The organism is Isachenkonia alkalipeptolytica (assembly GCF_009910325.1).
Lineage (GTDB): Bacteria > Bacillota > Clostridia > Peptostreptococcales > T1SED10-28 > Isachenkonia > Isachenkonia alkalipeptolytica.
This window is the reverse complement of record NZ_SUMG01000005.1, coordinates 1-115,343: the sequence shown is the minus strand read 5'-3', so window position 1 is coordinate 115,343 and position 115,343 is coordinate 1. Positions and strand designations below refer to the sequence as shown.

Here is a 115,343-nt window from a genome sequence, read left to right as displayed (position 1 = left end):
TCAGTACTGAAGGCCGTCGATGAAAAAAAATATGGAATCGTTCCCGTGGGAATATCCAAACAGGGAACCTGGAAGTTTTTTGATGAACCCCTAAATACCCTAAGGGAGAAAAGCTGGCAGGAACTGCGGGATTATCTGGAAAAAGAAGAGGAGCAGGATCTTTCCCTTCGCACCAATACCCAAAAAGATCCCAAGGGGCAGCTGGTGTTATGGAATCAACACCGTAAAGAAGCCATTGACCTGGTATTTCCCGTGCTTCACGGCCCCTTGGGGGAAGACGGCACCATTCAAGGGATGTGTGAGATGTTAAATGTGCCCTATGTGGGGGCGGGGGTACTGGCCTCTTCCGTAGCGATGGATAAGGCGATGACCAAAAACATCGTAAGCACCCTGGGGATTCTTCAGGCGGAGTATCACCTGGTTTTAAAAGAGGAGTATCAGAAAAATGAGAAGGAAAGAGAAAGGCAGAAACAGCTTATTGAAAAGCGCTTTTCCTATCCCGTGTTTATCAAACCCGCAAATCTGGGTTCCAGTGTGGGAATCACCAAAGCTCATAATGCTCAGGAGCTGTTGGAGGGCATCGATTTAGCTCTGAGTTTTGACCGGAAGGTTTTGGTGGAAGAATTCATCGATGCCCGGGAAATTGAATGCGGCATACTGGGGAATTACAGTCCGAAAGCCTCCCTCCCCTCGGAAATCATCCCCCATAATGAGTTTTATGATTACCGGGACAAATATTTTGACGGAAAAAGTCAGTTTGTGATTCCCGCAAAGCTCACCAAGGAACAGCGGGAGAAAATTCAAGACCAGGGAAAAAGGATTTTTAAGGCCATGGGCTGCACGGGCCTGGCCCGTATTGATTTTTTTGTGGAAAAAACCACGGGAGCGATCTATTTTAATGAAATCAATACCATGCCCGGTTTTACCAAGATCAGTATGTACCCTAAAATGTGGGAAGCCACGGGGATTGCCTATGAAGCCCTGATCGAAGAGTTGATCGAACTGGGATTTCGCCGCTTTCATAAAAATGAAGGATAAAGCATAGAAAGGAAAGATGAAATGAAACAGCAGGTACAAGTAAAGATCATCGGTACACAAAAAGATGCTCAGGGTGAGGAGAACGTTATAGAACTGGTCACCGAAGGTACTTTTTTTAAGAAAAACGGAAAGTATTATGTAATTTATGAAGAAACGGAACTGTCAGGCATGGAGGGTTCTACCACCACCTTGAAAATTGATGGTGAGGACCGGGTCAATATCCGTCGTTTCGGCAGTGCCAAGGCGGATATGATTTTTGAAAAAGGGAAGACCTACTCTACAGGCTACGAAACGCCCTACGGTCTTGTGGAGATGAATATTACCACCCACCGGATATCGGTTTCCGTCAAAGAGGATGTGCCGGAAATATTTCTAAAAATCCAGTACCGAATTAAAGTGATGGGAAGCGAAGACACCATGAATATTTTGGATATTTCTATTTCTTAAAGGGGGGGAGCCTATGTCATTCGAAATCGGAGAAATCAGTTTTGATCTCAGCGTAGTTCAGGAATATTCCCACTGGATCTATGCCCTGGGGATCTTTCTTATTGTCAGTGGCCTTCGAAAACCCATCAGCGTATATACGATGAAAATTATGCTGGGGCTAACTGCGAAGACTAAGACGGACTTTGATCGTAAAATGGTAAAATCCTTTGAAGGTCCTTTTCGATTTCTCCTGGGCTTTTTAGGGATATACATCGCACTGAGACTATTGAATCTTCCGGAGAATATAAATGTTGTAATACTCAGGATTTTCCGCTCGATTTTTATTATCGCCATTGCCCGGGGATTTATGAATTTATTCAATAAAACCTCCGGGATACTGGAAAATCTCGCCAAACGTTTTTCCGTGGAAGTGAATGATATTCTAATCCAGTTTATCGCCAAGGGAATCCGGGTCATTATTATTGCCTTAACCATAAGCATTGTGGTCCAGGAATGGGGGTATAATGTAAACAGTTTTGTGGCGGGTCTCGGGATCGGGGGCTTAGCCTTTGCTCTGGCAGCTCAGGATACCTTAGCCAACCTTTTCGGCGGTATGGTGATTACCCTGGACAAACCCTTCACCTTGGAGGATTGGATTGAGACCCCCTCGGTGGAAGGGGTGGTGGAGGAAATTACTTTTCGAAGCACCCGGGTTCGAACCTTTGCCCAGGCCCTGGTACATGTGCCCAATGCCACCATCGTAAAAGAGCCGATCACCAATTGGAGCCGAATGGGAAAAAGACGAATCATGTTTACGCTCGGGGTAATGTACTCCACTCCCCGGGGAAAATTGGAAGGGTGTACCCGGTTGATCGAGGAACTGCTTATTAACCATGAGGAAATCGATAATGAATTTATTGTGGTACGCTTTAATGAATTTAATAACAGTAGTCTGGATATTTTTATCTACTGCTTTGCCCTAACCACCCAGTGGGGGGAATTTTTAAGAATTCAAGAGGATATCAACTTTAAAACCATGGACATTCTGGAAAAAGAGGGGGTATCCGTGGCCTTTCCTTCCCGGAGCATTTATTTTGAAAATCAAATCCAAAAAGAAGTTTCCGGATCAAAATGCACCGGAAAAAAAGAAAAAGAAAACGGGGATGGCATGGATGAAGACGTTGTAGGGGGAAGAGGGCAGGCGTAACAACACCATGATATTTTGAAAATAGCAGGTATAAAGAATAACAGGTATAAAGAATAACAGGTATAAAGAATAACAGGTATAAAAAATAACAGGTATAAAAAATAACAGGTATAAAAAAACCCTCCAGGCGGAGGGTTTTTTAAGTGACAGGATGAAGCCGTAAATTACAGGTTCATCTCTACGTTGAACTGCTCTTTGTATTCGTTAACTTTCTCGGTATAAAGAGCTTGTTGTTTTTGCATTAAGAGGTTTTGCATTAACTGTCCCTTTACTTCTTCGAAGGATTTTACCGAGGCTTCGGTCTTTTCCTCCACTTTAATTAAGTGAACACCAAACTGGGTTTTAACCGGAGCACTGATGGTTCCTTCCTCCATGTTAAAAGCCGCTTCTTCAAATTCCGGCACCATTTTTCCTTTAGGGAAAGCACCGAGGTCGCCGCCCTGTTCTTTAGAGGGGCACTTGGAGTTTTCCTTAGCCGCATCTTCAAAGCTGATGTTGCCGGCGTCGATGTCGCTTTTCACCTGGGCTAGGGCTTCTTCATCATCCATAAGAATGTGCTTGCAGGCCACTTTTTCCGGCTCTTGGAATTGGTCTTTGTTGCTTTCGTAGAATACTTCCGCCTCTTCCGGCTTTACTTCCGCATCTTTGATGGTTTTGTTGATGGCGTACTGCTTTAGGAAGTTATCCTTGATTTTTTCCAGCTCCTGTTGGAATTCCTCGTCTTTTTCCAGGTTATTTTCCTTGGCTTTTAAGAAAAACAGCTCTTGGTTTACCAGTTCCTCCACTAGGGTTTTTTTGCCTTCTTCCGATTGAAACTGCATGGCTCGTTGGGGATCTAAAGACCCTAATAAGGCATCCACATCCTGTTGGGTGATTTCCCGTCCTTCCACCACGGCTAATACTTTGTTTTCTGTAGTCATAAAAGTAAACGCTCCTTTATATTTATATTCTTAGCCATCATAACAAAAAAACCCCCGTATGTCCAATTTTTGAAGCGTTTTTCAAGGTTTTTCCCTTCCCTCCGTCTTAAGGCGGAGAAAAAAACCGCCTCAAGGTTCTTGGAGGAAAAAAGAATATACCGTATACTGAATGTACAAACAAAGGAAAGAAAGGAGTGGTGATCATGAAGACAAATATAGGCAGACCTTTTATCGGAATCCTGTTAATCACCCTGGGGGTTTTATATCTGCTGACGAATATCGGGGTGATTCCCCTGGGCCTTCGTGAAGTGCTATCAAATTACTGGCCGGCAGTTATTATTCTCTGGGCAGGCTATCGGTTGGTGGAAGGCTTCTTTTTAAAAACCACAGGAAAGCATAAATTCAATCGAATTTATTGGTCTCTGGGATTTATCATTATCGGCGGGGTGCTCTTGGAGAATCGGGTTAATTATGTTACCACGGAAAGCATAGGATTATGGAGCATCCTGTTTTCCATAGTGATTATCTATGCGGGGCTAAGCATTGTGTTCTTTAAGTCCAATAGTATGGAGATTCGCTTTGATGGAAAGGAAGCGGGGGGAAAATGCCATAAGACGGCTAAAGAGCAGCCGGAAGGCTTTGCAGGGGCCTTTGAAGAGGAAAGGGAAGAGGATCATCCGGGAGATGAGAAGGCCGGGTATTCCAAGGATGAAATAAAAGAGCGGATCAAACAGAAACAGCAGGCAAAAAAAGAAAAATTTCAACAAAAAAATAAGAAGGATCGGAAGAATTATGGGTATAAATTCGATAAAGACCGTTTTCATTTCGTAGGAGAAATCCGTCTGGGAGACCAGCCCTGGGCACTGGAAAACAGCAGCTACAGTTTAGGGGTGGGAGAGGTCTATATGGACCTTACAACAGCTCTTTTGGAAGAAGGGGTAACCTATATAAACCTCTCCGGTTGGGTGGGGAGCGTACAAATCGTTGTTCCCGAGGACCTGGCCATCGATGTATCCGCGGATGTGAATATTGGAAGCGTGGAGATTTTCGGCGAAGAACAGGAGTTTTCAAGACATCATAAAAACCGGCGCTCCGGGGTATCCTCTAATTTGCTGTGTTATCGAAGTGAAGACTATGATGAGGCATTAAAAAAGGTTCGAATCAACGCATCGGTAAATATCGGAGAGGTTTCCGTAAAAAAGGTGGGATAAGATGAAATTCTTAAAAAATGTTTTTGTACGTACCACAGAAGGTAAAAGCGTACAATTTGACATTGTAAAGAAGTTTTGGATCAGCGGACTGATCACCGTCATATTTTCCATACTGGGGATGCTGATTCTTAGCCTGCTGCTTACGGAGGGGATGAGCAACAACTACTTGGAAGAGAATCTGGGCATTACCTTTTTATCCCGGGAGTACTACCGCTTATTATTTATTATGGCAATCATCGGTTTTTTTGCCGCCCTTGGGGCCACCATCGTTATCGGACTGCCAGTGGGAAGAACCCTTCGGACATTGCTTCATGTTATTCGGGATGCTAATGAAAAACTTTCCCGGGGAAAACTGGATTACCGCCTCAGGATTCGAGGCTACATTGAGCTGGAAGAGATCAGCAACCAGTTTAATCGCATGGCCCAGCGAACGGAAAAACAGGTAGAATCTTTGCAGCGCTTGATCAATGAAAATAATGAACTGTTGGCAGGGGCAGAGGAAGCCGCCTCCTCCGAGGAGCGCAGGAAAATTGCCAGAGAGCTTCACGATGCCATCAGTCAGCAGCTCTTTGCCATAAATACCACCGTGGCCGCCATTCCGAAATTAATGGACAAGCGTCCCGAAGAGGCTAAAAAATATTTTAAAATGATCGAGAAAATGGTCTCCATGGCTCAGCAGGAACTGCGGGCACTAATTATGCACCTTCGTCCGGTGAGTTTGGAGGAAGACTGTTTAAAAGAAGGGATTGAAAAGCTTCTTGACGAATTGGATGGGAAACATGAAAATATCGAAATTTATCAGGAGCTCCACAATATTGAGGGGCTGGCTCCGGGATTGGAAAACAATATTTTTCGGGTTAGCCAGGAGGCCATCTCCAATATTCTTCGTCACTCCAAGGCTACAAAGTTTTCGTTGAAGCTGTTTCAAAAGGAAAAAGTGCTCACCTTGATTATTGAGGATAACGGCGTAGGCATCAAAGATTCCGACGATAAAAAATCATCTTATGGAATGGCCACCATGCGGGAGCGCATTGAAGAACTGGGGGGCCGCTTTGATGTGATTTCCTTCCCGGAGAAAGGAACAAGAGTTGAGGTACGGGTGCCCATCGGGCTGCAAAGTACATTTAAGAAAACCGTAAATCGGTCACCGGTTAAAAAATAATGATAGGAGGGTTTAATTTGGAAAAAAAAATCAAAGTAATGCTTGTGGACGACCATGAGATGGTACGGATGGGCCTTGGGGCATACATATCCACCGATGAAGCCATTGAAATCGTAGGGGAAGCGGGAAGCGGTAAAGAAGGGGTGGAAATGGCCATTGAACGAAAGCCTGAAGTTATCCTGATGGACCTGGTGATGGAGGGGATGAATGGTATTGAGGCAACCAAAGCCATCATGGAAGCCTTTGAGGAAAGAGGCTGGGAAGTTAAAATTATTGTCCTGACCAGTTTTATTGAAGAGGAAAAAGTTATGCCCGCCCTGGAGGCAGGAGCTTTCAGTTATCTACTGAAAACCACAAAGGCGGAGGATATTGTCCGGGCCATAAAAAAAGCCCATGAAGGGGAGTCGGTTCTGGAGGGGAAAGTTAGCCAGGTAATGCTCAACAGCAGCCGGAAAAAAGCGGAAAAACACGAAATTTTAACGGAAAGAGAGTTTGAAGTTCTGTTGGAACTGGGCAGAGGCAAAACCAACAAAGAAATTTCCGAAACCCTGTTTATCGGGATTAAAACCGTGAAAACCCATGTAAGCAATATTCTGTCCAAGTTGGAGCTGGAGGATCGAACAAAGGCCGCGGTATATGCAAATAAACACCATTTAGTGGATGAAAAAAAATAAATAGAAAAAACCCTTTACAAAGAACGAGCGTTCGTATATAATGGAAACATGAAGAACAAACGTTTGGATTCGCCGAGGATCTATAAAGGAGGGTGTGCCATGAAAGTTTTCGTATTTTCCGGAACCATAAAAGATTTAAAAGCCTATCTAAAGGAATGGAAGAAATAAGCCGAAAAACCCTGTACAGGGTTTTTTTCTTTTTTTGCATATTTTTGCCCTAGGAAGCAGGAAGGAATAAAACAAAAGAAGTTTTCTAAAATACCCTGTTTTTATCCCGGAACATTGGATATGTACTAAGGGAATGGGTTTATGCAAGGATGCTAAGATAATACCCGAATCTTTCCCATAGAGTCACTGTGGAGTCCGGGAATCAAGTAGAGGTTAAATAAAGGCAGGAATGCCTGAAAGTAAGGAAGTGAAAGCGTGGACAAGCAACAGCGATTTCAAGATACCAAGGAGGAGTTTTTTCAGGGCAGTGAAGTCTTGAGGAAAACAAACCGCTACTTTCCCCTGAAGGTGGCCGGGCTTTATTTGCTTATCGGTTTTCTTTGGATTGCTTTTTCCGACCAGGCAGTGGAAGGAATTTTAAGAAACCGAGAACAGATCGCAAGAGTACATACGCTAAAGGGCTGGTTTTACGTAGGGGTGACCGCTGTTTTGTTATACGGGTTAATTAAGGGGAATCAGAGGGGGATGAAAAACCTTTATGCCCGGCTGGTGAAAAATTACGAGGAACTGGAAACCCTTCATGAGGAGTTGATCTCCACCGAAGAGGATCTGGAAGAAAAATATAAAACCCTGGAGGAAAATCAAAAGAATCTTCGAGTGCTGAAGGAACGCTATCAACTGGCCTTAGAAGGATCCAAGGACGGGCTTTGGGATTGGAATGTTAAAACCGATCAGTTTCTTTTCACAAAACCGGAAGAATTACTGGGCTACAGGGACACGGAAGGGGTTCGACGACAGCGAGACTGGCTGAACTTGATCCACCCGGAAGATCATGACCGGGTAAAACGCCGTATGGATGAGTATTTACGTGGAGAAGCCCACAGTTATGAATCCGAGTACCGCATACGCAATCATAAAGGAAATTACCTATGGATATTGAGTAAGGGAAAAGGAATTTGGGACGGGGAGGGGCGTCCCCTGAGGGTGTGTGGTTCCCATACCAATATAACCGAGAAAAAAATTCAGGAAAAACGTATTGAAACCATGGCATATTACGACAGCACAACAAAGGTGCCGAACCGATTCTGGCTTGGAGAGTACCTGGAAGGTCAGCTTAAAACCGGCAGAAAAGAAGAAAAAGTAGCGGTTTTCTTAATTGATTTGGACAACTTTAAAAAGGTGAATGATATTTTGACCCATGAAATGGGAGATCAGTTTTTGATGGACATTGCCAAAAGACTGCAGAGCAAACTGAAGAAGGGAGAAATCCTGACACGGTTTGGTGGGGATGAATTTGTGGTGGTGAAAACCGGGGATCCCGATCAAAGGAGCATTCATGCAACGGGGAGTCGTATTCTGGATATCCTAAAGGAAAAAAGCACCGTAAAGGGCTATCAATTTTTAATTACGGGCAGTATCGGTATTGCGGTTTACCCTGAGCACGGGGGGGATAAGGATACCCTCTTGCAAAATGCGGATGCCGCCATGTATGAAGCAAAAAAAGGGGGGCGGGATCGAATACGCTTTTACACCCGGGAAGTGAACGAAAAAATCCGGGAAGACATCATCCTTGAAAGTGATCTTAGAAAGGCCCTGGAGGACAAGGAGTTTATCATACAGATCCAGCCCTTAGTACAAGTGACAACCGGTCGAATTATCGGAGGCGAGGCCTTGCTGCGTTGGAACCATAAAACAAAGGGGCGGATTTCCCCGGCAGAATTCATTTCCGTTGCCGAGGATACCGGAATCATTGTGCCCATCGGTGAAAGAGTATTCAAGGAGGTTTGTGACTTTACTAAAACCCTGATGAATCAAGGGATCCTCCCGGTGCCGGTTTCCGTAAATTTAGCTGTGCCCCAAATTTTACATAGTGGATTGCTGGACAGCATTCATAGTGTATTGAAGGAATCGGATTTGGAAAAGCCCCTCTTGGAGGTGGAGATCACGGAAAGCGTAATCATGAACAATCTGGATTATGCGGTGACGATTATGAACAATATACGGTCCATGGGAGTAAAAGTCGCTTTAGACGACTTTGGCACCGGTTATTCCTCCCTCAGTTACTTGAAAAATCTGCCCATCGATAAACTGAAAATTGATAAAAGTTTTATCGATGATATTGTGGCCAGTGATAGTGAGCAAGCCATTGTGAAATCCGTGATCGATATGGCAAAGAGTCTTGGGATTGAAACCGTGGCGGAGGGGATTGAAATGAAAGAACAATGGGAGATCCTTAGGAAGTACGGATGCGATGTGGGTCAGGGTTACTATATGTACCGGCCCATGGATTTAGAGGATTTTCGGGAGGTTCTGGAAAAGCAGATGAATGGGTAGTAATGGTGAGAAAAATTATACATAAAAATCTATTTTTATGCTTGACAGGGATTGAAGGAAGGATTATAATACTAATAATTTATAAACTGTAACAATAAATCTAAAGACGATGATGAGAAGAGTATATATTCATTGGATTTACAGAGAGCCGGGTGGGTGAGAGCCGGCATGAAAAGGATATTGAAAAACATCTCGGAGTCACTAACCAAAATGGAGGTTTCAGAGTAGGCTTAGTCGGATCCCCACCGTTATACGGGGAGCTCTATCGATATAGTTATCCGTAGAGATCATGAGTGGGCTTTTTTAAAGCCAATAAAGGTGGTACCGCGAAAATCAGACCTTTCGTCCTTTAAATTTTATTTAAGGGAGGGGAGGTTTTTTTATATAGAAATTTCATCCATGGCAGTAGGGTAAGGAAGACCGGGATGGAAAAAGTGGAAACTAATCATTGAAAGTAGGAAGAAAAATCAACAATAAAAGGAGCGAGTACAATGAATGGAGAAAAAAAACTGATACTGCCGGAGGGATATAAAACCCCTTTGGATATTCGAGAAACCGCTGTAGCGATAAAAAAAGTCAAGGATCATTTTGAACGACGATTAGCAATGGCTCTAAACTTAACAAGAGTTTCCGCCCCCCTATTTGTAAGCCCGGAAACAGGACTCAATGATAACTTAAACGGTATCGAGCGGCCGGTGGCCTTTGATGTAAAGGACTTAGGTCATGCCCCGGTGGAAATTGTCCACTCCCTGGCGAAGTGGAAACGAATGGCCTTGTACCGGTATGGTTTTCATCCCGGAGAGGGAATCTATACCGACATGAATGCCATTCGAAGAGACGAAGTCCTTGATAACACCCACTCGGTGTATGTGGATCAGTGGGATTGGGAACGAATTGTAACAAAGGAGGAACGGTCCAAGGAAACCCTTCGGGAAATGGTGGAAAAGCTGTACCGGGTGTTTAAAGATACGGAAAAACTTGTGACAGGGACCTATCCTGAACTAAGACCCACCCTGCCGGATGAAATCACTTTTATCACCGCCCAGGAGCTGGAAGACCGTTTCCCGAAACTAAGCCCGAAAGAGCGGGAAGATGCCATTACCAAAGAAAAGGGCGCCGTATTTTTGATGGAAATCGGAAAGAAACTACAAAGCGGAGAAAAACATGACGGCCGGGCCGCAGATTATGATGATTGGTCTTTAAACGGAGATATTCTGTTTTGGTTTGAACCATTACAAGGAGCCTTAGAGCTCACTTCCATGGGAATCCGAGTAGACGGTCAATCCTTGCTGAAGCAGCTGGAAGAAAAAGAGGAGACCTATAAAAAGGATTTGGAGTACCATCGTATGGTACTGGATAATACCCTTCCTCTGACGATTGGGGGGGGCATCGGACAGTCCCGGATCTGTATGTTTTTTCTTCAAAAAGCCCATATTGGAGAAGTTCAGGCAGGGATATGGCCAAAAGAGATGATTGAAACTTGCCACACCCATGGAATTCCCCTTTTATAAAAAATTAGCGAGATCATAAAAACCACCCTGAAGAACTTTGGGGTGGTTTTTTAAATGGAATAAGGGGATTTTTTTGCAGGAAGGGAGTTTGTAAATGTTTCACAAATTGTGCTTTAAAAAAATGGAAATAATAATAAGGCCTACAAAAGAATAACCAATCTTTAATAGTTATTTATTTAACAGTTGAATTATTCTGTCTATTGTACTATAATCACAATTATAGAAAGAGAAGTTGCGTCTGTCTATAAAGTATTTACCGAGAGGAGTGTAATAAACATGGAGAATGTAAAAAAGACCCCCCTTTATGAAGAACATCTAAACCTAGAGGGCAAAGTAGTGGATTTTCATGGCTGGGCACTTCCCATAGAATACGAAGGAATTTTACAGGAACATCAAGCCGTAAGAGAACGGGCGGGTTTATTTGATGTATCCCATATGGGAGAACTGCGGATCAAAGGTGATCAAGCCGAGGCCTTTGTACAGTACTTAATGACGAACGATATTACAACGATGGACGACGGACAGATTGTATACACCTTCATGTGTTATCCCCATGGAGGGGTGGTTGATGATTTATTAGTGTATAAATATGATCGGAAACATTATTATCTCGTAATAAACGCATCCAATGTAGATAAGGATTTTCAATGGATCCGGGATCAAAAGAAGGATTTTAAAGTAGAGGTCCAAAATGAATCCGATGAAGTGGCGGAAGTGGCCATACAAGGGCCGAAAGCCGAAGAAATACTACAAAAGCTCACGGATACCCCCTTAAAAGAGATCACTTTTTTCACTTTTAAAGAGGGCGTGAAAATCAGCGGGAAAGATTGCTTAGTCTCACGAACCGGCTATACCGGAGAGGATGGTTTTGAGGTATACATGAAGCCCGAGGATGCCCGGGAGATATGGCGGGACATTTTGCGTGTGGGAAAAGAGGAAGGCATTCAGCCGGCGGCCCTGGGAGCCCGGGACACTCTTCGGTTTGAAGCGGGATTGCCTCTTTACGGAAATGAACTGTCCAAGGACATTACCCCCCTGGAAGCCGGGTTCGGTTTTTTTGTAAAGTTCACCGAGGATGATTTCATCGGAAAAGAAGCCCTTCAAAAGCATAAGAAAGAAGGGGTCCAGCGAAAAATCGTAGGTTTTGAACTGATGAAAAAAGGCATTCCAAGGGAAGGTTATGAAGTGTATAAAGAGGGGCAAAAAATCGGGGTAGTGACCACCGGTTATCTTTCTCCCACCTTAGGGAAAAGCATCGGCCTTGCCTTAGTGGACGTTGAGCATGGGAAAATGGGAAAGACGATTCAAATTAAAGTACGGAAGCGGGAGATTGATGCCCAAATTATTTCGAAGAGATTTTTAAAATAAGGATTGAATTTCAAAGATTTGGATAAAAATACAGTACAGTGAGGTTCAAAAAGAACCGAAAAAATCAATAAAATCAAAGGGAGGAATTTAAATGAGTGAATTATTTTTTACGAAAAGACATGAATGGGTCAAGGTAGATGGGGAACAGGCAACTATCGGAATCAGTGATTATGCCCAGGAACAGTTAGGAGACATCGTATTTGTTGAGCTTCCTGAAGTGGATGAGGAAATTGAACAGGGAGATGAATTCGGGGTTGTGGAATCGGTTAAAGCGGCCTCAGACCTGTATATGCCCATCAGTGGAAAAATAGTGGAAATAAACGAGGAACTGGAAGACGCACCGGAGCTTGTGAACGAAGATGCTATGGGAAACTGGATGATCAAAGTGGAAGTCAGTAATAAAGAAGAGTTGGAAGACCTATTATCAGAAGATCAGTATAAAGATTTCTTAGAGGAGGAGTAAACATGTTTCCTTATATAGCCAACACCCCGCAAGATGAAAAAGACATGTTAAAGGCCATCGGATTTAATTCCATTGAAGAATTTTTTGAAGACATTCCCGGGGAACTTCGATTGAACCGGGATTTAAATCTGAAGCCTGCTATGACTGAGGGGGAAATCAAAGTTCATATGGAAGCCCTTGGAGGAAAGAACCGGGGAAAAGAGCTGGTGAATTTCCTTGGAGGCGGGGTTTATGACCGACACATCCCCTCCGTGGTCAATCATGTGATTTCCAGGTCCGAGTTTTACACCGCCTACACCCCTTACCAGCCGGAAATCAGTCAGGGAACCCTGCAGGTCATCTATGAATACCAAACATTAATTGCCAATTTAACCGGCATGGAAGTTTCCAATGCATCCTTGTATGATGGGGCCAGTGCTGTGGCGGAAGCTGCGTTTATGGCTGTGGATAAAACCCGGAACAAAGAGATCATTGTACCGGATAATATCCATCCCAATACCCTGAGGGTCTTGAGAACCTACCTGAGATTTAAAGACCTGGAGCTTGTAGTAATTCCCACAAAGGAAGGCACCTTCTCCAAGGCCGCTTTAGAAGAAAAAATCAGCAAAAATACAGCGGGAGTCCTGGTGCAAAACCCCAACTTCTTCGGATTGGTAGAGGATGAAATTGAAGAGATTGTAGAGCTTACCCATAAAAATAAAGCCCTGCTTATTATGAGTGTGGATCCCATTACCTTAGGAGTACTGAAATCTCCCGGAGATTACGGTGCAGATATCGCCGTAGGGGATGGCCAGTCCTTGGGTAACGGTTTGAATTTCGGGGGACCCTACTTTGGATTTATGGCGGCAACGAAGAAACTGATACGGAAAATGCCTGGGCGAATTGCAGGAGAAACCGTGGACAAAGATGGAAAACGGGGCTTTGTGTTGACCCTTCAGACAAGAGAGCAGCATATTCGAAGGGAAAAGGCCACTTCCAACATTTGTACCAATCAAGCCTTAAATGCTTTAGCGGCCAGCGTTTATATGGTAGCCCTGGGAAAAAAAGGCATTGCCGAGGTGGCAACCCAGAGTGCCCAAAAGGCCCACTATTTATACAATCAAATCATAGAGAAGACCAACTTCAAGCCTGTATATGATAAGCCTTTCTTTATGGAATTCGGTATCACCGGGGATATTCCTGCTGCAAAGGTGAAAGAAGCCCTGCTAAAAGAGGGAATTCTTGGAGGCATTGAGCTTCGAATATGCGGAGATCAATTTAAAAACGCTCTTTTAGTGGCAGTAACGGAAAAACGGACAAAAGAAGAAATGGATCAATTTGTTCAGGTATTGGAGGGATTACAATGAAAACATATGAAACGCTAATTTTTGAACTTTCGAACCCCGATCGTAGAGCTTTTGAAATCCCAAAAGTTGATGTTCCGGAAGAATCCTTAGAAAGCTTTTTACCGAAGGACGCCCTGCGGGAAGAAGCTCCAGAGCTTCCTCAGGTAAGTCAGGTGGATTTAATGCGGCATTATACCAACCTGTCTAACCGGAACTATGGTTTGGATACCGGTTTTTATCCCCTGGGATCCTGCACCATGAAGTATAATCCGAAAATCAATGAGGATATGGCAAGGCTCCCAAGCTTTACGGAAACCCATCCCATGCAGGATGATTCTCTAGTCCAAGGGAATCTGGAAATGATGGATAATCTGGATCAAATGCTATGCGAAATTACGGGCATGGATAAAATGACCCTGCAACCCATTGCGGGATCCCATGGTGAAATGCTTGGGCTGATGTTGATGAAAGCCTACCATGCAGATAAGGGAGATCATAACCGAAAGAAAATTATCGTTCCCGATTCTTCCCATGGTACAAATCCCGCCAGTGTGGCTATGGCAGGCCTGGAAGTAGTAACCATCGAATCAAAGGAAAACGGTGAAGTGGATCTGGACGCATTACAAGAGGCGATGGGCGATGATGTGGCAGGACTTATGCTCACAAACCCCAACACCTTAGGTCTGTTTGAAAAGCAGATTCAAGAAATTGCAAAAATGGTTCATGAGGCCGGCGGACTCCTTTATTATGATGGAGCCAATACCAATGCCATTATGGGCATCACCCGTCCCGGAGACATGGGCTTTGACATTGTGCATCTGAATCTACACAAAACCTTTACAACCCCCCATGGCGGCGGCGGACCCGGAAGCGGACCGGTAGGAGTGAAAGAACGATTGATTCCTTATTTACCGGTACCTTTTGTAGAGAAGAAGGAAGCAGGCTATAAGTTAAGCTATGATGGGCCAAAATCCATTGGTAAAATTTCAAATTACTACGGAAACTTCGGAATCTATCTAAGAGCTTACGTCTATATTTTAAGTATGGGCTACAATGGACTGAAGCGGGCCAGCGAAGTGGCGGTACTGAATGCCAACTACGTAATGTACTCTTTAAAGGATCACTATAAACTGGCGGTGGATCGACCCTGCAAGCACGAGTTTGTACTCGCCGGTATCAATACGGATATTGCAGAAATGCCCACGGTAAATATTGCGAAACGACTGTTGGACTACGGCCATCATCCGCCAACAGTATACTTCCCCCTCATTGTGCATGAAGCATTGATGGTGGAGCCGACGGAAACCGAGTCGAAGGAAATGCTTGATGATTTCATCGAGGCGATGAAAGCGATTGTGGAAGAATCTAAAAATGATCCGGAGCTTGTGAAAACCGCTCCCCATACTACCCCGGTACGAAAGCTGGATGAGGTGGGAGCCGCAAGAAATCCTATCGTTCGGTGGGAACCGGAAGAATAATATAATAAGGCGGTGTCAGTTTCAATGAAAGACGTAATTGTAATTGGAGGAGGTCCCGGAGGATACGTAGCAGCCATACGTGCTGCACAGCTTGGGGCCGACGTGACAGTAATCGAAAAAGAAAACTTGGGAGGCACTTGCCTGAACAAAGGTTGTATTCCTACCAAAGCGTTGTTCAAAAATGCGGAGATGGTACACTCCATCGGTACCATGAAAGAATTTGGAGTAAACCTGGAGGGGGGCTTTACCATTGACATCCCTCAAATCCATAAAAGAAAAGAGGAAGTGGTCTTTAAGCTTGTGGACGGAGTCCGGAGAATTCTTAACTCCTATGACATCGAGACCGTCTATGGCGAGGCAACCATTAAGGATCGAAATAGGGTAAAGGTTCAAAAAAATGATGGAGAGACGATAGACGTTGAGACGAAAAACATCATCATTGCAACGGGAGCCACCCCTTTCATACCGGAAAATCTTCGGGTTGATCATCCCGGTATTATGACCAGCGATGAAATCATCAACTTTGACAACATCCCCAAATCCCTTGTAATTATCGGGGGAGGAGTAATCGGTATGGAGTTTGCGAACATCTTCCATGCCATGGGCACCGAGGTCCACGTGGTGGAGCACAACGAACGGATTCTTCACCGTTTGGATAGCGACCTTTCCAAACGACTACAGGCCCATGTGAAAAAGCAGGGAATGAAAATTCATAATAATGCTTTAGTAAAGGAGCTGAACCCTCAGGAAGACGGCAGCATCGAAGTGATCGGTGAAAGAAAGGGAAAAGAGCTGAAGGTGGATTGTGAGAAGGTGTTGGTCGCCGTCGGGCGAAGACCGAACCTTGAAGGAATGAATTTAGAAGACCTGGGAGTTCATCACTCCCCGAGGGGCATTGAAGTTAACGAAAATTATGAGACCAATGTGGAAGGCATCTATGCCATTGGAGATGTGACCGGGGGCATCATGCTTGCCCATGAAGCCTCTCACCATGGAATCATTGCGGCAGAGGCGTCGATGAACAAGCGAATAACCCACAACGGATCCACTATTCCAAGCGCTATATTTACTTCTCCGGAAGTGGCAACCGTGGGGCTTAGCGAAGAAGAAGCCAAAGCGAAAAAAATGGACTACGTTACTTCGAAGTTTATGTTCGGAGGAAACGGGAAAGCCTTAGCCATGGGAGATACCCAAGGGTTCATTAAAGTCATCGCCAATGGCGATACCATTGTAGGGGTTCACATTATGGGTCTGAATGCATCGGATTTAATACACGAAGGTGTACTTGCCGTAAGCAAGGGTATGAGAATCGATGACATCACAGGAACCGTACATGCCCACCCCACGATGAGTGAAGGTTTTGCCGAGGCGGTACTGGGCCTTAAGGGGGTTTCGATCCATGCCCTGGCTTCAAAGAAAAAAAAGAGTAAGGGTTGAAAATTAGTAAAAATATAAGTAAAAAAATAGTGACCTTGCCAACCAAACCCCTAATAAAGTTTGGACGGCAAGGTTTTTTTAGCAGAACATTGTATTATTTGAAAATTTATTATAAAATGAAAAATAAGCATATTAAAAAAATTTTATAGACAGTGGTATAGTTTTATAAGAAAACAGAAATTTTTACTAAAACAAAGGGGGTGGGTCCCTAGGGACCGGGCTTATGAGTGTGGAAATTATTAAAGAATTTCGAGAGAAAATGGTGGAAAATGTATCCAAAGTGATTATAGGAAAAGAAGAAGTCATAGAATTGTTAACGGTGGCCTTTATATGTGACGGACATGTACTTCTGGAAGACGCACCGGGATTAGGGAAGACCAAGTTGGTTCGATCTTTTGCCAAAACCATCGGATCGAAATTTAAACGAATTCAATTTACCCCGGATTTATTACCTTCGGATTTAACGGGGATTCATTTTTACAATCAAAAGACCATGGAGTTTGAGTTTCGACCGGGACCGATGTTTGCCAATGTAATCCTGGCTGACGAAATTAATCGGGCGACGCCAAGAACCCAGTCCAGTTTGCTGGAAGCTATGGAAGAGCACCAAATTACCGTTGACGGCGCTACCAGACAATTGGAAAATCCTTATATGGTCCTGGCGACACAAAATCCTATTGAAACCCATGGCACCTTTCCCTTGCCGGAAGCCCAGCTGGACCGTTTTTTTATGCGTATTTCCATGGGGTATCCATCCCGGGAGGATGAATTGGCGATTGTGGATAAGAATCTGGAAGCCGATCCCTTAAAAGTGCTGGAAGAAAAAGTGGTAAGCGGTGAAATTGAAGCGTTGCGGGAGGCCTATAAAGAAGTATCGGTATCCCAGGATGTTCGAAGTTATCTGATGGATATTATCGAAAAAACCCGGGAGGACCAAAGACTGCTTTACGGCGTCAGTCCCCGGGGGACCATTGCTCTTTACAAAGGAGCTCAGGCCTATGCGGCTATACAGGGAAGGGATTTTATGATCCCGGAGGATGTAAAAACCATGGCCAAGTATATATTAAACCATCGAATCGGATATAAAGGTTCTTTTAAGAATCGCCATCTTTATGACGGCATTGAGAAAATATTAATGGACATTGATACTCCCACGGAAAGCAAAGTAGGTTAGGGGGAAGGACATGATTCAGCTATTGATCATTTTAATAATTATTGGTTTACTGTTCAATCAATACACCAAAGAATACAGTCTGGAAAAAATGGATTATCGCAGGGAAATCCGAGATAGCATCCTGGAAATTGATGAGCCCTTCTATATCCACAGCATTGTGGAAAATCGAAAGTGGCTGCCCCTGTCTTTTTTGCAGGTGAAGGAAAAGTATCCGAAGCATTTCGACTTTGTTCATAAAAACAATGTTCAGGATATCGGATTAGCAAAAGTCCATACCATGACCCTGAGCCTGTTGCCCTATCAACGGATTACCCGAAGTTATCAGCTGGTGGCCCATAAACGGGGAAGACATTTTCTTCAGGAGGCCATCCTCATTTCGGGAGATTTCATTGGACTTCAAACGGTAAATCGAATTTTTGATCAACAGAGCCAGGAAGTGGTGGTACTGCCTAAGGCCGTGGAACTTAACCAAGAGTTGGAGCCCTATGGGAATTACTACGGAGACATTTCCGTAAACCGTTGGATCATTGAAGATCCTATTATAAACCGGGGACTCCGAGAATATACGGGAAATGAGCCGGAAAAGCATATCCACTGGGCATCCAGTCTTAAAACCGGAGAGCTGTTGGTGAAAAACTTTGATTATACGACGGACCACTCGGCGGTGCTGGTACTGAATACCGCCATGAGCAAGTACTCCTGGGGGAAGAAAGACCCGGATAAAATCGAAAAGTGTTTTTCCCTTAGCCGAAGTATACTGGAAGACTTCGAGGGGACAGGAATTCCCTATGGATTGGCCTCTAATGTAGGAACCATTCATCAATATTTTGGGAAAACCCTAACGGATATCGGGTACGGACCGGGGCATCTCAGAGGTCTCCTGGAATCCTTAGGGCGGGCGGAGTATTACTCCAGAAGTTCCTTTGGAGATCTTTTAAGGAAACTGAGGGAAAGTCAGGACCAGAGCCGGACTTATGTGTTGGTGACCCCCGGTATTATAGAGGAAGACTTATCGGGTTTGGAAGAACTGCGAAAAGTTGCAGGGAAAGTGGTACTGATTACCCTAAACGAAGATCATTTAAGTGAAATATCAACGAAAATTGAAACCTACCGGGTTTCAATGGAAGATTAAGGAGTATGGCTATGGAAAAAATCAAAACCTTAACGTTGCTACATTTAATCAATGTGTTGTCATTACTGTTTATGGTAGGAAATGTATTGCTTCGGTTATTTCATGATGGGCACCATTACGGCGGACTTTTTCTCTGGTCCCTATTGATGAGCGGTGGGATGTTGTTTTGCAAAGGGAAAACCCGTTTTTTCGGGGGATGGTTACTACCCTGGGTGCTTTTGCCTTTGCTTATGGAAATCCCTCTATATCAAATAGGATATTTAGCGGTGGTGGGACTTTTTATACTCCTTCTTTTTTATAAGAACATGGAAGACCCCCATTATGATCGAATAGAACATGAATTTGGCGTAGGGATCGCTATTGCCGGGGTGCTTTGGTTTTTTATACTGCTGATGGGCGGGGTCCGACTCTTCAACAATGTTGCGGCGGGCTATTTATTGATATACATCCTATCCGGAGTATTGATGCTTCGAAGCCTGCGGTACTTAGAGCATAGCGGCGATCATGAGCAGCTGAAAAGAATCAACCTACGTTCTGTGGGCATCGTCGTGGTTCTTAGTATCATTTTGAGTACGGACTTCTTTATGAAATTCTTTCAACAAACACGAAGCCTATTGTGGATGGGATACAATCTATTGATCGATGTAGTTCTATGGGTACTTTATTGGCCGATTTATTACATTGGCACTTTTATCAATTACATTATTGCTGCCATTATGCAAGAGCCCCAAGGTTTTACGGAGGAGGGGGGGCAGGATGTTGCGGGAGACATGCAGGAAATCCACGAAAATGTAAGGGCAACCCCCGTGGCAGAAAGTCCCGTGTTTCGCATATTAATCGCAATTATATTATTTGCAGCAGTATTTTTTATTCTATATAAGGTTTATACGCGAAAAGCTATGACCCGAAGAATCAACGAGACCTATAGTGAGAATAAAGAGATGATTTTGCCAAATAAAAAAGGAGATTTATGGAATGCGATAAAAAGTCGTTTAAAACCAAAGACCAAGGAAGATCGTATCAGGATTTACTACGGAGAATTTTTAGAAAAGTTGGAAGCACAAGGTGCGGTTTTACTGCCCTCGGATACCACCCAGGATTATCACCGGAAGGGGAAAGCTTTTTATTCCGAAAATGAACTCGCCCGTTTTCGTAGTATCTATTTGCAGGTTCGTTATGGAGAAAAGGCGATAGATTCGAAAACCTATAAAGAGGCGAAGGGAATCTATGGAAAATTCATTAATAAAGAGGAATAACGGATCTATACCGGTGGTAATAGGGAAAGCTTAAATTGAAAAGCGCACACATAATATTTCTTTTTAAAAAAACTGTAAACACCAGCGGTCCCGCTTCGGGACCGCTGGTGTTTTTGAAGGTTTAGCTTTGCTTAGGGGACGGTTGATGAGCACGGAAGTATTTCAGAAAAACCTTACGGGCTTCGCCAATCATATATAAGGAACCGACCCCTAGGATCATTCCCGATGGATCCGTAATACTCAGGGCTTTAAAGCTTGCTTTGGAAATGGAAGGTTCCAGGAAGGTGTCCACGGCGTAACCCTGGAGTTGCTCTTTTAACTGCTGGGGCGGCATGGCCCGGGGATTCAGAGGTTTGGTAAGGATCACCCTGTCCACATAGGGGATGATCTCCGAGAGAAAGCCCTCCACATCCTTATCTTCCAACATCCCAAGGATCAAAGTAATGGAGTACTGCCTACAGTGTTGGTCTAAGGTCCCGGTTAAGGCTTTTGCGGCGGCGAGGTTATGGGCCCCGTCAACGATGGTTAAGGGCTCCCGGCCCAAGACCTCAAATCGTCCCGGCCATTGCACAGCAAATAGGCCCTGGGCAATGCTATCGAAGGTCATCGGAAAAAGGCCCTGTTTTTGGAGAACGTAAAGGGCAAGTAAGGCCGTAGCCCCGTTAAACACTTGATGCTTTCCCGGGAGTCGAATTTTTGTTCTTGAGCATCCTCCCGGGAAAGAAGTAAAGTCTACCGAAAAGCACTGTTCTTCTAAGGAGCTGCTGTGTATGGTTACCTGGTTCGGTTCAAAGGAGTACAAAGGACTGTTTGATTTCCTGGCAATGCTTTCCAGAACCCTCCTGGCCCGGGGTTCCTGGGGAAATAGAACCACAGGGACCCTCGTTTTGATAATGCCTCCTTTGTGATAGGCGATTTCTTCCAGGGTATTGCCGAGCAATTCGGTATGATCCAGTCCGATTTGAGTAATGACAGAAAGAATGGGGTTATCAATAACATTAGTGGCATCTTCTCGGCCTCCTAAACCCGCTTCCAGAATGAGTAGGTCCGTGGATATTCGGCTAAAATAATAAAAAGCCAAGGCTACATAAATCTCAAACTCCGTCGGATGGGATTTCCCTTTAATCAGCATTTTTTCAACGGCAATTGCTAAGGTTTCCAAGATCTTCTCAAAGTCCTTTTGCGGTATTAACTCCCGGTTAAAACGAATCATCTCCCGGGGATCATGAAAATAAGGGGAAGTGAAAAGCCCCACCTGATAGTGGTTTTCCATAAGCATGCCTTCCAGAAAAGAAGCGATGGAACCTTTGCCGTTGGTACCGGCAACATGAATAATCTGTAGTTTTTCCTGAGGGTTATCCAGTTCTTCAAGTAAGGCTTTGACGGTATCGAGGCCGGGAATACTGCCGTACTCTTTGGCCCGGGCAATAAGAGGGTGTATTTTTGGGGTTTTCATGGGAACCTCCTTGGGTTTTAATCAAGGAAAGCCCTCTGAAACAGAGGGCTTTTCCGAGGATGTGCGTTTTAGATCAAAGAATATGATCAAAGGACATGACTAAAGAATATCATTAAAGCTTTAGGGTTCTCTCCTTAAAGGATTGAAGGACCCCGGACAGTGTTAAAATCACCACCGTGGTGATTACTGCCACAAGTCCGTAGATCGTCGCCCTAAGGGGAAGAAGCACTAAATAGGCATCTCCCAGAATCGTGGATGCCCAGTAGGTATCCAGGGTAAGGTTTACCAAAAAGAATATCAAAACCATGGATACTGCGGCATTGAACAAAGTGAAGGTTTTTTTCTTACCCAGCTTGCTGCGGGTGAACCAGACAACCATTCCGGGGATCATCCCCACTAATACGGAACTTAGAGTAAAACCGGGGTGAAAGCCCCCGCCGATCAACATGACCCCGATGATGTCCTGGATAAAACCGGCCAGGGCCCCGGCAAAGGGACCAAAAAGCATGCTGGCAATGACAATGGGGATTCGAGCGATCCCGATTCGCAGGGTGTGATTTGCAAAAATCATGGATAATTGACCGATAACCACGGACATGGAAACCAACAGTGCAGAGGTAACTAAGGCTTTGATAGGAAGCCTTGTACCCTGGGTTTTCGGGGCGGGGGACTTAGGTGTTCTTTTGTTATCAATCATAACGGTCACCTCCTTTCTCTTAAGTTAGGCATGGAAGCTCCAACATTAAGAGAAATTTGGTGAGATCTCCAATGGTGGAGCAGCGGAAGCGTCGTTACAACGCGATAAGAATCTTCGTTTAGAAGCAACTTCCCATCTTCTAACACTTAACGCATAACGACTACTCTGCCCACGTATTCATCTTGATAATATCCCCTTAGAACAAAAAAGTAAAGGGAATACACTAAATATTAAGGGTTCAATAACCCCAAACCTTTTAACAAGGGGCGCTTTCCTCTCCCCGTTCGGCGATCAGTTTATCCGCCAAGGCATCTGCAATAAGGGCACATTTTTCAAGGTCTTCCGCTTTAGGGGAGGATTTTGCTTCCACAGAGTCCTCCACCAAGTCCCACTTGATATTTTCAGCGAATTGTTTCAGGGAGGAGACCCCGCCACCGCTCCAGGAAGCGGTTCCGAAAATACCTAAGTATCGATTTTTTAGCTGAGAGTTTTCTATCTTATGGACCACGGTCTGCATTGCAGGGAACAGTCCTGTATTGTAGGCACAGCTTCCCAAAAGCACCCCTTTAAAACGCCAAAGATCACTGATGATATAGGATACATGGGTTTTGGACGCATCATAGATCCGAATGTTTGTAATTCCTTTTTCCGACAGTCGTCGAGCCATGAGATCCGCCATCTTCTGAGTGTTTCCATACATGGACCCGTAAACGATGACCACTCCTTCTTCGGTTTCCGCCCGGGACCACCGGTCATAATAGTTCACAATACAGCTCGGATCCTTTCGCCAAACCGGCCCGTGGGTAGAGGCGATTACATGCAGGGGAATTTGAGCATCCTTAAGTTTTTTAATGGCCCGTTGTACCATGGGGCCGAACTTGCCCACGATATTGGAGTAATAACGGCGGATTTCGTCCATGTAAAATTCCAGGTTAACTTCATCGTCAAAAATCCCTCCGTCCAGGGAGCCGAAACCACCGAAGGCATCTCCCGAGAATAAAATCCCCTGGCGCATCTCGTAGGTCATCATGGTTTCCGGCCAGTGAACCATGGGGGTCATAAAGAACTTCAGTTCATGCTTTCCAAGGGACAGGGTATCGCCGTCCTTTACTTCATGGTAGGGGCTTAAGTCGCCGTAAAAGTTTTCAATAAAGCCGAAGGTTTTGCTGTTTCCCACAATTTTCACATTGGGATAGCGTTGGCGAACATCTTTAATAGCCCCGGAGTGGTCCGGTTCCATATGGTTGATGATTAAGTAATCAACCTCTCGATCTCCAAGGATTCCTTCGATTTTTTTTATGAATGCGTCCATCTTCGTATTCTTCACGGTATCGAATAAAGCCACTTTTTCATCCACAATCAGGTAAGAGTTATAGGACACCCCCCGATCTAAGGGCCAGAGGTTTTCAAAAAGTCTGGTTTCCCGATCGTTTACACCGACAAAATATACATTTTTACAAATTTGGTCCGTATGAATCATAAAATTCCTCCTTTATAGTATTATAATACCCTATTGTACATATTCTCATTCTTAGTTTATTATAACATGTTCTAGTAGAATGAAAATATGTTTTCAAAGAGGATTTTTTGGTATAAATAACACTACAACCAAAGAAATCATAGGATATAAAGCAGTAATCTTAAGAGCAGGAGGAATTTTTATGAAAACATTAATCGCCTATAGAACCAAATATGGAACGACCCGGAAGGCGGCGGAAAAAATCGCAAAGAGATTGCCGGGTGAAGTGGATCTTTTGGATCTAAAAGAGGAAAAAGTTTCCGATGTATGCATTTATGATGTGATTTTGATTGGAGCTTCCGTTTACGGAGGAAATATACAAAGAGAGGTCCGAAGTTTTTTTGATCAGCACAGAGAGGATTTGATCGTCAGACCCTACGGCCTTTTCATTGCGGCGGGCAATACTTTAGAGGTGGAGAGAAATTACCGGGTCTATGTAGGAAAAACCATTTATGATTATGCGAAAATAAAGGAACACATTGGTTATAGTTATGATTTCTCAAAGATGAATTTTTTTGAAAAAACCATTATCAAAAAAGTATCTAAGATTACCGAAGACACAGAAAATCTGGACATGGAGGGAATCGACAGAATTGTTCAGTGGGTAAAAGAAATCGAAAGCGGGAAAGGTAAACCGACGGAGGAAAAAGCCCCGGAAGAGGGAAAAGCCCCGGAAAAGGAAGACCTGTTGACCGAGTGATGGGTTACAACAACAGGGGATGATTCGGGAAGCAAAGTTCAGAAAACTAAGCACAGGAACCATAACATCACCGTCCTTTCCAATGGAAGGGCGGTTTTATCTTTGCTTTATCCTCCTTGGAATCTATGGTAGAATGAATTATTATCAATGAAAGGAAGCGAAAATCATGAGATTAAAAGAAATCCTAGAATTCGTTGAAAGTATAGAACATAAGAATCACGGGAACATAGAAATTTCAGGCCTTAGTTATCATTCCAAGGAGACAGAACCGGGGGACCTGTTTTTTTGTATTAAAGGCTATGAAACCGACGGGCATAAATACTTACAGGATGCGGTGAATAATGGAGCCGTGGCGGCGGTGGTGGAAGAAATTCAACAGGAGATTGCCATCCCTCAGATAAAAGTGAGCAGCAGCCGAATTGCTTTGGCAAGAAGTGCTGCAAACTTTTACGATCATCCCTCAAGGAAACTTAATGCTATAGGCATTACAGCCACCAACGGGAAAACCACCACCTCCTTTATGGCCCATAAAATATTGAAGGATCAACAACTTGAAGCGGGAATCATCGGTACGGTAATGGTGCAGTACCGGGATAAAAAGATCCCCTCCCTGCTTACCACTCCGGAATCCTTGGATCTTCAAAAACATTTCAGCAACATGGTAAAGGAAGAGGTGTCCCATGTAACCATGGAGGTGTCCTCCTCGGCCCAGGAGCTTCATCGGGTGGAAGCGGTGGATTTTGACATTGTGACCTTAAACAATATTTCCCGGGAACATATCGATTCCCACGGAAGTTTTGAGCGGTACTTTGAAGTGAAATCCCGACTGATTACACGGGCAAAAAAAGACAGTGCGGCGGTGCTGAATTTGGATGATTCTTACTCCAAGGGGTTAATAACGAAGACGAAGGCCAAGGTCTTCACCTTCGGCATCGAAGACTCCGGCGGAGATTTTGCAGTGAAAGATCTGGATCTGTCCACGGGAAGAGGGGTTTTTACCCTGGCGATTCAAAGAGACCTTGAGCATAAAGGGGTCCGGATTCCCAAGGGAGAAATGGAGATTAGACTTTCGGTACCAGGTTTTCATTCCGTCTACAACAGTGTGGTAGCGGCGATTATCGGTCTGTTGTCCGGGGTGGATCAAGAGGGGGTTCGAAAATCCCTAAAAGATTTTCGCGGTGTGGAACGCCGTTTTGAGTTTATCTATGAGGAGGACTTTAAGGTTGTGGATGATCATTTTGCCAATGCGGGAAACATCCATATGACCCTGGGCACCTTAAAGGAAATGAACTATAACAACCTCCATGTACTTTACGCCATCCGGGGAAAACGGGGGATTGCGGTGAACCGGGAAAACACCGAAGCCCTGGTACAGTGGTTGCCAAAACTCGGGGTAAGGGAACTGATCGCCACAGAAAGCGTATCCCATGTAATGGAAAAGGACCGGGTGACCCAGGAGGAACGACGGGTTTTTGAGGAAGTCACCGGGGAGGCGGGAATACCCACCACCATCATTCAGGAGTTGCCCCAGGCCATTGAAAGGGTGATGGAAAAAGCTAAACCGGGAGATGTGGTCCTCCTTGCGGGATGCCAGGGAATGGATTACGGCGGAGAGATTGCCCTGCACCTTCTTGCAAAGGGCAGGGAACCCGCGGAACGAGAACGGATTTTAGCCCCCTTAACGGATCGGGTGGCGGGAATTTCATAGGCGTCGGAACAGTAAAGGCTTTGATTTTAAAGGTTGAAGCATTGAAAACCACAAGAGGTGGGATATAAAATGTGAGTGTTCGGATATAAAAAGTGTTAAAATATAAAAACATGACGATAAAACCCCCCGTATCTTTTGGATACGGGGGGTTCAGTGTTTGTCTGTTATTTTTGCATGCTTTCAATAAACCAAAGCTGCTTCTTGTAAAACTCCACATGCTCTTCGAACATGCCTACCGCTACGAAATCCCCTTTTTCATCGGCTTCGTTTCGAATTTCCACTGCCAGGGCGTTCATCAGCTCAAGGTCTTCTTTTAGGTGGTCCAGAACTTCCTGGGTTTTGTAAGAGGTTTCATTGAGCTCCTTCATGGTAGCCTTATCCAGATAATCGGAAAGTTTTGCTAAGGGCTCTCCGCCGTTCATTTTAATATACTCCGCAACATCATCATACTTCTGGAAGACATCATCGTAAAGCTCCTCGGTAAAGTTGTGAAGGGCCACAAATTGTACTCCTACTACGTTCCAATGCAGATTGTGAAGCTTTACATTCCATAGGGCCAAGTTTGATAAATACACATTTAATTTTTCCATAATTGTTATTACCTCCATTTATTTTTTGTTTTTTTTGTTTTTCTATAATATAATAATAACAATAATCAAAAGTTCGTTCTAGACACAAATTTGTTTGTTAACATTGTATAGAAAAGGGGTAGATATGATGATTAGAGTAGATGAAAGTTTCGAAGAGGTCCACGGCATCATTCGTTCCCGGTGGATACCGGAAATCCTGGACTCCATTAAAGCGGGGAATCACAGTTATGGAGAAATCCTGGACTCTATTGATTATATCAGCGGGACCGAACTGAACCGAAAGTTGAATCTATTAGTAGAAAAAAGAGCCCTGGAAAAACGGGAAGAGTCTAACCGAAGTCATTATGATGTTTTGGAACTAGGAGAAGACCTGCACCATATCTTTTATCATCTGGTGGAACTAAAAGAGAAATATTTCTAGAGGACCGATGACAGCGGGACGGAGTTTTTGTCATCTCTGCTTTCCGGTTGTAGCCGGTACTTTTCAGCTTAGGAATCCATATCCGGTAGCTGATGATTAAGAGGGAGTAGCCCTTATCGGATCAGGGATGTTCGAAGCCAAAGTCAAAAAAGATTTCCGGGATCAAAGGAGGTGGGATCCATGGAATTTACAGCCCTTCAATTATTATTAATCCTGGCGGGAATTTTGATATTTCTCACCGTGTTTATTGGAGATAAAGCCAAATGGCGGGAATTCTACGGGGGTTCCCAGAGGAATTTCACGGAAGTGCAGGGGGTCTTTCAGTACCTGCGGGATCAGGGCATAAGATGTCGACTGAAAACAAGGATCCAGGGATTCAGCAGAATGCAAAACGCTCAGATGACCACTGCGGTAGTGGAAGTCCATAAAGAGGACGTGGAGCGGGCAAGGCAGCTGATGAGGGAGTACAATAACCGAAACAGGAGAAAATAAATTATTAAAAAGCATGCTACGATGAATTTAGACAACATAAAGGATCCCCGGAAAGGTAATATGACTTTGGGGGATCCTTTTTCTTATTTTTGCATTCTTTTATGACTTTGTTGATAGGACGGCTACTCTTTCGGGGAGAAAAGAGGACAGTGACTCCGTCTTGCTGTGACCTCGGGAGAGAAGATGACAGGAATTTTGTCCCGCTGTGACCTCGGGAGAAAAGATGACAAAAACTCCGTCCCGCTGTCATCGCTGTCATCGGAGTGGTTGTACCTTTCGATTTATCGAAAGATGACAAAAACTCCGTCCCGCTGTCATCTTAGGCTTTTAAGAATTGGTACTGGGCAACGAAGAGCTTGTAGTACATGGACCGGTTTTCTAAGAGCTCGTGGTGACTGCCGGTTTCTAAGATTTTGCCGTCGTGGATTACCATGATCCGGTCGGCGTTTTTGATGGTGGATAGGCGATGGGCGATCACAAAGGAGGTGCGGTCCTTCAAGAGGGCGCGAATTCCTTTTTGTACCAGGATTTCCGTTTCCGTATCGATGCTGGAGGTGGCCTCGTCCAGGATTAGAATCTTAGGATCGTTGAGGACCGCCCGTGCTAAGGCCAGTAGCTGTCGCTGGCCGATAGAGAGCTTCGAGCCCCGTTCATTGATTTCCGTGTCGTACCCGTTCTCCAACGCCATAATAAAGTTATGAGCATTGACCACGGTGGCGGCTTGGATGATCTCTTCATCCGTGGCATCGGGTTTTCCATACTTGATGTTTTCCTTAACGGTGCCGGAAAACAGGAAAGTATCCTGCATCATTACCGCCATCTGGCTTCGAAGGGAATCCAGGGTCACTTCATTGATATCATAGCCGTCGATTTTTACCACGCCTTCGGTGACATCGTAAAAACGGCTGAGAAGATTAATGATCGTGGTCTTACCCGCACCGGTATGGCCGACCAGAGCCACAGTTTCCCCTTTGTTCACGTGGAAACTGACGTTGTCCAACACCTGCTCCTCCCGGTCATAGGAAAAGCTTACGCCTTCAAAGGTGACTTCCCCTTCAATGGGAGGCAGTTCCTTGGCATCCCGCTGGTTTTCGATATCCGGGGGCGTATCCAGGATTTCAAAAATCCGTTCGGCGCTGGTCATATTACTTACGGTGACGTTATAAAAGTTCGTAAGGTTAATCACCGGTCGCCAAAACATGGTGATGTAGCCCATAAAAGCCACCAGGACCCCGATGGAGATTGTACCGGAATCGATCAGTCGCACCCCGACCCAAAAAACAATCGCTGTTCCGAATCCCCAGGAAAGAACCACCATGGACCAGAAACCGTCAGCGAAGCGAATGGCCCCGATGAAGGAATGATTCAAGTCTTTTCCCAGGCCGAAAAAGGTATTGCTGGTGTGGCGCTCCCGGGCAAAGCTTTGCACCACCCGAATGCCTGAGTAATCCTCATGGATGTAGGCATTCAGGTTGGAATTTTTCTTTCTAAAAACCTGCCATTTTTTTCGAAAGGTACTCTCGATTAAGATCAGTCCCCCCATGAGCACCGGAAGGGTGATAAAGGCGGCGATGGCCAGCTGATAGCTCATCCAGAACATAATTCCGGAAATGGCAATCAGGGTAATTAAATCCGGAATGACCACGGTGACGCTGTCCGTAAAAAAGTTGGTCAGGGCATTGACGTCCGTGGTGATTCGGGCGAGGATTTTCCCCACGGGACGGCTATCGAAAAAGGAAAAGGAAAGCTTTTGAATATGATTGAATAAGGCTTCCCGAATTTCCATCAGGATTTTGTTGGTAGTGCGACCCATGATCGTGATCCGCTTTTTCGAGGCCATCATGGATATCACATTTACCGCCACCATAATGCCTGCTAAAAGGATCAGGCCTTTAGTATTTTCCGTGGCAATAAACTCATCAATCCCGATTTTGATAAAGTAGGGATTGATAATATTTACCGATACCGCAATGATCATCAGGATTAAAGCCCAAAGGACACTTTTTTTATAGTTTTTCAAGTAGCTAAGCAGTCGTTTGATAACCGAAAGGCGAAGGGATTGCTGAACCGCTTCATCTTCCTTGAAGGTATTAACCGACATAAAAACACCTCGTTTCTTATGGTTATTTTTTCAATCCCTTTTTGTCGGGAGGGTAAAATCTTTTATTGTTAAGGTTTATTATTCTTTAACCAGAATGTTTACCGAAGCCAGCAGGAAAATCAGGGGTAAGCAAAACAAACAGGCTTCGACATTGAAGTTTCTTGCCTTTAAGCAACGCACAAGTCTCAGGATGAAAAAAGTAATAATTGACATCTAAATCACCTCTTTGTTCAGTAAGGTCACATCTCCCAGTTGATTCTTATAAAGGTTGTAATAATAGCCCTTTTGATTGATTAGCCGGTGATGATTTCCCTTTTCAAGAATGTTGCCCTCCCGTAGGATAAGGATCTCATCGGCGTCCTTTACCGCAGAGATGCGATGGGCTATGATAATTTTCGTGATATCCCCTCTTTTGTTTAAGGCCTTTTGAATCTGGTATTCCGTCTCCATATCCAGGGCGGAGGTGGCATCATCAAAGATCAGAATGGGGCTCTTTTTCAACAGGGCCCGGGCAATGGAGATCCGTTGTTTTTGTCCTCCGGATAAGCCCACTCCCCGTTCGCCGATGATGGTTTCAAGGCCCTGGGGCATCTCTTGAATAAAGTCATAGACCCGGGCATCCTTCATGGCTTCTTCGATTTCCTCCCGGGGGGCCTCTTCGGATCCGAACTTGATGTTTTCCAGTAAGGTATCGGAAAAGAGGAAGGTATCCTGCATGACGACGGAAATACTTTGTCGAAGTTCCTGAAGATCCTGCTTTCGTACATCCACACCATCCACTAGGATTTGTCCCTGGGAAGTATCGTAGTAGCGAGGAATCAAATTGGCCAGGGAGGTTTTCCCGGATCCGGTGGCGCCCATAATCGCTATGGTGCTGCCGGGTTTAATCTCTAGGTCTATATGATTAAGGATTTTTTCCTTGCCGTACTGAAAAGTTACATTTTCAAAGGTAACCGCTCCCTGTCGTCTTTCAGGGGAGACGGGATTTTCTGGGTTTTTAATACCGGGGACTTCATCCATGATCTTAAAGATTTTCTTTAAGGAAGCATTGCATCGGGACAAACTGTTGGTCAGCCAGCCGAGAAAGCGCATGGGCCACACCAGCATGGATACAAAGCCGTTAAAGGCCACCAAAGATCCGATGGTCATCTGTTCGTTGATGACGAAAACCCCTCCCACCAGGACCACCAGGATCGTGGAAAAGTAGGATAGAAATTCGATCTTGGGATGAAAATTTCCCAAGATGTTATTTCGCTTAAGGTTTAACTGGTAAAGCTTTTTATTTTCCCGGCGAAATTTTTTCTTCTCCAGTTTTTCCCGATTTAAGGATTTTACCAGGCGCACCCCGGCAATATTTTCCTGGGCTTTCGTATTCAGCTTTGCGTCCTGGTCACTGATCTCTTCGTAAGCCGTACTCATGTTACGATCCATTTTAACGGCCAGGTATCCGAGAAAGGGGAAGACCAAGGTGCAAATCAAGGCCAGTTGCCAGTTGATGAAAAACATCATGGTGGTGGCAGCGATCACATAGAAAATCTGCTCCAGGAAAAAGCCGGCCACAAAGCCCACCACTTCCCAGACGTTGTCCACATCCCGGGTGGTCCGGGACATGATTTCCCCGGTGTTGGTTTTGTCAAAGTATTCAAAGGGCAGACTTTGAATGTGGTCAAAGAGATCCCGGCGAAGGTCCAGGCCTACCTGGATGCCCGCATAATCAAAGAGAAATTCCCGGATATAACCAAAAACCGCCCGACCCAGAGTAATAAAAATCAGTAACAGTAAGAGTCCGTTCAATCGATGAAACTCCCCGCCCACAATGACATCGTCAATGATCACGCCGGTGATCATGGGGTTGATCATATCCAGACCAATGAGAAAGAACATGGATATGGTGGGGATGATAAACAGCATTTTGTATTTTTTCATATAAGTAAAGATTCGCTTCATAATTTTCCCTCCCTGTCAGAACTGGGAATCCTTGCGATTTATCCTGGAGTCCCGGAGTCCCCGGTGCTTTTTTAAAAGATTTTGAACCTGGGGTCTCTTTCTTCGGCAAAGAAAAAGACCACAGAATGTTCTGTGGCCGAAGTAAGACAGAGTCTTGAGGTGTATTTCTATCCCTTTTAAAATCATTCCGTAATATCAGGGTTCTTCTTAAGGCATAGAGCCGGTTTTTTGCAGAAGAAGCCTCTTATTATTTAACGGTAATTTTAGCGGTAAGAATAGAAAAAGGCCACAGCCACGATCGGCTACAGCCTAAAAATCCATAGAAATAGGCCATAACCGCTCTGCCATGACCTAAAGTTTATATGTAATAAAGGGATGAATCAGAAGAAGGTGCATTAAAACACTTCTGTTATGCCTTTAAAAACTTCAAATCAAAAATGCAGAGGGATCGTGATGAGTGATGGAATTATTTTGTTGATCAAGATCTGTGTTGCCATTAAACTTCATGCCAAAGGTGACCACGGTCATTCTTCGTAATTTAATCATCATTTTCGCCTCCTATTCCTTCGTATTTTTGTGATCGGATTTATTTCCTATTTCACACTACATATATTATACCTAGGTACAATAAAAGTCAACTACTTTTTATGAAATATTTAAAATATTTTCAAGAGGGAAAGGGTCTTTCAAAAACCTAGAAATATCCGTATAATTAAAAGAGAAGAAATCCAAAGTCGAAACCGGACTTAAAAATTTAAGGAGGCGTCAAAATGAACATTAAACGATATGAAGGAACGGGAAGGATGAGCCGGGCAGTGGTGCATCATGATACGGTGTATTTGTGCGGACAAACCTGCGGGGAGGCAAACACCGACGTAAAAGAGCAGACCAAGGTGGTCTTGGAGAAAATTGAAAAACTGCTGAACCAATATGGTTCCGATAAAAATCATATTCTGTCCACCACCATTTACTTAAAAAATATAGAAGATTTCAGTGAAATGAATGAAGTTTGGGACAACTGGGTGGAAGCGGGTTTTGAACCGGCAAGGGCCTGCGTGGAAGCCAGGATGGCAAGGGAAGACCTGCTCGTTGAAATGACCGTGGTAGCGGCGTTGAAAGCCTAAAGAGCCCCTAAGAAAATTGCCGGAGCCGGGGGTAGTGAAAGGAGGACTGGGAATGGATATATTTTTTGAAATTCACAAGGAGTTGCCCAGGGAAGGTCCCGGGGATACGGAGTCGACTCTTAAGGCCCTATCCTTTGTTCCGGAGATCCGGGAGGATGGAAGAATACTGGATATTGCCTGCGGACCGGGGATGCAGACCATTGATTTAGCAAGAAATACCAAGGGAACCATTGAAGCCCTGGATACTCACCGGCCTTTCCTCGAAGTGCTGGAGGAAAAAATACGGGAGGCCGGTTATGGTGATCGAATCAAAACCAGAAATCATTCCATGTTTCACTTGGATTACGGGGAAGCATCCTTTGACCTTATTTGGTCCGAGGGAGCCATTTACATTATCGGTTTCGAAAAGGGGCTGAAGGCTTGGAAAAAATTCTTAAAGCCCGGGGGACATATGGTGGTGTCGGAACTGTCCTGGTTGAAAAAAAAGATTTCCAAAAGCCCTCAAGCCTTTTGGGGGAAGCATTATCCCGGCATCAGCACCATATCCAAAAACATGAAAATCATTGAAGACAGCGGCTATGTTCCCCTGGCCCATTTTATTCTTCCAAAGGAGGCCTGGTGGAAGTTTTATTACCGTCCACTGATCCGGCGGATTGAAAAATTGAGAGTGGAGCATCAGGGAGATGGGAAATGGGAGCGCAGCCTGGATGAGGAACTGGAAGAAGTGGAGCTCTTTAAAAACTACTCCTCGGAATACGGCTATGTATTTTATGTTATGAGAAAGATTGAATAATGCGGCGAGCAGTTTGTACCTTCCGGGGCTGGGTTACAAAAATCTTCGGGGAGGAAACCTTGTGTCTTAAAGGAGAATGGGGTACGATACTAGCATAAGAAAAGAATGACCGATGTCCCAGCCTTCAAAGGAGTGTATGATGAAAAAAACACATGTAAAGGGGTTACTGATCATTGCCCTGCCCTTAATGATACAAAACACCCTGCGGGGCCTGTTGGGCTCCGTGGATAAATTATTCGTGGGCCAGCTGGGAGAACAGGCCATTGCAGGTGTTGGTGGATCCAATCAGCTCTTTAGCTTATTTTTGACCATATTCATGGCGATTTCTGCGGGGCTTTCCATTCTATTGTCCCAATACCTGGGGGGAAAGAAAATCCATAAGTTTGGGAAACTGTTTTCCACAATGCTGAGCACGGGACTGATGATCGGTGTACTGGTCACGGTGCTTTTTCGTTTCCGTGGGGAGGTTTTTCTTACCTGGCTAAACATTTCCGGGGGAGCTTTGGAGGAGGCCACGGCCTATTTCTCGGTTATCGCCCTGTCCACCACCCTGTTACTGCTCTCCGCCAGCTTTTCCGGAGTCTTTCTGGCCCTTAAGAAAAACACCTATCCCATGGTGGCCACCTTCATTTCCATGGGGATCAATACAATGCTGAATGCCTACTTTATTTTTGTGCTGGAGTGGGGGGTTACGGGAGTGGCGTACGCCACCTTGATCTCAAGAGCCCTGGAGTTTGGGATTTTGCTCTTTTTGGTCAAGGGATATTTACGAAAGCTTAACATTCCCTTTCGACCGGGTTTTGATCCCCTGCTGTTTAAAGTGCTGGTGTCCATAAGCGTGCCCATGGCCTTGGACGGTGCCGCCTGGCAGCTGGCCATGACGGTGTATACCCGGATTATTTTCACCATCGGGGTTCAGGAAGTGGCGGTTTATGAAATTTTAAAGATTTTTCAAACCATTACCTTAACCGCCATTTCCGCAATGGCAGCGGCCAACGTGGGGATTGTCGGCGCCGAACTGGGGGGCGGTGCCTTTCAAAGGGCCAAGGAAAAAGCCAATGCGGGGATCCTCACCGCCTTTATTGTGGCTACGGGACTAAATATAATTATTTTTACTTTTTCCAGAGAAATTTTCAGTCTTTTCAATTTGGAAGAGACCACCCTGAATATGGGATTGCGGGCGGTTCCCTTAGTACTGATTATTATTTATACCCAGATTCTTAATGTGATCTTTCCCTATATTCTCCGAAGCGGCGGGGATACCTGGGCGAATCTATGGATTACCATTTTCGGGTTTTGGGCCCTGCAGATTCCTCTGGCCTGGCTCCTGGGAATCCGACTGGAAATGGGAATCCAAGGGGTACTCTACAGCATGCTTGTGGCGGAAGGGGTTAAGGGAACCCTGTTTTATCTTCGCTACCGTCAAGGGAACTGGCTGAAGAATCTGGCGAGGGAAAATTGAAGGTCCTGGGTGCCAAAAACCGCTCAAGAGCTGAGTGTTATCGGTGTTCAACCCGGTTAAGTTTTGATATAATCAAGGGGATAAGGCTGAAAACAAAAGGAGAAAATCATGGAGGAAATCACACGAAAAAAAATGCTGGTACTGGCCCTATTCGCCGGAGAGATCATGCTGAAAAACGGAGGGGAAACCTACCGGGTGGAGGATACCATTACAAGACTTTGCAAATCCAGGGGATTTAAGTATGTAGAGAGCATCGTTACCCCTACGGGGATCTACATTTCCGTGGACCATCCCGATGAAGCGGGAAAAGAGGGGCCGATGCACTCCTTTATCAAGCGGATTAAAAACCGGCAAATCAATCTGGAAAAAGTGGCCAAGGTCAATGACTTCTCAAGACGGTTTGTCCAGGAAGGGCTGACCCTTCAGGAGGGTATGAAAAACTTAAAAGAGATAGAAAAGAGTCCGCCCCCCTTTACCAAGTATCAGGTGGCATTTTTCGGCGGGGTGACCAGCAGTTTTTTCATTTTATTACTGGGGGCAAATTTCCTGGAGTTTCTAAGTGCCTTTGCGGCCACAATTTTTGTTACATACACCATTACGATTCTGGCGGAAAAGGATTTCGCAAGCTTTACCATTCACCTGGTGGGGGGAGCCCTGGCCGCGGCACTGGCCATCCTGCTGGGACAACTGCATCCGGAAATCAGTATTAATCGGGTGATTATCGGGGAAATTATGGTCATGGTTCCCGGAGTGGCCATCACCAACGGGGTTCGGGACTCCATCGCCGGGGACTTAATCTCGGGGATGGCCCGGGCGGGGGAGGCGTTAATTGTAGCCATAGCCATTGCCTTCGGCGTAGGATTTGTTTTGAATTTATGGACTTTTTTTGGGGGAGGATTATAAAATGTCGGTTGCACTGAAATTTGTTTACGCCTATATTGCCACCATCGGTTTCGCGGTGCTGTTCCAAGTGCCCAAAAAGACCTTGCTTCGATCGGGGTTCGCAGGAGCTCTGGGGTGGAGCGTTTTTAATATAATCAATCAGGAGTTTAATTCCGTCGTGGTGGCCACATTTCTGGCAGCCATGGTCCTTGCCATGATCGGAGAGCGGTTCGCCAGAACGGAAAAACAACCCTTCACCGTATTTATCATTCCCGGGATTGTTCCCTTGGTGCCGGGAGTGGCCCTGTATAACACCATGATTGCGATTTTGGAAGAAAATTATAGTTTGGCCGCCGAGGTGGGAAGTGAAGCCATACTGATTGCCCTTGCCATTTCCGGAGGACTGACCATCGTGCTTTCGGTGAACGCCTACCTTCGGAAGAAGCGAATGGCCCTGGCGGAGCGGCGAGCCATTAAGATTCAGGAAAAAAGGAATAAAATGGACAAAGGCCGGGACCTGGATCCCGAGGAACAACAAAAAGAAATTGAAAAAACCAAGCTGGAGGAGTACTACAAAGAACAGTTTTATGATGAGGGAGGGGAAGCACAGAAAGAAGAGGCCCCTAAGAAAGAAGAGGAAAAATAAGAGGGTATCCTGAAAGAAAGGGGGCGCATCATGGAGGAGAAGGATGTAAGAGAACTGCGGGAAAGCATACAAAAAGAAATCCAGGAAGCCATGAAAGAAGAAAATGCCCTGGCCACCAGTCAAAAAGAGATTCTGATTCTGGCCATTTATGCGGCGGAAATTATGGTTCGAAACGGCAGCGAAACCTACCGGGTGGAGGATACGATTCTGCGAATATGTAAATCCGAAGGGCTGGATTATGTGGAGGCCTTAGTCACCCCCACGGGGATTCTGGTTTCCATTGACCAGAGCCATTCTTCTCAACACCATATGCTGACCTTTAATAAGCGGATTCAGCATCGTCAGATCAACTTGGAAAAAGTTTCGGAAGTAAATGACTTCTCCCGCCGTTTTGTGGTGAAGGAAATGTCTGTGGAGGAAGGGATGAAGCGGCTTCGGGAAATTGATAATAAAAAGCCCCCTTATCGAATCAGTGTCCAGGCCTTATTTGGAGGGGTGGCCAGCGGTTTCTTCGTACTGCTTATCGGAGCCAATTTCATGGAATTTCTTACGGCCCTGCTGAGTACGATTCTGATGACCTTCGTACTGGGGGTCCTGATTAAACGGGAGTTATCCTATTTTTTCGCCCATCTCACCGGCGGAATGATTGCCGCCTCCTTAGCGATCCTGGCATCGAATCTCCATCCGGATATTCGGGTAAACATTGTGATCATCGGAGGGATCATGGTGATGGTCCCGGGAGTGGCCATTACCAATGGGCTAAGGGATACCGTGGCCGGGGACTTAATGTCGGGCATCATCCGCGGGGTGGAAGCCCTGGTGATCGCGGTGTCCATCGCCTTTGGCGTGGGATTTGTACTGAACGTATGGAATGTAGCCCAACGGTTTTTATAAGATAAAGACCGATGATGGAAAGGAAAAGGCCGTGGGGATTTCCCCATGGAAAATATACTTATGGAGGAAAATATGGAACTGGAATCAATACTAACCAATCCCTTTATCTTAATGTTCGGCTGTATCTTTCTCGGGAAGTTTGTGGGATTGATCGAGATCAAAGGGGTCAGCCTCGGCAGCTCCGGAGGGCTTTTTGTGGGTATGGGGATTAGCTACATCGTCACAAGGATCCTCTTGGGACAGAATCCGGATTTTGAAGGGGGCGAGAACTTTATTTCCGGAGAGCTCTTCAGTCTTAGTCTGATTTTATTTATTGCTTCCGTGGGGCTGGCGGCCTCAAGAAATATCCGGGCCATTATCAAAAACAACGGACCGAAGTTCATCATCCTGGCCCTGGTGGTCACGGGAACCGGAGCTCTGTCTACCTTCGGACTTTTGCAAGTATTTCAAAGCCAGGCCCTGGAAAGCGTGGTGGGCACCTTTTCCGGTGCCCTTACCAGCTCCCCCGGCCTGGCGGCGGCCATTGAATCCGCCGATCAAATCGGAGGGCAGGAGGCCCTGGTAGGCCTTGGCTACTCCATCGCTTATGTTCCCGGGGTGGTCATTGTGATTTTGTTCGTGCAAGTGCTCACAAAATTTTTGCGGGAGCGGAATCGGCTGTTTGAGGATGTGGGAGCCGATCCGGAAAAAATAAAGATCTATCAGCGACAACAGAAAAAAGAAGAGGAAGAAAAAAAACGACTCCTTCACCGGTTCAGCGTAACCGGGTTTTCTCTGGTCTGTGCCTCCGGGGTGCTGCTGGGCAGTATTTCCATTCCCCTGGGGGAAACCCTGGGAGACTTCTCCCTGGGAGCCACCGGCGGGGTGTTGATCATGGCCCTGTTTCTGGGAGACCAAAAAAAAATCGGCCGGGTGAATTTTCAAATGGACGAAAAGGTGCTGGGAGTCACCCGGGGCCTGTCTTTGAAAATGTTTTTGGCCATTGTGGGGCTGAACTACGGTTATGAGGCCGTCACCTTAATCGGAACCACCGGTGCCGCCCTGTTGGTGATCGGCTTCGCCACGGCAATCCTTAGTATTCTTATGGGCTACCTGGTGGGAACGAAGCTGTTGAAGTTAAAGCCTCTGTATCTAATCGGAGGGCTCTGCGGAGGCATGACCAGCACCCCGGGGCTGGCAGCGGCGATAGAGTCCACGGATTCCAATGATGTGGCGGTAGCCTATGGGGCGACCTATCCCTTTGCCTTATTTTTTATGATTCTGTTTATCAACATCCTATTTCAAATATCCTAAGTTTCGAGAGGAGTGCTGAACTTGAACATCCATGAATATCAAGGAAAAGAGTTGTTTCGAACCTATGAAATCCCGGTGCCCCGAGGCCACGTAGCCTTTAGCATCGAGGAGGCGGTAAGCGCAGCAAAGGAACTGGACAGCCCCGTCACCGTGGTAAAAGCCCAGATCCATGCCGGGGGAAGAGGAAAGGCCGGAGGCGTGAAAATTGCAAAGAACACCAAAGAGGTGCGGACCTTTGCCAAGGAACTTTTAGGTAAAACCCTGGTAACCCACCAAACCGGGGAAGAGGGCCAGGTGATTCGGCGACTGCTGATCGAAGAGGGGGTCGATATTCAAAAAGAGTACTACGTCGGTCTTGTACTGAACAGAGATACGGGGCGGGTCAGCCTGATGGCCTCTAAAGAAGGGGGCGTGGACATTGAAGAGGTATCGGAAAACACCCCGGAGAAAATTTTATACGAAGAAATCGACCCTTTAGTAGGACTCACGGCTTTTCAGGGGCGGCGCATGGCCTTCGGGCTTAATTTGCCGAAAAAAGCGGTAAAGGAAGCGGTGAACCTGTTTCAAAAGCTCTATAAACTGTACCTGGAAACCGATGCATCGATTATTGAAATCAATCCCTTAATTATCACCTCGGAAGAAACGTTGATCGCCTTGGACGGGAAACTGAATTTTGATGATAACGCCCTGTATCGACAGGAGCGGATACGGAGTTACCAAGATGAATCGGAGGAAGACGAGAAGGAATTAGAGGCGGGAAAGTATGACTTATCCTATATTGCCTTAGACGGTAACATCGGTTGTATGGTCAACGGCGCCGGACTGGCCATGGCCACCATGGATATTATTAAGCACTACGGCGGCTCTCCGGCAAACTTTTTAGACGTAGGAGGGAGCGCCACCACGGAAAACGTATCCAACGCATTTAAAATCCTCCTATCCGATGAAAATGTCCAGGGGGTGTTTGTCAATATTTTCGGTGGCATTATGAAATGCGATGTGATTGCCACGGGAATTGTGGAGGCTCTAAAAACCGTTGAGATGAACGTGCCCTTGGTGGTTCGGTTGGAAGGAACCAATGTGGATAAAGGTCGCAAGATCTTAGAAAACTCCACAGTGAAGGTGATCAGTGCCTATTCCATGGATGACGGCGCCCAAAAGATTGTAAAGGCCACGGAGGAATTTCACTCAGAGAAGTGATTTCATAATCAAAGATTCTACCGGGAGGGAAATAAATGAGTATTTATGTAAATCAAGATACGAAGCTGATCGTCCAGGGGATTACCGGGGCTACGGCAAAATTTCATACAAAGCTGATGAAAGAATACGGAACGAACATAGTGGCGGGGGTAACGCCGGGAAAAGGAGGGGATACCGTTGAAGGAGTACCGGTGTTCAACACCATGGAAGAGGCGGTTAAAAAAACCGGGGGCAATGCCTCGGTGATCTACGTTCCCCCGGCGGTGGCTGCCGATGCAATTTTAGAGGCGGCGGAAGCCAACATTGATTTGGTGGTTTGCATTACGGAGCATATTCCCATTGGAGATATGATCAAGGTAAAACGGTACCTGGAAGGGAAAGAAACGGTATTGGTCGGTCCCAATTGTCCCGGGGTGATTACCCCGGAGCAGTGCAAAATCGGAATTATGCCGGGCTACATCCATAAAAAAGGTCATATCGGTGTGGTTTCCCGCTCGGGAACCCTGACCTACGAAGCGGTGCATCAATTGTCGGAACTTGGGCTGGGTCAGTCCACGGCGGTGGGGATCGGAGGAGATCCGGTCAACGGCACCAGCTTTATCGATGTCTTGAAAAAATTCAATGAAGATCCCGACACCCACGGGGTAATCCTCATCGGAGAAATCGGAGGCACCCAGGAGGAAGAGGCGGCCCGGTGGATTAAGGCGCATATGAATAAGCCTGTGGCCGGCTTTATCAGCGGGGTCACCGCCCCTTCCGGGAAGCGCATGGGACATGCCGGGGCCATTATCTCCGGAGGAAAGGGCACCGCCGAGGAAAAAATCAACGTGATGAAAGCTTCCGGGATTGCGGTGGCGGATACACCCTCCACCATGGGAAAGACCTTGGTGAGCCTTATGGAAAGTCAAAAGTAATGTAAAAACTGCCTCTGAGTAAGGGGCGGTTTTTTTATAGAACAGCCCTCGAGTTTCCCCGGTGCTTCCGTCGAAAAAAGGAAGGGATGGTAACGATGGAAGGAAATCTGTTATAATAGAAAGGGAAAGGTCTTATACAGGAAAGTGGGAATACAGCAGTTCCTAGAGAGAACAGGTGATAAACGATGAAAAGTCCGGAAAACAAAGCCTTTGAACTGGGGGTAAGGTATTTATCCTACCGCAATCGCAGCGAAAAGGAAATCAGGGATTACCTGATGAAAAAAGAGTTTGATGAGGCATCGATTGAAAAAGCCCTAAAAAAGCTACAGTACTACGGGTATCAGAACGATGAGACCTTCGTCAAAGAGATCATTCGTCAAAAGGGAGAGGGGGCCGGGAAAGGCCGGGGCTTTATTAAAAACCACCTGAAGGATAAAGGGGTGGAGGAGGCTCTGATTGAAAAAGGGTTAAGAGAATATTATCCTCCGGAGCTGGAACGGGAGATCGCTCTTACCCAAAGCATGAAGTTTTTCAAGAGCAAAGAAAAACTCCCCTTAAACCAAATCAAATCCAAACTTTCCCAGCGACTGGCTTCCAGGGGGTTCTCCTTTGAAATTATAAAAACCTGTCTCGATGATCTCTCCGGGAGTCCGGAAGTCCAAAACATCATGAAGGCCCAGGAAAACGTACATTTTGAAAAAGCTCTGATAGAAGGGGAAAAAGCCCGGGAAAAGGCAAAGAAGAAGTACAAAAATGATTACCAGATCTATGGAAAGGTCTATGAGACCCTGGTAAGAAAAGGCTTTGACAGAGAGATGATTCAGCAGGTGATGGAGGGCTTAAAGAAATAAGGGATAAAAAATATTGACAGGGAGAAAAACTAGTGATATATTTAAGAAAATTTCATAACAATCTTCAGGGCAGGGTGTGATTCCCGACCGGCGGTAAAGTCCGCGAGCCACAGTGTGGTTGATTTGGTGCAACTCCAAAACCGACAGTAAAGTCTGGATGGAAGAAGAAGAGGATGGAACGGAACTCCTTTACAAGGGAGGGCCGATTTCAATTGTTTGGGAATGAAATTCCTGTAAAAACCACGTACCTGGAGATCCAATCTTCAGGTTTTTTTATGCAATAAAATGAGGGAATAAAAAGAATTCAAAAAAATGAAAAAGATTGTAGGAATTATGGGGAATCAAGGGTATAAAGGTAAAAGACAGGAAAACAAATCTTTATTTGAGGACGTGATGCAATCAATGGATCAACAAGATCAACAAGAACAACAAGAACAACAAGAACAACGAGATCAACAATACATGAGACAGGCCATGGAACTGGCAGAAAAGGCCCGGGGAAGAACCAGTCCCAATCCCTTAGTGGGCGCGTTGATTGTAAAAGAGGGGAAGGTGATCGGTAAGGGGTATCATAAAAAACACGGGGACCACCACGCCGAGGTCAATGCTTTTAACTCCACAAAGGAAAAGGCTGAAGGCGCCACCCTGTATGTAACCTTAGAACCCTGCTTTCATTACGGCAATACCCCCCCTTGCGTGGACCGGGTGATCGAGGAGGGAATCCGCCGGGTGGTCATCGGCCTGAAGGATCCCAATCCCCTGGTGGGAGGCAAAAGCATTGAAAAATTAAAAAAACGGGGCATTGAAGTTCGGGAAGGAGTTCTTGAAGAGGTATTGAAAGAACAAAACCGGATTTTCTTGGAATATATCCAAACCCAAAAACCCTACACCGTAATAAAGACCGCCATGAGTCTTGACGGTAAGATTGCTACATCCTCGGGAGAATCCCAGTGGATTACCGGAGAAAAGGCACGGGCATACGTGCATACCCTCCGGGATCAGATGTCGGGGATCATGGTGGGGGTGGGTACCGTTATTGAAGATGACCCTTCCTTAACTACCCGGCTCCAAGACCAAAAGGGCAAGGATCCCCATCGAATTGTTGTGGACACCCGGGGGCGCATTCCCCTTACAGCAAAGATTTTACACCTGGACTCTGAAGCGAAGACCATCATTGCCTCCACGGAGCTGATGGAAGAGGATAAGAAAAAGGCCCTGGAAGACCTTGGGGCAACGGTGCTGATGAGTCCCATCAAGAATGAACGGGTGGACTTAAAGCATCTCTTTGATAAGCTGGGGGAACAAAAAATTGACAGTGTCCTTGTGGAAGGGGGCGCCACTTTGAACTTCAGTTTAGTGGAAGAAGCCCTAGTGCACCGGATCATAAGCTTTATCGCTCCGAAGATCATCGGAGGGGAAAGCGCGAAAACCCCGATCGGAGGCCGAGGAATTCTTCGGATGGAAGATGTAATTACCTTAAATAACCTGCAGTATAAACACTTTGGTCAGGACCTGATGATCCAGGGAGACATCCGGTGAAAAATATCATCAGGAACACGGCACAGAGAATGTAAACTAAAGCCCGTGAAAATCGAAAGTTGAAGGCGGTGAAAATATGTTCACAGGAATTATTGAAGAGCTGGGAAGTTTGCTTTCCATAAAAAAAGGAGGAGAGGCTTTTCAGCTGAATGTAAAAGCAAACAAAGTCCTGGGAGACGTGAAGTTGGGAGACAGCATCAATACCAACGGCGTGTGTCTTACCGTGGTGGATTTCAGTCGGGACCGCTTCCGAGCCGATGTGATGCCCGAAACCTTAAGGAAAAGTAATTTAGGGGATTTGCAAATTGGAGATGCGGTTAATTTAGAACGAGCCATGGCCATCGGGGACCGCTTTGGAGGCCATATGGTCTCCGGACACATTGACGGCATGGGGAAAATTTCTAAGTACCGTAAAGAGAAAAATGCCACATGGATTCGAATAGACTGTGATAAAAGTCTGCTGCGGTATATAGTGCCCAAAGGCTCCATTGCCATTGACGGCACCAGTCTTACGGTGGCGACGGTGGATCATAAAGGTTTTGAAGTTTCCATTATCCCTCTGACCGGAGAGGAAACCACCTTATTGAGAAAGCCTCTGGGAGCCATGGTCAATTTAGAATGTGATATGGTAGGAAAGTATATTGAGAAATTCATGAGTACTTCGAAAGAGGCATCCCCGGCGGAGGGAGAAGCATCGAATAAGCCTTCAGGAACCAAGAATGAAGGGTTGACCCTAGAACGTCTTAAACAGCTGGGGTATTAATTGCGGGAAACAAAAATCTAAAACAGATAAAGGATGATGAACATGACGATATTCAATACCGTGGAAGAGGCAATTGAAGATATTAAAAATGGAAAAATGGTCGTAGTGGTGGACGATGAAAACCGGGAGAACGAAGGGGACTTGTTGATGGCGGCGGAAAAAGCCACCACGGAACAGGTGAACTTCATGGCCACCTATGGCCGGGGGCTGATCTGCGTTCCCATGGAAAAACAGCGATTGAGAGAGCTGGATATCCTGCCCATGGTCACCAACAGTACCGACCCTAATGAAACCGCCTTTACCGTATCCGTGGATGAAAAAAACACCACCACGGGGATTTCCGCATCGGAAAGGGCCATGACCATACAACGGCTGGTGGACCCTGAGGCCAAACCCTTGGATTTTAACAAACCGGGGCATATTTTCCCCTTAGGAGCAAAGGAAGGCGGGGTTTTAAAACGGGCCGGCCATACTGAAGCGGCGGTGGACCTGGCAAGACTGGCAGGGTTGAAACCCGCCGGAGTGATTTGTGAAATCATGAATGAAGACGGCACCATGGCCAGGGTACCGGAGCTGACCGAGTATGTGAAAAAACATGACTTAAAACTAATCACCATAGCGGATTTGATTGCTTACCGAAGCAAAAGTGAAACCCTGGTAAACCGCATGACCGTAGCGGATATGCCTACGGAGCACGGACATTTTAAAGTTTATGGCTATATTAACGCCCTGAACGGAGAACATCATGTAGCTTTAGTAAAAGGGGAGGTTTCCGATGGAGAACCGGTGTTGGTTCGGGTGCACTCCGAGTGTTTGACCGGTGACGCTTTTGGCTCTCTTCGTTGCGATTGTGGAGATCAGTTCAATAAAGCCATGGAGACCATTGAAAAAGAAGGCAGAGGCGTACTGGTGTATATGCGCCAGGAAGGCAGAGGGATCGGATTGATCAATAAACTGAGAGCCTATGAATTACAGGATCAGGGTATGGATACCGTGGAAGCCAACAGGGCCTTAGGATTTCCCGATGATTTACGGGAATATGGAATCGGTGCTCAAATTTTAAAGGATTTAGGCTTGAAAAAAATCCGATTGATGACGAACAATCCGAAAAAGATCCACGGGCTTTCCGGTTATGGTATTGAAATTGTGGAAAGGGTCTCTATTGAGATGGATGCCCATGACGAAAATGCCTTTTATTTACACACCAAGCAGGAAAAGATGGAACATATGACCCATTATCCTAAAAAAGATCAGAAGGAGGAAAAATAATATGAAAACCTATGAAGGACAACTGATTGTACAAGATCAAAAATTTGCCATTGTGGTGGGACGGTTTAATGAATTTATCGGAGGGAAACTCCTCTCCGGAGCCTTAGACGCCTTAAAAAGACATGGGGCAAAGGATGAAAACGTGGAAATTGTCTGGTCCCCGGGGGCTTTTGAAATGCCTCTTGTGGCTAAGAAACTGGCGAAAAGCGAAAAGTATGACGGGGTGATTTGTCTCGGTGCCGTGATCCGTGGAGCCACCCCCCATTTTGATTATGTATCCAGTGAAGTTTCCAAAGGGATTGCCAACGCCTCCCTAGATACCGGCGTTCCCATTATTTTCGGTGTCCTGACCACGGATACCATCGAGCAGGCTATTGAACGGGCAGGCACCAAGGCCGGGAATAAAGGCTTTGATGCTGCCATGACAGCGATTGAAATGGCCAATCTGTTAGGGGAACTATCCTAAGCTTCCCGTTTTTTCTAAAATCCCGGGAAAAAATCTTAGACGGGAGGAACAACCATGTTTAAAAATATCAAAACCCTGTTCTTTGACTATGACGGAACCCTTCATTTTAGTGAAAAAATATATATCCCTGCCTTTCGAAGGGCCCAGGAATTTCTAATCGATGAAGGATATCTGAAAGAAAAAGATCTTTCCGATCAGGAAGTGACCCGGTTTCTCGGCCTTATCCGGGAGGAAATGTGGGAGGCCTACATGCCCGAGCTTCCCAAAGCCATTCAAAATCAGGCGGGGAGCATTCTCGGCCGGGAGATGGAAGCCTTGATCCGCAGGGGAAAGGCGGAGCTTTATCCGGGCACCCTGGAGACCTTACGGTATTTGAAAAACAAAGGATACCGTTTGGTTTTTTTAAGCAACTGCGGAGACAACTATTTAAGAAATGCCCAAAGGGCCTTTCCCTTAGAGGAGGTCTTTGAGGAATTTTTTACCGCGGAGGCCTTCGGCTATATCCCGAAGCACGAAATCCTGGGGAAGGTTCTGGATCGTTTCCCGAAACAGCATCTGATGATCGGGGATCGTAAAAAGGATATCGATGCCGGGGTGAAAAATCAGATTCCAACCATCGGCTGCACCTACGGATACGGGACGGAGGAAGAGTTGGAAGAAGGGGATTTATTGATTGGGGATATTCAAGAGCTGAAAAACTATTTATAAAAGGATCTTCCCCTTAAGGAAGGGTCAGCACTGAAGAAAACAAAAATTATAAAAAACTCAAATTAAAAATTCCAATATAAAAACACCCCCGTCTTAAAAAGACGGGGGTGTTTTTGCGGGTAAGTCATGGGTTAACGGTTATTTTACTGACTCAACAATTTAAAGTAATGATATAAAAGGCTTGCTCCGGAACCGGTTCCCCCAATGGGGCAAAGGTCTTTTTTCTTATCTGTCCAGGCGGTACCGGCGATGTCTAAGTGCATCCAGGGTACATCCTTGGCAAAGGACTGAACAAATAAACCGGCGGTGATGGTTCCCGCTAAACGGGGACCGGAATTCTTAATGTCGGCAATATCAGATTTCAACAGATCCAAATAACTTTTTTCTGCCGGAAGGCGCCAGACTTTTTCTAAAGCATTTTCCGAAGCCTTCTCTAAATCCCTGCTCATGTCATCATCCGTGGAAAGGTATGGGGTGATGTCCTTACCCATAGCCACTAAGGCAGCCCCAGTCAGGGTGGCGATATCAATGATTTTGGTAGCCCCTTCCTTTTCGATCGCGTAGGTTACAGCATCTGCCAGGGTGAGGCGACCTTCGGCATCGGTGTTGGTTACTTCGATGGTTTTTCCCGCCATGGAACCGATTACATCCCCCGGTCGAAAGGCGTCGCCGGAAATCATGTTTTCGCAGGCGGCAACCACGGCGGTAACGTTTACTTTAAGCCCTTGTTTTGCGATGGCGGCCATGGCACCGATTACCGCAGCGGAGCCACCCATATCCATTTTCATGGTCAACATGCCATCCGTGGGCTTAAGGGAATAGCCCCCGGAGTCATAGGTAAGTCCTTTTCCGATCAGTCCGTAAACTTCATCGCTGTCACCGTTGCCGTGGTACTTCATGACGATCAGTTTTGGAGGGTTATTGGAGCCTCGACCCACGGTCAGAAGCGCTTCCATACCCAAATCTTCAATTTCTTTTTCATTCTTTACGGTAACGGAAAATCCGAAGATTTCTCCTTGGTGTTGGGCAACCTTGGCAAGGCTGTCGGGATTGATTACGTTGGCCGGCTCATTGACCAAATCTCGGGCAATACAGGTGCTGAGCCCTTCGTGAATGCCTTCCGCAAGGAGACTCTCCAGAAGCAGCAGTTGTTCTTCATCCTTAGAGAATAAAAAGACATCCTGCAAAACCTCCTTGGATTTTTTTTCATTTTCCCCTTCTTTTTCTTTTTGATATTTTACAAATTCATAATTCGCTAAGGTAAAGGTTTTGCCTACCACGGGAAGAATCTTCTCGAAGGGGAATAATTCTTCTAAAACCGTAAGATCCAAAGTAAGGGAAGAGGCTTTTTCCGACTTGGCTTTTTGAAATCCCTTGGCAAGGCTGGAGGAAAGCGTTTCCAAAGAAAAATCCTCTTTTTTACCTAAACCCACCAAAATCAGTGTTTCGGGAAGCTCCTCCTCATAGAAGGAAAGCAGACTGAGGGTGTCTTTTTTTCCCTCAAAGGGTTTGCGAGCCGCTTTCTTTTCTAAAACCTCCTTGAGATTGGAAGGGTAGGATTCTCCGTGAATGCCTTCCTTTTCAAAAACCGGCAAAAGCAGGGCCTTGGTTTCTCGTAAAATACTAAGTCCTTTCAGTGATATATTCATCATCATCGCTCCTTATTTATTAGAATTTCATACTTTAAGTTTCCCTACTCTGTTATTACCCTAGAAGAGGAAAAGTTATCACAGGGAATCAATTTTATCAATAAAAGAGCCGACAAATATGCTATGATAGTAGAAAGAAATTTCAGGAGGAATGATCATGGGAACTAATTATGTTTTTCAAGAATTTGATACGGTGGAGTTGGCTAAAAAATACGGAACCCCTTTATATGTCCTTTCGGAAGACATCCTTCGGGATAAATGCAGGGAAGTCCGGGAGACCTTTCTCAAGGTATACCCCAACACCCAGGCGGTCTATGCCAGTAAAGCCTTTTTAACCAAAGCCATGTGTAAGATTATTGAAAGGGAGGGACTGGGTCTGGATGTGGTTTCCGGCGGGGAACTTTTTACCGCAAGGGAAGCGGCCTTTCCCATGGAAAGAGTGATTTTTCACGGCAATAACAAATCCTTTGAAGAATTGGAAATGGCCATAGATTTTGGGGTGGGACGAATCGTTGTGGACCATCAAGAGGAAATCCCGATGATTGAATCCCTGGCAAAGGAAAAGGGGAAGGTGGTGCACTGTCTGTTTCGAATCACCCCATCCATTGAAGGAAAAACCCATAAGTACATTATGACCGGGCAAAAAGATTCCAAGTTCGGAATCCCCCTGGAAATTGAAACCTTGAAGGAGCTTGTTGAAAAAGTACAAAAGTCTTCCATGCTTAGCCTTCGGGGATTCCACTTTCATATCGGCTCCCAGCTTTTTGAAAATCATATTTATGAAGGGGCCATTGAGATCATCGGGAAACTGGCGAAGGAGCTGAAAACAAATCAGGGAATGGTTTTAGAGGAGCTAAATGTGGGGGGCGGCTTTGGCATCCAGTACCGCGGGGATGAAAAAACAAAGCCCTTATCCTTTTTTACTGAGGTGATTATGCACAGTGTGGAAAGAATTTTTAAAGAGTTTACCCTGCCGATTCCGAAAATCATCATTGAACCGGGGCGGTGGATTGTGGGGGAAGCGGGGATCACCCTTTATACCATTGGAGCCATCAAAGAAATTCCCGGGGTTCGAACCTATGCCAGTGTGGATGGGGGATTTCCCGACAATCCCCGTCCGGCCTTATATGGAGCGAAGTACGATGGAATTATTGCCAATAAAGCGGAGAAAGAAAAAACTTACCGGGCAACCATTGCGGGGAAGTGCTGTGAATCCGGCGATATTTTAATCTGGGATTTACCGGTGCCGAAATTAACCGCCGGGGATATTTTAGCGGTAAAAAATACCGGGGCATATAATTACTCCATGGCCAACAACTACAACAAAATCCCCAAGCCGGCGGTGGTGCTGATTTCAGGGGATCAGTCCAATATTATTGTTAAAAGAGAGACCTACGAAGATTTGCTGCGAGGAGAGGCTTTGCCAAAGCATTTACAGGGGAAGGTTTAGCTGAAGGAACCGGCGCCCTTTGTATGTATCTATGGAAATTTTAAATTTTCAAAAAATAGCTAAAAACCCCTTGACAGTGCCGCCGACAAATTATATAATAATGATAATCGTTATCAATGAATATTAATGGATATCCCTCGATAGTAAACTAAAGAGCTTATAGATCAAATCTAAATAAATTAGGAGGCGTTTATTATGACGGCATTATTAGTTGGCGGAGACCAGTTGGGAAACATACCGGAAACCCTGCGATGTCAGGGGATCGACAAACAAATACACTGGACGGGACGCAAGAAAAAACTGCGAAAGGCAAAAATTCCAAAGGATGCGGATATGATTATTCTCTTTTATGATTACCTGGAACACAATATCGCAAGCATTATCAAGGAACAGGCAAAGCAGCAAAAGATCCCCTGTGTATTCTCTAAAAGAGCCATCAGTGACCTGCATGTGCAACTGGAACGATGTAACAGCTGTAAACTTAAAAATGTTTGCAACGGCAACATCATGGCAAGCTAGAAGGAGAGGCAGAACCTTTCGATTTTTCTAAAAAAATGATAGAATAGACTCAGCATTTAATCGATGCTGAGTTTTTTTATGGGGAGGGGATTTAATGGGTTCAGCCTGGGCAAACAACGAAAGTTTCCTTGTATGGGGAAGCCTACTCTTGGCAGTGATCGCCCTGGGGGTATGGGGGAATTTACTTTACGAGGTGGCGAAAAGTCATTTTAACTTGGAAGAAACCCTGGCGTCCAGAAAAAGTGAGGGTTGGAATTCGGCTAAAACCTCAGCCATATTTCTAAGCTTTCTAATGATTATGCAAGGGCTAATTCTGTACACCACCATAAGCCGAGCGGCGGAGCCTTTAATCGAAGAGGAAAAAATCGATCACTGGATTGAGCTGTATAAAGTGGAGGAGACCCTGGAAATACTGGAAGACTATGAAAAAGAGGAAGTAGATAAGTGGTACATAACAAGGGAACTGAACCGTTTCTTAGGACAGGGGCTTATGGAAACAGGGATTTTGTTTATTCATTTGGGGCTTTTTTTTCAAAGCCTGTACCGGGGCAACCGGAAAAACCGCTTGACGGAAAAGGGGCTGTACACCTTTGAAGGGAAGCGAAAAATAGCAAAGATCAGCCATTATAAAATAAGGCATCGGCCCAAGGAGGCCACCGATATCCTATGGGTTTACGCGGGAGAACCCAAAATCCGTTTCTGGGAATCCTTTAAAGAGCCGAAAAAAGTGATATTGGATGTGGAAAGAGAAGATCTTCGAGACTTGGAGGATTTATTTCGCATAGCCGATATAGAAAAGGAGGAAGGATCATGATTACCTATCACAGCGTTCTTGCAGCAAAAAAACGAATTGAAAAGGGGATTTACCATACCCCGCTGGAGCACTCCATGTATTTGAGCCATGAGAACCGGCAGGTGTACTTGAAATTAGAGGCCCAACAGAAACTGAAAAGCTTTAAAATTCGGGGAGCCCTCAGCAAAATGATGAATCTTACGGAAGAAGAAAAGCAGCGGGGAGTGATTACTGTATCCTCGGGGAATCACGGAAGCGGGGTAAGCTATGCCAGCGCCATCCTCAAAGACGTGAAGGCAACCGTGGTGGTACCGGAGTCCACACCGGAGTCCAAGGTGGAAAAAATCCGTTATTATGGGGCCCGGGTGATCCAAAAAGGGGAGAACTTTGATGCGGCCAACGGCTATGCCAAGGGATTGATTGAACAGGAGGGGCTGACCTATATTGATGCCTGTTCCGATGAGGATGTAATCTCCGGACAGGGGACCATGGGTTTAGAGATCCTAGAAGACCATCGGGGAATGGATACCATCCTTGTGCCCATCGGCGGTGGTGGCATGATTACGGGGATCAGTATCGCAGTGAAGGCCATCAATCCGAATATTAAGGTAATCGGTGTGCAAACGGAAGCGTGTCCGGCGATGGACGCGGCCATGAAGGAAGGCGTGTTTTATGAGGAATATCCTACGGATCCCAGTATTTGTGATGCCTTAGTGGGAGGCGTAGGAAGGATTCCCTATGAGCTTTCGAAAAGTGCTATTGATGATATTATCGTGGTGTCGGAAAAGGCCATCAAGAAAGCCACGAAGCATCTGGTAACAAAGGAAAAAGTGGTGTCGGAACCTTCCGGGGCCGTAGGGGTGGCCGCTCTTATGGAACAGGGAGAAAGGATACCGGGAAAAGAAATTGCGGTGGTGGTGTCCGGAGGGAATCTGGATGAGCGCCTATTAAAAAAGCTGTTGGAAGGGTAACTTCCAACAGCTTTTTCCATTCCTCGGACCATTTACCGGATGGGCTACCGGTCTGACAAGGGAATTTTTTACAACTCCGGTACCGGAATCTTCTTTGCACCACCGGGGGTAAGCTTATCGTGCAGCTTGTTTCGATAGTCCTCGAGGTAGGGAATTTCTTCCCGGGCCCAGTATAGGGCCTCTTTATCGATGGCTCGAATCATCAACTCTTCCTTTTTATCCGAGGCCTCTGCTAGTAAGTCCCCCAGGGGACTGATCAACTTGCTTTTTCCACAGCTGTGGTTCCCCACGGTGTTTACTCCGAGCACATACACCGTATTATCCAGGGAACGGGCGGGCAATTGAATATCCCAGCGGTGGGAGGCGCCCAGGGACCAAACCGAAGGACAGACGATGATTTCCGCTCCGGCTAGGGCCAGTAATCGGCTGGGTTCCGGAAACTCCATTTCATAGCAGATGAGAATACCGATGGTGCCCACTTTGGTTTTAAACACCGGATACTGCACTTCCCCGGGGGAAAATATTTTCGCCTCCCGGCCCCAAAGCATGCTTTTTCGGACGATTCCCCGCAGTTCGCCATCGTTATCGATTACGGCAACGGAAATGTGAAGATTGTCCCCCTCCCCTTTTTCCACAAAGGGACAGATGATGGAAGCATCGGCTTTTTTCGCTTCCTCCTGCATAAGGGAAACGGTTCGTCCTTCCCGGGTTTCCGCCAGTAAGCTGAAGGCATTTCTCGATAAATAATATCCCGTAGTCCAAAGCTCCGGTAAAACGATGAGATCCACATTTTCTTCCGAGGCTTTTCGGATAAAATCGATTCCCCGCTTAAGGTTGGCATCCACATCATGCATGATCGGGGTTAATTGTATTGCGGCCACTTGAAACATAAAAATTCCTCCTTAGTTAGAAAGCCTCTTTAAATACGAGGCAGCTTCGACTTATTTTGATCTATCAGTTAAGATGTAGCTATATATTTTTCAGTTAATAATAGAAAGGTTTTCTGCTATACTATAGAGAGAAGTACCATTAAACAAATAAACAAAACAAAAAAATGGAGATGATCATTTGTGAAAAAGGGAATCCTAGTTACATCAACCATCCTGGTGCTGCTGATTGTTCTACGTCCTTTTGTATTGGATTATCTGGACTTGCTTAATTATAACAGAGAGATCGAAAACCTTCAAATCCAAAACCCTGAAATAAGCGCATTTGAAGATGGGGAATACGAAGGCCGGCATCAGGTACATGAAATTGAGGCCCAGGTAGAGGTGCGAATTCTATCCGGGGAAATTGTGGGCATTGATCTTCACCATGAGCACGAACGGGGGTATAATGCCGAGGAAATCACCCGGCGGGTGGTGGAGGAGCAAAGCTTGGAAGTGGATATGGTAACCGGGGCAACCCACAGCAGTAAAGTGATTTTAAAAGCCATTGAAAGGGCGCTCTGTGAGACGGAAGAAGTCTACTGTGAGGAACCTTAAATCATGGGGAGGCCCGGAATGGTCTAAAGGAAGAACAGCAATAGATCCAGAACCACTGCAATCAGGAAAACCACAAAGGCTCGGTAAAGATGAATAATTCGTTCCTTCCGTTGGGAGACTTTTTCCATGTACTGTTCCTTGAAGTTGCTTTTAAACATGTTTTTCACTAATTTTTTATCCCGGCTGACCCCGAAGAAAAGGGCATAAAAGCCTAAAACAACGCCCATTAAAAATATAGCATTGTTGATTAGCTGTAATAAAGGTTCTTCAGAGAGGAAAAAGCCGTACATCAGACCCATGACAGCAGCAAGGGCCGCTGCTAGAATGCCCTCCTTGGTAATAAGCCACAGGACGGCTGAAAGTTTGGGGGGGTGATTGTTATCGTAGGAATTGGTCATTGGGAAACTTCCTTTCTTGAATTTCGAATTTCTCTCGAATTTTGTTTGCAATTGTCGGTAAATTATGATTTAATGGAAAATAGTTAAACTACAGTACAATTATATTCCAGTATCGAAGTTTTTCACTATCATTATACCGTCTAATCTTTGAAAAGACCATAGGCTGTATTAAAAAATATATATGGATAAAGAAAGCAATACGAATCCGATTGTATTGCAAATAAAAAAAATATAGGGTATAATACTTCTATTGATAGGAGCAGCTGCAGGCTAAATATTCTAAAAAATCCTAATTGAGCAAGGAATTCGAAATGGGAGAATGAATAAAGAATTTGTAATCAAAGCCAGGCAGCGGCTTAAATTATCAGAATTGATTGTTACATGTTTTTAGTTATACTTAAATTTTTGGAATTGAATGGAGCTCCGATCTAGTAAAGATGATATTACTTTCATCATAGACTTTTTGGTCTAGAGGTGGAATTAATATAAATTCAATTTATATTTAAGGGGGAGAAAGTAAATGAACAGTAAGAAAATTGCATTATTGTTAGCATTATTATTGATGGTTGCTGCCTTTGCCATCGGTTGTGGCGACGAAGCCGCTACGGATACCTTAGTTGTGGCACAGGGTGCCGATGCGGATTCATTGGATCCACATGCAACCAATGACCAACCTTCTTCAAGAGTTATGAAACAGGTTTATGAAAGTTTATTAAATCAAAACGAAGACATGGAATTAGTTCCCGGTCTTGCAGAAGAATGGGAACAAATTGACGAATTAACCTTCGAATTTAAACTTCGAGAAGGTGTAATGTTCCACAATGGAGAGGAGTTAACTGCAAGCGACGTAGAGTTTACCTTGCTTCGAGCATTAGAATCTCCCGATGTAGGGCACATTGTGGGAGCTATTGATCCTGACGGATTTGAAATTATTGATGACTATACCATCAGAATTTCAACGGTAGAACCCTTTGCCCCGCTACTTGCTCACTTAGCCCATACCGCATCTTCAATCTTAAACCAAACCGCGGTTGAAGAACACGGGGACGACTATGGTGAAAACCCAGTGGGCACCGGTCCATACATGTTAGAGGACTGGACAAGAGGTGCTACAATTGAGCTTACGCGATTTGAAGATTTTCATGGTGAAAACGGAAAAATGGAAAATATCACGTTTAGAAACATTCAAGAGGACGGAAATCGAACCATTGAGCTAGAAACCGGAGAAATCGATATTGCTTACGATATCCTGCCAACAGATATTTCAAGAATTGAAGAAAACCAGGAGTTAGAGTTAGCAAGAGACTTAAACTTCTCTACGGTATACCTTGGATTTAACACAGAAAAAGAGCCTTTTGACGACGTAAGAGTTCGACAAGCGATCAACTACGCCGTAAATGTAGAATCGATTATCGATTCGGTAATGGAAGGTTCTGGAGAAGTTGCCACGGGCCCCATCGGACCGATGGTATGGGGAGCAAACGAAGAGTTAGAACCTTATGGCCATGACATCGAAAAAGCAAAAGAACTGATGGAAGAAGCCGGTTATGAAGACGGATTCTCTACCACCATCTGGACAAACGACAATCAACTTCGACAAGATATTGCACAAATTACACAGAGTCAGTTAGAAGAAATCGGAATCGATGTAGAAATCGAAGTACTGGAGTGGGGAGCTTATCTAGACGGAACCGCTGCGGGAGACCATGATATGTTTATCCTAGGTTGGGTTACCGTAACAGGAGATCCTGACTATGGACTGTATGCACTGTTCCATTCAGAACAATTTGGATCCGCTGGAAACCGAACTTTCTGGGGTGATGAGCGAGTGGATGAACTCCTTGACGAAGCTAGAAGATCGGCAGAACCCGATGTACGGGAAGACGCTTACATGGAAGTTCAAGAAATCGTGCGAGATGAAGCACCATGGTTATTCCTTAACACCGGAGAAGACCGAACCGGCCTTCGATCCAACGTTAGTGGCTTTAGAAACCACCCGGCGGGTCACCACCCATTATGGGACGTAACGATCGAAAATTAATAAATCAATATTTCATTAGCGACAACGGATGTTTCAAACACAATAAGTAGAGTACAGTAGGGTCATAACTATGACCCTACTGTGCTGTCCAAAACTATTTTGAAAATTCATCATAATCAATAAAAAGTTAACAATCCTTATAGATTCAGGAAGGAGGAGTAACAATGTTAAAGTATATTGGTCGAAGAATACTGCTATTACTTCCCGTATTAATTGGCGTATCCTTCATCGTTTTCACTCTAATGTATATCACCCCGGGAGACCCTGCAGCCATGCAGCTTGGGGAACAGGCAACGGAAAGAGAAATTTTACAACTTCGGGAGCAAATGGGTCTGGACGATCCTTTCATCGTACAATACGGACGATTTGCCCGGGATGTGTTTACCCGTGCAGACTTCGGACGGTCGTATAGAACCAATGCTCTGGTATTTGATGAGCTGATCACTCGTTTTCCAACAACATTGACCCTGGCGGCCACAGGGGTTCTTGTAGCCGTGTTAATCGGAATACCCGTCGGGATCATATCCGCCACGAAACAATATTCCTTATTTGATAATGCAGCCATGATGTTTGCCTTATTGGGGGTATCGATGCCCAACTTCTTTCAAGGGCTTGTGGCAATTCTCATATTCTCCGTAGGTCTGGGATGGTTCCCTTCTTCGGGATATTCAACGCCCATGCATATGATCCTTCCCGCAATTACCATCGGGACCAGTTCTGCGGCCATGATTACACGGATGACCAGGTCTAGTATGCTAGAGGTAATTCGTCAGGATTATATTCGAACCGCTCGAGCAAAGGGACAAAAAGAGTCCAAGGTAATTAACCAGCATGCGCTTAAAAATGCCTTGATTCCCGTAGTTACCGTAATCGGTTTGCAATTTGGTTACTTACTGGGAGGTGCCGTACTGACGGAAACTGTATTTTCCATTAATGGAATCGGACTTTTGATGGTTAATTCCATTCGAATGCGGGACTTGCCCATGGTCCAAGGTGGTGTTTTATTCATCGCCCTGACTTTTAGTGTGATAAATCTAGGCGTAGATATTTTATACGGATTTATTGATCCTCGAATTAAGGCTCAATATAAGTAATCAGAAAAGGAGGTTCTGAAATGTCATCAAACAAGGAAAGCGAAAGAAATAAAGATTTAATGGAAAAAGAAAAAAATCCTAAGGCAAAGGATTTAACCAGAGACGATGCGGTTGTAAAGAATTATCAGTCTCAGACGGAAATCCACAGTCAACCGGGAGAAGTTGAGCCAGAAGGGATGGATGTAAAAACTATCGTACCGGAGAAACGAAAAAGTCAATGGGCGGAAGTTTGGAAGCGATTAATTAGAAATAAAGCGGCAATTGCCGGGATGATCGTAATATTGATACTTATTCTTACCGCAATTTTTGCGGACTTTATTGCGCCTTACCACTACAGTGATCAAAACCTGGATAATGTCCGGGCAGCCCCGAGTTCTGATCACTGGTTTGGAACGGATAACTTTGGAAGAGATATTTTTAGTCGAGTGGTCTACGGTAGTAGAATTTCAATTCAAGTAGGCTTTATTGCGGTAGGTGTAGCCATTGTAGTAGGCGGGATCTTAGGGTCTGTGGCTGGGTACTACAGCGGTAGAATAGACAATGTAATTATGAGATTAATGGATGTTTTATTGGCCATACCGGGAATTTTGTTAGCGATTGCCATTGCTGCGGCCCTTGGACCGGGTCTCGTTAATGTTATGATTGCGGTAGGTATTGCATCGATTCCCCGATATGCCCGGATTGTCCGTGCATCGGTACTCTCTTTGAGGGATCAGGAATTTGTAGAGGCAGCCAGAGCCGTAGGGGCCAATGATTTTAGAATTATCACCAAATATATTTTGCCAAACTGTATGGCACCCATAATTGTTCAAGGAACCTTAGGAGTTGCAGAGGCTATTCTTTCAGCGGCGGGACTAAGCTTTATTGGACTGGGTATTCAGCCACCAATTCCTGAGTGGGGGGCAATGCTTTCCACGGCACGGGTATATATCCGAGATGCTTGGTGGATGTCCATCTTCCCGGGTCTTGCAATTATGATTACCATTTTTGGATTGAACTTATTAGGGGATGGTCTTCGAGATGCCCTAGACCCAAGATTAAAAAGCTAAAGTTAAAGGAAAGGAGTGTAATACATGGCGAAGGATTTATTGAATGTAAAGAACTTGTCTATTCAATATAGTACGGATGAAGGGGTTGTAAAGGCTGTAGATAATATGACCTTCGAAATCGGTGTGGGAGAGACCATTGGAATCGTAGGAGAAACCGGAGCAGGGAAAACCACAACCGCTTTAGGAATTATGCAATTGGTTCCGAATCCCCCGGGAAAAATTGTTCAGGGAGAAGTTATTTTTAAAGGGGAAGATTTGCTTAAGAAGAATGATGAGGAAATGCGAAAAATTCGAGGAAACAAAATCTCCATGATTTTCCAAGACCCCATGACCTCCTTAAACCCGGTAATGACCACGGAGGATCAGATTGCGGAAGTGATTTTGCTTCACCAGGACGTTGATTCGAAAGAGGCTAAGGAAAAGGCCAGAGATATGATTGAAACCGTTGGAATACCTAGAGAACGAGGAAAGGAATACCCCCATCAATTCAGTGGAGGAATGCGACAGCGGATCGTGATCGCCATTGCCTTGGCCTGTAATCCGGAACTTTTGATTGCGGATGAACCGACCACGGCCTTGGATGTAACCATTCAAGCCCAGGTGTTGAAATTGATGAAACGGCTTAAGGAAGATTTTGAAACCTCGATGATCATGATCACTCATGACCTGGGAGTCGTAGCCAATATTTGTGACAAAGTAGCGATTATGTATACCGGCTATGTGGTGGAATATGCGAAAGTTCGGGATCTGTATAATAATCCCCTGCACCCCTATACCCAAGGACTTTTCGGATCCATACCAAATGTAGAGGCGGATGAAAAGCGGCTAAATCCCATTAAAGGGTTAATGCCGGATCCAACGGAAGTCCCCGAGGGATGTCCTTTTAATCCAAGGTGTCCAAAGGTGATGGATGTTTGTAAGAGTGTATTGCCTCAAAGAGTGGAAGTGGAGGATGGACACTATGTAAACTGCCATCTGTATCCCCCAGAAGAATATCAAAAGTAGGAGGTGAAAGGAATGTCGAATAATATTTTAGAAGTTAAAAATCTGAAAAAGCACTTTAAAACTCCAAAAGGAATGCTGCATGCGGTGGATGATGTCAGCTTTTTTATCAAAGAAGGAGAAACCCTGGGCCTTGTTGGGGAGTCCGGCTGTGGTAAATCCACTACTGGGCGTGCCATTCTACGATTGTTAGAACCCACATCGGGAGAGGTGAATTTCGAAGGAAAAAATATTGTAGACTTCAATGGAGCGCAGATGCGAGAGGCTCGTAAAAATATGCAAATCATCTTTCAGGATCCCTATGCATCCCTAAATCCAAGGATGAATTTAGGACAGATCATTGCGGAGCCTCTGTTAATCAATAAGGTTTATAAAGATCGGCAGAAGGTTACGGAGCGGGTCAAGGAGTTAATGGATACGGTAGGCCTTACACCGAGACTATTAAACGCTTTTCCCCATGAGCTGGACGGGGGAAGACGACAAAGAGTTGGCGTGGCCAGAGCCCTTGCCCTTAATCCGAAGTTCATCGTTCAGGATGAGCCGGTTTCCGCTCTGGATGTATCCATTCAAGCACAGATTCTGAATCTGATGCAGGATATTCAGGAAGAGCTGGGACTGACTTACCTGTTTATTTCCCATGACTTGAGTGTTGTAAAACATGTGAGTGACCGAATCGCGGTAATGTATCTGGGAAAAGTTGTGGAGCTCTCGGACTATAATGCGATCTTTAGAAATCCTTTGCATCCTTACACCCAAGCCTTACTATCCGCAATCCCGGTACCCCGGGTGGATGCCCCGGATGACATGATTATCCTGGAGGGAGACGTGCCGAGTCCCGTGAATCCTCCTGAGGGTTGCCGTTTCTATGGCCGGTGTCGATATCGTCAAGACATTTGTAAAAGCAAGACTCCGGAGTTGCGTGAATATGAGCCGGAACGTTTTGTGGCCTGCCATTTGGTCGAAGAGCTGCAAAAGTAAGAAGACCCCGGGACCTTTCCCGGTAAGCTGATAAAAATAAAACCTGGAATTACATCAGATATTTAATCTGAAAATTCTAGGTTTTTCTTTTTTTTTCGGTGTTTTTTCCCTCACTTATGATAAAATAAGCTTATGAACAGCAATGTATTAATTATTAGTAAAAAATTCTTGGTTCTACATAATCCCGGTAAAAGGAGGCAAAAATGAAAATTGTTGACTTGACCCAAAAACTGACAGAGGACATGCCCTTGTTTCCCGGAACCCCCGGTCCGAAATTTACGGTGAAACACACCGTGGAGACCGATGGCTTTCGGGAAATGGAAATTTCTTTATACTCCCATACGGGAACCCACCTGGATACCCCCGCCCATGTTTTTCCCCGGGGGAAAAATCTGGAGGATTACGGTGCGGATCAATTTTGCGGTTCCGGTTTGGTCCTGGACTTTTCCCGGCTAGGGGAAAAGGAAATCACTCCGGATCTCTTCGAAGAGGCGATGGACAAAGCTTTGTCTCAGCCCCGGTTCCAGAGAAAAACCATGCCTAAAGAAGGGGAAGAGGAAAAGGACCGTCGGTTATCTTCCATAGAATATTTATTCTTTTACACCGGCTGGGATAAAAAGTGGGGAGATAAAAGCTACTTAACAGGGTCCCCGATCCTGTCCCAGGCGGTGGCAAAAAAAGTGACAACCCTGGACCTGAAAGGGATCGGTATCGATGCCATCAGTGTGGATCCCCTGGAAGGCGACGGGCTTTTAGCCCATCGGATTTTACTGGAAAAGGAAATCATCATCGTGGAAAACTTAAAGAATCTGGGAGGGCTTTTACAGGAGAATTTTGAGTTTTACGGACTGCCCCTGAAAATACCAGGGGGGGAAGGCTCACCGATTCGAGGGGTTGCAAAAATACGGTAAAGGGGATGGGGTACGTGAGTATACATGCAGGGCATCGAAAACGGCTGAAGGAACGTTTTCTTCGGGAAGGTATTGATCACTTCGAAGAACATCAGATCTTGGAAATGTTACTGTTTTACGGGATACCACGAAAGGATACCAATGAAATCGCCCATCGCTTGATAAGGGAGTTTCAAGACCTTGCCGGGGTTCTGGATGCAAAAATGGAGGACCTCCGTAAAGTTGAAGGGGTGGGGGAAAATGCAGCCATGTTGCTTGCTTTGTTAGCCCCGCTTTCCAGGCGGTATCAAAGTTGCAAATTCAAGGGAAAACATCAGTTGAACAGCTCTCAGAAGGCCGGGGAGTACGCTGTCCATCTTTTTACCGATCTTCATTACGAGTGTTTTTACCTGATTTGTCTAAACAACCAGAACCAGGTACGCCACGCGGCAAAAACCTTTCAAGGCACCATCAATGAAGCCGCAGTATATCCAAGGTTGGTAGTGGAAACCGCCCTGAAGTATCAGGCCAGCAGTGTGATCCTTGCCCATAACCATCCCGGAGGGTCAATCAAACCTTCCCAGGGGGATATTCAGGTAACGAAACGGATCAAAGAGGCCCTGGGGGCCATTGACATAAAAGTGGTGGATCATATTATCGTAGGGGATAATCGATATTTCAGTTTTGCAGAGGACCGACTGGTGTTATGAAAGGATGTGTAAATGTTGGCAGTGGAAAGGGAACGGAAATTTCTAGTGAAAAAACTTCCGGACGTATTCAAGGTGAAGAAAAAGGAAATCATACAAAAGTATTTAAGCAGTGAACCGGAATTAAGGATCCGAAAAATCGGCGGGGACTACGTTCTTACCAAAAAAGGCCCGGGTACCCATACCAGAAGGGAAGAGGAGATGGAAATTTCTTCGGAGCTATTTTTGTTTCTTGAAGGAGATCGGCCTCCGATGCAAATCCAAAAGACCCGTTACTACCTTCCCCTGAAGGCAGGCCTTGTTGCGGAGTTGGATGTTTATAAAGGGGAGTTTCAGGGCTTTTACAGTGTGGAAGTGGAGTTTGAAACAGAAGAGGACATGAAGGCTTTTGCACCCCCGGATTGGTTCGGAATGGAGGTAACGGAACGAAGGGATATCACCAATTATCAGATGGCGAAAAATGGGATCCCTAAAGACCTGACAGCCATTATTGAGAGCTACAGTCTATAGCGCAAAAGAAGGTTTAACAACAAATTGAAAAAAGGGAGAGATTTTTCATGAAGGTGCTGGACAATCAGCAAATGCGATTGTTGGATCGAATTACCACGAAGGAATATAAGATTCCGGGACTGATTTTAATGGAGAATGCAGGAATGAATACCACGGTAGAGGTGATGAAAGCCTTAAATGAAGACTACCGGAAAAAGGTGATTATCATCTGTGGAACCGGAAACAATGGCGGGGACGGATTTGCCGTTGCAAGACATCTCTATAATAAGGATGTGCAGGTAAAGGTGTACATTGTGGGAGATGAAAAGTCCATACAGAACGATGCCAAGGTAAATTTTGAAGCGATTCAGGCCATGCGGGTATCCATTGGGGTTTTAAAAGATGAAAACGATATGATTGATTTTAATTTGGACTTGATGAAATCCGATATTGTGGTGGATGCCATATTCGGGACAGGACTGAACAAGCCGGTAAAGGGGATTGCTAACGAAGTGATTGGGGTTGTCAATAAGGTTAAACGAAAAATCATCTCCGTGGATATTCCCTCGGGGATCTCCGGAGATACGGGGAAGGTTTTAGGGAGTGCTATTCGGGCCACAAAAACCGTGGCTTATCAATTGCCTAAAATCGGAAACCTTACAGCCCCGGCCATTGAATATAACGGGGAACTGTTAATTTGCCCCATCGGGATTCCCCAAGAGGCCATCAGTAAATCCCAGTATGAAGCAAAGTTGATTACGGAAAAAACCTTAAAGGATATTTTACCCATTCGGGGACTGAATTCTCATAAAGGAAACTACGGAAGAGCATTAATGATTGCGGGATCCCGGGGCATGACCGGGGCCGCTATCCTAGCCTCGAAGGCAGCCCTAAGAAGCGGGGTGGGAATGCTCCATTTGGCAATACCCGAAGAACTGAATGATATTTTAGAAACCCAGCTTACGGAGGTCATGACGGTTCCTTTTCAAGTGCCCAAGGGCAACGCAAAAGAGTTTACCGGTGTGGAGGATATCATGGGAAGTCTTCAGCGAAGCAATGTGGTGGCTCTGGGACCGGGTCTTGGAAGAAGCAAGGAGACGGAGGTTATTGTGGAACGGGTACTGCGGGAGGCAAAGTGTCCGGTGATTTTAGATGCCGACGCCCTAAATGTATTGCCGAAGATGTTAAAACTGTTAAAGAAGGTAAAAAGCCGTTGTATCCTAACGCCTCATCCCGGAGAAATGGCAAAACTTACGGGGCTGAGTATCCCGGAGATTAATGAAAATCGAATTAAGGTAGCCAAGGATTTTTCTCGTAAATACGGCGTCATTGTTGTATTGAAAGGAGCCAGTACCGTGATCACCGATGAAGAAGGGCATGTATACCTAAACACTACCGGGAATCCGGGAATGGCCACTGCGGGGAGCGGAGATGTATTAACCGGTATTATTACAGCCCTGGTGGGTCAAAAAATAAATTTGATAGGCGCCGCCATGGCCGGGGTCTATATTCATGGCCGGTCGGGGGATGAAGCCGCCAAGATCACCGGGGAATACGGAATGATTGCCAGTGATATGGTGCGGGAAGTACCAAGGATTATTACGGAGATCGTGAACAAGAAAAAAGCATTTGATTAAGGTTTTTCATTATTCCTTATTGATGGTAGGAGCAGCGAATAATTCGCTGCTCTTTAGGGATAGCAGAGGGTTGAGCTTCCCGATGGGAAGCCCGCGACGGCGAAGAAGCGACGAAATTTTAAATTTTCCGACAATAGTATGTTTAAAAAGCGAGAAGTATGGTATAATAATAATATAATAAGATCCGGTAGATCACTACCAGTCAAAAGTACAACAGTTAAATAACATGCAGCTAACATCCAAACAGGAAGCTGTTTAACGGAACCTATATTTAGGTTAGAACACAAAACATCGAACAACCTTATTACTGAAGAAGTAATTACTGAAAAAGTAATGCAAAGCATGAATGCTAAAAGGAAATAAGAAAGGTGTGATGTTTACGAACAATAATACGCCACCAAAATCAACAAATGACTGGTATAACTACTTCCGATCTTATTATGAATAGATAAGGGCGATCATAAAAAATGATTTGCCCTTATCTTATTTTATGAGGAAATCCTAAGGATTCATAAATCCATTGAAGATAAAAGATTTGATACCTAAATTCGTGGTATAATATATAGAGGAGAAACTCTTAGCCTAAGAGTTAAAAATAATAAAGGGGGATGTATACTATGAGTATTAAAATTATTACGGATTCCGCCTGCTCCCTTCCGAAAGAGATTCTGGAGGAGCTGGATATAACCGTAGCACCGCTTACGTTACAACTTGGGGAAAAATCTTTTACCGATGGAGTGGATATTGATCCGGAAGCGATGATGGAGGATATGAAAGAGGGCAAGGTCTATAAGACTTCCCAGGTTTCCCCGGCGGCCTTTGAGGAGATCTTTGAAAAATACATAGGCGCTTTCGACACCGTGATCTATATCGCCTTCTCTTCCGAAATATCCGGCACATATCAAGGAAGCGTGATTGCGAAAAATCAATTATTAGAAAAATATGATGGGCAAAAAACCTTTGATCTGGAACTGGTGGACAGCAAGTGTATAGCCCTGGGTTCCGGACTGATCGTTAAGAGGGCAGCGGAAATGGCCAAGGAGGGAAAGAGCAAAGAACAAATTTTGGAAGCGGTGAATTACTACGCGCCAAACATGGAGCACATATTTACCGTGGAGGACCTCAATTACCTGTACCGGGGAGGTCGGGTCAGCTATACTTCCGCCTTTGTAGGAGGGTTGTTGAACATCAAACCGATTTTAAATGTGGAGGATGGAAAACTGATCCCCTTTGAAAAAATTCGAAGCCGGAAAAGAGCCATTAAAAGAATTGTGGAAATTGTGAAAGAGCGAGGAGTTAATTTGGACAAGCAATTGATTGGGATCAATCATGGGAACGATCGGGAAGGTGCGGAGCTGCTACGGGAAATGCTGAAGGAGGAAGTGGGAGCTAAGGACTTTTTGATTACCACTTTACCCGCAGTCATTGGTGCCCATACCGGTCCGGGAACCCTATCCGCTTTTTTTCTGTCCACGGGAGAAAAAGATTTTGGATAAATCCTGAAAGATCCAATATAATTGACGGGATCCCTTGCCCTTAACAGTACAATAAAAAAAGCCTTCGGGCTTTTTTCTTTTTGATCAACCCCCTGAGGATTTCAGGTGAAATTGGGTATGAAAAAAAGAAGTGTCCATGAATATTTCACCATCCGATAAAACATAAATAAGACATAAGGAGTGATTAAATGAACCGAGAAATTCAAGTGCTCATTGGAGGCACCCAAGGAGACGGAATACTGGCCACCGGTCTGTATTACCTTCAAGTGCTTTCGCGAATGGGTTACCATGTTTACGGAAAACGACATTTTACTTCGAGAATCAAAGGGGGCAATAGCGCGATTATCGCCCACGGAAGTGTGGATAAAAAAGGCTGTCTGAAGGACGATATGGACATTGTTATGGCCCTGGATGAAGACACCATGGAAATTTACACGAAAAAACTAAGGAAAAGAGGACTTCTCCTTTACGACGAAGCCCTGGAATTAAAAGTGGATTTAGATTTTATTAAGGAGATGGAAATAGAAATTATCTCCCTGCCCATTACCAAGGTGGTAAAGGATAAAGGAAATATGATTATGAAAAACGTCTGCTCCCTGGGTTTTTTAACAAGGGTTACGGACATCGAACCGGAATATGTGGAATCCGTCATCGTAGAGGCCTTTAAAGACAAAGGGGAAGAAGTGGTGCGGAAAAATAAAAAGGTATTGCAGGGGGCCGTGGATTATAATTTTACCAGCCTTAAGGGGGTTAATTATCTAATCGAGCCGGTGACCCGTAAGGATCTGGGGCCGGTGGCGGTGGGAAATGATCTGATCGGTCTTGGAGCCATTATGAGCGGTTGTCGCTTTATGGCCGCTTATCCCATTACCCCGGCTTCGGAAGTGATGCAGTATTTATCGGAGCATCTTCCCCGCTATGGGGGAAAGGTGGTGCAAACCGAGGACGAGCTTGCCGCCGTCAATATGATTATCGGAAGCAGCTATGCAGGGGTAAGAAGCATTACCGGAACCTCGGGACCGGGGGTTTCTCTGATGATGGAAGGGCTCGGACTTGCCGCCATGGCAGAGGTGCCCATCGTGGTGGTGGACGCCCAGCGGAAAGGGCCCAGCACCGGCCTTCCCACAAAGCATGAGCAAAGTGATGTAAACACATTGTATTATGGAGGACATGGGGATTTCCCCAGGATCGTACTGGCCCCCGCCACCTTCGAAGACTGTTTTTATGATACGGTGGAAGCCTTTAATCTGGCAGAGGAGTATCAGTGTCCTGTGATTATCATGTCCGATGCCCTGCGCAGTCTCTCCTATGAAAACATTGAAGCACTGGACTTTGACCGGGTCACCATTAACCGGGGAAAACTGGGAAGGCAGGAGGACCTGGATGACGGAGAGGAAAGTTATAAGCGCTATGAAGACACCGGGGATCACATTTCCAAAAGAGTTTTTCCCGGGACGGAAAACGGACTCCATCATACCACCGGACTAGAGCATAGTGAGTACGGTTTTCCCTTGAGCCCCAAGGATGATCATCGAGGACTTACGGAGAAGCGAATGGAAAAAATGACACCCTTGGAATATAAAAAAGGGATTCAAATGTATCAGGAAAAGGATAATAACATACTGTTTTTAGGTTATGGCTCCACCTTTGCTACACTGGAGCAAGGGGTAAAAAAGCTGGACCGCATAGTGGACTATGGGGCAATAAAGCAAATCAAACCCCTGCCGAAAGTACAGATAAAAAAGCTCTTAGAGCATTATGACAAGGTTGTAATTGTGGAGAATAATTACAGCGCTCAGCTTCGAAGGATCATCCAGGCAGAGATCGGTTACCATGAGAAACTGGACTCCTTATTGTCCTACAACGGTGACGGCTTTCTGATTGAAGAAATCAAAGACAAAATAAAGGAGCTGGTATAATGGCAAAATATAAAGATTATAGCAATGGAATAGAACCGACCTGGTGCAAAGGCTGCGGCGATTTTTCCGTGCTCCGTTCCTTGCAGGTGGCCACGGCGGAAATGGAAATTCCCCGCAAGGATCTTTCCGTGGTTTCGGGAATCGGCTGTTCCGGCCGAATTTCCGGATACATGAAGGCCTACAGTTTTCATGGGGTTCATGGAAGGGCGCTCCCCATTGCCCAGGGTATCAAACTGGCCAATGAAGATTTGACCGTGATTGCCGCCGGCGGTGACGGAGACGGCTTTGCCATTGGAGCGGGACACTTCATTCATGCGGCGAAAAGAAATATTAATATCACCTATATTGTTATGAACAATCAAATCTACGGACTGACGAAGGGGCATACTTCCCCGGTAAGTGATCAGGGATTTAAAACCCCGAGCACCCCTCAGGGAAGCGAAGACTTACCGCTGCAACCGGGGTTGATGAGCCTATCCGCGGGGGCCACTTTTTTAGCCCAAGGATTTTCCGGCTACCAGGAGGAGTTGGTGGATCTTATTAAAAAAGGCATTGAACATGAAGGGTTTTCTTTTATTAATGTATTCAGTCCCTGTATTACGTTTAATAAACAAAACACCTACCAGTGGTTTCGAAAAAATTTGACCTCGGTATCCGAGGATAGGGCTTATGACCCGTCCAGTTATCACGGGGCCATGGGAAAGCTCATGGAAACGAATGGACTGGTCACCGGGGTTTTATACGAGAATCAACAGAAGGAAAAAAAGAAGGAAATGTCCTTGAGAGAAACCCCCATGGCCCTGGAAAGAGAAGAATTTCAAGCGCTTTTTAATCGTCTTTATTAAAAGAAGAAGCCAAGAGGATCTGGGGTCGCCTCTTCAGGTAAAAAAAGGAGGGACGTGAGATGAAAGAAGGGCTGTATTATGAAAAACTCCAGGGAAATCAGGTGAAATGCACATTATGCCCCCATCACTGCAGGATTTCCCCAGGAAAAATAGGAAAGTGCGGTGTACGAAAAAATGAGAAGGGGACCTTAATGAGTTTGAACTATGGGAAAATCACCGGGCTTCATATAGATCCCATTGAGAAAAAGCCGATTCATTTTTATCTGCGGGGGACCCAAACCTTGTCCATGGGAAGCTTCGGCTGCAACCTTCATTGTCCTTTCTGTCAGAACTATACGATCGCTAAGGGAAAGCCTCCCACTACGGACATGAGCCCGGAAGAGGTGGTGAGCCGGGCAGTAAAAGCCGGGGTTCCTTCCATATCTTATACTTATAATGAACCGATCGTTTTTTATGAAATGGTATTGGAAACCGCAAAGCTTGCGAAGAAAAAGGGACTGAAGAATATTTTAGTCACAAATGGGTATATTGAGAATGAGCCATTAAAAGAATTACTCCCTTATCTAGATGCCGCCAATATTGATTTAAAGGGGTTCAATGCCCAAGTGTATCCTGAGGTTCTAGGCGGAGAATTGGAAAGGGTCAAAAGAACGATAGCCTTTCTCCACGGAAGTATTCACATAGAGGTTACCACATTGGTGGTTACCGGGCTCAGTGACCGAAGAGAGGAGCTGATCCGTCTTTTTCAGTGGCTGGCCTCGATCAGTCCCGAGCTCCCCTTGCATTTAAATCGTTATTATCCATGCTATCGATACCAGGAGCCGCCAACGGATATTGAGTTTTTGCTAGAGATGAAAGAGGAAGCGGAACAGGTTTTAAACCGGGTACGAAGCGGAAATTTCTAAAGGAGGAAAAATAATGGGACAGATTCAAGGGATGTTTATCGTCCCCCACCCCCCAATCCTAATTTCAGAACTTGGAAAGGGAAAAGAAAAGGAAGCACAAAGAACCCTACAGGGAATGAAAGAGGTTGCCCAAAAAATTAAAGCCGGTAATCCCGATACCCTGGTTTTAATCACGCCCCATGGGGCCGTGCATCAAAACAAGCTGGCATTTCTTGAAGGGGAGGAGACAACCGGCGATCTCCGGGAGTTTGGATACCCCCACCTGAAAATGACGAAGGAATTGGACGCCAAAAACATTGAAGGTTTGAAAGAAGGGTTCAAGGAACAGGGTTTGCCCGGGGTATTTATTGAAGAATCTTTAGATCATGGCGCCTTTGTCCCTTTGCATTTCATTGAAAAAGAGATTCCGGAGACAAAGCTTATTCATATTGCCATTGGCATGTTGGGATTGAAAGAGTTGTATGACCTGGGATTAAAAATACAGGAAATTCTGGAGGCCGGGGAAGGGGCTTTTACCATTGTGGTCAGCGGAGATCTGTCCCACCGACTAAAAGACGAAGGTCCCTACGGTTATGATGAACGGGGGGAAGAGTTTGACCGAAGAATTATAAATGCAATTAAGCGTTGCAACGTAGCGGACATTATGAATATGCCCGAGGAAATTTATGGCCCCGCGGGAGAATGCGGCCTTAGGCCGATTGTTCTGGGCTTTGGCATCTTGGGGGAGGGAAAATTGACCTCCCGGGTCCTATCCTATGAAGGTCCCTTCGGTGTCGGTTACATGAATGCCTGGGTTCAAAAAAATTAGCAAAGGAGGAAATATAATGAAGCCGGAAAGCCTGTATGCCAAGCTGGCCCTACGAGCCATCGAAGAAAAAATCAAAACGGGCAACAAACTGAAATTTGAAGATTTTAAAAAAGAGGTGGAGGATGAGACATGGAGTAAAGACGTTGAAAACCTCCAGGCCGGGGCCTTTGTATCTCTTTATAATAAGGAGGAACTGCGGGGATGCATCGGTACGATAGAGCCGTTGGAAGTCCATGTGGGAGAAGAAATTATCAGAAACGCATTGGAAGCCGCCTTTTTTGATCCTCGATTTGTACCGGTGGAAAAGAAGGAACTGGACCAACTCAGCATCAGTGTAGATGTTTTAAAGGAACAAGAGTTGGTGGAAACCATAGATGATCTGGATCCCCGGAAATACGGTGTAGTTGTGGAACACGAGGGAAAAAGAGGATTGCTACTTCCCGAGTTGGAAGGGGTGGATACCCCGGACAAGCAGTTGGATATCGCGGCGAAAAAAGCGGGCATTATGGAAGGGGAGAAAATGAAAGTCTATCGATTTGAGGTTCTCCGCTATCAATAGGAGGCAGGAGAAATCAGGGAAAGGAGTAGGGAAAATGGGAAGAAGGATAATCCTGACCATGCTCATACCGCTACTGGTTTTAACTATGGCAGCCTGTGATATCGGAAACGAAAGGGAAGAGGAGCCCGAGGAGGCCAACGAAGTGGACCAACCTCAACCGGAACCCCTAGATCCCGATGAGGATGAAGATGATAATGAAGACGCGGTCGGCAGGGAAATCTACACCGTGGAAGCAAGATTCATGGGACTTGCGGATGCCAATTCTGCAGAGTTTGAAATTGTTGAATCCGGGGAATATGACTTTGTCCAGGAACTGAATGTATTCCGTTTCGGTGAAGAGGTAATCGAGGATTTCAATGAAGGGGTATATGATGTGGGGGAAGTGATTACCCTTTATATAACCATAGAAGAGGCGGAAGACTATAACATCTATACAATAGAGCGGGCGCAACCCGGTAATTAAAAGCTTACCCTTCGGTAGGCTTTTTTATTTTCATATCACCAAAGCAATGGTATAATTAGGGAAGGAAAAATTCAAAGAATACCTGCAGAAAGGAAGGTCATTATGAATCGAATCGAAAAAATCACCACGGAAGATCCGAAAAAATTTTATGACTATCTGAATCTTAACCTGAAAGGGCTGATTGCCGAGGAAAAGGACTGGCTGGCAAATTTAGCCAATGCTTCCGGGTTATTATATTTGCTGATGGACAATATTAACTGGGCGGGATTTTATCTTTATAAAGAAGAGGAATTGATCCTCGGACCCTTTCAGGGAAAGCCGGCCTGTACCCGTATTGAAATTGGTAGCGGGGTTTGCGGAACGGCGGCGAATACCTTTGAGACCCAAGTGGTGGAGGATGTGAATGCTTTTCCGGGACATATTGCCTGCGACCCCGACTCCCAATCGGAGATTGTGGTTCCCATGATTCGAGAGGGGAAGCTTATAGGGGTATTGGACATCGACAGTCCCATCAAAAACCGCTTTAATGAAATTGACCGGGAATACTTGGAAAAGTTTGTGGAAATCATACTAAACCATAGGGAGATTCCTTTAAGCTATTAAATAGGAGATGAAAATATTGAAGGAGAAAAATATAGAAAGCATCCTTGAACAGATCAAAGCGGGAAATTTACCGGTTTCCGAGGCCATGGAGCAATTAAAGGACCTTCCCTTTAAAGAGTTGGGATACGCAAAGATCGACCATCACCGGGAAATTCGAAACGGTTATCCCGAGGTAATTCTTTGTGAGGGGAAAGAGCTGGAACATATTGTAGGCATCGTGGAACATATGCTGGAAACGGGAAATAATATTTTTTTGACCCGGGCCTCCCGGGAAGTTTATGAAGCCCTTGAAAAAATAACATCGGACCTTGAATATCATCCCATTCCTCGAATCATCGTGGTCAAGAAAAGGGAAGTGGAAAAGACAGAGTCCGTGATATTAGTGGCGACCGGTGGCACGGCGGACATTAAAGTAGCCGAGGAAGCGGCCCTGACTGCAGAAATTTTAGGGAATACCGTGGAACGGTTATATGATGTAGGCGTAGCGGGGATCCACCGGTTGTTAAAAAACACGGATAAATTACAGCAAGCCAATGTAATCATTGCGGTAGCCGGTATGGAGGGGGCTCTTCCCAGTGTGATCGGAGGCCTGGTGGACAAGCCCGTGATAGCCGTTCCCACCAGTGTGGGATATGGAGCGAATTTTCAAGGGCTATCCGCACTGCTGACGATGCTCAACAGTTGCGCCAGCGGAATCGGCGTGGTAAACATCGACAACGGCTTCGGCGGGGGATACCTGGCCGGCACCATCAATCGACAAATTGAAAAAGCCCGAAGGGCTGAATCCTAAAGAAAGAGTGGGGAAAATATATGGAAGAACGAATACTTTATTTAGACTGTTTATCCGGAATCAGTGGGGATATGACCATCGGGGCCTTATTGGATTTAGGCCTGGACCAAGACGCCTTCCTCTCGGAGCTGAAAAAAGTGAAGGTGGAGGGTTACACCTTACAAATTGAAAAAAATCAGAAAAACGGTATCACCGGTGTGGACTTTGATGTGATTATGGAAAAGCCGGGTCACGGACATCATGATCATGGACATCATGGTCACGGACATCATGGTCACGAACATCATCACCGAAACCTAAAGGATATTGAAAAACTCATTGATGACAGTGACTTAGAGGAATCGGTAAAAAACATGAGCAAGGAAATGTTCAGGCATGTGGCGAAAGCGGAAGGGAAAATTCATGATAAGCCCTTGGACCAAGTGCACTTCCATGAAGTAGGGGCCATTGATTCCATCGTGGATATTATCGGTGTTGCAATTTTAATCCATCAGTTAAATCCCGATAAAATTATCTCTTCCCCGCTCCACATCGGGACGGGATTTGTGAAATGTGCCCATGGGAAAATCCCGGTACCGGCCCCGGCGACCCTGGAAATTTTAAAGGGAATGCCCGTATATTCCACCGGTATTCGAAGCGAGTTGGTAACCCCCACCGGGGCGGCCATTGTCAAAGTGCTGGCCGACGAGTTTCGGGAAACCCCCTTGATGGAAATTGAAAGCATCGGTTACGGCCTGGGGACAAAGGATTTGGAAATTACCAATGTACTGCGAATGATGGTGGGTAAAAAAAAAGTATAGAGCCTGAGGAGGAAGGGGAGAAGGAAACCCTTTTATTACTGGAGACCAATATCGACGATATGAATCCCGAGATCTATTCCTACGTTTTTGAGAAGTTTCTTGAAGAGGGGGCACGGGATGTTTATCTGACCCCGATTATGATGAAGAAGAATCGACCGGGGACCAAGCTCAGTGTTCTTGCGGATAAAACCCTGGAGGAAAATATGAAGAAAATGATTTTTCTCGAGACCTCAACCCTGGGAATTCGCATAACCGAGATTCACCGGGAGGCTCTGACGCGGGAGTTTGTAAAAAGAGAAACCCCCTTCGGGATGATTACCTTTAAAGAGGGATATTATCAAGGAACAAGAGTAACCTTCACCCCGGAATATGAAGATTGTCGGAGGGTTGCAAAGGAGCAGGGGCTTTCCCTCCGCCGGGTCTATGAAGTTTTAAGTAAAATCGATTAAAACATAAAAAACTCCATCCCCTATTCTTCGGAATCCGGGGTGGAGTTAAAATACTTGTGAATGCCTGAGGCGATTCCCCGGGCGATTTTTTCCTGGTATTCGTCGGTCTGCATCTTCTGGTCCTCTTCAGGATTGGACATAAATCCAATTTCCACTAAGGTGCTGGGGACCTTGGACCAATTAAGGATGGAAAGATTGTTTCGAAAGTGAACCCCCCGGTTTCTGGCCCCGGTGGCCTCTGCCAGTTCATCAACAATTAAAGTGCTGAGGGTTTTGCTGACCGCGGCCCGGTCGGCATCGATATAGGATACGTTAAAGGAGGGGGACAGGACACTAACCCCTTGGGCAGAGGTGATGGAGCTGCCGTCGGCGTGAAGGGAGACTAAAATGTCAGCCCCTATCTCCTCCGCCATTTTTCCCCGTTCCTTATTGGTAATATGTACGTCATGACGATCCCGGGTGAGGACCACTTGATAACCCAGATCCTTAAGGGCGGATTCTAATTTGAAGGCCACATCCAAAACCAGTTCGTATTCCCATACGCCGGTGGAGACCCCCCGGGTTCCTGTGGACACCTTATAAACCGTGCTGTTTAAAGAGGGGGCTGCATTTTCCCGAGTGTAATCCGGATCTTTTTGATGGCCGGGATCAATGAGGATTGTGGGGGTTTCCGAGGTTTTTTCCTCGGGATCCTCTTCTGAAAGCTCCCCCTTTAGTTCCTCACCGGCGGAAATTGTTGGGGCGGAATCATCCCCGGCAGAGCTGGAGAAACCGGGAAAATTATAGGTTGCGGAACGGACGAAAAAGACGATCAGTAAAAAGACAAAGCTGATAAATAAAACCTCATATAATTTATTAAAATTGGTTTTCATAGAGGGAACAACCTTCTTTCTTTACAAAGAGTGGGTAGTTATTACTAACCATTTTATGTGAAAGTTCAAAAAAAAGCAATGGAAAAAGCCAATTTTTGTAACAAAGGAAAGTATGTTAGAATAAACAACAGAAAAAGAATAGTAAAGGTAGAGTCAATAACAAACAAAGGAGCAGCCTCTTATGCATAAAACCCTATGGAAAACAGTAGAAGGCAAAGGCAATGAAAATGTTGAAATACAAGGGGTCGACCCGGTTATCACCAGGATCCTTGAGCAAAAGGGGATCACCGATGTGGAAGAGATTCAGGAGTTTTTAAGTGCTAAACCGAAAAAAACCTATGATCCTTTTTTGATGAAGGATCTGGCCCAAGCCTGTGACCTGATTGAAAAAGTTTATAATAACCGGGGACATATTCTGATTTACGGAGATTATGACGTGGACGGAATCACCTCCACGACCTTACTGATGGATTTTTTCCAAGGTTTTTATAACAACACCTCCTATCATATCCCCAATCGGCAGGAAGAAGGTTATGGTCTAAATCTGGAAACCCTGAAAGAATTGGTGAAAACCCGGAAGCCTGAACTTTTAATATCCGTAGACTGTGGAATTACAGCATTGGAAGAGGTGGATTTTTTAAAGGAACAGGGAGTGGAGGTAATCATTACGGACCATCACACACCGGGAGAGGAGCTGCCGAAATCCTTGGTGATCAATCCTAAAAGAAAAGACTGTGATTATCCCTTTAAAGAGCTTTCCGGCTGCGGTGTGGCCTTTAAGCTAACCCAGGGCATTCAACGAAGGCTGCAGTTGGGAAAAAAAATCCTGAACCAAAACCTGGATCTTGTGGCTCTGGCGACGGTGGCGGATGTGGTTCCCCTAAGGGATGAAAATCGAACCTTGTTAAAGTATGGACTGCAAAGAATCAATGAGCGTCGCCGCCTGGGACTGAAAGTTTTACTGGAAGAAATTCGCCTGGGGGATAAGAAAATCACCCCGGGGCATATCGGTTTTATGATCGGCCCCCATTTCAATGCCGGGGGAAGAGTGGCCGAGGCCCGTACGGGAGTAGAGCTGTTGATGACCCGGGATCAAAACCGGGCAAGGGAAATTGCCCGGCATCTGGCCCGGTGCAATGAAGAACGACAGGAAATTCAGCAAGTGGGACTGGAGCGGTGCTTAACAGAAATCGAAGAAAAGTACTCGGAGGATGATTTTTTAATTGTGGATCTGCCCGGGCTTCATGAAGGGGTGATCGGCATCATAGCGGGAAGAATTAAAGAGATTTATTACCGGCCGGTGTTGGTACTGACGAATTCTGAGGATCCGGAGGTTTATAAGGGCAGTGGCAGAAGCATTGAGGGTTTTGACTTATACTACGAAATGTCTGGCTTTAAAGACCTTTTTCAGAAATTTGGCGGTCATCCTGCGGCCTGTGGACTTTCCCTGGAAAAAGGCAACATTCCCCGCCTTCGCCAAGAGCTGAATAAGCGGGCGAAGGAGCTGAAAGAGGAGAACCCGGAGCTGTTTTTGAAAAAGATTAAGATTTATGCCAAATTGGAGGAAGAGAAGCTTCATAAAGGATTTATTGACACCATACACCAAATGGAGCCTTATGGTATGGGAAATGAGAAACCCCTTTTTCTTTTAGAAAATCTCAGGGTTCCCGCTAAAGGAAAACAGCGATTAGGGAAGGAAAAAACCCATTTGAAATTAAAGGGAAGAGTTCCCGGAGGAAAGCAGGAGCTGGAGGCTATTGGGTTTAATATGGTGGAACAGTACTTTGAAGAGCTTCAAAGCCCCGATGCCCTGGATGTGGTCTTTTTCCCCGAAATGAATGTATGGAAGGGACGGGAATCGGTACAGTTGTTGATTCAAGACCTTCGAAGCCGTGAAGAGGAATAAAAAGCAAAAAAGTCCCTTGAAAGACCTATGAATAGAGGTCTCTCAAGGGGCTTTTTTGCTTTCATAATAGTTTTCCTCACCGGTGATTCCTTAACGTAAAAAACCAAATTGGTTTATCAGTACAGGGAAAAATAGAAAAATCACGGCAATCACCGTCATCACCCAAATGAGCTTCTTATAGCGTTTGCTCATTTTTCCCTTTTCCATCTGTATATGAACATAGGCTAAGGAACCGGCTGCAAGAATAATAAAAATCGGTCGATAAGGTGCCAGGGATTGAAAGAAGGAAAGGCCGAAGGTCCCTAACCCGAGGGACACTAAAATCACCGGACCCACTCAGCACATCATGGCAAAAAACGAAGCGATAACAGCACCGAATCCGGAAACTGTGGATTTGATACGATTCATGGTTTGTTCCCCCTCATTTCATAAAATGATCATGTATACAGTACAGTGTAACATAAAAATAAAGTAAAAGCTATTAAATGAGAAGGGTTCTCCTTGGGGGAGAACCCTTTCAAGGTTTTTAACTAATACCCCGGAGAAACTTCTTTCGTTTTGATAATCACTGGGGTTAAGGGTTCCAGGTAAATGGATTGATCATCTAAGAAAAAGCCCTTAGGATCAGAAATATTTTCGGTTCCTGCTCTTTCCCGGTCCACAAGGACTTTCCCCTGTCGCAAATCATGGTGCAGGGTAAGTTTTCGAGAATTTTGGTCTGCATTAACGAAAACGTAGTAGGCTTCGGTTCCTTCCAGATTTTCCAAACGGTAAGCGATAACCAGGTCCCAACCCCCGATTTCCGGTGCATGGACTTTGGTTACCTTACGAAAAACCGCCTCCATGGTTTTATGACGGAAGGCATCACTGGAGCGCCTCAGATGGATCAGTCCCTTGGTATACTCCTTGGTTTGGGTATGAAGGGGGTATTTTTCCGGATCCTGTATCCGGGCCCAATGAAAGAGATTTACCGCATCGCTGGAGTCATAGGAGTCATGGATAAAGTAAGGGTATTCAAAGGGGTTTCCCTCTTTATCAACCATAAAAGTGGATTTATAAGGGGGGTTTTTCACCGGAGATTTATAATCCGGGTGCAGAAACTGCTTGGTACGCCCGTACTCCTGGCCTGCGTGTAAAAATGCGGTTCCCTGGGCGGTGAGCACCATCAGATTGCCTAGGCGAATCCGCCGTTGAATCTCCTCTTCGTGGTATTTCGGATCCTTTTTGATGGACTGGGCAATCACATCATGAAGGGTAAGGTTATCATGGGCCTCGATATAGGGCACCACATCTCCCGGATGGCTGGCCTTAAAATTTGAAGGCATGGCCCGAAGGTTGTCATAGATCCGGTGAATGCTCCGGGGGCCGCCGGTTAAAAACCGGGGTTCTCCTTCACTGCCGAAGCCGGACTTCAGTTCGTTTCGAAAGTCATCGGAAAAAGAGCCCACGCTCTGGGTATACTGCATCCAATCCTGGTCCGCGGCCAAAACCCGTTTAGCCCCTTCGTCTCCCGCAAAGGTTCGCCAGCCCTCGCCGATCATTAAAATATCAGGGTTGAGTTTTTTGCTTTCATCATAGGCCATTTGAATGGTTTCCGCATCATGGTCCCCCATCATATCGAATCGAAAACCGTCTACTTTGAACTCTTTAACCCAGTAAAGAATGGAGTCCAGAAGAAGCCGGCGAGCCATTTTATGGGTGGTACCTAAGCGGCCGCCGCCAAAACTTTCCCGGGGGGAACCGTCGGCATTCATAAAATGGTAATAGCGGGGTTCCAAGTCTTCGAGAATATGAATCGAAGCGGTGTGGTTGTAGACCACATCCAGAATAACGCCCATACCCCGGCGGTGAATTTCCCGGATCAGGGTTTTAAATTCCTCAATGCGTTTTTTCGGGTCCTTTGGATCCTCGGAGTACATCCCCGTCAGGGCGAAATAACTGTGGGGGTCGTATCCCCAGTTGTAATTATTGCCTTTAGAGGAATATTCCATAATCCGCTCTCCCCGCCGGTATTCATTGGCGAAGTAATAGCTCATAATCGGGAGGAGCTGGATATGGGTTACGCCCAGGTCCTTGATATAGTCCAGTCGGTCGATAAAGGCGGTGAAGGTTCCAAAGGGGTGACTCAGCGTGGAAGCAATATCCGGATCCGACGTAAAATCCCGAACATGGACTTCATAAATAATGCCGTCCTCCCGCTTTTCGTAACCGGGAATTTTAGCAAAGTCTAATTCAGGACCGATCATCGAAGGATTCACAATTGCCCCTTTACCAACTCGGTTTCGGGAGTCATCCTGGTTCCAAATGGCCATGGAGGGAGCGTAAGGGTCCAGAGCCAGCACACTTTCCGCCTTGCGGGTAATTTTATAATGGTAGTAGTAGCTTTCTAAACTTTCCAGCCCCGTATTATCCTCCCCTAGGGTGATATGCCAAGAGCCGTTTTCCCCTTTTTCCATTAGAAGATCCTCTTGAATAACATTGTAGGGATCCTCTTTGTCATATAAAACCACAGAAACCTCTTGGGCACTGGGAGACCAAAGGGTAAGGGTGGCGCTGCCGTCGTCATGCAGTCTTGGACCTAAGGGTCCTTTATATTTCGGTCGGCCGGAGCCGTTGGTATATACTTCATTGGTCAAAAAATCCATTGTTTTCCTCCTTTTGGATAAAACACTTTCGCTTAACTACTATATTATCATATATTGAAGTTTTTGAGAAAATAAAACCTTAACAGTTACTTAACATTTCTTTAACACTTCCTTAACCATAGAGGCCTTGAAAGAATCTATACTAAGCTTGTAAGCAAGAATACAACATTAAAGCAGGATAAAATCAAAGGAGGAATTCACAGTGAAAAAAGCAGTTCTGGTATTGGCACTTATTTTATTCGGATCCTTAGTACTATTCGGATGTGGAGAAGAGAACGAAGAGGCATCGGACAACGGAGGAAACCATGTGGAAGACGGAAACAACGAAGATAGCGGCGACAATGAAGAAAACAGCGATATGGATTTTTCAAGAATGATCGAAGCAAGAGGTTCCGACACTATGGTAAATTTGGGACAGCGATGGGCGGAAGAATTTATGAATGAATACTCGGAAGCCAGTATGTCCGTAACCGGTGGGGGATCGGGGACGGGAATTGCAGCGATGATCAACGGAACCATAGATATTGCCCTTTCTTCAAGAGCGATCCGGGAGGATGAAATTGATCAGGCGTCGGATAACGATGTGGAAGTGGTGGAACACATAACGGGAAGAGACGGAATTGCCATTGCGGTGCATCCCGACAACCCTGTGGAGGAACTGACCATGGCGGATCTGAAAGCGATTTTCACCGGAGAAAAAAGAAACTGGAGTGATTTTGGAGGGGAAGACGCTGAAATTACTTTGTACTCTCGGGAGTCCAACTCCGGAACCTATGTGTTTTTTAGAGAGTTTGTGTTAGAAGACGAAGACTATGCCTCTTTTGCCAATTTGATGCCCTCGACCCAAGCCATTGTTGAAGGGGTTATTCAAGATGAAAAGGGCATCGGATATATTGGACTGGCCTATCTTGATGATGACGGCATCAAAGGGGTGTCCATCGCAGGGGAAGAAAGTGCAGAAGCAGCCTATCCCAGTATGGAAAATGTTATTGCAGGAGATTATCCCGTGGCAAGACCCTTGTTTTTATACACCGACGGAGAACCGGAAGGCGTGGTAAAGCTGTTTATGGACTTTGTCATGAGCGAACAGGGACAACAAATTGTGGAAGACATCGGCTTTGTACCGGTACAGTAATCCGGGATTAATAGTAAACATTTAAAAATTCATGATCAACCCTCTGCCAAAGGCCTTGAAGAAAAGAAGTAAAGGCTGAGGCAGGGGGGAAATATATTTTAAAAACGATGGGGATCGTTGAGAGGGATTGAAAAAGTTTATTGGAAGAAATACTGAAATGTGAGGTGTTACTCAGTGAAAACAATGTTTGATAGTATCCTGGCAATTGTAAAGCCCCAGGGAGGAGAAGGGATCAATCCCCGGGAAAAACTTGAAAACAGCTCCTGGAACTTAACCAAAAGTTATAAAAATCGAATTCGGGAGTTTTTGATCGAAAAGATTATATTTGTATTAGGTGTCACCGCTCTTCTGATTATGGGACTGATTTTTGTGTTTTTGATTCAAACAGGGATCCGTTTGTTTGATGATATTAGTGTGGGACAGTTTCTTTTTGGCAGAGAGTGGTATCCTAATGCCACGAATCCAAGATTTGGGATCCTTCCCATGATTGCAGGGTCCCTTATGGTAACGGTGGGAGCAATCTTAATCTCCGTCCCCATAGGAATTGGCAGTGCCATTTTCATAGCGGAAGTGGCACCGCCCAAAACCAAGACGGTGTTTAAGCTGATTATAGAATTTTTATCCGCAATACCCTCGGTAGTACTGGGTTTTTTAGGGATTGTGGTACTATCGAACTGGGTTCGAATCAGTTTCAATTTATCTTCAGGATTTACGGTGCTTACGGGATCCATTGTAATCGCCTTAATGGCACTGCCTACAATTATCAGCGTATCCGATGACGCCATAAGGGCCTTGCCGAAAGAATACCGGGAAGCCTCCCTGGCCCTGGGAGCCTCAAAGTGGGAGACCATTAAAAATGTCCTCCTTCCCGCGGCCTCTTCAGGGATTATTGCAGCGGTTATGCTGGGCGTCGGACGAGCCATCGGGGAAACCATGGCGGTAATGATGGTCATGGGTAATGCGGTGCAGATTCCATCCACCTATCTGGAATCAGGAAGGACCTTAACGGCGACGATTGCCGCGGAAATGGGGGACACCGTACGAAACGGTACCCATTATAATGCGCTCTTTGCCATCGGTGTGGTGCTTCTTATTATGACCAGCGTGATTAATACCATTTCAGAGTGGGTTTTACACCGGGCTCAAAGGGAGGGAAAATAAATGGAAAATAGGGTTAAAGATATGGAAATGAAAGGGGATCGGCAAAAAAAGATCCGAGAAAAGCTGATGTTCGGTCTGTTTACCCTTTGTATGTTGGCCGTCGTTATTCCCACCTTGCTAATCATCGGATTTATCGTTGTAAAGGGAATTGGTACCGTGAACTGGAGTTTTTTAACGGAGATGCCTTCTATGGGGATGACGGAAGGAGGGATTTTCCCTGCGATTGTGGGAACCCTCTATCTTGTAACGGGGACTATTGTTTTTTCATTGCCCCTGGGAGTGGGCGCCGCCATCTATCTTACGGAATACGCAAAACAGGGAAGACTCACAAGAATTATTCGAATTGCGGTGTTAAATCTGGCGGGGGTGCCCTCCGTGGTGTACGGCCTGTTCGGCCTCGGCCTCTTTGTGTTCTTTCTCGGGTTCGGATCCTCTATTTTAGCCGGTTCCTTAACCTTGGCCTGTTTGATCTTACCGATCATCATCACCACATCGGAAGAGGCGATTAAAAGCGTACCCGACAGTTACCGGGAAGCTTCCTTAGCCCTGGGGGCCTCGAAGTGGGAAACCATTGCCCGGGTGGTATTGCCCCAGGCTATTCCCGGGATTATGACAGGAAGCGTACTGGGAATCGGAAGAGCCGCCGGGGAAACCGCCCCCATACTCCTTACAGTAGCGGCGTTTTTCATTCCGAGACTGCCCGGTTCTATTTTTGACCAGGCCATGGCCCTTCCCTATCATCTGTATATTGTATCCACCCAGGTTCCGGGTATGCCGGAATCCATAAAATACGGAACCGCCTTGGTGTTACTGGGTGTGGTGGGCGTGTTTTTCGCTATCGCCACTGTCATACGATTAAAATTTAAACAAATGAATCATATGGAATAGATTTCAAAGGAGGAGTTAATATGTCGGATGTAAGAAATTCGAATGCCATTATCGAGGTGAAAGATTTAAATCTGTATTACGGAGATTTTCAAGCCCTGAAAAATATTGACACCGGAATTGAAAAAAACAGGGTCAGTGCCTTAATCGGTCCCTCCGGTTGCGGAAAGTCCACCTTTCTTCGAACTCTTAATCGAATGAATGATTTGATCAGCGGCGTAACCACCAAAGGAGAGGTAACCTTTGAGGGAAGACAAATTTATGATCCGGACTTGGACGTGGTGGCCCTCCGGAGAAAAATCGGTATGGTGTTTCAAAAACCCAATCCTTTTCCCAAATCCATTTACGAAAATGTGGCCTACGGTCCTAAGAGAAGCGGTGTGAAAAATAGAAAAGATTTGGATCAAATTGTGGAGGAAAGCTTAAAGGAAGCAGCCCTATGGGAAGAGGTGAAGGACCGTCTTCATAAATCCGCTCTGGGGCTTTCCGGAGGGCAACAGCAACGATTATGCATTGCCCGGGCTCTGGCCATGAAACCCCAGGTATTGTTAATGGACGAGCCCACCTCCGCCCTGGATCCCATTGCCACCAATCGGATTGAAGAGTTGATTACCCAATTAAAAAAAGACTATACTATTGTGATTGTAACCCATTCCATGCACCAGGCCGCACGGATATCCGATAAAACCAGCTTCTTCTTAATGGGAGAGCTGATTGAACAGGGGGATACGAATAAAATCTTTACCACCCCCGAGGATCAACGAACCGAGGATTATGTAACGGGACGATTCGGTTAAAAAAAATGAAAGATGCAAGAAATTTGAAATAGGGGTAACCAGGGAAAGAACCTATGAATATCCGGTAGGGGCAGAAGGATTAGGGTATAAAAGTGTTATAAATTTTATAAAAGAGGTGGATAAATTGCGAAGCCAATTTCAAGAGGAATTAAAATCATTAAATATAAAACTGTTAAAGATGGGATCCATGGTGCAAAATATCATTGAGGTATCGGTACAATCCTTGGCGAAACAGGATTTGAATCGGGCAAGGTCCGTGTTTGAGCTGGACGATGACATTGATGCCTTAGAACTGGAAATCGAGCATCAGTGTATGAACTTAATTGCCCTGCAGCAGCCCATTGCCCGAGATCTTCGAACCATCGGCACGATTTTAAAAATCATCACGGACCTTGAGCGGATGGGGGACCATGCAGTGAATATTGCCAAGGTTACCCTGGAAATCGGAGAGGATAAACTGATCAAGGCCCTGATTGATATTCCCAAAATGGCCCGGCTCACCGAGGATATGGTCAATAAATCCCTGGACGCTTTTATGCATGAGGATATCGACTTGGCCAAGGAGCTGGATCACTATGATGACCAGGTGGACGATCTTTATGAAGCCATTTATTTAGAACTTATTGAGATGATGTTGGAGAACCCCGATATAATTAAACAGGCCACCCAGCTATTGTTTATCGGAAGGTATTTAGAGCGTACCGCAGACCATGCAACAAATATCGGCGAGCGGATTATTTACATGGTCACAGGGGAACGGATGAAGATTAATTAGAAACAACGGAAGATATTGAACAGAGGAAGCCGTAAAATGGTATAATAGCCATAAAAGGTATCAGAAAAAACTACAATAAAGCTGGGCAAAGGCCCGGCTTTTTTTACAAAGGAGGAAGGCCGGTTATGGCAAAGAGGATACTGATTGTTGATGATGAAGATCATATTCTGGAGCTGATTTCCTTTAATTTGGAAAAGGAGTATAAGGTAATCACTGCGGGGAGCGGAGAAGAAGCCCTTGAAAGATTAAACAGGGAAAAGGTGGACTTGATGATTCTGGATTTGATGCTTCCTGGAATGGACGGTATTCAGGTATGCAATAAGATCCGGAATCAAGAAGAGCTGATGCATCTTCCCATTATTATGCTCACCGCAAAAAGCGAAGACTCTGATCGAATCCTGGGCCTGGAGGTCGGAGCCGACGACTATTTGCCCAAGCCCTTTAACGTCCGGGAACTGCAAGCTAGGATCAAGGCCGTACTTCGCCGAAGCGGCGATCATAAAGGGGACGGGAAAAATCAGTATCATATCCGGGATCTGACCCTGGATCTTGAGAGCCGGGAGGTTCGTAAAAACGGAGAGGTCCTTCCGCTGACCGCTAAGGAATTCGATCTGTTAAAGTTGTTGATGGAGCATCAGGGAAAAGTCTTATCCAGAAATTTCTTGTTGGATAAAATATGGGGCTACGAGTATTTTGGAGAGAGTCGGACCGTAGACGTTCATATTCGGCACCTCCGTATGAAAATCGGGGAGGAGGAGGCACATCCCTATATTTTAACAAAACGAGGGATCGGATATCAAATGCTTCGGGAAGAAGGGGGAAGGGCATGAAGAAAAAACTGACCCTACTCTTGCTGGTAGTTTTATTAACGGGAACCCTTCTTGCGGGACTGTTACCCATGAGTTTTATTCGAAGCCGGTATATTGAAGAGGTGGAAAATCGTCTGTTGGATAATGCAAAGCTGGTGGAAGGATTTCTTCTGGAGGAGGTAGATGAAGAGACGCTACAAAGAAGAGTGCTGTCCATCGGCGAGGTGTTGGATGCAAGAATAACCATTGTGAATGAAAATGGCCGGGTGTTGGCGGATACGGCCATGGGGGAAGATGGGTTCGAAAACCATTTAAACCGGGAGGAGATACAGGAATCTCTACAGGGGCAGGTTGGTCGTTCTGTTCGGGTTAGCGAATCCGTGAATGAAGAGTTGCTCTACGTGGCAATCCCCAGATATTTGAGCGACGGGAGCATACAAGTGGTTCGACTGTCTCTATCCCTTTCGGAAATTCAGGCAATCAACCAACAGATGCTTACTTATGTACTCATATCCATCGGTGCCGGGGTAATACTGGCTTCGATTTTAGGCTATCGTTTTATTAATAAATTTCTCGAGCCGGTGAAAAAGTTGAAGGAAACCTCCCGGGAAATTGCCAAAGGAAACTTAAACCGGTCATTGGAGGTAAGCAGTAATGATGAGCTGGGAGAACTTTCCGAGACCTTTAATGAAATGCGGGTACAACTGAAGCATTCCTTTGAAGAAATGGAGGATCAAAACGTTAAACTCCAGGCGCTACTTACCAGTATTACCAATCCCATAATTGCGGTAAATCCCAAGAAAGAGATCATCCTCTTTAACCCGGCGGCGGAGACGCTGTTTGAGACCAAAGGAGAAGCGGTATATGGAAAGCATATTTTGGAAGTGGTTCGGGATCATACCTTAGAAGAGCGGGTAGAGGAGATTTTTGATCAGAACCGGGAAACCCAAATGGAATGGGAGTTAAAGTATCCGAGCAAACGGCATTTAAAAGTGAATACCAGTCTGATCCGGGTGCCTAAGGATCCTAATCGGAGCCTGGGAATCGTCGCCTCCATTGAGGATCTCACAGAGATGAAAAAGCTGGAAACCATGCGTTCCGACTTTGTGGCCAATGTATCCCATGAACTGAAAACCCCCTTGACCTCCATAAAAGGGTTTGTGGAAACCTTGAAAAGCGGTGAGGTGGAAGAAGAAGAACAACGACAGCGGTTCTTAGGAATCATTGAAATCGAAGCGGAAAGACTGACCCGGTTGATCAACGATATTCTTACCTTAGCTGAAATTGAAAGCCATGGTAAGTCCGATAAAGAAGCATCCATAGATGTACAAACCGCAATTGAAAGTTCTCTGGATATCATCCGGCCCATTGCAACAGCAAAAAATATTCAAATTTCTGTGGAGGTGGAAGAGGATCTTCCGAAGATCCAAGGCAAGGATGATTGGTTTAAGCAGATGCTGATAAATCTCTTGGATAACGGGGTGAAATACACCCCGGAATCCGGGGAAATTGAGCTTAAAGCTTATACACAAAAGGGCAGAGTTTATCTAAGGGTTAAAGATAACGGACTGGGTATTCCAAAAGCGGATGTAGATAGGATTTTCGAACGTTTTTACCGGGTGGATAAGGGCCGCTCCCGTAAGGTTGGGGGAACCGGCCTGGGGCTTGCCATCGTAAAGCACGCGGTAAGGTCGTTAAACGGTCATATTGAGGTAAAAAGTAAAGAAGGGGAAGGGACAGAATTTACAGCGAATTTTCCTTCGGATAAAGGGCAGTAAAAAGAAAACCCCTTCCCATGATATTTCTGTCGAAGAGACAAAAGTAACATGGGGCGGGTTTTATTGGTAAGCCGTAGCTATTTTATGGATGTGCAGTCGGTGCTGTGGCGAGGGTGTTTAGTACAGCCGCTCAATGTCGCTTTCATCCATTAATTCAGCCACATAGGCCTGTTGTTGTTCCTGAGCTTTTTGCTGTTGCAACTGGGCGATGAGTTGCTCTTCGATTTCTTCTAGTGGGAGAACTTCTTCTCCTTGCTGCTCCTGAGCCATTTCATACTGGGCATAGAAGGCTTCAATTTCTTCATCGGTAACTTCAATGTCGTCGAAGTTCAGTTCGGTTTCAAACAGCTGGGAAATCAAGAGTTCTTCATAAACCATTTGCTCAAGATCCTCTTCCGTTAGGTTGTCCGCTTCAAGAGCTTCCTGAAAACCCTCTTCCCCGCCGAATTGTTGAACGAGCATGCCGATGTTTTCATCAATTTCCTCATCGGTTACTTCCATTCCCTGGTTCTCCGCTTCCTGGGTGAGCACCCGTTGACCGATTATGTTTTCAATGGTTTGATGTTGCAGTTCCGGAAGGAGCATGGCATTTTCATCAGCATCCAGATCAATACCATATTGCTGTGCCACCATTTGTTTCGTTCTTTCAAACTGGGCCTCAAATTCTTCCCGGGTGATTTCTTCACCGTTGATGACCAATAGGGCTTCATCGGCATCGAAATCTTCGAGATCCAAGGCCTCCGGTCCCTCCATATCCCCGGGGGCTTCTTCCTGGGATCCGTTTTCTTCTGCGGTTCCGTTATCACCGTTATCGTCGCCATTACCACATGCAGTCAGTAAAAAGATGCTTAAAACCGCGATACCGAAAAGCATAATTCTCTTTTTTGTCAAAATAAAACCTCCTATATTATTATCATCGATCGAATAGACAAAATTTCATACGTTAATAGTTTAGTACAGAATGTGACAAAAGTCAATTCTCACGGGAAAAAGTCCCAACCGCAAAAAACCCTTTAAAGACGTATGAAAATGTCTTTAAAGGGCTAGTCAGGTCTAATTGAAAAAATATTCTATGTCACTGTTATCGATTAAGTTCTCGACGTAATTCCGTTGTACTTCCTGGCGGCGGCGCTGAATAAGGGACTGGGCCAGTTCATCCTCAACCTCTTCGAAGGACTCGGGCTCACGGCCCATGTCTTCCCGTTGCTTGACGAAGCGATCGTAAAGGGCGTCGAGTTCCTCTTCGTCATAGCTGATGTTATTTAAATCCAACTCCTGCTCATAGACTGCGGTTATTAATTGATCCTCTTCAATGAGAACTTCCAAATCCTCCCGGGTAAGCTCCCGGTTTTCCAGAAAGGATTCAAATTCCTCTTCACTGCCCTGTTGCTGGATGATTCCCTGAATCTGTTGATCTACAAAAGAAGAGGGAACGGTTAGGTCCAGCTCCTCGGAGCGTTGTACCAGGGCTCGTTGTTCAATCAGGTCGTTCATTGCCCGGATCTTCAGCTCCTCGGCAATATCACCGTGTTGGGGGTCGTCCAGGTCAAGGCCCTGTTGTTCCTCGTATTGGTGCTTTAATTGAAGAATGTAGGTATCAAAATCTCCCTGGGTAATCTCATCACCATTTACTCTTACCAAAACCTTTTCTGTGTCATAATCCGGGTCGATGCCGTTTTCCTGTTCATCAACCGGGTTATCCTCACTTCCGGTTTCCATTTCGTCTTCGCAGCCACTAAAGCTGAGTAAGGCAATAAACAAAATTGGCAATAGCCATAATATGCTTTTTTTCAAAATAAAACAACCTCCTAAGATATATTATTTTACAGTGTAATAGAAAATTTCAGAAATGTCAATCATAGGAGGTTGTGTTTATGAAATTGTAACCCTTATAAGGGGTTTCGATTGTTAGGACTTTGGTTTGAAGTTTTCGTATCCGTAATCAAAGGCTTTCATGTTGACCTCGATGGCTTTTTCCGGAACATTTTCCCGAAGGGTTTCTTTCCAGATGTCCACGGGAATCGGTAAAAATTGGGCCATTACCCCAAGGAGAACCGTATTGGCGGCCTTGCGATTCCCTAATTTTCCGGCATCAGCGCTAAAGTCGGAAAGATAGTGCTCGTAGCGTTGAAAAAATTCGCTGATTTCCTCACTGGGATAGGCCACCTTCTCTAACAGGCTAGGGGTAGGATAGATTTCCTTCGTATTGACGATCACTTTGGTATTTTCATTTAGAAGATGCTCCCAACGTTGTCCTTCCAGGGGTTCTAATCCTAATAAAATGTCCGTTTTTCCCACTGGAATATTGGGGGAGTGCACTTTTTTACCGATTCGAACAGAGCCCCAAACCATTCCCCCACGCTGGGCCAGGCCGATAACGTCATTGCTTTTTACATCATATCCGGCCTTTAATGCAGCCTTGCAGATGACATCCGTGGTTAGTACGAGGCCTTGCCCTCCGACACCGCCTAGCATAATATTTTTCGTCTCCATAGTTTCCCTCCTTGAAATTTAATGAGAATTTTCTCGAAAAGTCTTTATTTCGGATCCTCGTTTTGATCCTCATTGTTCAGCTTCATCTTCTGGTATTCCTGACGCTTGTATTTTGCGCTGCCTTTTTTGCTGTGATCCGGATGTTGTCCCTTGGGCTGAATGGCATCCACCGGGCAAACCTGGGCACAAACACTGCAGCCTGCGCACATAGAAGGATCAATGGAAGATTTCAGTTTATCGATGTTGTGATATTTTTTCATTCGGATCGGCGGGCAGTTGGTTTTTATGCAGTTTCGACAACCGATACAAACATTGGGATTCACATAGAAGGTGTTTTCCTGAATTTTGAATTTCAGGGCGCAGGGTCGCTTGGCAATAATAAAGGAGATCCCCGGTTTATTGGTTTCTTCAGTAATCACTTTTTTCGTGGCTTCGTAATCAAATTGATCCACTTCCACCACGTTTTCGTGGCCTATGGCCTGGATGAAAGTTTTAATGTCCACATGCATATCATCGGCGGAGGTGTAGTTTCCTGAGGCTGCGGTGGCTTGTCCTCCGGTCATGGCCGTGGTTCGATTATCCAGTACGATAAAGGTCATATTATCAGTTTCATTTTCCTGGTGCAGCAGGTTTACGAAGCCCGGCAGTCCCGAGTGGAACATGGTACCGTCTCCGATTACGGAAACCAGGGGTTCGGATTTTCCGGTTAAGGCATTGGCCTTGGTCATCCCCTTGGTAATGCCTACGGTGGCCCCCATGCTGATGATGGAGTCCGAGGCCTGGAAGGGCTCAAACATGGCCATGGAGTAACAGCCGATATCGCCGATGACCCGTTTGCGAAGCTTTTTTAAAATATCGAATATCGGTCGGTGGGGACAGCCTGCACAGAACAAAGGCGTTCTTTTCACACTGTCTACCGGGGCACGATCCGTAGTAGTGCGCTCGGTGATAACCCCTGCTTTTTTCAATCCCTCTTCAATATCTTCCGTGTGCAGCTCTCCCGTAAAGGAGAAGTATTTCTTCCCTTCGCATTCAATACCCATCATTTTGATTTCCGTTTCGATCACCGGCATCAACTCTTCAATGACGATAATCCGTTTAAACTTTTGGGATAATTCCTGAAGTCTCTTTGGTGAAAGGGGATAAACCATCCCCAGTTTGTAGATGCTGAGATTAAGATCCAGTTCTTTTAAATTATGATAGAGAAGACCGGAGGTGACGATTAAGGTATCCTTATCTTCCCCTTCCTCAAAAGTGTTCAATTCGGAGTCGTAAGCAAACTCCTTCAGCTTATCGATCCGATCTTTCATGGAATGTTGGAGAGGATGGGTATGGGGTGGGATCATACAGTATCGTTCCACGTCTTTTTCAAAGACTCGGGGTTCCACTTCTTTTCGTTCGCCTAAAACCACGGGGGTTCGACTGTGGCATACCCGGGAAGTGATGTTTACCATCATGGGTAAGTGATATTCTTCGCTAAGATCAAAGGCGGCCTTGGTATAATCGATGGCTTCCTGGGAATCCCCCGGGGCCACAATACCCATATTGGCAAATTTCCCTAAAATCCGGTTATCCTGCTCGTTTTGGGAGCTGGCCATGCCCGGATCCTCTCCGGTTAGGAGGACAAAGCCTCCGTTGGTTTTGGTTTGTGTAAAGCTCATCAACGGGTCGGCGGCAATGTTCACACCGACATGCTTCATGGAAGCCATGGACCGTACACCGGCAAAGGAACCGCCGATGGCCACCTCGAAGGCTACCTTCTCGCTGGTGGAAAACTCGGCATAAACTTCCTCGTAGTCTTTAATGCTATCTAAAATTTCCACGGTGGGGGATCCCGGGTAGCTCGCCGCTAAAAGTCCGCCGGCTTCATAGAAGCCTCGGGCGATGCCCTGATTCCCTGTTAAAACCATTTTCTCATGGTTACTCATTCTTTCACGCTCCTTCATAAATTTTTTAAAATAGAATTTCTAACAGTATTTATTTCATACCCAAAGTGTAAAGATCTAACAAATAATTTTTTGCGAAGGGCCAGATCCGGTAGAAAGAATAGAAAGTGGGTATAAATATAAATAGCTGGAACGAGGGTATAAACTGTTATCCAGTGGATTTTATAAATATAACAGCGATAGAAGGGTTACTGGAAAAGAAGGCATACAGGGAAAGTATGAAGGAGTGGGAATATGAAAAAATTAGGATTATCAGGAATGATTATTTTTCTTATTTTTGTTTTGATTTTAGTAGGTTGCTGCACGAACAACGGGGAAGATAACGGAGTGGTAACTCCTCCAAATGGTGAAGAGGAAGAAAACGGTGATGAAGACGAAAGCGATGAAAATGCAGGAGAAAACGCTGAAAATGCAGGAGAAAACGCTGAAGAAGCATTAAGCAGTTATGATTTCTATCCGTTTTTGCAGAATGTACGACTTCATTATGACGGAGCAGGCAGTGAGTATGTAGAAGAGAAAATCCATTTTGATTATGTTTATGAAAACCGGGCACAAATCCGACGACAAACCGGAGGTACGACTTTGTTGGAAGTTATTCATCACGATGATGGAAAAGTGTATTCGGTTTTTCAAAAAGGTGAGTCTTACCGAAGAGAGAGTTTCTATAATCTGGACTTACTGGAGGTGGAGGATGCGGAAATTCTCATTATGGACCCGATTGAAATCGGAACTCAGTGGGAGGTTAGGGAAGGTGTCCTTAGAGAGATCACAAATGTGGGGATGATACTCGCAACCCCTGCGGGAGAATTTGAAGTAATTGAAGTAACCACTTATGAAGAGGACAGCACCTTCACCGTTTACTATGGAAAAGACTACGGGAAAGTAAAAACCCTATTCGAAGCCGACGAAACGGAAATTTATACGGAGTTGGTGGATGTTGATGAGGACTACCAGGTAGTGGAAGAGGTAACGTTTTTCTATCCGGAATTTAATGAAGACCGTTTAGTATACTTTGAAGAAGCGATCCCTTTGGCAACCAACGTGGAGATTGAAGATATTTTTGAACAGTATTTCCGCCGGTCCCCAAGGGAAGATTCCGATGAATATGTAGGGCTAATGAGTGAAAACACAAGCATCAACTTTATTCGTTTAAATCGGGAAGATTTTGTGGGTCATATCGATTTCTCCGAGGAATTTGTAACCGAAATGAATGCAGGGACGACTCTTGAAAGCATGATTTTATCCAGTGTGGTAAGGACTGTGGGCGAATATTTTAGGGTCGGCGAGGTTAAGCTTACCATTGAAGGGGAACCTTACACATCGGGACATTTTGAATTTCAGGAAGGAGAATACCTGGAAAACACCCCTGGAGACAATGAACAGGAAATTGAGAAGGTTTGGATGGATTAAGGATATTTGAGGAAGCTCCCAAGAAATAAAAGGCAAGTGATAAACCCCGGAAGCAATGAATTTCCGGGGTTTTAACATGGAGAAAGTAAAATGAGGGAATTCCAAAGAAAATTAATGTACCTGGGTATAAAAAATAGATATAAATGATTGACAGTAGGGGCAAGATGGTTTATATTAGCAGTGTACTGTTTAATTAGTGCACTAATTCTCTTGGAGGTGAGTTTATGGAATTTCATCACTCAAGGCCGATCTATGAACAAATTGTGGAGGAATTTAAGAAAAAACTGATTCGAAAGGATGTAGAACCGGGAGAAAAAATTCCTTCTCAAAGAGAGTTAGCTCAAGAAATTAAAGTAAACCCCAATACGGTACAGCGGGCCTATCGAGAGATGGAAAATGAAGGTATAACACAAACCCTTCGGGGTAAAGGTACTTTTATTGTGGAAGACCGGAGGATGATCCGCCGCTTCAAAAAAGAAATGGGCCAAAAGACCTTAAATAGATTTCTTGAAGAAATTGAAGCCCTGGGTTATAAAAAAGAAGAGATTCCTTCCTTAGTCCAAGACTACATACAGGATCAAGAGGATAGGAAGGACAGTGGGACGGAGTGATTGTCCTATTTGAGAAATACGCGGAATAGAACAAGAGAAAGAAAAAACCGCATGACAACAGAAAAATATTTCAAGGAAGAAGGGAGTGCTTTATATGATTCAGTTTAACAATGTAACGAAAAAATACGGAAAAACCCGGGCCCTGGATGATATCAGCCTAGATATCGGAAAAGGAAAAATTACGGGACTCCTGGGACCCAACGGCTCCGGCAAGACCACAATGATTAAATTAATTACGGATTTGAATAAGCCCAGCTCCGGGGAGGTTTTAATTGACCAAGAACCCATAACCCAAGAGGTGAAAAAACGGATAGCCTACTTGCCGGAAATCGATCATTTTTATCCCTGGATGAAAATAAAGGATGCGAAAAACTTTGTCAAAACCTTCTATGAGGACTGGGATGAAATTTTGTACGAGGAGCTGTTGGGATTTTTGGAACTGGATGAGAATATGGGGATTAAAAAGATTTCCAAAGGACAGCGGGCAAAGGCCAAGCTTCTTCTGGCCTTTTCAAGAAGAGCGGATATTATTTTGCTGGATGAACCCTTGTCGGGAATCGACATCTTCACCCGGGAAAAAATTATCGAAACCATGATTAAGGATTACCGGGAGGGAGAGCAGTCCATTGTGATCACCACCCATGAAATCAAAGAAATTGAACACGTCATTGATGATGCGGTGTTTTTAAAGCAGGGAAAAATCGTATTGCAGGGAGAGGTGGAAGCCCTCCGGGCAGAAAAAAATCTTTCCCTGGTAGAGCTGATGAAGGAGGTATACGGTGATGGAAAAGAATTCTAGCAGCAGATTATGGGCGATGTATAAAAAAGACGTGATGAACCTAAGGACGGAAAGCATTTTTATGCTGGCCTTCGTTCTGGGCATCAATGCTTTTGTTTATTATCAGGTGGTAACCACGGAGAGTACCCTGGGGGCAAGCGGCTATGGGGTTCTTAGTTCCATGGTGGTCTTCGGCGCCCTGTTTTTGGTATTTATCCGATCCTTCAGTCTGGTATCCTCGGAGTGGAAAGACAACACCCTTCATATGATTATGCCCCTACCCATCGGGGGCAATACCATTTTCTTCTCTAAGCTCTTAGCCATACTAACCCAAGCCTTTATTGTGGGGAGCATCAGTTTCGGCCTTACCCTGGGGGCGGTGTATATGATTTTGGAGTTGGAAGATGTTCAACAGATTTTTAATTTTTTAGCCATGGACAGCGGGGGATTGTTATCCTCAAACATAGCGGAAATTTTTAAGATGGCGGGATATGGTTTTATCAGTTTTGCAAGCTTGATTGTCATTGTGTTTTTCAGTTCCGTGGTGGGAAGAATGTTTACAAAGCTGTCGGGCTTGATCACCTTCGTGGTATTTATTTTGAGCAATGTCCTCCTTGGCCAAGCCACAAGACTGGTAGATTCCGTGGTGGACTTTGAACAAGGATCCCGGGTGATGTATTTAGGCGATCCCGGAGCACAGATGACAGGAAGCATGACCTTTATGGGGACCCCGGAGCTTCTTTTCGGTATCTTCTTTACGGTGGGGACTTCAGTACTTTTCTTTTTGGCCACCACCTATTTATACGAGAAAAAAGTGGAGCTGTAACTTATAGCAGGAAAGGGATAGATAGCAAAATATTGATAGGTAGCAAAAAATTGATAGATAGCAAGAACTTGATAGGGAGTACCGATAATCGGGTATCCTTATCACTAGGGAGCAATAGGAATCAGTAAGGAGGAAATTCTATGGAAAATATCGATAAAATGCTGGTGCACGGGGTGGAAGTCGTGAAAAAGGCGGGAGAGCCCCTAAGAGCGGGTGCGAAGAAAGACTTGAACTTCCAGCGCAAGGACCGGAACATCATGGATATTGTTACGGAATATGATCACAAAACCGAGAGATTTATTATCGAACAGATCCATAAACGGTTTCCCGGCCACGGTTTCATTGCGGAGGAGGGGGATCCGAAGGAACAGGGTTTTAAAAAATTCACCTGGGTGATCGACCCCATTGACGGGACCACTAATTTTGTAAACCTGGGAATGGATTTTGCCATTTCCGTAGCCCTGTATGTGGATCAAGAACCCTATGCGGGAATTGTATACGACGTGATGAAGGATGAGATGATGGTGGGGGTAAAAAACCAGGGGGTGTGGGTTAATGACCGGCCCTTTACCCGGAAAAAAACCTATGAAAAGTTGAATAATTCCATTTTGGAAATAAGTTTTTCCGCGGCCAAGGGCTTTCAGAAAAAGCATGGACTGGACGTAAAACCCCTGGTGGATGTGATCAGAGGACACCGGAACTATGGTGTGGCCTCACTGACCATAACAAAGGTGGCCAAGGGGGAGCTGGAGGGTTATATTTCCGGCAAGTTATTCTTATGGGATTATGCCGCAGCGGGAGTCATTTTAAGAGAGCTGGGAGGGGAGTTTATAGCCTACCCTGAAGAACAGCATCCCAAAGGCTATGAAATTGAAAACCCCTATAAACCCGTAAGTTATATCGGTGCCGTAAGCGAGAATATGCTGAAAAAAATTGTGAAAAAGCTTCAGGAAACATAATGTGGAATCCTTCTACAAGTAAAGTAGAAGCATGGGAAGGGAGCAGATGGAAATGTATTTGGGACTGTTGGAACAATATAAAAAGGAATTACCCATAACGGAAAACACTCCGATGGTGTCCTTGCAGGAAGGAAACACCCCCTTGATCTATGCCGGGGAAATTTCCAAAAGAGTGGGAGCGAAGGTATATTTGAAATATGAAGGGATGAATCCTACGGGATCTTTTAAGGACCGGGGCATGGTGATGGCGGTGGCTAAGGCCATGGAAGAGGGCTCGGAGGCCATTATCTGCGCCTCCACGGGAAACACCTCGGCCTCCGCTGCGGCCTATGCCGCAAGAAGCGGACTGAAATGTATCGTCCTGATTCCCGAGGGGAAAATTGCCCAGGGAAAGCTGGCCCAGGCCTACATGCATGGGGCAACGGTGATCAGTATTGAAGGGAACTTTGATAAGGCCTTGGAAATCGTCAAAAGCATCTCAAAAAAACATCCCATTACCCTGGTAAACAGTATCAATCCTTACCGTATCCAGGGACAGAAGACCGCGGCCTTTGAGGTATGCGACCAACTGGAAAAAGCCCCTGATTATTTAGCCATCCCCGTGGGGAATGCGGGTAATATCACCGCCTACTGGCAAGGGTTTAAAGAATACTACCGGCAGGGTTTGACGGATAAAAAACCAAGAATGCTGGGGTTTCAAGCGGAAGGGGCCAGTCCTATTGTGCAGGATGAAGCCGTCGAGCACCCCGAGACCATCGCCACCGCCATACGGATCGGAAACCCCGCCAGCTGGGAGAAGGCGAAAGAGGCCTTAAGAGAATCCCAGGGCATGATTGACAGTGTAAGCGATGAAGAAATAACCGAAGCCTATCATCTCTTAGCAAGGCAGGAAGGGGTTTTTGTGGAACCGGCCTCCGCCGCTTCCGTGGCGGGGCTGTTGAAAAACTATAAAAAACTGGGCCTTACCCAAGAGGATACCGTGGTTTGCGTGAATACGGGGAACGGATTGAAAGACCCGAACTATGCGATTTCCACCATCAAAGAAAAGCCCGAGGTGGTACCGGCCACAGAAAAAGAGATTTTAAAACGAATTTTATAGTAAGGAAAGGGAAGCGGCAAAAGGGTATCTGAAACAATGGGTGACGTCGAAAGACCCATCGGTTGTTGGAATATGGAAAGTAAAAAGGAATATGGAGAGTAAAAAGGAGGGGCTGAAATGGATACAGCGAAATATTTCCAGGAATTTCCCGTGCTGGAGTCAAAAAGACTGGTGCTAAGAGGGATCAAAAGCGAGGATGGAAAGGATCTTTATAAATATTACTCCGATGAGGAGGTAACCCAATATATGAATATCAACAGTCTTGATAGGGAAGAAGAAGCGAGAAAACTAATTGAAAAGATGCAGGGGCGATACGAAAAAGAAGAGATCCTTCCCTGGGGGATTACCTTCAAGGGAGAGGACCGTCTGATCGGAACCTGTTATTTATCGGATTTTTCCATGGGGTCCATGGCAACCCTGAGTTACGATTTATCGAAGCGACATTGGAACGTGGGAATTATGACCGAGAGTTTAAAACTGATTGCATCCTTCGCATTTTATCAGCTGGGTCTTCATCGTATTCAGTCCTTTGTTCATCCGGAAAATATCGCCTCCATTGAATTATTGGAAAAGCTGGACTTTACAAATGAAGGGTATTTAAGGCAGTATCAGTACCACTATGGTGAAAAAGACTTTCGAAACGTATTTATTTTTTCTTTGCTAAAAAAAGATTTTGAATGCGAGTCAATTTGTCCAGCGTAAACCCTCGGTCCCTAGGACATCGGTCTTCTTCAATGAAGGATAAAGGAGTGAAGTGATGGTTATTGTAAAGATTCCCGCAACCACCGCCAATCTGGGCCCCGGTTTCGACTGTTTAGGCTTGGCACTGAATTTATACAACTATGTATCCCTTGAAAAAAGCAAGGAATTTAAGATTGAGATCATGGGCGAGGGGAGAGAAGACATCTCCAAAGATCAAGGGAATATCGTTTATCAATGCATTCAAGCGGTGGTTAAAAAGGCTTATGAAAAGAAAGGATTTCAGGAGAGACGTAATAAAAGAAAGGAATATCAAAAGAACATATTTAAGAAAGAGGATTTTAAAACCCTTCATATTACCTTGACAAACAACATCCCGCCGGCCAGGGGGCTTGGGAGCTCCTCTTCGGCCTTGGTGGGCGGCGCTCTCGGGGCGAACTACCTACTGGGCAGTCCTCTTTCCCATGGGGAGCTGTTAAAAATCATGACGGAAATCGAAGGGCATCCTGACAATATTCTCCCCGCCCTATTCGGAGGGCTGCTGGTCAGTACTCAATTGGAGGATGGGGAAATTCTTTGGAGCAAAACGAAAGTGAATCCCCAGTGGCGCTACGTGGTAGTAATTCCGGATTTTCAATTAACCACTGATAAATCCCGATCGGCACTACCCAAAAACATTCCCTTTAAGGACGCCGCTTTTAATCTTGGAAGGATCAGTTTGGTCATGGAGGGCTTTTTAAAGGAGGACATCAGTCTTTTGGGAAAGGTAATGGATGACCGTATTCATGAACCCTACCGGAGGGAGTTGGTACCGGGGCTGAAGGAGATTTTAAAGACCCTTCGCAGAGAACGGTATCCTGTGGCCCTAAGCGGTGCGGGACCCACGGTTATGGCCATTGTTGAAAGTGAAGAAGAGGGGGAGGGCTTAGGCAAAAGAATGCAGGAGATCTTCTTGCAATATGAAGTGACCTCCTCAGTGAAGGTGCTGTCACCGAATAACAACGGGGCAGAGGTACTGTCCTCCACGGCGATTGAACCCTTAATTAAAAAGTAGGATGACAGAAACTCCGTCCCGCTGTCATCCCTGTCCCCTCTGGATAAGAAGGGAAAAGAATGATATAATGGGGGGAGAAAATCAAGGATAAGAAGGAAGAACCATCACTAGAAGGGAGCGGATGAAAATATGAAGCTAGAAGAAGGACAGATACTGCATGGATTTCAGTTGCAGGAAAAAGGAGCCGTAGAGGAGATCAACTCCGACGGTTATTTATTTGTGCATAAAAACAGTGGGGCGAAGCTTTATTACTTAGCCAACGACGATGATAACAAGGTGTTTTCCATCAGTTTTCGGACCCCGCCCACAGACAGCACCGGGTTGCCTCATATCTTAGAACACGCCGTACTGTGCGGTTCAAGGAAATTCAAAGCTAAGGATCCCTTTATCGAACTTGCTAAGGGATCGTTAAATACTTTTTTAAATGCCATGACCTTTTCCGATAAAACCATGTATCCCATTGCCAGTCAAAACCCTCAGGATTTTAAAAACCTGATGGATGTTTATTTGGATGCGGTGTTTTATCCGAATATCTACGAAGATCCCGACATCCTTCGACAGGAAGGCTGGTATCATGAATTGGAAAACCCTTCCGATGACATTAAATACAACGGCGTGGTCTACAACGAAATGAAAGGGGCTTTTTCTTCCCCGGATCAGATTTTATTTCGAAAAATTCAGGAGCATTTGTTTCCCGATAACATTTACGGCAACGAATCCGGAGGGGACCCGGATGTGATTCCCGAGCTGACCTATGAAGACTTTTTGGATTACCATCGAAAATTTTACCATCCCTCCAATGCCTATATTTATATCTACGGCAACGGAGACATAGAGGAGCATCTACAGTTCATTAATGAGGAGTACCTGAAGGATTTCGAAGGAAAGGAAATGGACTCGGCAATTTCCATACACCCGCCCTTTAACAGTCCCCGTCGGGTTACGGAGCCTTACCCGATTTCCGATCAGGAGAATGAGAAAAATAAAACCTACTTAAGTGTGAACTATGCCGTGGGCGACTCGAGGGATCCGGAGTTTTACCTGGCCTTTGATATCCTCAACCATATTTTGTTGGAATCTCCCGCAGCGCCGCTGAAAAAAGCCCTGCTGGATGCGGAGATCGGGGAGGATGTGTTAAGCTCCTATGATGAGAGTTTGTTGCAGCATAATTTCTCGGTCATTGTGAAGGGAGCCAATCCCGAGGAGGAAGATCGATTTCTAAACGTGGTCTATGGAAGCTTGGAAAAGATTATAGAGGAAGGCATCGATAAAAAACTAATCGAAGGGGCCATTAATGCCGCAGAGTTTGAGCTGCGGGAAGCGGATTACGGGCGATACCCCAAGGGGCTGATCTATGGAATTAAGACCATGGACACCTGGCTCTACGATGAACATCCCTCGGTACATCTTCAGTACGACAAGGTGTTTAAAACCATACGAAAAGCCCTGACCACGGACTATTTCGAAAAGATGATCGAAAAATATCTTCTCAACAACAACCATCAGGTAATCCTGACCTTAGTACCGGAAAAGGGTATGATTCAAAAGCGGGATGAAGAGGTTAAAAAAGAGCTGAGAAGTTATAAAGAGCAGTTAAGCGAGGAGGAACTGGACGCCCTGGTGCAGGAGACCAAAACCCTGAAGGAAAAACAGGCGGCCCCGGATTCCAAGGAAGACCTGGAATCGATTCCCCAGCTCTCCAGGGAGGATATTCGAAAGCGAACAGAAAAACTGCCCCGGGAAATTCGAAGTAATCTTGATATGAAGGTGTTGTATGCCGAGCACTATACGAATAAAATACTCTATACGGACATTGCCTTTGACCTAAGGGTAGTGCCTCAGGAATTGATCCCCTATGCGGCGCTTTTAGCAAAGCTTTTGGGAAGAGTGGCCACAAAGCACTACGGCTATGAAGATATTTCCAATGAAATGGAAATCTACACCGGGGGCATCGGCTTTCGAGTGGAGAACTTCGTGGACCGGAAAAAGGAAGGACAGTATTATCCGAAGATGATTGTCCAGGGCTCCGCCCTTCGGGATAAAAGCCGACGGCTGTTTGAACTTATGGGAGAGATTATGGAAAACACCACCTTCGAGAATAAAAAGCGGATTCGGGACATTATCAAGGAAATGAAGTCCCGCCTGGAAATGGTGATTCAATCGGAAGGGCATATGGTGGCGGTTAGACATTTAGGCGCCCACTATTCCGAGGCGGAAATGTTTATGGAGCAGTGCTCGGGCATCACCTTCTATAAATTCATCGCAGCATTGGACGAAGACTTTGAACAGCGATTTGAAGACCTGCAACAAAAACTGCAAAGAGTAAAGGCGCTGACCTTTAATAAGCAAAACGGTATTTTTGTTGTAACGGGAGACGGTGAAGACTATCAGGCCTTTGAGAAAAACTCCAAGGTTTTAGAAGAGCACTTAACCGACGAAGCACCGAAGCTTGTGGACTATCATTTCCCGCTGAAACAAAACAACATCGGCATCGCCACCTCTTCTAAGGTCCAGTATGTGGCCAAGGGCTATAACTTTAAGGAGCTGGGCTACGAATATACCGGCCATTTACAGGTGTTAAAAACCATCATCAGCTTAAATTATCTATGGAATAAAATCCGGATTGAAGGCGGGGCCTACGGGGCCATGACCAACTTCAGCAGAAACGGGAATATGTTCTTTACCTCCTACCGGGACCCTCATCTTAATAAAACCATTGATACCTATAATAAGGCCGAGGCCTATGTTCGAGACTTCGAAGCCGATGAGCGGGAGATGACCAAGTATATTCTTGGAACCATCAGTAAAGTGGACGCCCCCATGACTCCCTCCGCTAAGGGAGAAAAGGCGGCAACCCATTATTTCTGTAACATCACCCAGGAGGATTTGGAAAAAGAGCGGGAGGAAATCGTGACCACCACCGTGGAGGATCTCAGAGCCCAGGCGGATCTGATCCGGGATGTGATGGCAAAGGATTATCTCTGCGTCGTGGGGAATGAGCATAAGTTAGAGGAGAATAAGCATCTCTTTAATGAAATTGATGCCATTTTCAAGTAAGTAGCTTAGGAGAGCCGCTACAGCAAAGTCAGTTGGAGTAACGTCTAATGAAAGAAACGCATAAAGAAACGCATAAAGAAACGCATAATGAAAGAAACGTCAATCGAAGAAAAAGATAAAAAGCCCTGGGTCGATTCTATCCCGGGGCACAGGAAAGTAGGAAATTTTGTGGATAAGATACAATTAATCGCAACCGCAGCCTTCGGCTTAGAGGCCATTGTGGCAAGGGAAGTCAAGGCTTTGGGCTATGAAAAGGTGACCGTGGAAAACGGCAGGGTGATCTTTGAAGCGGATCCCTTAGGCATCGTACGGGCCAATCTGTGGCTTCGCAGTGCGGATCGGGTGCTCCTCAAAATCGGATCCTTTAAGGCCACCACCTTTGATGAGCTCTTTGAAAAAACCAAGGCCCTGGACTGGAGTCAGTGGATCCCCAAGGACGGAGAATTTCCCGTAACGGGAAAGTCCATTAACTCCAAGCTATTCAGTGTACCCGACTGTCAGGCCATCGTGAAAAAAGCCGTGGTGGAAAGTTTGAAAAAGGATTATAAGCTCAGTTGGTTTGAAGAAAAGCAGGGAATGTATAAAATTGAGGTGGCCCTGTTAAAGGATGAGGCTACCTTAACCATTGATACCAGCGGTCCCGGACTGCATAAACGGGGGTATAGAAGTCTTACCAGTCCGGCGCCGATTAAGGAAACCTTAGCGGCGGCCATCATTCAGTTAAGCTTTTGGGATCATGACCGGGCCCTGATTGACCCTATGTGCGGTTCCGGAACGATCCTCATTGAAGCGGGACTGATCGGCAAAAACATTGCTCCGGGAATTTACCGTAACTTTGCCGCAGAGGAATGGACCACCCTTGAAAAAGCTCTCTGGAATCAAGGGCGTAGGGAGGCCCATGACTTGGAGAAAAAGGACCGAAAACTTCGGATCCAGGGCTCCGATGTGGACGAAGAAGCCTTAAGTCTGGCAAGACACCATATTGACGAAGCCTTCTTAGAAGAGGATATCCACGTTCAAAAAAGAGATGTAGGGGAGATCAGCTCCCGCTTTGAGTACGGCTGCATCATCACCAACCCCCCTTATGGGGAGCGGCTTTCCCACAAAGCGGAGGTGGAAAGGCTGTACAAGAAGATGGGCAGAACCTTTGAAAACTTTTCTTCCTGGTCCAAGTACATCATTACCTCCAAGGAAGACTTTGAAAAGCATTACGGCAAAAAAGCGGATAAAAAGCGAAAGCTTTATAACGGTCGAATCAAAACCGACCTTTATCAGTACTTTGGTCCCCGGCCTCCCAGAAGGGAAGATCGGGCGAAGTAAGCAAGAACAGGTAAAAACGGATCAGCTCTAAGGGCTGATCCTTATTTTGTAAACCCCCTATGTCTAATTTCCCATGGTAATTGGAATATTCCATGGGTATAATATACTCTATAGAGAAACATCGATGAAGGTTTTGGGAACCCCCCCTTTTTCGAGGAATCCCTATGGATAGGAGAAAAATTATGAACCCAACCAATTTAGATTTTCAATCCATCAACAAAATCATAAAAAAAATCACCAGTGAAATGGGGAACAGTCGAAATTACATACTGGAAATCGTACAGAATATTCGAAGCGAACAGGAAAAACTGAAAAATGATTTGCTGAGTCTACAAAAGGAAACCAAAGAGGTCATTCAAGAGGTGGACGATCTGGAAAAGAAAGACAAGCTGATGCGAAAGAAACTTGCCCGGGTTTCCAGAGATTTTCACAAGCATAGCGAAGGGGATATCAAAGCCGCCTATGAAGCGGCTTCCCAAACCCGGATTGATTATGTAATCAAACAAAATAAAGAAAAAGAACTGAAAAAACGACGGAACGACCTGGAGCTGGCCCTGAAAAAATCCAGCCAAAATATCGAAAGCGCTGAGCGGGTCATCAATCAAATCAGTATTGCCCTGGGCTATCTAGAGGGGGATGTGATCGCCGCCTTAGGGGATGTGGACCAGACCTCGGAGATGTTTGTGGGGATTAAAATCCTGGAGGCCCAGGAAAATGAACGAAAGCGGATTGCCAGAGACGTCCACGACGGTCCCGCTCAGTACATGGCCAACGCCTCCATGAAGGTGGATGTCTGCAAAGTGATGCTACAGCGGGATTTGGACTCCGGTCTGGAAGAGCTGGGGGAGTTAAAGGAGAGCATTGCCCTCGCCTTAAAGGAAGTACGGGGGATTATTTTTAACCTGAGTCCCATGTCCCTGGAGGATTTAGGATTGAATGAAACCATTAAGGAAGCGGTCAAGTCCATCATACTCCAGTCGGGAATCCATATTAACCTGAAGTTAAAGCCCCTGAACGAAGAGGTGGAGCATATCATCCAAGTGGCGGTGTACCGGATCGTCCAGGAAGTCTTTAACAATATGATCAAGCATGCCAAAGCAAAGAAGGCGGAAGTGAAGCTGGATTACGGCACAAAGTATTTACGACTGGTGATATCCGATGACGGTGTGGGTTTTGATGTGGAGGAAACCTTAGACCGTGTAAAAAGCAGTGAAACCTCCTATGGACTGATCGGCATCTATGACCGGGTGGATCAGCTCCAGGGCACCGTAAATATCGAATCCACCCTGGGCCAGGGTACCGTATATACCGTAAAATTACCGATTAATCGAGGAGTGATTCGGGATGAGAGTGAAGGAAATTAAAATAATTATCGCCGATGATCATGACCTGATTCGCCAAGGGCTCAGAACCATTATCGGACTGGAAGAGGACATTAAAATTATTCGAGAAGTGGAAAACGGAAAGCTATTACTGGAGGGTCTGAACACCCATGAAGCCGATGTGGTGCTTCTTGATGTAAACATGCCTGTGATCAACGGTTTGGACAGTTTGAAAAAACTGAAGGAAAGCGATCCGAAAATAAAGGTAATCATGCTGACCATCGAACGCTTCGACTCCACCATCCGAAAAGCCATCGACATCGGCGCCGACGGTTATGTTTTAAAGGACTCCGCGGGCACCGAAATTGTGGAGGCCATTCGTACTGTATACGACGGAGAAAAATACATCGACAAATCCTTGGTCACCATGTTGTTTGATCAGATGACCACGAAAGACCATCAGGAGTCCAGTCTTTTGGACGCACTGAGTCGCCGGGAAGTGGAGGTGCTTCGGGAAATTGCAAGGGGCCGGGGAAATCGGGAAATCGGGGAAAATTTATTCATCTCGGAAAAAACCGTGAAAAACTACGCCACCGGTATTTTTCGAAAGCTAGGGGTTAAGGACCGGGTACAGGCCACCATACTGGCCATTGAAAACGATGTGGAAAGCTATTACCGAAAGCTTTACGGGGAAAAATAAGAAATCCATACATAAGAATGGAGAAATTATCCAGGGACCATGGTCCCTGTTTTTTTATGCCCTTTCTCCCCGGCACAAAAGGACCATTTGAATCTTATATGAAATCGCCTCCCGTACTATAATGGTTGTAACTTAAAAACAGCTTCGCTCATACGGACAGAAATTATAGGAGTACTTTATAAGCGCGAAAGCAAAAAAATCAAAGGAGGAATGAACATGTTAAAGCAAATGATGAATTTAGCAGTAATGCACTTAGGGAACAAGAAGGGGCAAGGAATGGTGGAATATGCATTGATTATCGGATTGGTAGCAGTGGTGCTGGTTGGAGCTTTGATATTACTTTCAGGTGGAATTGAAAATACATTTGATGCCATTATTGAGCACCTGCCAGGAGGAGAAGAATAATCAATACTCAATAAAAAGTTTTCTAAAGTCTAGTCGAATTTCTTAATCGGCCATAAGCTCTTACATCATAACACTACAAAAAATACATAAACAAGCTTCGCCGATGTAGAGGGGCCCTTAGGGGCCCTTTATTTCATCAAAGAACAGGAGGGATCAAGTGAAGGTACTGAAAAATCAAAAGGGACAGGCCATGGTGGAATTCGCGTTGATCCTTCCCATCCTGCTGCTGTTGGTAATGGGGATTGCGGAGTTCGGAATGATGTTTAATGCTTACCTCTCCGTGCAAAACGCCACCCGGGAAGGGGCGCGGATCGGTATTGTGGGCGCCACCGATGAAGAAATGGAGGAGCGGATTCTTTCCACCAGTCCTAGTCTTAGAGAGGAACGGATGGCAATTACCATTGAACCGGAAAATAATTCGAGGACCTCGGGAGAGACCCTGCGGGTACTGGTGAACTACGATTACCAAATGGTGGTACCCTTCATCAGTAATTTGCTCGGCGGAAACGTGAATCTCAGTGGAGAGTCCTCCATGCGAATCGAGTGAGGGGTGAAAATATGAAAAAACTGGACAATAAAGGAAGTGCGGCGATCCTGTTATCCATCTTCATGGTGGTGCTTCTGGGCTTTACGGCCTTAGTGGTGGATATCGGAATGGTTTATGCGGAGCGGACGAAGCTATCAAACGCCATAGACTCCGCGGTGTTGGCAGCAACCTTGGAACTGCCCAATCATCCCGAGGAAGCCAAGGCTGTGGCCCTGGAATACTTGGAAAAAAATAACGTGGATACCGAGGATACGGAGATTATTATCGGCGAAGATCATCGAAGCATCGAGATTACAGGGTTAAAGGAAGTAAAGCATTTCTTTGCACCGGTACTGGGAATCCTAAGCAGTGATACGGGAGCCGCAACAAAGGCGGTGATCGGACCGGCCAGTTCCGTAAGCGAGGGCGTGAGACCCTTTGCCGTAGAAAAATTTCCCTTTGAATACGGGGATGAGGTCATCCTAAAAGCCGGGGCCGGAGACGGATACCATGGAAACTATGGAGCCGCGGCCCTGGGAGGGACCGGGGCCAGCCGGTTTAAGGATAACTCCCTGTTCGGCTATGAGGGCACCATCTCCGTAGGAGACTTCATTGATACGGAACCGGGAAACATGGCCGGGGCCACCAGTGCCATTCGAAACTATATCAATGAAGAAAGTTCCAGTTTTGACAATTTCGAACGGGATTCCAAACGGCTTTGGACGATTCCCCTAGTGGATGATGTGGAACCTGAAGGTCGAGACGAACTATTGGTGGTAGGCTTTGGCCAGTTTTATGTAGAGGATGTGGCGAATGCGGGAGGCCATACGGAAATCACCGGACGATTTGTGGAGTTTGTCACCAATGCGACGATCGATCAGGACTTAGACAATACCGGCACCTACGGTGCAAAACTGACAAGATAGAGGTGGAATTATGAAAAGCACACAGCAAAAACTGATTTTAATCGCCTTTTTATTAGCGGTACTCACCGCTTCCCTGGGGTTTATGTATCTTAGAAGCTTAGAGGCCCCCCAAGCGGAAACCGAAAAAGTCGGGGTGTTGGTAGCGGCGGAGACGATCCCTCCAAGAACTCTGATTGAGGGAAGTATGATCAAGGAAATTGAAGTGGAGCATAACAGTTTATTTGCAAACTATATGAATCAACGGGAAGATATTGTGGGACAGTACTCCAAGGAGACCATTGTGGAAAATGAAGGGTTCTACCGGGAAAAACTGGTGGATGAAAGCCACAGCGAACTCAGCCTTCGAATTCCGGAAAACCACCGGGCGCTGTCCATCGGGGTAACGGGAGGATCGGGGGTGGCCCATTTAATTAAAGCCGGGGACTTTGTGGATGTAGTGGTCTATATCGGAGAAAGGGAAGAGGATGAAGAAACCATTAATCCCGAGATGGCAAAAATGTTTTTACAGCGATTGGAAGTCCTGGCCATCGATAAGCAAATGAATCGGGAGGAAGGAAGTAACGGGTCAGAAGTTCCCGGAGGTTTTTTACTGACCTTGGCGGTGCCCGTGGATCAAGTGGAGATCATGGTACTGGCGGAAAATGTGGGAAGCATCGATGTGGCCCTCCGTCCCTTAGAGGATGAAGATATGCCTGATACTGAAGGGGCCCAGTGGGAGCAGTTAAGCATCAACCACAAAGGGGTGTTCCTGGGAGAGGATGAAAAAGCGGAAACCGATCAAGGCCCGGAAGAAGCGGACTCGGAAGAAGAGAAAGGCGAAGAGGAAGAGGAAGACCAAGAAAATTCCGGGGATGAAGATAACACCGGGGACTCGGGTCAAGAGGAAGATTCTCCGGAAGAGGAATACAGCTATTACCGGGTAAAGCGGGGGGATACTCTGTTTAGTATTGCCCGGGAAGTTTACGGAGATCACAGAAAATACCAACTGATTGAAGAAGCTAATGATATTGAAAACCGAAGTTTGATAGTTACCGGACGGGTGTTAAAAATACCGGCAGCAGACTAGCAAGGGGCGATCATATGGAAAAGATAAAAATTTTAATAGCCGATGATGTGGAAGATATCGTCAATGTGGTGAAAAAAACCTTAAGTTTGGAAGCCGACACTTTTGAAGTGGTGGGATCCGCAGGGAACGGTCAGGAAGCCCTGGACCTGATTCCAACGGTAAAGCCGGATATTGTCCTGATGGACATTAATATGCCGGTACTAAATGGCCTGGAGGCCACGGAACAAATTACCAAGGAGTACCCCGGGGTTGCGGTAATCATGATGTCGGTGCAAGGCGAGGCGGAGTACTTGAAAAAAGCCATGTTTCACGGGGCCAAGGAATTTATCATCAAGCCTTTTAACTATGAGGGACTGGTGGAGACCATCAAAACCACCCATCAGAGGCACCGGGAAATGCAAAAAAACATTGTGCCTAAGGAAGAAAAGGAAAGGGAAGGAAAGCTCCTGACCTACTTCAGTTCCAAAGGAGGGGTGGGAAAGTCTATTTTATCCTTAAACAGTGCCATTACCCTCAGTCAGGAGAAAAATCAAAAAGTCCTGCTGCTGGATTTGGACCTGCAGTTCAGCGATATTTCCATTTTAGTCAATAAGTACAACGAGCAAACAATTTTGGATCTGGTGGATGAGGGACAGCTGAACACCCATCAGGAAATCGAGCCCTATCTCTATGAATATAATGAAAACCTGGATATGCTCTTTGCCCCGGGGAAGCCGGAAGCGGCGGAGTATATCAGTAAAGCCAGCATTGAAAGAATCCTAAAGACTCTCAAACCGAAGTATGACATCATCATTGTGGATACGGGGATTAATTTTGATGACAATACCCTATATATTCTGGACCATGCAGAGCGAATTTTCTTTGTGTCCACCATGGAGATCGCCTCGTTGAAAAATACGAAGCTGGGGCTGAATGTTATGGAGTCCCTGGGTTACGATCAAAACAAAGTAAAACTGGTCATCAATCGATACAACACCAAATTCGGCGTCAGTAAAGGGGATGTGGAGGCGGTGTTTAAAGACGGGATTTACGCCATGATTCCCGACGAGGAAAAAATCGTCAGTCTTTCCGTAAACCGGGGAGAACCCTTTGCGGGCAAAGGAAGACTGGGAAAAACGAAAATCGAAAAAGCCATCGAAGCCATGTGCAACGGCATTTTAGAATAGAGGTGAAAAAATGTCCTTGATTAAACGATTGGAAGAAAAACCGGCGGAAAAGAAACTGCCGAAAAATCAGGAGCCCCAAATAGACCCCTACGTAGAACTGAAGATGAAGATTCAAAACCGGGTCATTGAAGATTTGGACATTGACTTTAATGATATTGCGGACTCCAATGAAGAGCTAAAGGAAGAAATTAACGGCATTTTATATAAACATATTGAAGAAGAATCTCTAAATATGACCACCCATCAAAAGCGAAAGATCAAAGAGGAACTGTTGGATGAGATTATCGGTTTCGGACCGATCACGGGACTCCTTGCCGATGAGCAGGTTACGGAAATCATGGTAAACAGCGCCGATAAGGTTTACGTGGAGCGTAGCGGAAAGCTTACCCTAAGCGATGCAAAATTTAAAAATGATAACCACGTCCTCCATGTGATCAAAAAAATCGTGGCCCCCATCGGAAGACGGATCGATGAAAGCTCTCCCATGGTGGACGCGAGACTTCCTAACGGGTCTCGGGTAAATGCCATCATTCCTCCCCTGGCCATTGACGGCCCTTCCATTACCATACGGAAGTTTGCCGAGGACCCCTTTAAAGTGGATGACCTGATCAATTTTACCACCTTGAATACGAAAATGGCGGAACTGCTTCGCATTTGTATCGAAGGACGGCTGAACGTGGTAGTATCCGGCGGTACCGGGAGCGGAAAAACCACCACCTTAAACGTACTGTCCAACTTCATTCCCCATGATGAGCGGATTGTGACCATCGAGGATGCGGCGGAGCTTCAGCTCCCCCAGGATCATGTGGTACGCCTGGAAAGTCGGCCGTCGAATCTGGAAGGAAAAGGAGAGATTGCCATTCGGGATTTGGTCAAGAACTCCCTGCGTATGCGGCCGGACCGGATCATCGTTGGAGAGGTTCGTTCCGGGGAGGCTCTGGACATGCTCCAGGCCATGAACACCGGTCATGACGGGTCTCTAACCACGGGCCATGCCAACTCCCCAAGGGATATGCTCTCAAGAATTGAGACCATGGTGCTGATGTCGGGAATGAATCTTCCCATTCGGGCCATTCGGGATCAAGCGGCCTCGGCCATCGATTTGATCGTGCAACAGTCCAGACTGATGGACGGCAGCCGAAAGATTACCCACATTACCGAAGTCCAGGGAATGGAAGGGGATGTGATTATTCTTCAGGACATCTATGTTTTTCAGCAGCAGGGTTTGGATAATAAGGGAAAAGTGAAGGGAGAGTTTGTCTCCACGGGGATCATGCCGAAATTTGTTAAACGATTGAAAGAGCAGGGGATCAATATTCCCACGGACTTATTATCTTAAGAAAAATAAAAACCGAAGGTGATAATAATGCTATACCTGATAACCCTAACTACATTTCTTTCCACCTGGATCTTTGGCATTGCCCTGCTTTTCATGATTTTTAATCGGGAGCGGCCCATCGATCGATTGAAGAATTTAGAATACCGGCCGAAGGAAAAAAAGAATAAGGAAAAAAGTCGCCAGGAAAAAACCGGGATGATTAAACTACTGTCCGGTTTGGTGCCAAGCTTTCAATGGAACCGGAAAAAAGCCAAGGCAACGGAGTGGGAACTGGTGAAAGCGGATATTCCCATGACCTTAGAAGAGCTTTTCATCATCAAGCTCCTCTCCTCCGCAATTTTGGGATTTTTCATTCATGTCATCCTGCGAAGTCCCGGGGCAACCCTTTTGATCATGATTTTGATCTGGAATACTCCGAAGCTTATTATTCACCGTAAGAAAAAGGCTCGGATCAAAGAGTTTGATCATTACCTAACCGACGGCATCAATATTCTGGTAAACTCCTTAAAGGCGGGGTACTCCTTTTTACAGTCTATTGCCGTGGTAACCAAAGAAACCAAGGGTCCTTTCGCCAAAGAGTTTAATAAGCTCTTAAAGGAAATGAGCCTGGGGATCTCCGAGGAGGAAGCCCTGAAAAACTTAATGGAAAGAATGGAATCCGAAGACCTTCGCCTTATGATGAATGCGATTTTAATCCAAAAGGATATCGGGGGAAATTTAGCGGAAATCCTGGATAACATATCCGAGACCATACGCTCAAGACAGGCCATTCGAAACGAAGTGAAGACCTTAACCGCTCAGGGAAAACTCTCAGGGGTGATCGTAACCCTGCTTCCGATTTTGCTGGGGATTGCGATTTACGCCTTAAATCCCGAGTATATGAGTACGCTTTTCACCGAGACCTTAGGACTGGTAATGGTAGGCGGCGCGGTAATCAGTCAGCTGATGGGGATTATGTTTATTCGAAAAATCATCAATATTGATCTATAGGAGGGGTTCGGGATGCTATATATGATCGTCATTATTTTATTCTTATCCACATTCTTAATGATTTACGGATTACTATTGATCATTGGGAAGAAGCGGTTAAACATCGAAAAAAGGATCCATGAGATCCAGGATGACGGCGTTCAAGGAAAAGAAGATCGGGAAAACAAGTCCTTTATGGAAAGAATGCTTAAGCCCGTTTATCAAGGGATTACCCGGATGATGGTACGGACCACCCCCTCTAAAAACATAGAAAATTTTCAGCGGAAACTGGAATCCGCCGGGCTTTTGAAAAACGGAACCAAGGAAAAGTGGTTATATATTAAGGGCATGCTGATGCTGATTGTGGCCTCCTCTCTAGGAGCCCTGGTCTACACAGAATCGGAAAATGTGATCGCTGCCTTTCTGATGTTTTTATTCATGCTTCTTTTTGTAAACGTCTTTTTCAACTTCTTCCTCTCAAGAAAAGTGACCGCCCGTCGAGAGCGAATTCTGCGGGACCTTCCCTATACCTTAGATCTGATTACCGTCAGTGTGGAAGCGGGTCTTTCCTTTGACGGCGCCATGGCCCGGGTGGTATCCAATATTCAGGGGGATCTTTGCGATGAGTTCGGGAAAAGTTTAAAGGAAATTCGAATGGGTATTGAACGGAAAGTGGCTCTAAGAAACATGAGCAACCGCTGCGAAGTAGAGGAGCTTTCCATGTTCATCACCTCCATTATTCAAGCCGATGAGCTTGGGGTAAGTCTTGGAAAAGTGCTTCGCATCGAGTCCGACAATCTTAGGGAGCACCGTAAACAGGTGGTTCGGGAAAAGGCCATGAAGGCCCCGGTAAAGATGCTGTTTCCCTTGGTGTTTTTTATCTTTCCCGCAATTTTCATTATCATCCTGGGGCCTGTGGTGATTCAAATGATGGAAATGTTTGCAGGAGGTCTGTAAGATGGAAAAAACGATCAACATTACCATTAACAAAACCCTGGAGGTCCATGTGGCCGATACCTTCAAAAGAAGATTTCTGGGTTATATGTTTCAACGGGAACCGAAGCATGAGTCCCTGTTGATTCAACCCTGCAACAGCGTACATACTTTCTTTATGCACTTTCCCATCGATGTCTTGTTTCTGAATGCGGAAAAAGTAATTATTAAACGGGAACTATCCTTGCAACCGGGGAAAGTTATCTTCCCGGTAAAGGGAGCTAAAATGGTGTTGGAAGCAGCCGCAGGAACCTTTGAAGATTACCATGTGGATGAACGACTGGAAATAAAGTAAGCCGCTAAAGAAAACTCTTTAGCGGCTTTTGTGTACCAGGGGGTCGGACCCTGTGGTACATTTTTCATTTTTTGTACCACCGGGTCCGACCCCCTGGTACACTTTTTATAAATTATTCCTGCTGTGAAGAATAATTTTTTATAGTTTTCCGGTAATCATTGCTGGGGTTGATCAGTTCCATAATATATTCCATCCGCTCGCCCCGCTGGGTTTTAGAAGTGACTTTCCCCATCATATTGTAGGGAACCTGCTCAAAGCGAAACAGGAAGGTGTAAATATCTCCTACTTGCAGAAGATCTTCCGTAGAAGCGATCACAAGCTCTAAGGTGGAGACATGGGTGACCAGAAACGCTCCATGGATTTTCTTTTGGTTCACGGCATCATCGATGTGGTCAATATGATAGTAATATCTCTTTTTCGGCGATATAACAGCTTCATTCTTCATTAGAGAAAGCCTCCTTCAGGGGGAATAACAGAATCGGAAAGCGTATAGGTATATTTAATTATAGTATATCATTTATTAAGGCGCTTTGCGAAGGGGGCCAAAGCAAACTTGCTGATTGAAAAAAGTTCTCAAGGATGATAAAATTAAAATAAAAGAAAAAATATGCAAATTAATTTCACTTTAATTTCAGTTTAATTTTTCAATCGAATAAAAGGCAAAAGAAACTTACAGAAACTGAGGTGTACCATCATGAATGCTCCCCATCGATATTTATGGAAGATCAGTTTGATTATGATTTTACCTATTTTACTTAGTGAATACCTTTTTCGAACGGAAATCGCCTCCGTGGCGACTTGGTTAATCAACCATCCCTTTATGTTTTTATTGAACCTCGCGGTACTGGTGGGGTTAACGTTGTTTTTTGCCTTTTTATTTCGGCGGTTGGATGTCAGCGTTTGGTTTGTACTCATGTTCAGTGTCATTATCGGGATCGTCAATGCCAATAAATTCAGTTTGAGAAGTGTGCCCTTTATGCTCAATGATTTTTTCCTATTACGGGAACTTTGGGTATTGCTGCCGGAATTCTGGACGATAAGATGGGTATTTTTGGCCCTGTTTAAAATCCCGGTGGTTATCGGTGCCTTTTTCCTTGTGAGAAAATGGTTAGGAGCCATTCCTTTTAAGGAAATCAAAAAACACGTTGGGATCTCCTTTGTATTCTGTCTCGGACTGATCGTAATCGGAAATGGCATTTATGCAGAAAGTCATAGCCCCTGGGAGCTGGGATTCATATATTCCCTTCCCCGATCCATCGGGTATCAAGAGGTGGTAAGACCCGTGGGCTGGGATGAAATCGAAGAGCAAATAGCCTCCGAGGAAGAAAGTTCCGAAGAGGGGGACCGGGAAAAAGCCGTCAAGGAAGAAGACCCGAATGTGATTATCATCATGAGCGAATCCTTCTGGGATGTGAAGGAACTGGATGTGGAGTACTCGCAAAATCCCATTGCATATTTTGACAGTTTAAAGGAGGAAAGTATTCATGGGGATATCTATGTTCCGGTGTTTGGAGGAGGAACGGCGAACTCCGAGTTTGAAGTTCTAACGGGGCTTACCTTGAAGAACTATCCCAATGACTGGCATATGGTGTACCGGGAGGAAATAGACTATCGACTGCCCTCTTTGGCTTCTGTTTTCCGGGAAGCGGGGTACCAAACCAAGGCCCTTCATCCTTACCATTCCTGGTATTATGAACGGGAAGAAGTCTACCCCCGGCTGGGTTTCCAGGAAACCAAGTTTAAAGAGGATCTGGAAGGGGCCGAAACCTTAGGACCCTTTATTTCCGATGAAGTGATAACCGATGAGCTGATTAAACAACTGAAATCTACGGAGGAACCGGTTTTCAGTTTCACTGTTACCATGCAAAACCATGGACCCTATAACGAAAGAAGAAATCCCCCGGTCATAGATTTTGAGACGGACCTGGAAGACCAAGAGGAGGAAATGTTACAAATTTTTACCGATGGAACCTACCACTCGGACCAGGCCTTAAAAAGATTAGTGGAGTTCTTAAGAGACTGGGAGGAACCTACTCTGCTATTGTTTTTCAGCGATCATCTGCCCATGCTCGGGGATAATTATAGTATTTATCGGGATTTGGGACTGATAGGAGAGGAAACACCGGAAGAACTTCAGGACGATCTGAGACTTCACACGGTTCCCTATATACTATGGTCGAATTATTCCGATGAAGAACAGGAAAAACCCTTGAAAAATGCATCTTTTCTAAGCCCCCTAATTCTTGAAGAAGCCAATACGGAAAAACCCCAGCATATGGAGGCCATATCCGGAATTCATCAGCGGGCCCCCTTAATAACCAACAGCTATCTGAAAGATCCCCAGGGGAATCGATACGATCAGGAAACGGAAGAATACCGGGAAGTCCTGAGTTTATACGGCAGTATTCGAGATCAGCTGGTATATGAGGCGAAACATCTCCGGGGCATACCGAATTCCAATAAAGAGATTAATCGAATACGACAATAATGAGATGGGAGTTCTGCATCAAACAATCCCGGCAATAAAAAAAGAAAAAAGAGAAGACCGAGGTCTTCTCTTTTTTCTTTGAGTTTAACCGCAATGCCGAGAAGTCTCCCTCCTCTTAGCCTTCCTTACTCACAAAGTGAGCGCGTAGGTGGGAGATGAATCGGTGGTTTTGAGCTTGAAAAATGGGTATAAATAGATCAGTAGATTATACCTAAACGAGGTGAGAATCATGCAGTTGGATAGCAATAAACATTCAGTGTTTCTGATGAATTATCATCTGGTATTGGTCAGCAAATATCGACGCAAAGTCTTTGATGGGAAAGTTTCAGAACGAGCAAAAGAAATTTTTTCTTATATAGCACCGAACTACAATATCACACTAGTGGAATGGAATCATGATCAAGACCATGTTCATATTCTTTTCAGAGGGCATCCCAACAGTGAACTTTCGAAGTTTATCAACGCCTATAAAAGCGCTAGTTCAAGACTTTTGAAAAAAGAGTATCCTGCCATAGGAAGTAAACTTTGGAAAGACCATTTTTGGTCAAGGAGTTACTGTTTACTTACAACCGGAGGAGCCCCGTTGGAGGTTATAAAAAACTATATTGAAAGCCAGGGGGAAAAGT

General features: G+C 45.4%; 108 protein-coding genes, 1 pseudogene, 2 riboswitches and 1 other annotated feature (1 of these 112 running past the window's edge). Of the genes and pseudogenes, 90 read left to right on the top strand and 19 right to left on the bottom strand.

The features are described 5' to 3' along the window. The 3 genes in view from ISALK_RS06005 to ISALK_RS05995 are tightly spaced (at most 21 nt apart) and all read left to right on the top strand, a layout consistent with a single transcriptional unit that may run on beyond the window. A protein-coding gene (locus ISALK_RS06005; protein ID WP_160720155.1) for a D-alanine--D-alanine ligase family protein crosses the window boundary here: on the top strand, positions 1-1,038 show its 3' portion. Its footprint begins 72 nt before the window's first position; only the last 1,038 of its 1,110 coding nucleotides appear in the window; its start codon lies beyond the left edge, outside the window; it ends in the stop codon at positions 1,036-1,038. 21 nt (positions 1,039-1,059) lie between these two features. After that, the gene (locus ISALK_RS06000; RefSeq protein WP_160720153.1) at positions 1,060-1,485 is read left to right on the top strand and encodes a YwiB family protein; all 426 of its coding nucleotides are present in this window, start codon (positions 1,060-1,062) and stop codon (positions 1,483-1,485) included. A gap of 13 nt (positions 1,486-1,498) precedes the next feature. Continuing rightward, on the top strand, positions 1,499-2,671 hold the full coding sequence (locus ISALK_RS05995; RefSeq protein WP_160720151.1) for a mechanosensitive ion channel family protein: 1,173 nt from the start codon (positions 1,499-1,501) through the stop codon (positions 2,669-2,671). A gap of 164 nt (positions 2,672-2,835) precedes the next feature. Here ISALK_RS05995 and ISALK_RS05990 read toward each other — a convergent pair whose 3' ends face one another. Further along, entirely contained in the window at positions 2,836-3,591 is a 756-nt protein-coding gene (locus ISALK_RS05990; protein WP_160720149.1) for a peptidylprolyl isomerase, read from the bottom strand. A gap of 203 nt (positions 3,592-3,794) precedes the next feature. Here ISALK_RS05990 and liaF point away from each other — a divergent pair, with 203 nt between their 5' ends. From liaF to ISALK_RS05925, 13 genes are all read left to right on the top strand, one after another. Next, positions 3,795-4,802, top strand: a complete 1,008-nt coding sequence (liaF, locus tag ISALK_RS05985; RefSeq protein WP_160720147.1) for a cell wall-active antibiotics response protein LiaF — start codon at positions 3,795-3,797, stop codon at positions 4,800-4,802. A gap of 1 nt (position 4,803) precedes the next feature. Next, positions 4,804-5,964, top strand: a complete 1,161-nt coding sequence (locus ISALK_RS05980; protein WP_160720145.1) for a sensor histidine kinase — start codon at positions 4,804-4,806, stop codon at positions 5,962-5,964. 17 nt (positions 5,965-5,981) lie between these two features. Beyond that, positions 5,982-6,638, top strand: coding sequence for a response regulator (locus ISALK_RS05975; RefSeq protein ID WP_306770702.1), 657 nt, complete (start codon positions 5,982-5,984; stop codon positions 6,636-6,638). A gap of 423 nt (positions 6,639-7,061) precedes the next feature. Beyond that, entirely contained in the window at positions 7,062-9,140 is a 2,079-nt protein-coding gene (locus ISALK_RS05970; protein ID WP_160720141.1) for a putative bifunctional diguanylate cyclase/phosphodiesterase, read from the top strand. A gap of 100 nt (positions 9,141-9,240) precedes the next feature. Next, positions 9,241-9,493 (top strand) — a binding site (T-box leader). A 138-nt stretch (positions 9,494-9,631) separates the two neighbouring features. Beyond that, entirely contained in the window at positions 9,632-10,651 is a 1,020-nt protein-coding gene (gene asnA, locus ISALK_RS05965) for an aspartate--ammonia ligase (protein ID WP_160720139.1), read from the top strand. Positions 10,652-10,927: 276 nt separating this feature from the next. Continuing rightward, entirely contained in the window at positions 10,928-12,019 is a 1,092-nt protein-coding gene (gcvT, locus tag ISALK_RS05960) for a glycine cleavage system aminomethyltransferase GcvT (protein WP_160720137.1), read from the top strand. A gap of 91 nt (positions 12,020-12,110) precedes the next feature. Beyond that, the gene (gene gcvH, locus ISALK_RS05955) at positions 12,111-12,482 is read left to right on the top strand and encodes a glycine cleavage system protein GcvH (protein ID WP_160720135.1); all 372 of its coding nucleotides are present in this window, start codon (positions 12,111-12,113) and stop codon (positions 12,480-12,482) included. Positions 12,483-12,484: 2 nt separating this feature from the next. Then, entirely contained in the window at positions 12,485-13,828 is a 1,344-nt protein-coding gene (gene gcvPA, locus ISALK_RS05950; RefSeq protein WP_160720133.1) for an aminomethyl-transferring glycine dehydrogenase subunit GcvPA, read from the top strand. After that, positions 13,825-15,285, top strand: a complete 1,461-nt coding sequence (gcvPB, locus tag ISALK_RS05945) for an aminomethyl-transferring glycine dehydrogenase subunit GcvPB (RefSeq protein ID WP_160720131.1) — start codon at positions 13,825-13,827, stop codon at positions 15,283-15,285. The genes gcvPA and gcvPB overlap by 4 nt, the downstream gene beginning before the upstream one ends. A gap of 24 nt (positions 15,286-15,309) precedes the next feature. Further along, positions 15,310-16,722: a dihydrolipoyl dehydrogenase gene (gene lpdA / locus ISALK_RS05940; RefSeq protein WP_160720129.1), complete on the top strand. Its 1,413-nt coding sequence runs from the start codon at positions 15,310-15,312 to the stop codon at positions 16,720-16,722. Positions 16,723-16,945: 223 nt separating this feature from the next. After that, positions 16,946-17,896, top strand: coding sequence for an AAA family ATPase (locus tag ISALK_RS05935; RefSeq protein WP_160720127.1), 951 nt, complete (start codon positions 16,946-16,948; stop codon positions 17,894-17,896). 10 nt (positions 17,897-17,906) lie between these two features. Continuing rightward, on the top strand, positions 17,907-19,028 hold the full coding sequence (locus ISALK_RS05930; RefSeq protein ID WP_160720125.1) for a DUF58 domain-containing protein: 1,122 nt from the start codon (positions 17,907-17,909) through the stop codon (positions 19,026-19,028). Between the two features lie 11 nt (positions 19,029-19,039). Continuing rightward, a complete protein-coding gene (locus tag ISALK_RS05925; protein ID WP_160720123.1) occupies positions 19,040-20,284 on the top strand; it encodes a DUF4129 domain-containing protein in 1,245 nt (414 codons plus the stop codon). Between the two features lie 121 nt (positions 20,285-20,405). Here the strand turns inward: ISALK_RS05925 and ISALK_RS05920 are convergent, their stop codons facing one another. The 3 genes from ISALK_RS05920 to ISALK_RS05910 all read right to left on the bottom strand — a co-directional run bounded on the left by ISALK_RS05920 (position 20,406) and on the right by ISALK_RS05910 (position 23,917). Further along, positions 20,406-21,740 carry a bifunctional folylpolyglutamate synthase/dihydrofolate synthase gene (locus tag ISALK_RS05920; protein ID WP_160720121.1) on the bottom strand — a complete coding sequence of 445 codons (1,335 nt, stop codon included), beginning with the start codon at positions 21,738-21,740 and terminating at the stop codon, positions 20,406-20,408. Positions 21,741-21,852: 112 nt separating this feature from the next. Further along, entirely contained in the window at positions 21,853-22,437 is a 585-nt protein-coding gene (locus ISALK_RS05915) for a folate family ECF transporter S component (protein ID WP_160720119.1), read from the bottom strand. A gap of 78 nt (positions 22,438-22,515) precedes the next feature. Beyond that, a riboswitch (THF riboswitch) is annotated at positions 22,516-22,607 on the bottom strand. Positions 22,608-22,693: 86 nt separating this feature from the next. Continuing rightward, complete coding sequence (locus tag ISALK_RS05910; protein WP_160720117.1) at positions 22,694-23,917, bottom strand: FprA family A-type flavoprotein; 1,224 nt, start codon at positions 23,915-23,917, stop codon at positions 22,694-22,696. Positions 23,918-24,098: 181 nt separating this feature from the next. Between ISALK_RS05910 and ISALK_RS05905 the strand changes: the two genes are divergently transcribed. Both ISALK_RS05905 and ISALK_RS05900 read left to right on the top strand, forming a co-directional pair. Continuing rightward, positions 24,099-24,656, top strand: a complete 558-nt coding sequence (locus tag ISALK_RS05905; protein ID WP_160720115.1) for a flavodoxin domain-containing protein — start codon at positions 24,099-24,101, stop codon at positions 24,654-24,656. Positions 24,657-24,822: 166 nt separating this feature from the next. Beyond that, positions 24,823-26,364, top strand: coding sequence for a Mur ligase family protein (locus ISALK_RS05900; protein ID WP_160720113.1), 1,542 nt, complete (start codon positions 24,823-24,825; stop codon positions 26,362-26,364). Positions 26,365-26,528: 164 nt separating this feature from the next. Here ISALK_RS05900 and ISALK_RS05895 read toward each other — a convergent pair whose 3' ends face one another. Continuing rightward, a complete protein-coding gene (locus ISALK_RS05895; protein WP_236660282.1) occupies positions 26,529-26,954 on the bottom strand; it encodes a Dps family protein in 426 nt (141 codons plus the stop codon). Positions 26,955-27,081: 127 nt separating this feature from the next. Here ISALK_RS05895 and ISALK_RS05890 point away from each other — a divergent pair, with 127 nt between their 5' ends. Beyond that, positions 27,082-27,375: a winged helix-turn-helix transcriptional regulator gene (locus tag ISALK_RS05890; protein ID WP_236660281.1), complete on the top strand. Its 294-nt coding sequence runs from the start codon at positions 27,082-27,084 to the stop codon at positions 27,373-27,375. Between the two features lie 180 nt (positions 27,376-27,555). Beyond that, on the top strand, positions 27,556-27,867 hold the full coding sequence (locus ISALK_RS05885) for a putative signal transducing protein (protein WP_160720109.1): 312 nt from the start codon (positions 27,556-27,558) through the stop codon (positions 27,865-27,867). Between the two features lie 319 nt (positions 27,868-28,186). Here ISALK_RS05885 and ISALK_RS05880 read toward each other — a convergent pair whose 3' ends face one another. The 3 genes from ISALK_RS05880 to ISALK_RS15315 all read right to left on the bottom strand — a co-directional run bounded on the left by ISALK_RS05880 (position 28,187) and on the right by ISALK_RS15315 (position 32,464). Further along, a complete protein-coding gene (locus ISALK_RS05880) occupies positions 28,187-29,968 on the bottom strand; it encodes an ABC transporter ATP-binding protein (protein ID WP_160720107.1) in 1,782 nt (593 codons plus the stop codon). A 213-nt stretch (positions 29,969-30,181) separates the two neighbouring features. Then, positions 30,182-31,915 carry an ABC transporter ATP-binding protein gene (locus ISALK_RS05875; RefSeq protein WP_160720105.1) on the bottom strand — a complete coding sequence of 578 codons (1,734 nt, stop codon included), beginning with the start codon at positions 31,913-31,915 and terminating at the stop codon, positions 30,182-30,184. Positions 31,916-32,341: 426 nt separating this feature from the next. Next, the gene (locus ISALK_RS15315; protein WP_306770701.1) at positions 32,342-32,464 is read right to left on the bottom strand and encodes a hypothetical protein; all 123 of its coding nucleotides are present in this window, start codon (positions 32,462-32,464) and stop codon (positions 32,342-32,344) included. 221 nt (positions 32,465-32,685) lie between these two features. Between ISALK_RS15315 and ISALK_RS05870 the strand changes: the two genes are divergently transcribed. From ISALK_RS05870 to ISALK_RS05800, 15 genes are all read left to right on the top strand, one after another. After that, positions 32,686-33,039, top strand: coding sequence for a RidA family protein (locus tag ISALK_RS05870; RefSeq protein WP_160720103.1), 354 nt, complete (start codon positions 32,686-32,688; stop codon positions 33,037-33,039). Between the two features lie 52 nt (positions 33,040-33,091). Continuing rightward, a complete protein-coding gene (locus ISALK_RS05865) occupies positions 33,092-33,832 on the top strand; it encodes a class I SAM-dependent methyltransferase (protein WP_160720101.1) in 741 nt (246 codons plus the stop codon). A 139-nt stretch (positions 33,833-33,971) separates the two neighbouring features. Continuing rightward, complete coding sequence (locus ISALK_RS05860) at positions 33,972-35,294, top strand: MATE family efflux transporter (protein ID WP_160720099.1); 1,323 nt, start codon at positions 33,972-33,974, stop codon at positions 35,292-35,294. 108 nt (positions 35,295-35,402) lie between these two features. Then, the gene (locus ISALK_RS05855) at positions 35,403-36,197 is read left to right on the top strand and encodes a threonine/serine exporter family protein (protein ID WP_160720097.1); all 795 of its coding nucleotides are present in this window, start codon (positions 35,403-35,405) and stop codon (positions 36,195-36,197) included. Position 36,198: 1 nt separating this feature from the next. Then, positions 36,199-36,822, top strand: coding sequence for a threonine/serine exporter family protein (locus tag ISALK_RS05850; protein WP_160720095.1), 624 nt, complete (start codon positions 36,199-36,201; stop codon positions 36,820-36,822). A 30-nt stretch (positions 36,823-36,852) separates the two neighbouring features. Further along, positions 36,853-37,716, top strand: coding sequence for a threonine/serine exporter family protein (locus ISALK_RS05845; protein WP_236660280.1), 864 nt, complete (start codon positions 36,853-36,855; stop codon positions 37,714-37,716). Positions 37,717-37,761: 45 nt separating this feature from the next. Then, on the top strand, positions 37,762-39,009 hold the full coding sequence (locus ISALK_RS05840) for an aspartate-alanine antiporter-like transporter (protein WP_236660279.1): 1,248 nt from the start codon (positions 37,762-37,764) through the stop codon (positions 39,007-39,009). 21 nt (positions 39,010-39,030) lie between these two features. Further along, on the top strand, positions 39,031-40,209 hold the full coding sequence (sucC, locus tag ISALK_RS05835) for an ADP-forming succinate--CoA ligase subunit beta (protein WP_160720093.1): 1,179 nt from the start codon (positions 39,031-39,033) through the stop codon (positions 40,207-40,209). 35 nt (positions 40,210-40,244) lie between these two features. Beyond that, entirely contained in the window at positions 40,245-41,123 is an 879-nt protein-coding gene (gene sucD / locus ISALK_RS05830) for a succinate--CoA ligase subunit alpha (RefSeq protein WP_160720091.1), read from the top strand. A 185-nt stretch (positions 41,124-41,308) separates the two neighbouring features. After that, a complete protein-coding gene (locus ISALK_RS05825) occupies positions 41,309-41,974 on the top strand; it encodes a regulatory protein RecX (RefSeq protein ID WP_160720089.1) in 666 nt (221 codons plus the stop codon). A 56-nt stretch (positions 41,975-42,030) separates the two neighbouring features. Beyond that, positions 42,031-42,147, top strand: a riboswitch (FMN riboswitch). 139 nt (positions 42,148-42,286) lie between these two features. After that, positions 42,287-43,513, top strand: a complete 1,227-nt coding sequence (gene ribD, locus ISALK_RS05820) for a bifunctional diaminohydroxyphosphoribosylaminopyrimidine deaminase/5-amino-6-(5-phosphoribosylamino)uracil reductase RibD (RefSeq protein WP_306770700.1) — start codon at positions 42,287-42,289, stop codon at positions 43,511-43,513. Positions 43,514-43,589: 76 nt separating this feature from the next. Further along, entirely contained in the window at positions 43,590-44,276 is a 687-nt protein-coding gene (gene ribE, locus ISALK_RS05815) for a riboflavin synthase (protein WP_160720087.1), read from the top strand. A 33-nt stretch (positions 44,277-44,309) separates the two neighbouring features. Then, positions 44,310-45,545, top strand: coding sequence for a bifunctional 3,4-dihydroxy-2-butanone-4-phosphate synthase/GTP cyclohydrolase II (locus ISALK_RS05810; RefSeq protein WP_503466086.1), 1,236 nt, complete (start codon positions 44,310-44,312; stop codon positions 45,543-45,545). A gap of 1 nt (position 45,546) precedes the next feature. After that, positions 45,547-46,011: a 6,7-dimethyl-8-ribityllumazine synthase gene (gene ribH, locus ISALK_RS05805; RefSeq protein ID WP_160720083.1), complete on the top strand. Its 465-nt coding sequence runs from the start codon at positions 45,547-45,549 to the stop codon at positions 46,009-46,011. A 54-nt stretch (positions 46,012-46,065) separates the two neighbouring features. Beyond that, positions 46,066-46,719 (top strand): HAD family hydrolase, encoded by a 654-nt coding sequence (locus ISALK_RS05800; protein ID WP_160720081.1) that lies wholly within the window; start codon positions 46,066-46,068, stop codon positions 46,717-46,719. A 143-nt stretch (positions 46,720-46,862) separates the two neighbouring features. Here ISALK_RS05800 and ISALK_RS05795 read toward each other — a convergent pair whose 3' ends face one another. After that, positions 46,863-48,368 carry a leucyl aminopeptidase gene (locus tag ISALK_RS05795; protein ID WP_160720079.1) on the bottom strand — a complete coding sequence of 502 codons (1,506 nt, stop codon included), beginning with the start codon at positions 48,366-48,368 and terminating at the stop codon, positions 46,863-46,865. A gap of 157 nt (positions 48,369-48,525) precedes the next feature. Between ISALK_RS05795 and lysA the strand changes: the two genes are divergently transcribed. The 4 genes from lysA (at position 48,526) to ISALK_RS05775 (ending at position 52,101) form a co-directional block, all read left to right on the top strand. Next, complete coding sequence (gene lysA / locus ISALK_RS05790; protein ID WP_160720077.1) at positions 48,526-49,818, top strand: diaminopimelate decarboxylase; 1,293 nt, start codon at positions 48,526-48,528, stop codon at positions 49,816-49,818. 195 nt (positions 49,819-50,013) lie between these two features. Further along, positions 50,014-50,337 carry a DUF2325 domain-containing protein gene (locus tag ISALK_RS05785; RefSeq protein ID WP_160720075.1) on the top strand — a complete coding sequence of 108 codons (324 nt, stop codon included), beginning with the start codon at positions 50,014-50,016 and terminating at the stop codon, positions 50,335-50,337. A 94-nt stretch (positions 50,338-50,431) separates the two neighbouring features. Beyond that, positions 50,432-51,151: a hypothetical protein gene (locus tag ISALK_RS05780; protein ID WP_160720073.1), complete on the top strand. Its 720-nt coding sequence runs from the start codon at positions 50,432-50,434 to the stop codon at positions 51,149-51,151. Further along, the gene (locus ISALK_RS05775) at positions 51,148-52,101 is read left to right on the top strand and encodes a threonine ammonia-lyase (RefSeq protein WP_160720071.1); all 954 of its coding nucleotides are present in this window, start codon (positions 51,148-51,150) and stop codon (positions 52,099-52,101) included. The genes ISALK_RS05780 and ISALK_RS05775 overlap by 4 nt, the downstream gene beginning before the upstream one ends. A 68-nt stretch (positions 52,102-52,169) precedes the next feature. Here ISALK_RS05775 and ISALK_RS05770 read toward each other — a convergent pair whose 3' ends face one another. Next, positions 52,170-52,991 (bottom strand): nitrilase-related carbon-nitrogen hydrolase, encoded by an 822-nt coding sequence (locus tag ISALK_RS05770; RefSeq protein WP_160720069.1) that lies wholly within the window; start codon positions 52,989-52,991, stop codon positions 52,170-52,172. Positions 52,992-53,171: 180 nt separating this feature from the next. On the opposite strand from ISALK_RS05770, the gene ISALK_RS05765 reads away from it, so the two are divergent. Next, complete coding sequence (locus ISALK_RS05765; protein ID WP_160720067.1) at positions 53,172-53,585, top strand: FMN-binding protein; 414 nt, start codon at positions 53,172-53,174, stop codon at positions 53,583-53,585. 23 nt (positions 53,586-53,608) lie between these two features. Here the strand turns inward: ISALK_RS05765 and ISALK_RS05760 are convergent, their stop codons facing one another. Continuing rightward, positions 53,609-53,983 (bottom strand): hypothetical protein, encoded by a 375-nt coding sequence (locus tag ISALK_RS05760; RefSeq protein WP_160720065.1) that lies wholly within the window; start codon positions 53,981-53,983, stop codon positions 53,609-53,611. A 520-nt stretch (positions 53,984-54,503) separates the two neighbouring features. Here ISALK_RS05760 and ISALK_RS05755 point away from each other — a divergent pair. The 19 genes and pseudogenes from ISALK_RS05755 to larC all read left to right on the top strand — a co-directional run bounded on the left by ISALK_RS05755 (position 54,504) and on the right by larC (position 73,507). Continuing rightward, positions 54,504-56,024 carry a glutathione ABC transporter substrate-binding protein gene (locus tag ISALK_RS05755; RefSeq protein WP_160720063.1) on the top strand — a complete coding sequence of 507 codons (1,521 nt, stop codon included), beginning with the start codon at positions 54,504-54,506 and terminating at the stop codon, positions 56,022-56,024. Between the two features lie 164 nt (positions 56,025-56,188). Further along, a complete protein-coding gene (locus ISALK_RS05750) occupies positions 56,189-57,118 on the top strand; it encodes an ABC transporter permease (RefSeq protein WP_160720061.1) in 930 nt (309 codons plus the stop codon). Between the two features lie 20 nt (positions 57,119-57,138). Beyond that, the gene (locus ISALK_RS05745; protein WP_371723606.1) at positions 57,139-58,167 is read left to right on the top strand and encodes an ABC transporter permease; all 1,029 of its coding nucleotides are present in this window, start codon (positions 57,139-57,141) and stop codon (positions 58,165-58,167) included. Between the two features lie 24 nt (positions 58,168-58,191). Next, positions 58,192-59,172, top strand: a complete 981-nt coding sequence (locus ISALK_RS05740; protein ID WP_160720059.1) for an ABC transporter ATP-binding protein — start codon at positions 58,192-58,194, stop codon at positions 59,170-59,172. Between the two features lie 12 nt (positions 59,173-59,184). Continuing rightward, a complete protein-coding gene (locus ISALK_RS05735; protein WP_160720057.1) occupies positions 59,185-60,147 on the top strand; it encodes an ABC transporter ATP-binding protein in 963 nt (320 codons plus the stop codon). A 203-nt stretch (positions 60,148-60,350) separates the two neighbouring features. After that, complete coding sequence (locus ISALK_RS05730; RefSeq protein ID WP_160720055.1) at positions 60,351-61,058, top strand: cyclase family protein; 708 nt, start codon at positions 60,351-60,353, stop codon at positions 61,056-61,058. A gap of 14 nt (positions 61,059-61,072) precedes the next feature. After that, complete coding sequence (gene radC, locus ISALK_RS05725) at positions 61,073-61,747, top strand: RadC family protein (RefSeq protein WP_371723603.1); 675 nt, start codon at positions 61,073-61,075, stop codon at positions 61,745-61,747. 12 nt (positions 61,748-61,759) lie between these two features. Further along, the gene (locus tag ISALK_RS05720) at positions 61,760-62,254 is read left to right on the top strand and encodes a CYTH domain-containing protein (protein WP_160720051.1); all 495 of its coding nucleotides are present in this window, start codon (positions 61,760-61,762) and stop codon (positions 62,252-62,254) included. 47 nt (positions 62,255-62,301) lie between these two features. Beyond that, a complete protein-coding gene (locus ISALK_RS05715; protein ID WP_160720049.1) occupies positions 62,302-63,870 on the top strand; it encodes an NAD(P)H-hydrate dehydratase in 1,569 nt (522 codons plus the stop codon). Positions 63,871-64,487: 617 nt separating this feature from the next. Then, positions 64,488-65,366, top strand: a complete 879-nt coding sequence (locus ISALK_RS05710; protein WP_160720047.1) for a DegV family protein — start codon at positions 64,488-64,490, stop codon at positions 65,364-65,366. Between the two features lie 188 nt (positions 65,367-65,554). Further along, positions 65,555-67,285 carry a 2-oxoacid:acceptor oxidoreductase subunit alpha gene (locus ISALK_RS05705; protein WP_160720045.1) on the top strand — a complete coding sequence of 577 codons (1,731 nt, stop codon included), beginning with the start codon at positions 65,555-65,557 and terminating at the stop codon, positions 67,283-67,285. Then, positions 67,285-68,130, top strand: coding sequence for a 2-oxoacid:ferredoxin oxidoreductase subunit beta (locus ISALK_RS05700; protein ID WP_160720043.1), 846 nt, complete (start codon positions 67,285-67,287; stop codon positions 68,128-68,130). Before ISALK_RS05705 ends, ISALK_RS05700 begins: the two co-directional genes overlap by 1 nt. A gap of 59 nt (positions 68,131-68,189) precedes the next feature. Next, on the top strand, positions 68,190-69,035 hold the full coding sequence (gene amrS / locus ISALK_RS05695; protein WP_160720041.1) for an AmmeMemoRadiSam system radical SAM enzyme: 846 nt from the start codon (positions 68,190-68,192) through the stop codon (positions 69,033-69,035). 13 nt (positions 69,036-69,048) lie between these two features. Further along, positions 69,049-69,843 carry an AmmeMemoRadiSam system protein B gene (gene amrB, locus ISALK_RS05690; RefSeq protein ID WP_160720039.1) on the top strand — a complete coding sequence of 265 codons (795 nt, stop codon included), beginning with the start codon at positions 69,049-69,051 and terminating at the stop codon, positions 69,841-69,843. Between the two features lie 16 nt (positions 69,844-69,859). Beyond that, positions 69,860-70,402 (top strand): AmmeMemoRadiSam system protein A, encoded by a 543-nt coding sequence (gene amrA, locus ISALK_RS05685; protein WP_160720037.1) that lies wholly within the window; start codon positions 69,860-69,862, stop codon positions 70,400-70,402. 34 nt (positions 70,403-70,436) lie between these two features. Beyond that, the gene (locus ISALK_RS05680; protein ID WP_160720035.1) at positions 70,437-70,865 is read left to right on the top strand and encodes a hypothetical protein; all 429 of its coding nucleotides are present in this window, start codon (positions 70,437-70,439) and stop codon (positions 70,863-70,865) included. 102 nt (positions 70,866-70,967) lie between these two features. Next, on the top strand, positions 70,968-71,468 hold the full coding sequence (gene msrC / locus ISALK_RS05675) for a free L-methionine (R)-S-oxide reductase MsrC (protein ID WP_160720033.1): 501 nt from the start codon (positions 70,968-70,970) through the stop codon (positions 71,466-71,468). Positions 71,469-71,484: 16 nt separating this feature from the next. Then, on the top strand, positions 71,485-72,258 hold the full coding sequence (larB, locus tag ISALK_RS05670) for a nickel pincer cofactor biosynthesis protein LarB (protein ID WP_201756845.1): 774 nt from the start codon (positions 71,485-71,487) through the stop codon (positions 72,256-72,258). A gap of 20 nt (positions 72,259-72,278) precedes the next feature. After that, positions 72,279-73,507 (top strand): annotated as a pseudogene (gene larC, locus ISALK_RS14915) (nickel pincer cofactor biosynthesis protein LarC). 20 nt (positions 73,508-73,527) lie between these two features. Here the strand turns inward: larC and ISALK_RS05655 are convergent. Next, the gene (locus ISALK_RS05655; protein WP_160720027.1) at positions 73,528-74,379 is read right to left on the bottom strand and encodes an N-acetylmuramoyl-L-alanine amidase family protein; all 852 of its coding nucleotides are present in this window, start codon (positions 74,377-74,379) and stop codon (positions 73,528-73,530) included. Positions 74,380-74,560: 181 nt separating this feature from the next. Between ISALK_RS05655 and recJ the strand changes: the two genes are divergently transcribed. Then, entirely contained in the window at positions 74,561-76,285 is a 1,725-nt protein-coding gene (gene recJ, locus ISALK_RS05650) for a single-stranded-DNA-specific exonuclease RecJ (protein WP_160720025.1), read from the top strand. Between the two features lie 90 nt (positions 76,286-76,375). Here recJ and ISALK_RS05645 read toward each other — a convergent pair whose 3' ends face one another. Together ISALK_RS05645 and ISALK_RS05640 are read right to left on the bottom strand one after the other, a co-directional pair. Further along, positions 76,376-76,621, bottom strand: a complete 246-nt coding sequence (locus ISALK_RS05645) for a hypothetical protein (RefSeq protein ID WP_160720023.1) — start codon at positions 76,619-76,621, stop codon at positions 76,376-76,378. A gap of 194 nt (positions 76,622-76,815) precedes the next feature. Then, positions 76,816-78,930, bottom strand: coding sequence for a pullulanase (locus tag ISALK_RS05640; RefSeq protein WP_160720021.1), 2,115 nt, complete (start codon positions 78,928-78,930; stop codon positions 76,816-76,818). Positions 78,931-79,132: 202 nt separating this feature from the next. Here ISALK_RS05640 and ISALK_RS05635 point away from each other — a divergent pair, with 202 nt between their 5' ends. The 7 genes from ISALK_RS05635 (at position 79,133) to pnpS (ending at position 86,270) form a co-directional block, all read left to right on the top strand. Beyond that, the gene (locus ISALK_RS05635) at positions 79,133-80,065 is read left to right on the top strand and encodes a phosphate ABC transporter substrate-binding protein (RefSeq protein ID WP_160720019.1); all 933 of its coding nucleotides are present in this window, start codon (positions 79,133-79,135) and stop codon (positions 80,063-80,065) included. 183 nt (positions 80,066-80,248) lie between these two features. Beyond that, positions 80,249-81,226, top strand: a complete 978-nt coding sequence (gene pstC, locus ISALK_RS05630; RefSeq protein WP_160720268.1) for a phosphate ABC transporter permease subunit PstC — start codon at positions 80,249-80,251, stop codon at positions 81,224-81,226. After that, positions 81,227-82,114 (top strand): phosphate ABC transporter permease PstA, encoded by an 888-nt coding sequence (gene pstA / locus ISALK_RS05625; RefSeq protein ID WP_236660278.1) that lies wholly within the window; start codon positions 81,227-81,229, stop codon positions 82,112-82,114. It begins immediately after the preceding gene. A 20-nt stretch (positions 82,115-82,134) separates the two neighbouring features. After that, positions 82,135-82,908, top strand: coding sequence for a phosphate ABC transporter ATP-binding protein PstB (gene pstB, locus ISALK_RS05620; RefSeq protein ID WP_160720017.1), 774 nt, complete (start codon positions 82,135-82,137; stop codon positions 82,906-82,908). 115 nt (positions 82,909-83,023) lie between these two features. Continuing rightward, complete coding sequence (phoU, locus tag ISALK_RS05615) at positions 83,024-83,683, top strand: phosphate signaling complex protein PhoU (RefSeq protein WP_371723595.1); 660 nt, start codon at positions 83,024-83,026, stop codon at positions 83,681-83,683. Positions 83,684-83,808: 125 nt separating this feature from the next. Beyond that, entirely contained in the window at positions 83,809-84,513 is a 705-nt protein-coding gene (locus ISALK_RS05610) for a response regulator transcription factor (protein WP_160720013.1), read from the top strand. After that, positions 84,510-86,270 (top strand): two-component system histidine kinase PnpS, encoded by a 1,761-nt coding sequence (gene pnpS / locus ISALK_RS05605; protein WP_160720011.1) that lies wholly within the window; start codon positions 84,510-84,512, stop codon positions 86,268-86,270. Before ISALK_RS05610 ends, pnpS begins: the two co-directional genes overlap by 4 nt. Before the next feature lie 117 nt (positions 86,271-86,387). On the opposite strand, the gene ISALK_RS05600 is transcribed toward pnpS, so the two are convergent. The 4 genes from ISALK_RS05600 to ISALK_RS05585 form a co-directional block, all read right to left on the bottom strand. Continuing rightward, positions 86,388-87,161, bottom strand: a complete 774-nt coding sequence (locus ISALK_RS05600; protein WP_160720009.1) for a SurA N-terminal domain-containing protein — start codon at positions 87,159-87,161, stop codon at positions 86,388-86,390. Between the two features lie 162 nt (positions 87,162-87,323). Continuing rightward, the gene (locus tag ISALK_RS05595; RefSeq protein WP_160720007.1) at positions 87,324-88,064 is read right to left on the bottom strand and encodes a SurA N-terminal domain-containing protein; all 741 of its coding nucleotides are present in this window, start codon (positions 88,062-88,064) and stop codon (positions 87,324-87,326) included. Positions 88,065-88,178: 114 nt separating this feature from the next. Beyond that, complete coding sequence (locus tag ISALK_RS05590) at positions 88,179-88,763, bottom strand: indolepyruvate oxidoreductase subunit beta (RefSeq protein ID WP_160720006.1); 585 nt, start codon at positions 88,761-88,763, stop codon at positions 88,179-88,181. A gap of 44 nt (positions 88,764-88,807) precedes the next feature. Further along, entirely contained in the window at positions 88,808-90,691 is a 1,884-nt protein-coding gene (locus ISALK_RS05585; RefSeq protein WP_160720005.1) for a thiamine pyrophosphate-dependent enzyme, read from the bottom strand. Positions 90,692-90,943: 252 nt separating this feature from the next. On the opposite strand from ISALK_RS05585, the gene ISALK_RS05580 reads away from it, so the two are divergent. The 21 genes from ISALK_RS05580 (at position 90,944) to ISALK_RS05480 (ending at position 112,229) form a co-directional block, all read left to right on the top strand. Next, positions 90,944-92,119, top strand: coding sequence for a GerMN domain-containing protein (locus ISALK_RS05580; protein WP_160720004.1), 1,176 nt, complete (start codon positions 90,944-90,946; stop codon positions 92,117-92,119). 224 nt (positions 92,120-92,343) lie between these two features. After that, positions 92,344-92,730 (top strand): GntR family transcriptional regulator, encoded by a 387-nt coding sequence (locus ISALK_RS05575; protein ID WP_160720003.1) that lies wholly within the window; start codon positions 92,344-92,346, stop codon positions 92,728-92,730. Positions 92,731-92,824: 94 nt separating this feature from the next. Continuing rightward, entirely contained in the window at positions 92,825-93,529 is a 705-nt protein-coding gene (locus tag ISALK_RS05570) for an ABC transporter ATP-binding protein (protein ID WP_160720002.1), read from the top strand. Then, the gene (locus ISALK_RS05565) at positions 93,513-94,334 is read left to right on the top strand and encodes a hypothetical protein (protein WP_160720001.1); all 822 of its coding nucleotides are present in this window, start codon (positions 93,513-93,515) and stop codon (positions 94,332-94,334) included. The genes ISALK_RS05570 and ISALK_RS05565 overlap by 17 nt, the downstream gene beginning before the upstream one ends. A 140-nt stretch (positions 94,335-94,474) precedes the next feature. Continuing rightward, on the top strand, positions 94,475-95,293 hold the full coding sequence (locus ISALK_RS05560) for an inositol monophosphatase family protein (protein ID WP_160720000.1): 819 nt from the start codon (positions 94,475-94,477) through the stop codon (positions 95,291-95,293). A 46-nt stretch (positions 95,294-95,339) separates the two neighbouring features. Then, complete coding sequence (gene thrC / locus ISALK_RS05555; protein WP_371723589.1) at positions 95,340-96,392, top strand: threonine synthase; 1,053 nt, start codon at positions 95,340-95,342, stop codon at positions 96,390-96,392. Positions 96,393-96,509: 117 nt separating this feature from the next. After that, positions 96,510-97,094 carry a GNAT family N-acetyltransferase gene (locus ISALK_RS05550; protein WP_160719999.1) on the top strand — a complete coding sequence of 195 codons (585 nt, stop codon included), beginning with the start codon at positions 96,510-96,512 and terminating at the stop codon, positions 97,092-97,094. A gap of 55 nt (positions 97,095-97,149) precedes the next feature. After that, entirely contained in the window at positions 97,150-98,145 is a 996-nt protein-coding gene (thrB, locus tag ISALK_RS05545) for a homoserine kinase (RefSeq protein ID WP_160719998.1), read from the top strand. Positions 98,146-98,274: 129 nt separating this feature from the next. Beyond that, a complete protein-coding gene (locus tag ISALK_RS05540; protein ID WP_160719997.1) occupies positions 98,275-101,202 on the top strand; it encodes an insulinase family protein in 2,928 nt (975 codons plus the stop codon). A gap of 168 nt (positions 101,203-101,370) precedes the next feature. Beyond that, a complete protein-coding gene (locus ISALK_RS05535; protein ID WP_160719996.1) occupies positions 101,371-102,522 on the top strand; it encodes a THUMP domain-containing class I SAM-dependent RNA methyltransferase in 1,152 nt (383 codons plus the stop codon). A 182-nt stretch (positions 102,523-102,704) separates the two neighbouring features. Continuing rightward, positions 102,705-103,886 (top strand): sensor histidine kinase, encoded by a 1,182-nt coding sequence (locus ISALK_RS05530; RefSeq protein ID WP_160719994.1) that lies wholly within the window; start codon positions 102,705-102,707, stop codon positions 103,884-103,886. Beyond that, entirely contained in the window at positions 103,867-104,544 is a 678-nt protein-coding gene (locus tag ISALK_RS05525; protein WP_160719992.1) for a response regulator, read from the top strand. The genes ISALK_RS05530 and ISALK_RS05525 overlap by 20 nt, the downstream gene beginning before the upstream one ends. A 216-nt stretch (positions 104,545-104,760) precedes the next feature. Then, entirely contained in the window at positions 104,761-104,949 is a 189-nt protein-coding gene (locus ISALK_RS05520) for a Flp family type IVb pilin (protein ID WP_236660277.1), read from the top strand. 157 nt (positions 104,950-105,106) lie between these two features. Continuing rightward, a complete protein-coding gene (locus ISALK_RS05515; RefSeq protein WP_371723585.1) occupies positions 105,107-105,496 on the top strand; it encodes a TadE/TadG family type IV pilus assembly protein in 390 nt (129 codons plus the stop codon). Positions 105,497-105,507: 11 nt separating this feature from the next. Continuing rightward, complete coding sequence (locus ISALK_RS05510; protein WP_160719988.1) at positions 105,508-106,401, top strand: TadE/TadG family type IV pilus assembly protein; 894 nt, start codon at positions 105,508-105,510, stop codon at positions 106,399-106,401. A 10-nt stretch (positions 106,402-106,411) separates the two neighbouring features. Continuing rightward, the gene (gene cpaB / locus ISALK_RS05505) at positions 106,412-107,467 is read left to right on the top strand and encodes a Flp pilus assembly protein CpaB (protein ID WP_160719986.1); all 1,056 of its coding nucleotides are present in this window, start codon (positions 106,412-106,414) and stop codon (positions 107,465-107,467) included. Positions 107,468-107,481: 14 nt separating this feature from the next. After that, positions 107,482-108,633: a CpaE/TadZ family protein gene (locus ISALK_RS05500; protein ID WP_160719984.1), complete on the top strand. Its 1,152-nt coding sequence runs from the start codon at positions 107,482-107,484 to the stop codon at positions 108,631-108,633. Positions 108,634-108,643: 10 nt separating this feature from the next. Further along, positions 108,644-109,972 (top strand): TadA family conjugal transfer-associated ATPase, encoded by a 1,329-nt coding sequence (locus ISALK_RS05495; RefSeq protein ID WP_160719982.1) that lies wholly within the window; start codon positions 108,644-108,646, stop codon positions 109,970-109,972. A gap of 27 nt (positions 109,973-109,999) precedes the next feature. Continuing rightward, complete coding sequence (locus tag ISALK_RS05490) at positions 110,000-110,962, top strand: type II secretion system F family protein (protein ID WP_160719980.1); 963 nt, start codon at positions 110,000-110,002, stop codon at positions 110,960-110,962. A 12-nt stretch (positions 110,963-110,974) separates the two neighbouring features. After that, entirely contained in the window at positions 110,975-111,898 is a 924-nt protein-coding gene (locus ISALK_RS05485) for a type II secretion system F family protein (RefSeq protein WP_160719978.1), read from the top strand. Position 111,899: 1 nt separating this feature from the next. Continuing rightward, positions 111,900-112,229: a DUF192 domain-containing protein gene (locus ISALK_RS05480; protein WP_160719976.1), complete on the top strand. Its 330-nt coding sequence runs from the start codon at positions 111,900-111,902 to the stop codon at positions 112,227-112,229. A gap of 112 nt (positions 112,230-112,341) precedes the next feature. Here the strand turns inward: ISALK_RS05480 and ISALK_RS05475 are convergent, their stop codons facing one another. Further along, positions 112,342-112,674, bottom strand: a complete 333-nt coding sequence (locus ISALK_RS05475) for a hypothetical protein (RefSeq protein ID WP_160719974.1) — start codon at positions 112,672-112,674, stop codon at positions 112,342-112,344. Positions 112,675-112,923: 249 nt separating this feature from the next. Between ISALK_RS05475 and ISALK_RS05470 the strand changes: the two genes are divergently transcribed. Together ISALK_RS05470 and tnpA are read left to right on the top strand one after the other, a co-directional pair. Continuing rightward, positions 112,924-114,717: an LTA synthase family protein gene (locus tag ISALK_RS05470; protein ID WP_160719972.1), complete on the top strand. Its 1,794-nt coding sequence runs from the start codon at positions 112,924-112,926 to the stop codon at positions 114,715-114,717. A 229-nt stretch (positions 114,718-114,946) separates the two neighbouring features. Further along, positions 114,947-115,343 (top strand): IS200/IS605 family transposase (gene tnpA, locus ISALK_RS05465; protein WP_160719970.1); only part of this gene is annotated, 397 nt, incomplete at its 3' end.

What these genes read in the sequence shown, in the direction of transcription:
- ISALK_RS06000 (WP_160720153.1), top strand. Translation starts at nt 1,060, where the DNA reads ATGAAACAGCAGGTACAAGTAAAGATCATCGGTACACAAAAAGATGCT.
- ISALK_RS05995 (WP_160720151.1), top strand. Translation starts at nt 1,499, where the DNA reads ATGTCATTCGAAATCGGAGAAATCAGTTTTGATCTCAGCGTAGTTCAG.
- ISALK_RS05990 (WP_160720149.1), bottom strand. Translation starts at nt 3,591, where the DNA reads ATGACTACAGAAAACAAAGTATTAGCCGTGGTGGAAGGACGGGAAATC.
- liaF (WP_160720147.1), top strand. Translation starts at nt 3,795, where the DNA reads ATGAAGACAAATATAGGCAGACCTTTTATCGGAATCCTGTTAATCACC.
- ISALK_RS05980 (WP_160720145.1), top strand. Translation starts at nt 4,804, where the DNA reads ATGAAATTCTTAAAAAATGTTTTTGTACGTACCACAGAAGGTAAAAGC.
- asnA (WP_160720139.1), top strand. Translation starts at nt 9,632, where the DNA reads ATGAATGGAGAAAAAAAACTGATACTGCCGGAGGGATATAAAACCCCT.
- gcvT (WP_160720137.1), top strand. Translation starts at nt 10,928, where the DNA reads ATGGAGAATGTAAAAAAGACCCCCCTTTATGAAGAACATCTAAACCTA.
- gcvH (WP_160720135.1), top strand. Translation starts at nt 12,111, where the DNA reads ATGAGTGAATTATTTTTTACGAAAAGACATGAATGGGTCAAGGTAGAT.
- gcvPA (WP_160720133.1), top strand. Translation starts at nt 12,485, where the DNA reads ATGTTTCCTTATATAGCCAACACCCCGCAAGATGAAAAAGACATGTTA.
- gcvPB (WP_160720131.1), top strand. Translation starts at nt 13,825, where the DNA reads ATGAAAACATATGAAACGCTAATTTTTGAACTTTCGAACCCCGATCGT.
- lpdA (WP_160720129.1), top strand. Translation starts at nt 15,310, where the DNA reads ATGAAAGACGTAATTGTAATTGGAGGAGGTCCCGGAGGATACGTAGCA.
- ISALK_RS05935 (WP_160720127.1), top strand. Translation starts at nt 16,946, where the DNA reads ATGAGTGTGGAAATTATTAAAGAATTTCGAGAGAAAATGGTGGAAAAT.
- ISALK_RS05930 (WP_160720125.1), top strand. Translation starts at nt 17,907, where the DNA reads ATGATTCAGCTATTGATCATTTTAATAATTATTGGTTTACTGTTCAAT.
- ISALK_RS05925 (WP_160720123.1), top strand. Translation starts at nt 19,040, where the DNA reads ATGGAAAAAATCAAAACCTTAACGTTGCTACATTTAATCAATGTGTTG.
- ISALK_RS05920 (WP_160720121.1), bottom strand. Translation starts at nt 21,740, where the DNA reads ATGAAAACCCCAAAAATACACCCTCTTATTGCCCGGGCCAAAGAGTAC.
- ISALK_RS05915 (WP_160720119.1), bottom strand. Translation starts at nt 22,437, where the DNA reads ATGATTGATAACAAAAGAACACCTAAGTCCCCCGCCCCGAAAACCCAG.
- ISALK_RS05910 (WP_160720117.1), bottom strand. Translation starts at nt 23,917, where the DNA reads ATGATTCATACGGACCAAATTTGTAAAAATGTATATTTTGTCGGTGTA.
- ISALK_RS05905 (WP_160720115.1), top strand. Translation starts at nt 24,099, where the DNA reads ATGAAAACATTAATCGCCTATAGAACCAAATATGGAACGACCCGGAAG.
- ISALK_RS05900 (WP_160720113.1), top strand. Translation starts at nt 24,823, where the DNA reads ATGAGATTAAAAGAAATCCTAGAATTCGTTGAAAGTATAGAACATAAG.
- ISALK_RS05895 (WP_236660282.1), bottom strand. Translation starts at nt 26,954, where the DNA reads ATGGAAAAATTAAATGTGTATTTATCAAACTTGGCCCTATGGAATGTA.
- ISALK_RS05890 (WP_236660281.1), top strand. Translation starts at nt 27,082, where the DNA reads ATGATTAGAGTAGATGAAAGTTTCGAAGAGGTCCACGGCATCATTCGT.
- ISALK_RS05885 (WP_160720109.1), top strand. Translation starts at nt 27,556, where the DNA reads ATGGAATTTACAGCCCTTCAATTATTATTAATCCTGGCGGGAATTTTG.
- ISALK_RS05880 (WP_160720107.1), bottom strand. Translation starts at nt 29,968, where the DNA reads ATGTCGGTTAATACCTTCAAGGAAGATGAAGCGGTTCAGCAATCCCTT.
- ISALK_RS05875 (WP_160720105.1), bottom strand. Translation starts at nt 31,915, where the DNA reads ATGAAGCGAATCTTTACTTATATGAAAAAATACAAAATGCTGTTTATC.
- ISALK_RS15315 (WP_306770701.1), bottom strand. Translation starts at nt 32,464, where the DNA reads ATGATGATTAAATTACGAAGAATGACCGTGGTCACCTTTGGCATGAAG.
- ISALK_RS05870 (WP_160720103.1), top strand. Translation starts at nt 32,686, where the DNA reads ATGAACATTAAACGATATGAAGGAACGGGAAGGATGAGCCGGGCAGTG.
- ISALK_RS05865 (WP_160720101.1), top strand. Translation starts at nt 33,092, where the DNA reads ATGGATATATTTTTTGAAATTCACAAGGAGTTGCCCAGGGAAGGTCCC.
- ISALK_RS05860 (WP_160720099.1), top strand. Translation starts at nt 33,972, where the DNA reads ATGAAAAAAACACATGTAAAGGGGTTACTGATCATTGCCCTGCCCTTA.
- ISALK_RS05855 (WP_160720097.1), top strand. Translation starts at nt 35,403, where the DNA reads ATGGAGGAAATCACACGAAAAAAAATGCTGGTACTGGCCCTATTCGCC.
- ISALK_RS05850 (WP_160720095.1), top strand. Translation starts at nt 36,199, where the DNA reads ATGTCGGTTGCACTGAAATTTGTTTACGCCTATATTGCCACCATCGGT.
- ISALK_RS05845 (WP_236660280.1), top strand. Translation starts at nt 36,853, where the DNA reads ATGGAGGAGAAGGATGTAAGAGAACTGCGGGAAAGCATACAAAAAGAA.
- ISALK_RS05840 (WP_236660279.1), top strand. Translation starts at nt 37,762, where the DNA reads ATGGAAAATATACTTATGGAGGAAAATATGGAACTGGAATCAATACTA.
- sucD (WP_160720091.1), top strand. Translation starts at nt 40,245, where the DNA reads ATGAGTATTTATGTAAATCAAGATACGAAGCTGATCGTCCAGGGGATT.
- ISALK_RS05825 (WP_160720089.1), top strand. Translation starts at nt 41,309, where the DNA reads ATGAAAAGTCCGGAAAACAAAGCCTTTGAACTGGGGGTAAGGTATTTA.
- ribD (WP_306770700.1), top strand. Translation starts at nt 42,287, where the DNA reads ATGAAAAAGATTGTAGGAATTATGGGGAATCAAGGGTATAAAGGTAAA.
- ribE (WP_160720087.1), top strand. Translation starts at nt 43,590, where the DNA reads ATGTTCACAGGAATTATTGAAGAGCTGGGAAGTTTGCTTTCCATAAAA.
- ISALK_RS05810 (WP_503466086.1), top strand. Translation starts at nt 44,310, where the DNA reads ATGATGAACATGACGATATTCAATACCGTGGAAGAGGCAATTGAAGAT.
- ribH (WP_160720083.1), top strand. Translation starts at nt 45,547, where the DNA reads ATGAAAACCTATGAAGGACAACTGATTGTACAAGATCAAAAATTTGCC.
- ISALK_RS05800 (WP_160720081.1), top strand. Translation starts at nt 46,066, where the DNA reads ATGTTTAAAAATATCAAAACCCTGTTCTTTGACTATGACGGAACCCTT.
- ISALK_RS05795 (WP_160720079.1), bottom strand. Translation starts at nt 48,368, where the DNA reads ATGAATATATCACTGAAAGGACTTAGTATTTTACGAGAAACCAAGGCC.
- lysA (WP_160720077.1), top strand. Translation starts at nt 48,526, where the DNA reads ATGGGAACTAATTATGTTTTTCAAGAATTTGATACGGTGGAGTTGGCT.
- ISALK_RS05785 (WP_160720075.1), top strand. Translation starts at nt 50,014, where the DNA reads ATGACGGCATTATTAGTTGGCGGAGACCAGTTGGGAAACATACCGGAA.
- ISALK_RS05780 (WP_160720073.1), top strand. Translation starts at nt 50,432, where the DNA reads ATGGGTTCAGCCTGGGCAAACAACGAAAGTTTCCTTGTATGGGGAAGC.
- ISALK_RS05775 (WP_160720071.1), top strand. Translation starts at nt 51,148, where the DNA reads ATGATTACCTATCACAGCGTTCTTGCAGCAAAAAAACGAATTGAAAAG.
- ISALK_RS05770 (WP_160720069.1), bottom strand. Translation starts at nt 52,991, where the DNA reads ATGTTTCAAGTGGCCGCAATACAATTAACCCCGATCATGCATGATGTG.
- ISALK_RS05760 (WP_160720065.1), bottom strand. Translation starts at nt 53,983, where the DNA reads ATGACCAATTCCTACGATAACAATCACCCCCCCAAACTTTCAGCCGTC.
- ISALK_RS05755 (WP_160720063.1), top strand. Translation starts at nt 54,504, where the DNA reads ATGAACAGTAAGAAAATTGCATTATTGTTAGCATTATTATTGATGGTT.
- ISALK_RS05750 (WP_160720061.1), top strand. Translation starts at nt 56,189, where the DNA reads ATGTTAAAGTATATTGGTCGAAGAATACTGCTATTACTTCCCGTATTA.
- ISALK_RS05745 (WP_371723606.1), top strand. Translation starts at nt 57,139, where the DNA reads ATGTCATCAAACAAGGAAAGCGAAAGAAATAAAGATTTAATGGAAAAA.
- ISALK_RS05740 (WP_160720059.1), top strand. Translation starts at nt 58,192, where the DNA reads ATGGCGAAGGATTTATTGAATGTAAAGAACTTGTCTATTCAATATAGT.
- ISALK_RS05735 (WP_160720057.1), top strand. Translation starts at nt 59,185, where the DNA reads ATGTCGAATAATATTTTAGAAGTTAAAAATCTGAAAAAGCACTTTAAA.
- ISALK_RS05730 (WP_160720055.1), top strand. Translation starts at nt 60,351, where the DNA reads ATGAAAATTGTTGACTTGACCCAAAAACTGACAGAGGACATGCCCTTG.
- ISALK_RS05720 (WP_160720051.1), top strand. Translation starts at nt 61,760, where the DNA reads ATGTTGGCAGTGGAAAGGGAACGGAAATTTCTAGTGAAAAAACTTCCG.
- ISALK_RS05715 (WP_160720049.1), top strand. Translation starts at nt 62,302, where the DNA reads ATGAAGGTGCTGGACAATCAGCAAATGCGATTGTTGGATCGAATTACC.
- ISALK_RS05710 (WP_160720047.1), top strand. Translation starts at nt 64,488, where the DNA reads ATGAGTATTAAAATTATTACGGATTCCGCCTGCTCCCTTCCGAAAGAG.
- ISALK_RS05705 (WP_160720045.1), top strand. Translation starts at nt 65,555, where the DNA reads ATGAACCGAGAAATTCAAGTGCTCATTGGAGGCACCCAAGGAGACGGA.
- ISALK_RS05700 (WP_160720043.1), top strand. Translation starts at nt 67,285, where the DNA reads ATGGCAAAATATAAAGATTATAGCAATGGAATAGAACCGACCTGGTGC.
- amrS (WP_160720041.1), top strand. Translation starts at nt 68,190, where the DNA reads ATGAAAGAAGGGCTGTATTATGAAAAACTCCAGGGAAATCAGGTGAAA.
- amrB (WP_160720039.1), top strand. Translation starts at nt 69,049, where the DNA reads ATGGGACAGATTCAAGGGATGTTTATCGTCCCCCACCCCCCAATCCTA.
- amrA (WP_160720037.1), top strand. Translation starts at nt 69,860, where the DNA reads ATGAAGCCGGAAAGCCTGTATGCCAAGCTGGCCCTACGAGCCATCGAA.
- ISALK_RS05680 (WP_160720035.1), top strand. Translation starts at nt 70,437, where the DNA reads ATGGGAAGAAGGATAATCCTGACCATGCTCATACCGCTACTGGTTTTA.
- msrC (WP_160720033.1), top strand. Translation starts at nt 70,968, where the DNA reads ATGAATCGAATCGAAAAAATCACCACGGAAGATCCGAAAAAATTTTAT.
- ISALK_RS05655 (WP_160720027.1), bottom strand. Translation starts at nt 74,379, where the DNA reads ATGAAAACCAATTTTAATAAATTATATGAGGTTTTATTTATCAGCTTT.
- recJ (WP_160720025.1), top strand. Translation starts at nt 74,561, where the DNA reads ATGCATAAAACCCTATGGAAAACAGTAGAAGGCAAAGGCAATGAAAAT.
- ISALK_RS05640 (WP_160720021.1), bottom strand. Translation starts at nt 78,930, where the DNA reads ATGGATTTTTTGACCAATGAAGTATATACCAACGGCTCCGGCCGACCG.
- pstC (WP_160720268.1), top strand. Translation starts at nt 80,249, where the DNA reads ATGTTTGATAGTATCCTGGCAATTGTAAAGCCCCAGGGAGGAGAAGGG.
- pstA (WP_236660278.1), top strand. Translation starts at nt 81,227, where the DNA reads ATGGAAAATAGGGTTAAAGATATGGAAATGAAAGGGGATCGGCAAAAA.
- pstB (WP_160720017.1), top strand. Translation starts at nt 82,135, where the DNA reads ATGTCGGATGTAAGAAATTCGAATGCCATTATCGAGGTGAAAGATTTA.
- ISALK_RS05610 (WP_160720013.1), top strand. Translation starts at nt 83,809, where the DNA reads ATGGCAAAGAGGATACTGATTGTTGATGATGAAGATCATATTCTGGAG.
- pnpS (WP_160720011.1), top strand. Translation starts at nt 84,510, where the DNA reads ATGAAGAAAAAACTGACCCTACTCTTGCTGGTAGTTTTATTAACGGGA.
- ISALK_RS05590 (WP_160720006.1), bottom strand. Translation starts at nt 88,763, where the DNA reads ATGGAGACGAAAAATATTATGCTAGGCGGTGTCGGAGGGCAAGGCCTC.
- ISALK_RS05585 (WP_160720005.1), bottom strand. Translation starts at nt 90,691, where the DNA reads ATGAGTAACCATGAGAAAATGGTTTTAACAGGGAATCAGGGCATCGCC.
- ISALK_RS05580 (WP_160720004.1), top strand. Translation starts at nt 90,944, where the DNA reads ATGAAAAAATTAGGATTATCAGGAATGATTATTTTTCTTATTTTTGTT.
- ISALK_RS05575 (WP_160720003.1), top strand. Translation starts at nt 92,344, where the DNA reads ATGGAATTTCATCACTCAAGGCCGATCTATGAACAAATTGTGGAGGAA.
- ISALK_RS05570 (WP_160720002.1), top strand. Translation starts at nt 92,825, where the DNA reads ATGATTCAGTTTAACAATGTAACGAAAAAATACGGAAAAACCCGGGCC.
- ISALK_RS05565 (WP_160720001.1), top strand. Translation starts at nt 93,513, where the DNA reads ATGGAAAAGAATTCTAGCAGCAGATTATGGGCGATGTATAAAAAAGAC.
- ISALK_RS05560 (WP_160720000.1), top strand. Translation starts at nt 94,475, where the DNA reads ATGGAAAATATCGATAAAATGCTGGTGCACGGGGTGGAAGTCGTGAAA.
- thrC (WP_371723589.1), top strand. Translation starts at nt 95,340, where the DNA reads ATGGAAATGTATTTGGGACTGTTGGAACAATATAAAAAGGAATTACCC.
- ISALK_RS05550 (WP_160719999.1), top strand. Translation starts at nt 96,510, where the DNA reads ATGGATACAGCGAAATATTTCCAGGAATTTCCCGTGCTGGAGTCAAAA.
- thrB (WP_160719998.1), top strand. Translation starts at nt 97,150, where the DNA reads ATGGTTATTGTAAAGATTCCCGCAACCACCGCCAATCTGGGCCCCGGT.
- ISALK_RS05540 (WP_160719997.1), top strand. Translation starts at nt 98,275, where the DNA reads ATGAAGCTAGAAGAAGGACAGATACTGCATGGATTTCAGTTGCAGGAA.
- ISALK_RS05530 (WP_160719994.1), top strand. Translation starts at nt 102,705, where the DNA reads ATGAACCCAACCAATTTAGATTTTCAATCCATCAACAAAATCATAAAA.
- ISALK_RS05525 (WP_160719992.1), top strand. Translation starts at nt 103,867, where the DNA reads ATGAGAGTGAAGGAAATTAAAATAATTATCGCCGATGATCATGACCTG.
- ISALK_RS05520 (WP_236660277.1), top strand. Translation starts at nt 104,761, where the DNA reads ATGTTAAAGCAAATGATGAATTTAGCAGTAATGCACTTAGGGAACAAG.
- ISALK_RS05510 (WP_160719988.1), top strand. Translation starts at nt 105,508, where the DNA reads ATGAAAAAACTGGACAATAAAGGAAGTGCGGCGATCCTGTTATCCATC.
- cpaB (WP_160719986.1), top strand. Translation starts at nt 106,412, where the DNA reads ATGAAAAGCACACAGCAAAAACTGATTTTAATCGCCTTTTTATTAGCG.
- ISALK_RS05500 (WP_160719984.1), top strand. Translation starts at nt 107,482, where the DNA reads ATGGAAAAGATAAAAATTTTAATAGCCGATGATGTGGAAGATATCGTC.
- ISALK_RS05495 (WP_160719982.1), top strand. Translation starts at nt 108,644, where the DNA reads ATGTCCTTGATTAAACGATTGGAAGAAAAACCGGCGGAAAAGAAACTG.
- ISALK_RS05490 (WP_160719980.1), top strand. Translation starts at nt 110,000, where the DNA reads ATGCTATACCTGATAACCCTAACTACATTTCTTTCCACCTGGATCTTT.
- ISALK_RS05485 (WP_160719978.1), top strand. Translation starts at nt 110,975, where the DNA reads ATGCTATATATGATCGTCATTATTTTATTCTTATCCACATTCTTAATG.
- ISALK_RS05480 (WP_160719976.1), top strand. Translation starts at nt 111,900, where the DNA reads ATGGAAAAAACGATCAACATTACCATTAACAAAACCCTGGAGGTCCAT.
- ISALK_RS05475 (WP_160719974.1), bottom strand. Translation starts at nt 112,674, where the DNA reads ATGAAGAATGAAGCTGTTATATCGCCGAAAAAGAGATATTACTATCAT.
- ISALK_RS05470 (WP_160719972.1), top strand. Translation starts at nt 112,924, where the DNA reads ATGAATGCTCCCCATCGATATTTATGGAAGATCAGTTTGATTATGATT.